Here is a 111668-nt window from a genome sequence, read left to right as displayed (position 1 = left end):
AACTCGGTGAACTGCTCTGCTGCGGCGGCCGCGTCATCGGGGTCGAAGGACTTCGACTCGAGGTAGGCGGCCAGCACTCGCACGATCCGGCTGCGAGGCAGGGCTCTACCGGACTCGGGCGCGGTGAACTGGTACCACGCCAGATGTTGTACGGCTCCGCGCAGCCTGCCCTGGAACTGCACGGGCAGCGCTATGCCACGCATGGAGTCCCAGCGGTCGAATAGCATCACGGCGCAGCGTTCGTAGACTTGGGCGAGGTTGCGCGGCAAGTAGTGCTCACTGGAGTACATGGCGCAGAGAAGGGCCAACAGCAACGGGTTGCGGCGCAGTTCTTCGACGGCGTCGCTCTCCCGCAGGAACGCACCGGCCAACCCGGCGCGTTCGTGCGAAGGAGTGGCGACGTCGAGTGCGAACCAGCGGGTCGCGTAATTCTTCACCTGCGACAGGCCGAAGTCGTCGACGGTGCCCGTGGTGAACAGCGACTCGCTCAGCGGTGCTTCCAGGTAGCCGACCTTGCGCGCGGTCACGACGATCGGCGTGAGCGGGTACTGGTGCGTGAAGCCCTCGATCAGCCTGACGACCCTACGCCGCAGTTCGGGGTCGACCAACTCGTCGAGCCCGTCGAGGACGACCACGGCACGGCCGTTGCGCAGCAGGTACTCGACGGCGTCGCGCGGGGGAGTGAGGTTGTAAGGGTCACCGCAGATGTGCTCCAGGTACTTCAGCAGCTCGCGGCCACCCTCGCGGAACCACGACGTGAAGTCGCGTAGCACCAAGAGGAACGGCACGCGGTCACCGTCCGACAGCGCGACGTCGTGCGCCAGTTTCGCAGCCAGCGTGGACTTCCCGGCGCCGGGACTGCCTAGGAGCACTGTGCGGCGGCCTGGCAGGACCAGATCGCCGACCGCAATCGACGGGCTGAGCGTCGGCCGGACGTACAACTCGCCATAAGGCACTGAGCGGCTGACCCCGATGTGGGGTAATCGCATCTCGCCGTGCATCACGGCGATCCGAACCCGCAGTTGACCGGCGTACGTGTGCAGGTCTTCCAGCGAAGGCGCACGCCGCAACAACAACCGGTTGTTCGTGGCGGCGTGCGCCAGGTGGGTGACGGCCACTGCTGTCGGGGTGTCGAGATCGTTCGCGCACAACTTCTCTGCTCTGGTCAGAGCGGTCAGCACCGCTTTCGGATCGGCTGAAGCGCCGGAGAGTCGCAGACCCTGCACGACCTGCTCGCGCAGGTCGGAAGCCAGGCCGGGATCGAGAGCGCCCCGCATGGCCCGCCACAGCACGACCTGCCGGGCCACCTCGGCGAAGTCCGGGGATTCCAGATAGCCCAGCAGCACTTGGTCGATGTCCGACGGCGGGGGAGGGACGAGCTGGGAGAGCCTGGGGGCGAGCTGGTTGCTGACAGCCACGACGACCCGGATGACCGCCGACTCGATGCTCGCCATCCGGGCCTCCCGTTCGCTACGAAACGTCCTTCAACCGGGATAGCACATCAGGCAGGGTGCCGGTGTGCACGACGCCGAGCCGTTGCGTGGCACGGGTCAGCGCGACGTACAGGTCCGAAGCGCCACGCGGCGACTCCGCGAGGATGCCGTCCGGATCGACCACGACCACCGAGTCGAACTCCAGGCCCTTCGCGTCGGTCACGCCGAGCACGACGACTTGGGCCTCTTCCAGCTCGTTGCCGACGGAGGAACCCGGAACCGACGACGCCACGGCAGCGCCCACCGACGAGAGCAGCGCGGCCGGCACGATGACCGCGATCTTGCCGTCGCCGACGGCGGTGACCTCGCGGGCGATGAGCGCTGGCACCTCGGACGCGTACGACGTGACCGTGGAGACCCAAGGTGCCACGCCGGTTTCCCGCACCGAGGTCGGCGGCACCAGGGAGGCGTCCACCGAGGCGAGCACGTCCGCGGCGACCTCCATGATCTCGGCCGGAGTGCGGTAGTTGACCGTCAGTTCCGTGAGGCGCCAACGGTTCTGGACGTATGGCGAGAGCACGGAACCCCACGAGGTGGCGCCGCCGATGTCGCCGGTCTGCGCGATGTCGCCCACGACCGTCATGGACTTGCTGGGGCAGCGGCGCATCAGCGTGCGCCACGCCATCGCCGACAGCTCCTGGGCCTCGTCCACGATGATGTGGCCGAACGTCCAGGTGCGGTCGGCCGCGGCGCGTTCCGCGGCGGTCTCGTAGCGGTCGACGCCGTGGCGCTCGGCCAGGCGGTACGCGTCCACCAGGTCCGTGGCCGTCAGCATGTCGGGATCCGCGTCGTCGTCCAGGTCGAGGATGTCGAGAACGCCCTGGGCGTACTCGACGGCCTGGCGGCGCTGGCGTTCGGCGCGGGCCTTGGCCTCCGTGTCGTCCTCACCGAGCAGTTCGGCGGCCTCGTCCAGCAACGGCACATCCGCCGGTGTCCAGTCATCGGAGACGCGCTGGAGCAGGTCGCGCTCTTCGCGGGTGAACTTCGACATCGCGCGGTTGCGGCGCTTCGGGTTCGCGTAGAGCTCCGAGAGCAGCGAGAACGGCGTCAGCACCGGCCACAGCGACGCGATCGCGGCCTGGACCTCGGGGGACTCGCGCAGCTCACGGCGGATGTCGTCGATGTCCGCCTTGTCGAGCAGATGGCTGCCCAACCGGTTGACCACCATGCCCGACAGCGTCGAGATGATCTCGCGGGCGAACGTGCGGCGCGCCTCGTTGTGCGCGCGGCGGGTGCGGCGCGCCCTGCCCCGTGCCTCGGAGATCGCCCGGCGGTCCAGGCGCAGCACGTCGTTGTCGAAGCGGATCTCGACGGACGGCGGCGCCTCCTGGCGGTCCCGCACGGCCGCGGCGATCACGTCGGCCATCTCGAGGCGGCCCTTGACCGCGGCCGCCGCTGCCGACTCGCGTCCGGTGGCGGTCAGGTTCGGGTAGAGCTCGCCGACCGTGGACAGCAGGACGCCGGTCTCGCCCAGCGACGGGAGGACCTGACTGATGTACCGCAGGAACGTCGTGTTCGGGCCGACGACCAGAACACCGCGTTTCGCCAGCTGTCGACGGTGTGTATACAGCAGGTATGCGGCTCGGTGCAGGGCCACGGCGGTCTTGCCCGTGCCGGGTCCGCCCTGCACGACGACGACGCCGTTGAGCTCGGACCGGATGATCCTGTCCTGCTCGGCCTGGATGGTCGCGACGATGTCGCTCATCTGGCCGGTGCGCGACTCGTTCAGCGCGGCGAGCAGCGTCGCCTCGCCGGTCAGGCTGTCCTTGGACGAGCGGGTGACCGAGTTGATGTCGAGCACCTCGTCGTCGAGGCCGATCACCTTGCGCGAGCGGGTCCGCAGGTGCCTGCGCCGCCGCACGCCGTCAGGGGAGGCGGCGGTGGCGAGGTAGAACGGCCTGGCGGCGGGCGCCCGCCAGTCCATCAGCAGCGGCTCGTAATCCTTGTCCTCGTCGAAGAGACCGATTCGGCCGATGTAGAAGCGGTCTTCGTTGTGGAAATCGAGCCTGCCGAACGCGAGTCCGTTCTCGACCGCGCTGTACTGGGCCAATTGATCTGTGTACATCGCGACGGACGTGTCGCGCTCGGACCGCATCTGATGCGTGCCGCCGGTTTGTCGCAACGATTGTGCGAGTCGTTTCGACGTCTGTTCGCGGAGGTCGTCGAGCCGGCCGTACAACATGGCCACGTATTCCTGCTCCGGCTCCATTTCGGCGAGCCGGAGGTCATCGGAGGGGCTTGACAACTTGCCTCATTTCTCGATATCATGCGGCGTCGGCTTTTATTCCGATTCGCACTGTCCTGCCCGCGCTGTGGTCGCTGAGCGCAGACTGTCTAATCTACACGCATATCAGCGTGATGCAGGTACGCCTTACGCAGCAGTGTGGCCAACGTATCGCGCTCGTGCGGTGTCAACGGCGCCAGCAGCTCTTCCTCGTGTGCCTGAGCCGCCGCCAGTCTCTCCCGCAGCGCCTCCCTGCCCTCGTCGGTGATCGACACCGTGAACCGCCGCCGGTCCTTCTCGTCGCGTCTGCGCTGGGCGAACCCGAAACCTTCGAGCACGTCGAGCACCGACACGAGGTCGCTCGGGTCCATCCGCACCCGGTCGCTGATCCGCTTCTGCGCCACCGCCTCCTGCTCGGACAGGTACGCGAGCACCGTCAGGTGAGGCCCCCGCAGGTCCGCTCGCCCGATCCGGCGCGCTTCCCGCACCAGCCCGAGCATCAGATAGCTGGGAAGACGCAGAAGCTGATCAATGCTCATGTCCTCAGTCTAGAAAAGATCTGTCCCCCGATCGTGGATAGCGCTCCGTGAGGAACCGCCCCGGACGGGGGCCGACAGGGTGAGCGTTGGGGTGACGTTTCTCCGCAAACCACCAGGAAGCGGCATGGTGGGGGTATGACGCGTGCGGAGATCGTCCGGCTCGCCCGTTGCGTGGTGCGCCGGCCCCGGTGGCAGCTCGTCGTGGCGGTCCTGCTTTCCGCGTGGACGCTCGCCTGGGTGCTCGGCCAGCTCGCCGACGACCCCCTGAGCCCGCTCGGGCTACTCGCCTGGACCGGCATTCCCCTCGATTCGGCATCCCTATGGGCTCAGGAGCGCGCAGAGGTCCTCGTCTGGCTCGCCACGCTCGGCGGTCTGAGCTGGGCGGCCACCACCGAACAGGGTCAGCTGCCCGCTCTCGCCGGGTGGTTCGCGGTGCTCGTCGCGGGAGAAGCAGCCGGGTACGAGCACGCGGTGCAACGGGCGATGCTCAGCATGGTCGTGTTCCTGCTCGTCCTCGCGGCCGTGTCGATCACCGGGCGGCGCGCGTTCGTCGTCGACCGCGTCGCCGTCATGCCCAAGGACGTCGTCCGAGCGGGCATCACCGCCGCCGTGCTGACCGCCGTGGTCCCGCTCATCGCCCCTGGCCTGGCCGTGACGCGTCTCGTCAGGCCCTATGTGACGAAACCCCCGCGCCGGCTGAGGCGGGTTGAGGCGCCGTTGCTGCGGGAAACCGGATGAGGTGAGCGACTACCTGCCCCCTCCCGCACCACCGCGCAGTGCGCTGACCTTGCGGTTGTGGCTGGCCGGTTTCGGTCTGGTCTTCAACTCGGTCGCGGGCTGGCTGGCGTTGCGAGCTGACCTCGTTTGGCTTGGAATCCTGCTTTTACTACTCGCTGTCGTCTGTGTCGTGGACTTCGGCTGGGTGGTTCATCGCAAACATCGCGGAGATCCGGGCTGAACCTGTCAGGAACCTGTGCTGGGCAATGAGCACTCGTATGGATAAAGATGTTCGTGTGCATGAAGATCCGGCAAAAGGCAGGTTAGCCAGGGTGATGCGCCGGCAGCCTGTGCAACAGCGCGGCGCGGCGACTGTCTCCGCGATCCTGGACGCTTGTGCGAGCCTGCTGAACGAATACGACTACGACGACATCACGACGGCTCGCATCGTCGATGTGGCCGGAGTGCCCATTGGTTCCTTCTATCAGTACTTCCCCGACAAAAGATCCGTTGTGCACGCTCTGGCACTTCGCGGTATGGAGACCTATCTCCGCGAAGTCGACGCGCTGTTCGCCGCGGATCTGATCGCGGACACGTGGCGCGGGGCCATGGCGCAGGTCGTCGCGGTGTACATGCGGATGCTGACGGACGTGCCGGGCTTCGGCCGGGTGCGGTTCAGCGACATGCTGGACAGCCACCGGCTCGACTCCAGCGTCGACCAGTACGAGCTGATGGCCGAACGGCTGGCGGAGATGTTCGTCAACCGGTTCGGCGCCCACGGCGACGCCCCGGTGATGCTGACGTTCCGGATCGCCGTGCAGACCGCGGACGCACTGTTCAAGCTCGCCGAACGGGTCGACGAGGACGACCGCGCGTACGTGGTCGGCACGGCGAACGAACTGCTCACCGGCATGCTCGGGTCGGTGCTGGAGAAGCCCCAGGACCCGGTTCAGAGCCCGTAGGACTCCAGCAACCGCAGCCACACCTCGCTGATCGTCGGGTACGAGGGCACCGCGTGCCACAACCGGTCCACGGTGACCTCCCCGACGATCGCGACGGTGGCCGAGTGCAGCAGCTCGGCGACGTCCTGACCGACGAACGTGACACCGACCAGCGTCCGTGTGCGCTCGTCGACGACCATCCGCGTCTTGCCCTTGTACCCGTCGGCGTGCAGTGACGACCCGGCGACCGCGATGTCCAGGTCGACCACCTTGATGTCACGGCCCTGAGCGCGCGCCTCCTCGGCGGTGTGCCCGACGAACGCCACCTCGGGGTCGGTGAACACGACCTGCGGCACGGCCACGTGATCGGCCCACGCCTGGCCCGCAGACCACTGCTTCGGCTCGAACCCGCGGGACCGCTCCAGGATCGCCGTGCCGACCGCGCGGCCCTGGTACTTGCCCTGGTGCGTCAGCAACGCCCGCCCGGTGACGTCACCGGCCGCGTACAGCCAGCGTCCGTCCACACCGGACACCAGGCCGGAGTCGTCGATGGTCAGCGGCTTGCCGTCCTTGGTCGCCGGCACCCGCCCGGTCGCGATGAGGATCTCCGAGCCCTTCACGACCCGGCCGTCCTTCAACGTCAGCTGGCCCGGCTTGATCGACGAGGCACGCGCGTTGAGCAGCACCTCGACGCCGTCTTCTTCCAGGCCCTCGACGACCAGCGGGCCGACGAACTCCTCCATCTTCGGCAGCGGCCGGTCACCCGACACCACCAGTTGCACCTTCGAGCCGAGCCGCGCCCACGCCTGCGCCATCTCGACGCCGACGACCCCGCCGCCGACGACGACCAGCGACTCCGGCACCTCACGCGCCGACGTGGCCTCGCGCGAAGTCCACACAGGAGTGTCCGAAAGTCCTTCCAGCGGCGGCATCTTCGGCACGCTGCCGGTGCACACCACCACGGCCTGCCGAGCCCGGTGGACCTCACCGCCGACCGTGACCTCGCGCTCGCCGGTGACCTCACCGTCGCCGCGGATGACGTGGATGTTCTCCGACTCCGCCCACTTGACCTGGCCGGTGTCGTCCCAGTTGGAGGTGAACCCGGTGCGCCGCTCCAGCACCGCGGCCGGGTCGAGCGACCCGCCGACCACGCCCTTGACCCGCTTGGCCGCGGCGAGCGCGTGCCCGGAGCGCAGCAGCGCCTTCGAAGGCATGCACGCCCAGTACGAGCACTCGCCGCCGACGAGCTCCTTCTCGATCATGGCGGTGGACAGGCCACCCGCGGCCGTCCGCCAAGCCACGTTCTCACCTACGGGGCCACCACCGATGACGATGACGTCGAAGTCCATGGCCGCAACAGTAGGCCTGGATCAGGAAAGCCACAGCAGGCAGAAGGGATGCCCGACCGGATCCGCGTACACCCGGAACCAGCCGTCGGTGTCCTTCTGCAGCAGCCGCGCGCCGAGTGCCAGCACCTTCGGCTCCGCCTCCTCGACGTCGTCGACCAGCACGTCGAGGTGGACCTGTTGAGACGCGTGCGGATCAGGGAACACCGGCGCCACGTAGTCGGTGGCGCGCTGGAAGGCGATCCGCGTGCCGTTCGCGACGATCACCACCCACGTCTCGTCGCCGTCGGGCAGGCGTTGGGCACCGAGCAGTTCCTCGTAGAACGACGCGAGCTCCGACGGATCCGGGCAGTCGAGCACGACAGAACGAAGTTGTCCGACCATGCCCTCCACCCTCTACCGGGTGGCGGGCAGCCGCAACGCCTGCTTGGCGATCGGGTCGAGCGTCGAGTCACCCGCGCCACCCGACCACACCGCGAACGCCAGCGTCACGTGGCTGCCCTTGGTGCCGTTCGCGAAAGCCGCGTTCTCCAGCGGTTTGCCGTCCAGCCCGTGCACGCCACCGGATCCCGGCAGCACGACGACCGCGTGCAACGACTTCGCGCTGGGCGCGTCGTACAGGTCCATGTCCGCCACCAGCACGGTCGCCGGCTTGCCCTGCACCGTCGTCTCGTAGGTGGCGCGCAGCAGCACGCCGCAGTCGTTCGCGTTCAGCCACGCCTTCACGTCGCCGAACGCCTGCGCCTGGCAGTCCTGGTCCTTCTTCATCTCCTTCGGCACGAACGTCGTGCCGTCCACGACCACCGTTGTCGGCTGCGTGGACGTCGGCGCGGGCGTCGCGTCGGCCGGCTTGTCGTCACCGGGCAGCGCCACGATCAGCCACCCGACGAGGATCAGCGCGACCACCGCCGCGACCGCGAGATACGGCCAGGTCAGCTTGCCCGGCAAGCGCTTGCGCGAAATGAGCGGCCTCATCGCGGCCTTGGGGATCAGCATCGTGTTGGCGGACGCGAGATCCGACACCGCGTCGCTGAAACCCTCGGAGAGCAGTGATCGCGCGTCCGGCGGCGTGCCGGTGGTCTGCAGGATCGCGAGGAGCTTCACGGCGTGTTCGGCCGTGCAGGGCACCGTCGACGTCGCGAGTTCGCGGGCCGCACTGAGCAAAGTGGACGGTTTGGGGTGCAGCACCCGCACGCCGCGGTTGAGGTCGACCGTCGGCTGCACGACCTGGTCCACGAACGGGCCGACCGCCACGACGGTGCTCACCGGGAGCGGTTCCGCCCGCATCGCCTGGATCCGCTGCGCCACCGCGGTCGCCGCAGCCACGGCCTCGGTCGCCGGGTTGGGCGCGCCGTCCTGGGCGACCAGCGGCCAGCCGTCGATCGTCCACTGCCCGCCGAGCGGCGCTTCCAGTTTCAGCGCGGGATCGGGCAGGTCGACGCCGACGATCACGAGAACGCCCTTGGGGAGCACGACGATCGCGTCCAGCGGCACCGGACAGTCGGGTGGTTGCACGCCGATGAGCGCAACGCCACCCAGAGCTTGGGTACCCGCGCCGCAGGCCGTGAGGGCGGCACGGACGTCCGCCCCAATGGCCGAAGGTTCAGCGCCCAGACGGATCAGCCGCACGAGTCCCTACCTTTCCGCACGGAGGGACACCGTAGCGGTCCGGGGTCGACCCAACGCAGCCGGTCGAGACATTGCGTGATGGCCGTCACCGTTATGTGGATCACTCGTTAGAAGGATTGCCTGCGAATGTTCACGGAGGGTCCATGTACACACGCGCTGCATTGCTCGCCGTTCTGCTGGTGGCCGCCGCATCCCCTGTCGCGACGGCCGCGCCGACCTCCACGGTCTACGTCCACGGAGCCGACATCACCGCCGCGGAACAGGCGGTCGAGGCGGCCGGTCTGCAGAAGCTCACGAGCTTCCGCAAGATCGGTGTCGTGGCCGCGCGGGGTGACTCCGCGCGGATCTCCTCCGCCAGGGCCAAAGCGGGCGTGACGCGCGTCGAGGTCCAGAAGCCGATCAAGTTCCTCGGGTCGACCTCGCACACCGCCACGCGCGGCCTGGACGCCCGCAACAGCCTCGGGCTGACCGGCGCGGGAGTGTCAGTCGCGGTGATCGACTCGGGCGTCGACCCGAACCACCCGTCGTTCGGCGGCCGGATCGTCCGCAACCTGAAGAGCCTGTGCCTGGACGGCTCGACGCAGACGAACTGCATCGTGCCGGTGCCGAACTTCCTCGACACCGACACCACGTCGTTGGGCGGCCACGGCACCCACGTCACCGGCATCGCGATCGGCGGCGACGTGCAGACCACCGGCGGACCGGTGATCCACGGCGCGGCGCCGGGCGCGAAGGGCGTCGTGATCTCGACCGGCGCGGCGATCCTCATCCTCGGCGCGGACGCCGCGCTGAACTGGGTGCTGGAGAATCACAACGCTCCGTGCGGGGCCGGTGTCCCCGCGTCTGCCTGCCCGCCGATCAAGGTGATCAACAACTCCTATGGGCCATCTGGCGGCGGTGCGTTCGACCCTGAGTCGGTCACTGTCAAACTGCAACGACAGCTCGTGGCCGAAGGCGTCGTCGTGGTGTGGGCGAACGGCAACGACGGCGGCGATGGTTCAGCGAACCTGTCCAACCCGCCGGGCATCGACCCGACGCCCGGCGTGATCTCGGTCGCCTCCTACAACGACCAGGAGACCGGCACCCGCGACGGTGCTGTGTCGGACTTCTCGTCCCGTGGTCTCGCCACCGACTCCGCGACGTGGCCCGACATCTCGGCGCCGGGGGAGAACATCACCTCGTCGTGCCGGCTCTACCTGCCGATCTGCGCGACCGGCCTGAACCCGCAGAACGGGCCGGGACTGCTCGACCTCGGCACGTTCAACACGATCAGCGGCACGTCGATGGCGGCACCGCACATCGCCGGGATCGTCGCACAGCTGTTCCAGGCCAAGCCTTCCGCGACCCCGGCCGACATCGAGCGGGCGCTGAAGTCGACGGCCCACAAGTACGGCACCGGTTACGGGCCCGTCGGGCCCTACACCTCGTCGTTCGACAAGGGCACGGGTCTAGTCGACGTGGTGGCCGCGGTAAACGCTCTGTAGATCACGATCAGGCATCGCTCGGCCGGGAGATCGGGACTTAAGACCTGTATCTGCCCCGGTCGGGTGATGATCGAGCTGGTTCTTATGGCGGACTTGCCTCAAGTCGAGGCAGAATGCAGCGAACGGGTTCCACGATGATCACCTCACTCTCGACAAAGGCGTAGGGGAAGACGTCCCTCGTCGAGTAGCGGAGGTCAGCAGTGAGCACCCGTGGCAGCACCAGTGGCGTGGTTTACGTCCACTCGTCGCCGTCTGCGGTCTGTCCGCACGTCGAGTGGGCGATCTCGGGCACCCTCGGTGTCCGGGTAGACCTCAGGTGGGCAGCGCAACCCGCGGCACCAGGCCAGTTGCGCGCTGAATGCGCATGGACCGGAGACGCCGGCACCGGCGCCAAACTAGTGGCTGCGCTGCGCGCGTGGCCCATGCTCAGGTTCGAGGTGACCGAGGAACCGTCCTCAGGTCAGGACGGCGAGCGCTTCTGCTTCGCGCCCGTTTTGGGGCTGTGGCACGCCCGTACGTCGGCGAACGGTGACATCGTCGTGAACGAGGACCAGCTGCGTTCACTGGCTGTTCGTGCCAGAGGCGGTGAATCCTTCGCACACGGCGTCGACGAGCTGCTCGGTGCCGCGTGGGACGACGCGCTGGAACCGTTCCGTCGCGCGGGCGACGGCGCTCCGGTGACCTGGCTGCACCGTGTCGGCTAACGGAACTGTTTAGTCCTGTGTGGACCCCGCTCACCGTTTGGGCAGCGGGGTTTCCTCGCGGTGCGTGGGATCCCAGGCCAGCATGAGCTGCCCGTAGAGCGCGGACGTCTTGAGCAGGTGCTCGTGGGAGCCGAGCAACGGCTTGCCGCCGTCCATGACCAGCACGCGGTTCGCTCGCAACGCCGAGCTCAGCCGGTGCGCGATCACCACGAGAACTCCCTCCCGTTGCGCGAAAGCCCGTTCGACCCTGGCCTCGGCGGCGGGATCCAGATGTGAGGTCGCCTCGTCGAGGATGACGACGCTCGCGGACGTGACGTAGACCCGCGCGAGTGCCAGCAGCTGCGCCTCACCAGCGGAAAGTCCTTCTCCGCCATGGCCGAGCGCGGCGTCGAGGCCACCGAGTCCGTCCAGAAGTGGTTTGGCGCCGACCTTTTTCACCGCGTCGACGAGATCCTCGTCGGTCGCCCACGGCGCGAGAAGCGTGAGGTTCTCTCGCACAGTGCCCGTGAACAGGTACGTCTCCTGCGGAATCAGGGCGATCGCGTGGTGCCTGATCGCCGGTGTCACCCGGTCGACGGGCGCGCCGCCGAACAGGACGCAGCCGTTGTCCGGTGGCATCAGACCGGTGAGCAGACTGGCCATTGTGGACTTGCCGATGCCGGACGGGCCGACGACCGCCAGGTGGTCGCCGGGACGCAGGTCGAGCGACAGGCCGCGCAGCACCGGTTCCGCGTCGGGGCTCCAGCCGAACGTGACGTCCCGCAGCACGAACTCGCCGTTGGCAGGAATCTCGGCGCCGATCTCCTTGCCCGTCTGCGGCGCCGCTTCCTGAAGTCGTTTGAGCGCGACCATCAACCGCATCACGACGGTGCTGGTGGTGCGGGCGAGGCCGTGCAGCGCGGGGTTCACGCTGTTGGTCAGGTAGACGACGGCCGCCAGGACCGCACCCGTGGTGAGCTGCCCGGAGGCGACCAGCGGGGGAGCGAACGCGACCAGCAGCACGACGGGGGCGAAGCCGCCGATCGCGATCACCGTGGCGCGCAACGAGTTCGCCCACGCGACGGTGACGGTGGCACTGGCCTGCAGGTTGATCTGCTTCGCGACGTCCTGGTAGGCCTCGGCGGACGCGTCGCAGGCGGCGACGTCACGCAGTCCGGTCAGCACCGCGCCGGACGCCTCCGCCGTGCGTTCGTCGGCCATCACGGCGTCGCGTTGTCGTTTGGCCAGCGAGGGAAGCATCAACCCGAAGAGCAGCAACGCCGCCACGATCGGCAGCACGACCAGCCAGATCAACGCGGCGGCCGTGGTCGCGAGACCGACGAGCGCGGCGATCGTCGTGACCAGAAGGGCACGGGCCTGCACCAGCACGCCCGCGGTGGCGTCGCGGACCACCTCGACGTGCCGGGTGATCATGGCGACCGCGCTGGCGTCCGGTGTGCGGCGATGCGACGGGTCGTTCAGCACGCCCTTCACCACGCGGGTGACCAGGGCGTCGCGCATCGGTTCGACGACGGCGCCGAGCCGCGCGAACACCTGCCGCTGGCCCAGCGCGCCCGCCACCGCGAGTGCCGCGAACGCGAGCAGCCACAGCACGCCGGCCAGCGGATCTCCCGCCGCGAAGCCCTGGTCGACGGCCGTGCCGACGAGCCTGCCGCCGAAGAACGCCGGGATGCCTTCGAGCATGGACCAGCCGAGCAGGATCAGGACGCCTCTGCGGTGTCCTGCCAGCGTGGAGAGGTAGAAACGCATCACTCGCCCCCGGTGAACACTGCGCGGTAGTCCTCGTCGTTCCACAGCTCCTGATGGGTGCCGGTACCCCGGACCCGGCCTTCTTCCAGCCACACCACGAGATCTGCTCTCGCGGCCGTGGCGGGGCGGTGCGTCACGACGACGCGGGTCCGGCCGGGCAGTGCCGTGGTGAGCGCCCTGTCCACTTTGGCCTCGGTCACGGTGTCCAGACTCGCGGTGGCGTCGTCGAGCACGAGCACGTCGGGATCCCGGATGATCGCGCGGGCCAGCCCGATCCGTTGCAGCTCACCGCCGGACAGCGGGGCGTCGGCCATCGGTGTCTCGTATCCCTGCGGCAGCCGGATCAGCACGTCGTGCACCTGGGCGGCGACGGCGGCGTCCCTGATCTGGATCTCGTCGGAATCCGTTCCATAGCCGATCGAACGGCCGATCGTCGCGCCGAGCAACGCCGGGCGTTCGAAGGCATACCCGACCGCGTCGTCGCCGACGACCTCGCCCGCGTCCACAGCGGACAGTCCGCCGAGCACCGCGGCCAGCGTCGACTTGCCCGCGCCGGAACTGCCTACGATCGCGGCGAACGTGCCGGCCGGGATCATCAGGTTCACGTCGTGCAGCGCGTCGCCGACGCGGACGTTCCGCAGCTCGATGACTCCGTTGGACGGCTTGGGGGCGGGGCGTTTCGGTGCCGGGGTGTCGAGGACCTCGGCGATCCGGCCGGCGCTCGCGCGGGTCCTTTCCAGCACGGTCAGCTGGGTCATCTGGCCGACGATGCCCATGCCGAGCGCCGCGTAGCCGAGCGCGGCGAGCACGTCACCGGTGCTCAGCCTGCCTTCCATCACTCCGAAACCGGCGGCGGTGAGCACCGCGACCTCGACGACGGGCAGCAGCAACCCGGCCCGCCACATCATCTTCGCCTGGGTGCGCCACATGCCGGCGCCCGCCGCGGCGAGCCGGGGGAGCGGCTCCAGCACGCGGTTCGTCTCGCGGTCGGCGATGCCGGCGGCGGCGATGGTGCGCAGACCGGACACCGAGTCGAGCAGCCGCGCGGACACTTCGCCGGACACTTCCTGGTACGCCAGGACGTCGTCGGCGGTGAGGCGCATGTGCGTGCGGACGAGATAGCCCGCGAGAGGGGCGCTCACCAGGAACACCGCCGCGAGCCGCCAGTCCAGAAGGGCCAGTGCGACCACCGAGCCGACCGACGACACGGCGGTGACGGCGAGGCTGATCACGGTCACCGCGATGCTGCCCGCGTTGCCGCAGTCGCCGGTGACGCGGCTGACGGCGTCTCCCGCGGCGAACGGTGACGGATGACCGAGAGTGAGCAAACGCCGGGTCAGGCGGCGCCGGAGCCAGGCCGTGGCGCGGGCGGTGATGCTCGCGGCGAGGATGATGCCGATCGCGTCGCCGAGGATCTCGACACCGGCCAGCACCAGCAAGAACACGATCGTCGCCAGTACGAACGTGCCGCTCAGGGCCATGTCGACGGCGCCGGCGAGCGCGGCGGGAAGCAGGAGGCCACCGGTCGTGGCGACGGCGGCGTTGAGAAGCAGCAACCACGGGCGGTAGTCGCGTCGGACGGTGGAGAACAACAGCTGGTCACCGGGTTTGGTCATCGGCTGTTCCTCCGAGGCTCATCTGGGCCCATCATGAAGCGAGGGGCCCAGCAGCTGGCCGGCTGCCGAGCCCCTCTTCAGGCGGGTGAGCGGCATACTTCGCCTATGCCGCTCACCGGCCGATCACGTGCTGGTGGAGCTAGATCAGCACAGCAGCAGGGACGCGCTGCTGTGGCTGCACGGGAGCAGCAGCGAGGCGCTCGACGCGGTGGTCGAACCGCCGCCGCCACCACCCGAACCGCCGGCCATCATGTTGGCGGGGGCCTCGGGGGTCTCGAGGTCCTGCATGTCAAGGATGAAGCCCATGACTGTCTCCTGATTTCGAGGGATCGATCTCTTTAGTGCTACCGGTCCGCGAGGACCGGCGTTCGTGAGCCCAGGAAGGGCAGTGGTGCACGGCCGTCCACTGTGGACGCAATGGCGAGCAGGACGCCCGCACCGCCGGTGTTGAGGTCCATGGAGAGCCGGCGCAGTTGCACGCCGGGGAACGCGAGCCCGCCGCCGTAGCGCGTGGCGTGCCAGCCCAGGGCTTTGAGGTGCTGCCCGATGGCGCGTTCGAAGCGTGCGTTCGGCTGGTGGCGCGTGGCGTGGGCCAGCGTGGCGAGCAGTCCGGCCCTGCCCAGCGTGAACGCGGGCTGGATGACGAACTCGCCGGTGCAGCCGGTGAGCAGTTCGGGCAGCTTCTCGACGCACGGCCGTTCTGGCGCCAGCTTGGCGAACTCGGTCAGCACGAGAGCGATGCCGGCGCCGCCGATGCCCACGTACGGAAGGCTGCGCAGCGTGCCGTCGCGCACCTGCAGCGAACCGTCGAGCGCGATCATCGTCTCGGCCAGGTCGCGTTCCAGTGCCTGCTCGGACAGCTTCAGCCAGCGCCGTTCGCCGGTGTGCTCGAACATCCGCAGGAAGAACAGCGCCGGTCCGGACCAGCCGTGCAGCAGTCCCGCCTTCGCCTTGTCCGCCGGGCCTGGGGCGTCCGCGAGCTGCTTCGCGAGCCGTTCCGCGAGGTGCTCGGCCTGGGCCGCGTAGCCGTCGTCCTCGCGGGAGTTCGCGAAGTGCAACAGGTTCAGGCCGATGCCGGACAGGCCCGCGCTCAGCCCGTGGTCCTGAGTGGACGGTACGAGTTCGGCGTAGCTCTCGACGATCTCGGTCGCGGCGTCGTGGTGGCCGAAGTTCTCCAGCACGTGCGCGATGCCGTGCGCGCCGATGTAGAAGCCCGGCTGCTTGGGCGGGTCTTTCCGGAGCGCCTCGAGCAGCCACTGCTCGTGCTCGGGGAAGCGGCCTTCGCCGGACTCCGCGAGCGCGTGCAGCACTCCCGCCGCGCCGTACCCGAAGCCCGTGCCACCGGTCTCGAACTGCTCGATGTCGCCGGGGAACAGCCGGTCCTGGCGGTGCGGCGTGGCGCTGTGCAGGATCGCCGTGGCGATCTCCTTGCGCACCAACGCCCAGTCCGGGGTCTCCTCGTCGAACTCGGTGAACGCCGGGTCCGTCGGAGGGTCGACGCGCGGGGTGAGCACGTCGACGATCGGCGCGCAGTACTCGTCGGTGAGCCCGAAGCGCTGCTGGACGACCCTGACGTGCTGCCTGATCTTGGCCGGCGCCAGTTCCAGCACCGTGTTGAGCGGCAGGAAGATCCAGAGCCGGAGGGCGGCGAGCGGGTGCGCGTCGATGTCGAACCCGTCGCGGTCCCGCGGCGCCTGGAACCCCGGCGCACCGAGCGTGGGCTTGCGGACGGCGTCGATCGTCGAGCTCAGCTCGAAGTCGATGAGCGAGATCTCGTCGTCCTCGGTGACGAGGATGTTGAGCGTGTGCAGGTCACCGAACACGACCCCGCGCTCGTGGACCTCGGCCATCAGGCTCTCGACCCGGTCGACCATGGCGAGCGCGCGGGCCTTGTACTCGACGATCGTCTCGTCGCTGACGTCCTTGTGCGTCAACGGGTAGTGCCTGCCGAGCCACTGCCCGAGCGAACGGCCGGGCATGAACTCCATGGCGACGAAGAGGTGCTCCCACTCGGTGAAGCGGTCGTACACCTCCGGCACACCCTTGATGCCCTGCAGCTTGGTGAGGATCTCGTACTCGCGGTCCAGCCGTGCCACCGCGTCCTCGCCCTCGCGGTCGAGCCCGGCGTGCGGCCGCGCTTCCTTGAGCACGACCTCCTTGCCGTCGGACTTCCGCGTGGCGAGGTAGACGCCGCCGCCGTTGGAGAAGTGCAGCGAGCTCTTGATCTGGTACGGGAACCGCTGCGGGTCGCCCGCGTTGCGCTCGGCGAGGTGCGGCTTGAGGAACGCCGGCAGCTCGATCCACTCGGGCAGGCTGAAGACGGGCTTGCGCCGGTCCGGGATGAGCGTGCCGTCGGCGCCTTCGATCGCGAGCACCTGCTGCCCGTCGACCTCCAGCCACTGCTCGGCGAACCCGCCGTACCGGACGTACAGCGGCCCCTTGCCGAACCGCAGGTCGCTCAGGATGTACGCGCCGTGCTCACCTTCGAGCACGTGGGCGAGCCCGGTGAGGATCTCCTCGAGGTGCGCGGAGTCGAGCGGGTAGATCGTGACCAGCTTGCCGCTGCCCTCACGGGGCGCGTACTTCGAGTTGCGGGCCAGCACGATCGACATCGTCTGCAGGTACTTGAAACTGATGCGACGCTCGACGCAATAGTCGAAAGTGGCCTCCAGTACCCGGCCGGCGTTGTCGAGTCCAGCGGAAACGTGGATTTTCCACCCTTGGTTGGGAAGCTGTACCCCCATCGGGTGGTGGTGTCGCCACACGTTGCGTTCAACCGTCGCCCAGTCGGGTGGGAGCGCGGGGAGTTCGGTGGAAAAGTCGTCCTTGGGGGTGCTTTCGGTGCTGCTCTGCAGATCGTAGAACTGCCGATCGGCGAAGCAGTACGCCTCGTATCTGAGGTCCACCGAATTCCCCTCCCTGACTCGTTTTCGTTTCTTTGATGCCGCATATTTCCGCACAATCACGCGGCTATGGGGAATCCGCCGTTAGGGTCATATGGGTCCCCCGTTCGTGTCCGAAAGAACATCGGTTACCGGTGCGTATGTGACGTCTGGTGATGAAGTTTGGGCCCATCTCACCCGGTTGAGATGTTTGCTGCCGGGGCCTGAGCGGGGGTGTGCTGCGTTTTCGCTAAACGGCACCGGGGCGTTCCTGATCACGGGTGCCTCTGAGCTGCGGTATTCCAGTTCGATCCAGACGTATAGTTGGGTGGGTACAAACGTCGTGCACGCGCTGTGTTGGTTGCTCTTTCCGAGTGAAGCCAAAATTGGCTTCCATTGCGTGTTTGATACGGCCGAATGGCGGTAAGGGATACCCCGTTGGAACCCATTCGTAGGATGAGATTGGCTACCGACTAATTATGTATCAAACATTGTCTTGCTACATGCAACCGGCCAAATCCCTATGTGACGTAATCGTTCGAGTGAAATCCGCGTTCCGTTGTAACGCGACACGTTTTGTGAGCGGCCCTCTGCTGCCCGGCGTGTCGTGCGGCTAGGCTGCGCGTGTGGGGAGCGTGGCGAGCCGCTGGCTGGTGCCGGCCGTGGTGGTGATCACCGGTGCCGCGGTGGCGGCAGGGATGGTGGGCCGGACCGTGTACTCGCGTCCGGCCGAGGCCAAGGGGGCGCCCGTGGTCGCGTCCTCGTCCGTCGCCGGTCCGGTGCCGGGGTCCGCGGAGGTCCGGCTGAGCCCGGACTCGTTCACGCATCCGGACCGGACAGCTGTGCAGCGGGTGCTGCAGGCCTACTTCGACGCGATCAACTCGCGCGACTTCGACGCCTGGCGCGGGGTCGTGTCGGCTCGGCGGGTCTCGTCCACGCCTGAGGCTTCTTGGGTTGCTGCTTATGAGAGCACTCGGGACGGTGGGATGGTGGTGCAGCGGGTCGAGACCGATGTGGTCACTCGGCGGCTGCGGGTGTTGATCTCGTTCGTGTCCACTCAGGATGTCGCCAAGGCTCCGCCCGCGTTGCCCGAGGGGTGTATTCGGTGGCGGGTGGTTTATGTGCTGGTGTGGGAGGGCGGGGTGTTGAAGGTGGATGAGGCGGCGGAGAACCGGAACCCTCAGATGGAGAAGTGCTGAGGCCTCGGCCTTCGGCCCTCGGCCTGGGCGCGTCGGTTGCGTAGGTCGTCCCCCTGTTTCGTTGGCGGGCGCCGGTTTGTTGTTCGTAGGTGGTCGCCTTGCGGGCGTCTGTGGCGGCTGCTTCCTGGGGACTCCGCCCCCAGACCCCCACAATCTGATCAAAGACCGGCCCACGCCACGCGCAGGTAGATGGCACGCCTGTTGCGTTGGGCGGAGGCGCGTTGCTTTGAGGGGTGCGTTGGTGGGGTGGTCCCGTCACGAGCCGCACCCGAGCGGGCCACATGCAGGTAGGGGTGTCAAGCGGGCGAAAAGCGTGCCCGCTTGACACCCCTACCTGCATGCAGCAAGAGCTGAGGTGCGACTCGTGACGGGACCACCCCACCCTGACCGCGCGGTAAGGACGGCTCGCCTTCGGCATCGCGTGCGGGTGGTGGTGTGCCCATGGCCTTGCGCTCGGACGGCTCGCCTTCGGCGTCGCGTGCGGGTGGTGGTGTGCCCATGACCTTGCGCTCGGACAGCTCGCCTTCGGCATCGCGTGGGGGTGGCTTACCGCTGAGCGATTCCCCGCCTGCCTTGCTCCTCTGTCTCGCCCTGTCTCGTTCTCGTGGGACTGTCAGACCCACTCGCTACGGTTGGGTCGCGGGGGATCCTGAAACCGAGGGGACCCCTGCGCAAGCGTGCCCAGGCGCGTGCTCTGCAAAGCGCAACGCCCCGGTCCGCTGGGCGGACCGGGGCGTGCGGTGGAGCGGGTGGTGCTTAGGCCGGGGTGAAGGCCAGGGCCACGTTGTGGCCGCCGAACCCGAACGAGTCGTTCACCGCGGCGTCCAGCTTGATCTTGCGCGGTTCGCCCGCCACCACGTCCAGCGTGACGGCCGGGTCGAGGTTCTCCAGGTTGAGCGTCTGGGGAACGATGCCGTCGCGGATCGAGAGGACCGTGATGATGGCCTCGACCGCGCCTGCTGCTCCCAGCAGGTGGCCCAGTGAGCCCTTCGGGGCGGTCAGGACCGGGTGGTCGCCGATCGCCTTGCGGATGGCCACGGTTTCCGCGACGTCGCCCACCGGGGTGGAGGTGGCGTGGCAGTTCACGTGGCCCACGTCGGACGGGTCGATGCCGCCGGAGCGCAGGGCTGCGGCGATGGCGCGCGACTGGCCGACGCCCTCGGGGTCCGGGGCGGTGATGTGGTAGCCGTCGGCCGAGGTGCCGATGCCGGCGAGACGGCCGTAGATGCGAGCTCCGCGGGCCTCCGCGAACTCGCGGCGTTCCAGGACCATGACGCCCGCGCCCTCGCCGAGGACGAAGCCGTCGCGGGCCGTGTCGAACGGGCGCGAGGCCTTCTCCGGCTCGTCGTTGCGGGTGCTCATGGTGCGGGCCTGCGAGAAGCCCGCGACCGGGATCGCGGTGATGCAAGCTTCCGCGCCGCCTGCCACGACCACGTCGGCTTCGCCGGACATGATCATGCGGTAGGCCCACGCGATGGCTTCCGCGCCGGACGCGCAGGCGGAGACCGGGGCGTGCACGCCCGCCTGTGCCTTCAGTTCCAGGCCCACGTGCGCGGCCGGGCCGTTCGGCATGAGCATCGGGACGGTCAGCGGCGACACCTTGCGCAGGCCGTGCTGCTCCAGGAGGTCGTCCTGGGTCAGCAGGGTGATCGCGCCGCCGATGCCCGTGCCGATGATCACGGCGAGGCGCTGGCGGTCGACGGTGTCGTCGTCGTGTCCCGCGTCGGACCAGGCCTGGCGGGACGCCACGATGGCGACCTGCTCGGAGCGGTCCAGGCGTCGAGCTTCGACTCGGGGGAGCACCTCGGTCGGGTCCACCACGAGCTCGGACGCGATCTTGACAGGCAGGTCGTACTTCGCGACCCACTCGTGGGTCATGGGGCCGACCCCGCTCTTGCCTGCCAGAAGCGCGTCCCAGGTGGACGTGACATCACCACCGAGCGGGGTGGTGGCACCCAGCCCGGTGATGACGACCTCGATGCCCGAACTCACTTGTTGCTGGTGATGTAGTTCACCGCGTCACCAACGGTCTTGAGGTTGGCCAGCTCGTCGTCCGGGATCTTCACGCCGAACTTGTCCTCAGCCTGGACGGCGATCTCGACCATCGACAGCGAGTCGATGTCGAGGTCGTCCACGAAGGACTTCTCAGCGGTGACGTCGTCGGCGGCAACGCCGGCGACCTCTTCGACGATCTCGGCAAGACCGGACAGGACGTTGTCGCTCACTGAAGTTCCCTTTCGATTGAAACGATGGAAAAACTCGGGGTGGTGCTCAGGGGCACCGGATCACCTGGCCCGCGTAGGACAGGCCCGCGCCGAACCCGACCATCAGCACCACGTCTCCTGAGGAGATCTCGCCCGCCGACCGCATGTGGTCGAGAGCCATGGGGATGGAGGCCGAGGAGGTGTTGCCGGATTCGACGATGTCTCGAGCGATCTTCAGGTCCTCGCGCGCACCATTGTTGCGCAGGCGCTTGGCGATGGCCTCGATGATCCTGAGGTTGGCCTGGTGCGGGGCGAACACGTCCACTTCGGACAGTTCGACGCCCGCGAGTTCGGCGGCACGGAGCGCTACCGGTGCGATCTGGGTCGTCGCCCACCGGAAGACCGTCTGGCCTTCCTGGTGGATGAACGAGTCGCGGTCGTCGATCCTGATGACCTCGGACATCGAGCCGTCCGAGCCCCAGGCGACGGGGCCGATGTGGTTCTCGTCGCTGGCACCGACGACGACGGCACCCGCGCCGTCCGCGAAGATGATCGCGGTCGAGCGGTCGTCGGGGTGGGTCCAGTCGGTGAGCTTCTCCGCGCCGATGACGAGGAAGTTCTTCACCGCGCCCCCGCGGACGATGTCCGCCGCGGTCGCGACGGCGTAACAGAAGCCCGCGCACGCGGCGTTCAGGTCGAACGCGGCCGCGGCGGTGATGCCCAGCCGGGTGGCGACCTGTGCGGCGGCGTTCGGGATGGTCGACGGCATCGTGCACGTCGCCACGATCACGCCGCCGATGTCGGCCGCGGTGAGACCGGCGTCGGCGATCGCCTTGGTGGCCGCCGCGACGGACATGTCCACGACGCCCTCGTCCTTGGCCGCCACGTGCCGGTTGACGATGCCGACGCGCTCGCGGATCCACTCGTCCGAGGTGTCCATGCGCTGGGCGAGGTCGTGGTTGCTCACCACGGTCTCCGGCTGGTAGCTGCCGAGACCGATGATGCGGCTACCCGCGGCTGCCTGCGGGGCCCGGAAGACTGTCACTTAGTAGCTCCAACGGTGTCGAAGAGCTCCGCGACCTTGTCGAACTGGTCAGGGGTCTTCAGGGCGAGGGTGGCGGTGCCCTTCATCGCACGCTTGGCGAGACCCGTGAGCGCGCCGGCGGGCGGCAGCTCGATCGAGCCGGCGATGCCCTTCTCGACGAGGGTGGCCTGGCAGACGTCCCAGCGGACCGGGCTCGTGACCTGGGAGACCAGGCGGCGCAGCACCTCGGTGCCTTCGGTGACGACCTGACCGTCCTTGTTGGACAGCAGCGGCAGCAACGGGTCGTGCGTGGTGACTTCGGCGGCACGCGCGCGCACGGCGTCTTCGGCCGGCGCCATGTACTTGGTGTGGAACGCGCCCGCGACGGCCAGCTTGCGGACCTTCGCCGTGCCCGGCGGGGTCTCCGCGAGCTCGTCGAGCGCGGCACGCGGACCGGCGGCGACGATCTGGCCGGCGCCGTTGCGGTTGGCGGGGACGAGGCCGAGCTCCTCGAGGCGCGCGAGCACCTCCTGCTCGTCGCCACCGAGCACCGCGGCCATGCCGGTCGGCTCCAGGGCGCAGGCCTCGGCCATCGCGGCGCCGCGCACGGCGGCCAGTGCGACGGCGTCGTCGGCGCTGATGACGCCCGCGACCGACGCGGCGGCGAGCTCGCCGACCGAGTGGCCGCCGACGATCACGGCGGAGGGCAGTTCGACGCGGCGGCGCAGCTCACCGAACGCGAGCAGCGCGAGAGCCACGACGAGCGGCTGGGTGATCGCGGTGTCGACGATCTCGTCGGCCTCCGCGGTGGTGCCGAGACGCACCAGGTCCAGGCCCGTGATCTCCGACCACGACCGGACCTGCTTCTCCGCCCCCTCCAGTTCGAGCCAGGGGGTGAGCATGCCGGGCGTCTGGGACCCTTGTCCGGGCGCGAGGAGTGCGATCACGTCGATTACTAAAGCTGGTGAACCCACCGGTACCCCATGCTGTAAAGAACGAAGTACTGCGATCGTATTTGTAGAGATCCTACAAAAGTGTCTGCCAGGTGAACGCTCCGCGACGTAAGCCCAGCTCAGCGCGGTGGGGGATCGTTTGGCCCTCACCCCAACGGATGTGTGCGAAGTCCGTCACAGCCCGTTCGGCTACCACAGGCCCCGGGCGCGAGCAAGGCGTCCTACAGACAAAGCGACGCGAAGCACAAGCGCGTCTCGAGCGTCATGTGCATTTCTTCCCGTCATTTCCTGAACGCGCCGAAGGCGATATCTGACCGTGTTCGGGTGCACGAACAGTCTTTTCGCGCACGTCTCCAGCACGCCCCCGACCTCCAGGAAGGCGTCCACGGTCTCCAGCAGCGCGCCGCCGGCGTCCTCCAGCGGCCGCGCGACCCTGTCCACCAGCTGCCACTCGGCCTCCGGATCGCCGGCCAGCGCGCGTTCCGGCAGCAGGTCGAGCGAACGGACGGGCCGGGGCGCCGCGGGCCAGCCGACGACCGCGCGCAGGCCGCTCAGCGCGTCACTGGCGCTGCGATGAGCCTCGGAAAGGCTGGTCACGGTGGGTCCGGCGACCACGGGACCTTCGCCGAAGCCCTCGGAGATGCGGCCCAGCACGTCCTCACCGGTCTCGGTCGGACCGCCGAGCACGACGACGAGCCGGGAGCCCTGCACGGACAGCAGCACCGGCCGGCCCGCGCGGGCCGCCTTGCTGCGCACCGAGTAGATGATCGTCGGAGGGTCCTCGCCGCCGGGGTTGCCGACCAGCACCGTGGCCTCGATCGCCGGGTCCCAGCCGAGCGCGGCGGCGCGGGACAGCAGCGACTCCTCGGGGTCGCCACGCACGATGCCGTCCACGACCAGCGCTTCCAGCCGCGCATCCCACGCACCGCGAGCCTCGGCGGCGGTCGCGTAGGAGGTGGCAGCGGAGAAGGCGATCTCCCGCCCGTACCGCAGCACGCCCTCCATCAGCAGCGCGCGCTCCGCCTCGTCCGCCGCCATCTGCGGCATCTGCTCCTCGAACAGCTCCAGCGCTATCCGGACCAGTTCCACGGTCTGGCGCAGGCTGACCCAGCGGGAGATGTCCTTGGGGGCGCTGCGGAACGCGTCCGCGGTGAGCCGGATCGCCTGCTGCCGGTCGTGCAGCCACTCGACGAACCCGGCCACGCCGTTCTGGATCAGCAGCAGCACGCTCGCGCGCTGGTCCGCGGGCATTCGCGCGAACCACGACAGCCGCCGTTCCATCTCGGCCACGCTGGCGGTGGCGAGCGAACCCGACGCGCGTTCGATCTTGCGCATCGTGCGGGCGGAGAGCGTGGGCGGGTGCTCCTCCTTCGCCTTGCTGCTGGTCATACCCGCAGCTTAGGGCTCAGGAGGGGACATCACCGGGATGGGTGACAGAACCCATGTGGCTGTTTGCGCGGCCATACCGTCGGGCGGGAGAGATCTTTCAGTGCGGCGCGGAGGTTCGTCTTGCGTAGGTTCCCGGCACTTGCCCTGAGCGTGGTGGCGTTGCTGACGACGAGCGTGACCGCCGCGGCCGATCCGCCCGACCCGCTGGCCGAGTTCCACGCCCAACCGGTGAAGTGGGCGCCGTGCAGCGGAAAGCTCGCCGAACTGGAATGCGCCACGCTCGTCGCGCCGCTCGACTACGCCAAACCCGGTGGCGACCGGATCAACCTGACGATCAGCCGGAAGAAGGCGGTGGCGGCCGATCGCAGGCGTGGCGTGCTGTTCACCAATCCGGGTGGACCTGGCGGCTCGGGGCTCGGCCTGCCGCTGTTCCTGGGGAAGTCCGAGCTCTCGCAGGTCTACGACGTGATCGGCATCGACCCGCGCGGCGTCGGCGGGTCGACGGCGCTGAACTGCCGCGCCGCGCCCGCGATCGCCGAGCCGGAGTCGAGGCCCGCCGACGGCGAGTTCGGCAAGTGGGCGGCAGAGGCGCGCGAGGCCGAGGAGGCGTGCCAGAAGTCGGGCGGCGGGATCCGGCAGTTCATCAGCACCGCGAACACCGCGCGGGACATGGACGTCGTGCGTGCCGTGCTCGGTGAGCAGAAGATCAACTACCTGGGTTACTCCTACGGCACGTACCTGGGCGCGGTGTACGGGACGTTGTTCCCGAACCGGCTCGACCGCAGCGTGCTCGACTCGGCCGTGCACCCGGAGTGGGTCTGGCACGAGCAGTTCCGCCAGCAGGCCGTGGCGTACCGGATGGACGTCGAGGCGTGGGCGGCGTGGGCGGGGGAGCGCAACGAGAAGTTCGGGCTGGGCAAGTCGCGCGACGAGGTGCTGGCCGAGGTCGAGAAGGTCGCCGCGAAGCTGCACGCGGCGCCGATCGGTGAGCACAACCGTTCTTCCTTCGACGGCGCAACGGGTGTCGGTGCGCGTTACCGTCCACTGTGGTCTGACCTGGCGTCGATCGTGATCAAGCTGCGGTCGGGGGAGAAGCCGGACAACGCCGAGGGCGCCAAGGCCGGTGAGGTGCTCGCGAAGACCGGGCTGGAGGAGCTGCGGTCGGGCGTGTTCGACACGGTCACCTGCGAGTCGGACTGGCCGACCGACCTGCACGTCTACTACGAGGACATGCGGATGTTCCGCGAGCGCTACCCGTACGGCTTCGGCATCGTCCGCGCCGCGCCGATGACCTGCACGTTCCGCTCGTTCACGCCGCCGGAGGCGCCGGTCAGGCTCGGTCGCAACGGCTACCCGATCGGTATCGTCGTGCAGTCCGAGGGCGACACGCAGACCCAGTACGCGAGCGGCCCGGCGATGGCCCAGCGGCTCGGGCACAACCTCATCACCGTCACCGACGAGGGCAAGCACGGCCTCTACAACGGCGGCAACAAGTGCGTCGACGACAAGGTCAACCGGTACCTGATCGACGGGGCGCTGCCGGGCAGCAGTTCCGAGTGCGCCGGCGACCCGCGGCCCGACGTGCCGAAGGACGGTCAGGCAGGCGCGGCGCCGGCGTTGTCCCCCGAGGGGATCCAGGCCTATCTGGACGGCCGAGGGCTCTCCGCACGACCGTAGAAATGTGGAAGCGCCCGCCACGGAGCGTGGCGGGCGCTTCCCTCTCCCCGGTCCCCACCGGTAGTTCCACTCTGGACTGTATTGCGACAAAAATCCACGTCAGCCACCCTTTCGTGTAGCAGTGTCGAAGTTGTGGAGCGGTGTGATCCACGAAACGATCTCCTCGTCTGATCTTCACTCACCGCAACTTTTGATCTTGGAGGGCCCGTGGGCTCGCAAATCACCGAGGGCCTGGGCCAGGCGTGGGCGATGATCGCCACGTTCGTGCCGAAGCTGCTCGGCTTCCTGCTCGTTCTGGTCATCGGCTGGTTCATCGCCAAGGCGCTCGCGAAGGGCGTCGGCTTCCTGCTCAAGCGCGTCGGCTTCGAGAAGCTCGTCGACAAGTCGGGCCTCAACGGCGCGATGCGGCAGTCGTCGATGGACGCGTCCGGCCTCATCGCCAAGATCGTGTACTACTTCGTGCTGCTCATCGCGCTGCAGCTGGCGTTCGGCGTCTTCGGCGCCTCGAACCCGGTCAGCACGCTGCTCAACGAGGTCATCGCGTACCTGCCGCGCATCGTCGTGGCCCTGGTGCTCGTGATCGTCGCGTCGGCCATCGGCACGGCGCTCAAGGGCCTCGTGACCGGCGCGCTCGGCCAGCGCTCGTACACGAAGATCATGGGCAACATCACCTACGGCTTCGTGATGGCGCTCGGCGTCATCGCGGCGCTCAACCAGCTGGGCATCGCGATCTCGGTGACCATGCCGGTCCTGATCGCCGTGCTCGCCACCGTCGCCGGCGTGATCGTCATCGGTGTGGGTGGCGGCCTGGTCCGCCCGATGCAGCAGCGCTGGGAGGGCTGGCTGACCCGCGTGCAGGACGAGGCGCAGACCCAGTCGCCGATGCCGCGTGCGTCGCAGGAGATGCCGCAGACCGTGGGCGGCCGCATGGGTGACATGCAGACGCCTCCGTCGGGCAGCCCGATGTCCGACAGGTAATTTTTGGGAAGGTTGTCCTACCCCGTGGAAGGGGCCGTGCGCAAACATCTTGCGCACGGCCCCTTTCTGGTGTTCTGACAGTTCTCCAGTTCCGGTCCAGTGCCCGGCCGCAGCCTCGTATCCACCCGAACTGTTCCGTCGCGGTGGAGGACCTATGAAAGCCCTTGTGCTGTCCGCGGGCGTACGCCCGGCCGGATACTCGCTGCCACGGCAGATCGTCCCCATCGCGAACAAGCCGGTGCTCGAGTACGTCGTGGAGAACCTGCGGGACGTCGGCATCACCGACATCGGCATCGTCGTGGGCGACGGCGCGCAGGAGATCTCCGAGCTGTTCGGCGATGGCGCGTACCTGGGTGTCTCGATCACCTACATCCAGCAGGACGTGGCGCTGGGCCTCGCACACTGCGTGCGGATCGCCCGGCCGTTCCTCGGTGACGACGACTTCGTGATGTACGTGGGCGACAACGTTCTCGTCGAGGGCATCGCCCAGATCGCCGACGAGTTCGAGCGGCTGCGGCCGTCCGCGCAGGTGCTCGTGGACAAGGTCGAGGACCCGCGCCTGTACGGCGTCGCGGAGGTGGACGAGAACTCGCGCGTGACGCGGCTGATCGAGCACCCCCAGGAGCCGCGCAGCGACCTCGCGATGATCGGCGTCTACTTCTTCACCCCCGCGATCCACGCCGCGGTCGACGCGATCGAGCCGTCGTGGCGCGGCCAGTTCGAGATCACCGACGCGCTGCAGTGGCTGGTGACGCACGAACGCGATGTGCGGGCGCGGATGTACTCGGGGTTCTGGAAGGACACCGGCAAGGTCGAGGACGTCCTGGAGTGCAACCGCGAGCTGCTCATGGGCCTGCGGACGGACATCCAGGGCATCGTCGACGACGAGTCCCGGCTGATCGGTGACGTCGTGGTCGAGGAGGGTGCGCGCGTGGTGCGGTCGTGCATCGTCGGGCCCGTGATCATCGGCGCCGGGACTCTGGTCGAGGAGTCGATCATCGGGCCGTACACGTCGATCGGCGCGGACTGCCGGATCGTCGAGTCCGGGGTGGCCGACTCGATCGTGCTGAACGAGGCGTCCGTGCACAACGTCTCCGGCATCGAGACGTCGTTGATCGGCCGCCGGGCCCGCGTCGGTTCGGCGCGCCAGCACCGGCTGGTCGTCGGCGACGGCGCGCACGTCGAGGTCGCCGCCTAGTTGATCCAGTCCTGAAGGCGGTCGCACTCCTGGGCGACCGCCTTCTGCCTGCTCCTGTCCAGCTCGTCGATGTAGTCGACGGTGATGCGGCGTTCCTTGGTGATGGCCCAGGTGGCGACGACGTAGCCGTCGACGAGGACCGTGGGCTTCCCGCCGATGACGACGCTGAGCCTGTCGTCGGCGATGACCCTCCTGCGGTCGGCGTGGGCGAGCAGGATGTTGTCGAACTCGGGCAGCAGCCTCACCGGCACCGGGGTGTCCGGGTCGGGGCGCGGGGAGTCGGGGAGGTCGAACAGCTCCTTGCCCGCCTCGTTCCGGAACGTCACGAGCCGTGGGCGCAGCGCCGCGAACGTCTCGGCGAGCCTGGTGAGGCCGGACCACTGCTGGGCGTCCATGACGGAGGCCGGGCCGAACGCCCTGAGGTAGCGCAGGACGAGTTCCTGCTTGTCCATGGCCCGTTGCGGCTGCCCGAGCCAGTTCTCGACGGTCGTGCAGACCACTCGGCCGCTCTTGTGCCAGAAGCCGCGCGGCGGGAGTTGGACCAGGGCGAGCTTGTTGCGCAGGGCGTTGCCGAGGACGGTGTGCTCGCGGTCGGGCCAGCGTTGTTTGAGCTGCTTGCCGGCCTCCGCGGTGCCCTGCGGGGTCTCGTCGAGGATCTTGCGGCCCGCTTCGGCGATCTCGTCGAAGTCGAGGCCCCTAAGACGGGCGGCGAATGGGCCGCTCTGCAGTTCGCGGTCGAGCCTGAGCTGGGTGTGGGGCCGCAGCCCGAGCGCGTCCCGCGCGCTGACCAGGTGGATCGTGCCGCGCATCAGGAGCATGCGGACGGCTTCCCGGTTGGCCAGGAGGTCTTCGAGCTCCTGCGGCTGGAAGTCGTTCAGTCGCGTCCAGAGGCCGACGTAGGGCGACTTCGGTTCCTGCGCCTGGATGCCGAAGAGGTGCTCGATGGTGGCGAGCGCGCTCTGGTTCGCGCGCTCGCGCAGCATCTGGCGTTCGATCAGTGCTCTGTTGAGCTGGTCCAGGCTCAGAGTCCCCATCGGGACAGGTTATGCCGGACGAACGCGAATCCGGTGCCGTTCGGCCGTTCGCCGTCGTGGACGACGAGCAGGTTCAGCTTGCCCAGGACGATGTCGGCGCCGTCGGAGTGTTCGACGTCCTTGATCCGGAAGTCCTTGAGCGGCTTCATGTCGGCCTTGCGGTACGCGACGAACCGCGAGTCGCCCTGGCTGGACGCGAGCAGCACGTCGTCCGCGATCGTGAGGCCCTCGGCGTCGGCCTCGAGCCACTTGCCGCCGAAGCCGGGGTTCGGGCCGTCGGCCTCGCACTCCTCGGTCTCAGGGTTGTACTTCTGCGGCGCGCCCCACGTGCGGACCTTGTCGACGAGCTGCGGCTTGCCGAAGCCGTTGGAACGCAACGGGATCCGCCAGATGCCGACGTCCTCCTGGGCGGCGTACAGGGTGTTCGTGCTCTCGTCGATCACCATGCCCTCGACCTGCGGGCCCTCGCCGGGTTCGCCGCACACGGTCCACTTCTTGCCGTCGGGCAGGGTGAAGGTGTTCGGAAGGTCCAGAGTGGACACCTTCCTGGTGTCGTACTTGGGCCCTTTGACGACCTGCAGGAGCGCGATGCTGGTCTCGCTGCGCCGGCTCGTGACGACGACGTCCTTGCCGTCGACGCGACCTGCGGCCAGGCCGTAGGCGGTGTGCTGCTCGTCGACCTCTGCCTCGGTCCTCGAGAACACCGGCCGGGTCGCGGGGTTCGTGACGTCCTTCACGCCGCGTTCGTCCACTTGGAACACCCGGACGCGGTCACGGCCGCGGTCGCTGACGAACGCCAGGTCGCCGAGGACGTCGACGTTGTTGAAACGGCCGGGCTTCGCGTCGGGCGTGGGTGGCAGCGGCGCTGGATGGACGCCGATCGTGCGGCCGTTCAGGTCGAACGCCGCCAAGCCGCCTTCCTTCAGTGTGCCCAGGACCACACTGCGTTCGGTGTTGCGCGGGTTCACCCAGATGGCGGGATCGTCCGCGTCGGCAGGCTCCTCGAACGTCTGCGTGATGACCGTCGGTGTGATGACGGGCGCTGTCGGTGTGGTGAGGAACAAAGGCACGAGCGCCAGTGCTAAGGAAGATGACATGGTGGGACCGTAGGAAACACCGATGTACTGCGACTGAACCGCGGGGGAACAGACCGTGTGGTACGACGTGGGATTGACGCTCTTCGGCCAGAAGATCGCTTACACGGAGCTGGTCGGGCAGGTGCTCGCGCTCGCGGTGGTGTTCCTCGCGCAGCGCCGTTCACTCTTGACCTGGCCCGTTCAGCTGGTCTCGGTCGCGCTGCTCTTCACCGTCTACATGTCGGCGCACCTGGGTGGCCTGGCGACCAGGCAGGTCGCCGTTGGTGCGATCGCCGTCTACGGCTGGTACGCGTGGGTGCGTCGCCGTGACCCGGTCTTCGGTGTGGTGGTGCGCAAGGGTTCCTGGCGGGAACGTGCCGCCGTGGCCGGTGCCTTCGTCGTCGGCACGATCGCGTTCGCGCTGGTGCTGGACGCCCTGGACGCCTCGTGGGCACCGTGGCCGGACGCCGCGATCTTCATCGGCACGATCCTGGCCTTCGCGTTGCAGGGCCTGGGGTTGGTGGAGTTCTGGCTCGTGTGGCTGGTGGTCGACGCCGTCGGCGTGCCGTTGCAGATCCAGTCGGGCCTGTACTTCAGCGCGTTCGTCTACGTGATCTTCGCGGGCCTGGTGATCCACGGCTTTGTCGACTGGAACCGCACCGCCCGCCGGTTGACACAGGCGGCAAAGTCTCCTCTATGAGGGGACTGTTGATCGCTCTGCTGACCGCTGTCTCGTCGCTGGTAGCCGTTCCGGCCGTCGCCGCTCCCGAGCCGCGCACCGGATTCGAGCTCACCGGCAAGTGGACCACCGAGGCCGAGGAACAGGCCTACCTGCGTGCCACCGGCCTCCCCGTGACGGAGATCGGCGTCACCGCCCAGGGCCGTCCCGTCCAACTCGTGCGCGTCGGCTCCCGCTCCGCGCGCACGGTGGTTCTCTTCATCTGCTCGCAGCACGGCGACGAACCCGCCGGCCGCGAGGCGTGCCTGATCCGCATGCGCTCGCTGCCGCGCTCGTCCGACGTGACCTACCTGTTCGTCCCGAACGCCAACCCGGACGGCCGCGTCGCCGACACCCGCGGCAACTCGTCCGGCATCGACATCAACCGCGACCACCTGCTGCTGCGCTCCGCCGAGGCCCGCACGATGGCCTCGGTGATCCGCGACTGGCAGCCCGACGTCATCCACGACCTGCACGAGTTCGGTCCGTCCGAGCCGTACTACGTGAAGGACGTCCTCTGGCTGTGGCCGCGCAACCTGAACGTCGCTGACGGCGTGCACGACCTGTCCGAGTCGCTGTCCCGCTCGTACGTCCGTCCTTCCGTTGAGGCCGCCGGCCGCACGTCCGGCGTCTACGGCATCCTGATCGACCCGGAGACCGGCGAACCGACCGGCCAGATCGCGGGTGATGGCCAGGAACGCATCCTCCGCAACACGGGCGGGTTGAAGCACGGCATGGGCCTGCTGGTCGAGACCAACGTCGACAACACCCCGGCCTACCGCGTCCAGTCCCACCTGCTCGCGTTGGACGGCACCCAGTCGTTCGTCCGCGAGAACCGGTCCGGCGTCGAGGCGGCCAACGCGGCGTCGCGCGCCGTGCGCACCGGCCCGATCTATTTCGGCGGCGCAGACAACCAGGCCCCAGATCCCTCGGACGTGGTGACCACTCCGCCGTGCGGGTACGTGCTGACCGGCGCGCAGTACCGCGACGTGCAGGACGAACTGGCCCTGCACGGCATCACGTCCCAGTACCTGCGAGGCGGCGACCGGATCGTGCCGCTGAAGCAGGAGGCCCGCGCCCTGGTCCCGCTGCTGCTGGACGCGCGAGCCGACGGCCCGCTCCTGTCTGCCCGGCCCGTCGCCCAGTGCTAACCCCCTGACCTGGCATTTTGCAATGGACGTTTGCGGTCGTCCGCAAACGTCCATTGCACAACCGGTGCGCCGGCGAACTGATATATCGGTCGCGGGTGATCTTGGGACGTGGTCCGATGGGCGGCGTGCGAGTCGAGCAGTACGCCTACTTCGCCCTCAAGAGCGACACCGTGTCCGCCGCCGAGATCGCTCGGCGGCTGGGGCTGGAGCCGGACGAGGTGCTCGTCCGCGGCAGCAAGCGGCCGGAGCACGACATTCCGCGGGCGCACGTGTGGAAGATCGTCGACCGCGGTGCGAAGCGGCTCGACGAGCAGATCGAGCACGTCGTCGACCGGCTGCGTCCCTTCCACGACGAACTCGTCGCACTCACGGCGATATCCGATATATCAGCCAGTCTCGTCGTCGTGCGCTACTGCCGTGATGGCGCCAGGGGCGACGACCGAACCGGCCTCGGCTGGTGGATCTCCGCCGAGTCGCTCGCCTTCCTCACGTCGGTGCGCGCCTCTCTCGACGTCGACGAGTACGACTACGTCGAGCCTGCCGACGAACCGTTGCGTCAGGTCACCACCGGCCTGCTGACGAGCATGGAACAGAACCTCGCCGAGCACGCGTGCCACCTGCACCGGCGTCTCGACGGCGCGACCGTGGCCGAGACGGACGACCTGGTGATCGCGGACAGCGGTTTGGACGACGACACGTTCAACATCGTCGCGGTGGCCCGGTTCACCGCGGACGACGTGACGGCTCGCGTCGCCGAGACGGTCCGTGCGGTGAAGGCGACCGGGCGTCCGCACTCGTGGTGGGCCGGCCCCGCCTCGACCCCGGCCGACCTCGGCGCGGTGCTGGTGCAGGCCGGTGTCGCGCAGGCGGAGACCGAGGCCGCGATGTGGATGGACCTGGCCGACGCCGCGTTGCCCGAGCCGCACGCCGAGGGGCTGGAGATCCGGCGGGTGACCACCGAGGCCGAGCTCGCTGACTACGCCACGATCCTCGCCGCGAACTGGGATCCGCCCGCCGCGACGGTCCGGCGGTTCTACGCCGAGGTCGCCCCGCACGCGTTGGCGAGTCAGGCGCGCTACCTCGTCGGGTACGTGGACGGCAGGGCGGTGTGCACGGCGGAGGTGTTCCTGCACGCCGGAGTCGCCGGGATCTACAACATCGCGACCCTCGCCGGAGAACGCCGGCGCGGCTACGGCGGTGCGATCACGTTGGCCGCGTTGCGCACCGCACGCGCCGAGGGGTACCGCATTGCCGTCCTACAGGCCTCTGAGGACGGTGAGACCGTCTACCGGCGTCTGGGGTTCACCATCGCCGGTCAGTTCACCGAGTACGCCCTCAGGGCGTGAAAAGGGCCGCCCCGCGCGTGCGGAGCGGCCCTTCGGTTCAGCGGGTGACTACGCGAGGCCCGCGTCGCCCGTGGAAGGCCCAGCGGCCTGCACGTCGTTGATGCGGTACTTGCGGGACGCCTCGACGACCTTGTCCTGGCCCACCTCGCCGCGCCTGGCCAGTGCGGCCAGCGTGGCGACGACGACGGACTCCGCGTCCACCAGGAAGTGGCGGCGGGCGGCCGGGCGGGTGTCGGAGAAGCCGAAGCCGTCCGTCCCCAGGGTCGTCATGTCGGTCGGGACGTACGGGCGGATCAGGTCCGGGATCGCCGACGCCCAGTCGGACACGGCGATGACCGGGCCCTGCACGTCCTTGAGCACCTGCGTCACGTACGGCACGCGCGGCTCGGCGTCCACGTGCAGCAGGTTGTGGCGGTCGGTCTCGACGGCGTCGCGGCGCAGCTCCGAGTACGACGTGGCGGACCACACGTCCGCCGACACGCCCCACTCCTCGGCGAGCAGCTTCTGCGCCTTGAGCGCCCACGGGAGGCCCACACCCGACCCGAGGATCTGGGCACGCGGGCCACCGGTCTGCGGGCCGTCCTGGTACTTGTAGAGGCCCCGCAGGAGGCCTTCCACGTCCAGGCCCTCCGGCTCGGCCGGCTGCACGTACGGCTCGTTGTAGACCGTCATGTAGTAGAAGATGTTCTCGGCGTTCTCGCCGTACATCCTGCGCAGACCGTCCTTGACGATGTGCGCCACCTCGAACGACCACGCCGGGTCGTACGAGACCACGGCCGGGTTCGTGTGCGCCAGCAGCAGCGAGTGGCCGTCGGCGTGCTGCAGGCCCTCACCGGTCAGCGTGGTGCGGCCCGCGGTGGCACCCAGCACGAAGCCGCGCGCCATCTGGTCCGCCGCCGCCCACAGGCCGTCGCCCGTGCGCTGGAAACCGAACATCGAGTAGAAGATGTAGATCGGGATCATCGGCTCGCCCTGCGTGGCGTAGGACGTGCCGACCGCCGTGAACGACGCCGTGGAACCCGCCTCGTTGATGCCCTCGTGCAGGATCTGGCCCTGCTCGGACTCCTTGTAGGCGAGCATCAGGTTGGCGTCCACCGAGGTGTACGCCTGGCCGTTCGGGTTGTAGATCTTCTGCGTCGGGAACATGGAGTCCATGCCGAACGTTCGTGCCTCGTCCGGGATGATCGGCACGATGCGCGGGCCGATCTCCGGGTCCTTCGCGAGGTCGCGGACGAGCCGGACGAACGCCATCGTCGTGGCGACCTCCTGCTTGCCGGAGCCGCGCTTGATGCCCTCGTAGACCTTGTCGCCCGGCAGCACCAGCGCCTTGGACTTCGTGCGGCGCTCCGGCAGGAAGCCACCCAGCTGACGGCGGCGCTCCAGCATGTACTGGATCTCCTGGTTGTCCTGCCCGGGGTGGTAGTACGGCGGCAGGTACGGGTCCTTCTCGAGCACCTCGTCGGAGATCGGGATGCGCAGGCTGTCCCGGAAACCCTTGAGGTCGTCCAGGGTCATCTTCTTCATCTGGTGCGTCGCGTTGCGCGCCGCGAAGTGCTTGCCGAGCGAGTAGCCCTTGATCGTCTTCGCGAGGATGACGGTCGGCTGGCCGACGGTCTCGGTCGCCGCCTTGTAGGCCGCGTAGACCTTGCGGTAGTCGTGGCCGCCGCGCTTGAGGTTCCACACCTCGTCGTCGGTCATCGGGTCGACGAGCGCCTTCGTCCGCGGGTCGCGGCCGAAGAAGTGCTCCTTGATGTACGCGCCGTCGTTCGCCTTGTACGTCTGGTAGTCGCCGTCGGGCGTGTTGTTCATCAGGTTGACGAGCGCGCCGTCGCGGTCCGCGTGCAGCAGCGCGTCCCACTCGCGGCCCCAGACGACCTTGATGACGTTCCAGCCGGCGCCGCGGAAGAACGACTCCAGCTCCTGGATGATCTTGCCGTTGCCGCGCACCGGGCCGTCGAGGCGCTGCAGGTTGCAGTTGACCACGAACGTCAGGTTGTCCAGCTGCTCGTTCGCGGCGAGCTGGAGCAGGCCGCGCGACTCGGGCTCGTCCATCTCGCCGTCGCCGAGGAACGCCCACACGTGCTGGTCGGACGTGTCCTTGAAGCCGCGGTCACGCAGGTAGCGGTTGAATCGCGCCTGGTAGATCGCGTTCATCGGGCCGATGCCCATGGAGACCGTGGGGAACTCCCAGAAGTCCGGCATGAGGCGCGGGTGCGGGTACGACGGCAGACCGCCGCCCGGTCCGGCGTGCGAGTACTCCTGGCGGAAGCCGTCGAGCTGGTGCTCGCTCAGCCGGCCCTCGAGGAAGGCGCGAGCGTACACGCCGGGGGAGGCGTGGCCCTGGATGAAGATCTGGTCGCCGCCGCCGGGGTGGTTCTTGCCGCGGAAGAAGTGGTTGAAGCCGACCTCGTAGAGCGACGCGCTGGAGGCGTACGTCGAAATGTGTCCACCGACACCCACACCGGGCCGCTGCGCGCGGTGCACCGTCATCGCGGCGTTCCAGCGGATCCACGCACGGTAACGACGCTCCACCTCCTCGTCACCGGGGAACCACGGCTCCCGCTCGGTGGGGATGGTGTTGACGTAGTCCGTGCTGGTCAGCGAGGGGATGCCGACCTGGTTCTGGCCCGCGCGTTCCAGCAGGCGAAGCATCAGATAGCGAGCCCGCTGTTGCCCGCCGCCCTTGAGCACCTCGTCGAACGACTCCAGCCACTCGGACGTCTCTTCGGGGTCGATGTCCGGCAGGTGGGCTGCGAGACCGTCGCGAATGACACGTACCCGCTCGGGGCCTGTGTTCTGCGGGCTCAAGGTGTCTCCTCGGCTTCGTTGGCGGTACACGCGATGGCCCGGAAACCGTGCCACGCGCTCCTATCGTTGTCCTTGCGTGGCGACTTCGTCATCGCTACCGGTCGGTAGTTCTGGATCGTGTCGCTCACGCGCGCGCGATAAGAGGTATGTAGAGCGTGCCTCATGCCAGTGTAGGGATCTCCACAGGGGTACCTGTTACGGCGTGTCACGTGGTCAACAGTTGCGCCGGAGGTAGCTGACAGTGTTCGCTAGCCCGAGTAACGGACTCTGGCGGCAGTCTTAGGGCTGTCGCTCTTGCGTAGTTGGAGGAGTGAAAACCGTGGTCGCCGCGGAAGACGCCGGCAAGATCGGCGTCGCCGAGAAGCTCGGGATCGAATCGGGCATGGTCGTCCAGGAACTCGGCTGGGACGAGGACGTCGACGACGCCTTGCGTGCCGCAGTCGAGGAGCGGATCGGGGGAGATCTCCTCGACGAGGAGGCCGACGAGACCGTGAGCGTCGTGCTGCTCTGGTGGCGGGAGGACGACGGCGACCTGGTTGACGCCCTTCTCGAGGCCACCGGCGTGCTCGCCGAGGACGGCGTGATCTGGGTTCTCACCCCGAAGACCGGCCGCCCCGGCCACGTGGAGCCGAGCGACGTCGCCGAAGCGGTCCCCACCGCTGGCCTGTCCCAGACCTCCAACATCAGCGTCGCCGACGACTGGGCGGGCATCCGCCTGGTGTGGCCGAAGTCGGCCAAGGCCAAGCGCTGACCCTCATCGGGCTGACATAGGGTTGAACCACGGGCGCCTCGCGCGCTCGTGGTCCTTTGTCGCACCGGAGGGGTTTGGTTCATGGCGGTCGAGGTCGGTTCGGAGGCCCCGGACTTCACGCTCAACGACTACAACAAGCAGCCTGTGACGTTGTCATCGTTCCGCAGCGAGAAGAACGTGCTCCTGGTCTTCTACCCGTTCGCGTTCAGCGGCACCTGCCACGGTGAGCTCTGCCAGCTGCGCGACGAGCTGGCGACCTACGAGGACGAGAACGTCCAGGTGCTGGGCGTGTCCGTGGACTCCCCGTTCGCGCTGAAGGCGTGGGCGAACCAGGAGGGCTACCAGTTCCCGCTGCTGTCGGACTTCTGGCCGCACGGGGCCGTCGCGCAGTCCTACGGCGTCTTCAACGAGACCGCGGGCATGGCGCTGCGGGGCACGTTCCTGATCGACACCGCCGGCGTCGTCCGCTTCGCCGAGGTGAACGCGCCGGGTGAGGCCCGCGATCAGGACGCCTGGAAGAAGGCCGTAGCCTCCCTCAGGGCATGATGTAGCTGTACCCCAGCGCTTCGCGGCGCCGGGCCGGGGCGTGTAGCTCAGCGGAAGAGCACTCGGTTTACACCCGAGCGGTCGCAGGTTCGATCCCTGTCGCGCCCACCGCAGTCACCTCTTTCAGGTGGAATCCCGTAACGCCGGAACGATCTCGGTCGAAGCAGCAAGGGCGTAGATCCCCGCTGCGGCGCAGGAGGTCGCCCGGTGCACGAGAGACCTGAACCACCTTCCAAGACCACCAACACCGTCGAGGGCGACGCGGGGACGGTCTTCCAGCTGGGCAGCAGCCACGGCAACATCGGCGTCTTCCGCGGCAACAACTTCATGTTCAACCTCGGGCCGCGGTGGGCTGTCGTGATCATCGTCTGTCTTCTCGCGGTGGCGGCCGCCGTCGCCGTGGTGCTCGTCCGCAGCTCACCTTCCAAGCCGTCCGAGCCGCTGGCTGTCGCTGTGAAGACCCTCACGGACGGTTGCCGGTTCGCCTGGGTGGCTCCGAAGTCGCCGGCGGAGCTCAAGGCGGTGTCCGATCCGTCGATCCGGGCCGACCAGTGGGCCACGTGGGAGCACAGCAGGGACGGCGCGCAGGCGAGCGAGGCGTCGTTCACCGTCACCGCGCAGGGGCACGAGTCGACCAGCAACGTCGTGATCACCGGTATGCGGGTCAAGGTGCTGGAAAGGAAGCCGCCGCTGAAGGGAACGATTCTCAGCACTCAGTGCGGGGAGCCGGTGAACGCGCACTACATGGACGTGGACCTGGACCGGGAGCAGCCGGTCAGCTTCCCGGACGACCTGGATCCGGAGGCCGCGGCCTCCCTGAAGGCGGAAGGGCTGAGGGTCGATCCGATCCGGTTCCCCTACAGCGTTTCCTCGACCCAGCCGGAGGTCTTCACCGTTTCCGCCCACACGTTGTCGTGCGACTGCACGTGGATGATCGAGCTCGACTGGTCGGCCGACGGGAAGAGTGGCGTGCAGACCGTTGGCGACAACGGAAAGCCGTTCCGCACGACCAGCAGGCAGAGCGGCGTCTACTGCTACATGGACGAGCCCTTCTACTGCACATGATCCCTGGAACGAATTGAGACGGTGCCGTACCTTGTTCGAGGTTCGCCATCTCCGAAGGACGACGACTACCTGTGAAGCGCAAGGGCAAGGCCGTGCAGCCCGTCCCCACCACCGTCACGCAGGAGCAGGTCAAGCTGCTCGCCCTGGTCGAACAAGGAGGCGTGCACCGCGGTGCCACGCGCTGGTACCTGGAGCACCGGCCCGCCAAGCAGTGGGACTCGGACGACCTGGAGGTCCTGCGGTTGCGGGACTGGATCACGTGGGTCAGCCCCGAGCGGGCGATGGACCACGGGATGGCGGCGCCGGTCGACATCACGGCGCAGGGACGGGCCGCGCTTCGGCACCACCTGCCGGAGTGGGTGCTCGGGCGCAAAGCCATCGCCGCCGAGCCGCCGCGGTTGCCCTCGGTCGAGACGATCAGTGCGTTGGACGCGCTCCAATAGCTTTGCCGGCACGGTAGAACGGTCTTAGTCGAATCCAAACGGAGGCGAAGACCGGCCATGTCGAACTTGTTGACCGGCGGCGATTTGCGCGCACGTGACCACCACCGGATCGAGGACGACGCACGGGACGAAGGGCCTCTGCACGCCGTGACGTTGCCCAACGGCGTCGAGATGCAGGTGGTCACGGTCGGGTTGGAGCTCACCCGCCAGCTGCTCGTCGACCAGCGGCTCTCCAAGGACAGCGCGGCTCTGCAGCGCGAGATCAAGCGGCAGCTGACGGAGCTGGGCAGCACGCAGACGGATCTCGCGGGCCTGTTCGGGCCGAGCATGCTCAACAGCGACAACCCGCAGCACGCCCGGCTCAGGGCGCTCGCGGTCAAGGCGTTCAACGGCAAGGCGGTGCAGCAGCTCGCGCCGCGCATCGAGGAGATCACCGCGGAACTCGTCGGGGGACTCGCGGAGAACGAGGAGATCGACCTCGTCGCCGAGCTGGCCGTGCCGATGCCGATGCACGTCATCGGCGAGGTTCTCGGGCTGCCGGCCGAAGATCGCGCGCACGTCCGCACGTTGATCGAGACGATGATGTCGATGGACCCCGAGGTGTCGCAGCCCGCGAGCGACGCGCTGGGCGGCTACTTCCACACGTTGCTCACGAGCAACGCCCTGGATCCCCGGTCGCTGTTCGGAGCGCTGACCACAGCCGCCGGCGATGACGGTGACCACCTGAGCCACGACGAGCTCATGGCGATGGCGTTCCTTCTCGTCGTCGCGGGGCATGAGACGACAGCGAGCCTCATCGCGAACGTCGTGCACGACGCGTTGGACAACGGCCTGTGGGAGAAAGCCGCGGCCGATTCGAACCTGGTGCCACAACTCGTCGAGGAGACGCTGCGGCACAACTCGCCGGTTCGCAGCGCCACGCACCGCATCACCACCGAGCCGGTCGAGATCGACGGCACGACGGTCCCCGAGAACACGCTGTTGCTGATCAACCTCGGCGCCGCCGGACGGTGCCCGCAGGCGCACGAGAAGGCCGACGAGTACCGGCTCGACCGCGAGACGACCGGCCACGTGACGTTCGGCCACGGCCCGCACTTCTGCCTGGGATCGGCGCTCGCCCGGCTGGAGACCGAAACCGTGCTGCGGCACCTCACGAGCCGGTTCCCGCGCACCACCTACTCGGGCGACGAGCAGCCCGCGGTGACGCACAACGACATCATGGCCAGCCTTAAATCGCTTCCGGTCGTGCTCCGGCGCTGACACGCTGGCCTGCGTGGAGATCATCCAAGGGGGACCGGAAGACGTCGACACGGCCGCGTTGATCTGGGCGCACGCGGTCGCGAAGAGGGACGGCTACGACGAGGTCCCGTCGCTCGAAGCGGCGCGCCCAGGCGTGGAGAGCGCTCTCGCGAACGAGTCCTCGTTGCTGCTGCTCGCGCACGAAGACGGTGAGGCCGTGGGTTTCATCGCCGGAGGTCCACAAGAGACGGACACCGCCTACATCAACTACGTGGGCGTGCATCCGGACGCGTGGGGCAAGGGCGTCGGCGAGGCGTTGCTGCGCGCGCTGCCCGATGCGTTGATCAAGAATGGATACGAGAAGGCCGAGCTGCTGGTCTACGTCGACAACATCCGGGGCGTGCGGCTCTATGAACGCCTCGGGTGGATCAAGGTCGGCGCCCCCGCGCCGCATCCGCGCAACGGCCGTGTGGAGCAGCGCTACTCGTTTTCGCCCGCATCGTGGGACATGGGGGCGTGAGAGCGTTCAGCGGGGGATTAGGGGATCAACCCCAATGCGTCTGACCAGGGCTATCCCCAAGTCCATTTGAGACGTAACTTTTGCCTATGTCAGTGCGCACGTTCGCCGTCGTGGTCGGTCTCGCGTTCTTGCTCGGTGGGGGTGCGATCCTGTTCGTGATGCTGGCCGTCGAGGCGCCGAGCGGGTCGCTGATCCCGTGCGGCAACAGCCTGGGTCTCGGCTTCGACGAGCCCGCGGCCTCCGCGGTCAGTCCGGCCTATGTGGACATCTGTGCCGATTTGCGGCATCGCCGGCTGCTCTGGGGGCTGCCGGTCATCGCGGTGGGCGTACTCCTGCTGATCGGCTCTTTGGTCGGTTCCCGACGGCCTACTCGCCGGTAAGGTCGCGGCATGACGTGGATGGTCTACGGCGCCAACGGCTACACCGGACGCCTCATCGCCGAGCTCGCGGTCCAGCGCGGGGAACGGCCGATCCTCGCCGGGCGCTCCCACGAGAAGGTCGAGCCGATCGCCGCCGCCCTCGGGCTCGAGCACCGGGCGTTCGACCTGAGCCAGGCGCGGGCGCATCTCGAGGACGTCGACGCCGTCGTGCACTGCGCGGGACCGTTCGCGCACACGTCCACCGCGATGGTGGACGCCTGCCTGAGGACCCGCACGCACTACCTCGACATCACGGGCGAGATCGACGTCTTCGAGTCCATCGGCGTGAGGGACATCGACGCGCGCAAGGCCGGCATCGTGCTGTTGCCCGGCGCCGGGTTCGACGTCGTTCCCACGGACTGCCTCGCCGCGATCCTGAAGAACGCCCTGCCGTCCGCGACGCACCTCGACCTCGCGTTCGTCGTCGGGGGAGGAGCGAGCGCGGGCACGACCAAGACGTCCGTCGAGGCCGCCGCCGTGGGTGGGCGGATCCGTGTGAACGGCGACCTGAAGAGCGTTCGCATCGGGCACCGGAGGCGCACCGCCTACTTCCGGTCCGGGCCGCGTGAGGTCGGCAGCATCCCGTGGGGCGACGTGAGCACCGCCTACCGCTCGACCGGCATCCCGAACATCACGACGTTCACCACCGTGCCGGGCGTGCTCGGGCAACTGCAGCAGGTGTTCGCGCCCGTGTTGCAGACACCGTTCGTGCAGAGCGTCGCGAAGACCGTCGCCGGCAAGGTGAAGGGCCCCGACGAGCGCAAGCGCGCCAACACCAGGGCCGAGGTGTTCGGCGAGGCGTGGGACGCGCAGACGAAGGTCGAATGCGCGATCACCACCCCGAACGCCTACAGCCTCACCGCGGACTCCGTGCTCCGCGCCATCGGCAAGATCAACGGCGTGGCGCCCGGCTCGCACACTCCGTCCAGCGCGTTCGGCGCCGACTTCGTGCGCGAGCTCGACGGCGTAGTCGCGGGCGAGGTCCGCTTCAGCTGAGTTAGAGCCTCTAACTGCTTCTAGAGGTGCTCGCTACTTCTTGAGGTGCTTGGCGACGCTGTCGACGACCCCGCCGACCGCGTCCTTCACCTTCTCCACGCCGTCCTTCACGGCCGCCTTCGCCTGGTCGGCGCGGCCCTCGTTCGCGAGCTGCTCGTCGCCGGTGACCTCACCCGCGGTCTCCTTGGCCTTGCCGCCGAGCTCTTCCGCCTTGTTGCCGATCTTGTCCGACAGCGACATCGCGTCCTCCTGAGCTGGTTGGTCTGACGCCTGTTCGATGCGCGTCCCCGCAGCTTCGTCACGCCACGGTCGGGTGAAAACCGGGTGAGAGCGATCACGGGTGGGAAATCAGGGAACCGCGTGACGTTCCGCGTTCGAACGTGTCCATCGGGCGACGAAGCAAATTGGGCGGGGGGTGTGCGCATGAGCGTGGCCGAAGCAGCCGCACTCGACGATGCCACGCTGGTGGCAAGGTCCCGTGACGGCGACGTGAGGGCATATGAGCAGCTCGTGCGCCGTTATCAGGGTCCGATGTACCGGCTGGCGTTGCGCATCGTGGGCAGCACCGGTGACGCCGAGGACGCGGTGCAGGACGTGTTCCTGACCGCGTGGAGGCGGCTCGGGCAGCTCAACGACGACGCGGCGTTCATCGGCTGGCTCTACCGCACCACCACCAACCAGTGCCTGAACGTGCTGCGCAAGCGCAAACCGCACGCCGACACCGAGCTCGACGAGCACGAGTCGCCGGCGCCGCGCACCCGGCCCGACCGCGCGGTGGAGGTGAGCGCGCAGCTCGACGCGCTGCAGGCCGCACTGCGCGGCCTCACCCCTGAACAGCGGGCGTGCTGGGTGCTGCGCGAGGTCCACGGCCGGTCCTACGACGAGATCGCCGAGGCGATCGGCACGACCCAGCAGTCGGTGCGCGGCAGGCTCGCGCGGGCACGGGCACAACTCGCGGAGGTGATGGCGCCGTGGCGGTGACGTCCGACTACGTCCTGCCGTGCGGGCGGGACGTAGAAGAGGTCTGGGAGGCGATCGACCTCCCTGACGAACACACGCGCGAACACACGCGCTCGTGTCCGCACTGCGGTGCGGTGCGGGAGAGTCTGCTGGTTCTGCGCGAGGCGACCGCGGAGATGGTCAACGAAGAGGTCGAGCCGCCGTTCGACCTGGTCAGCCGCGTGATGTCCGCGGTGCGCGCCGACGTGCGGCGGTCCGACGTCGTGCCGTTGCCCGGCGACGGACTGGCTCGGATCAGCACACGCGCGGTCGCGGCGGTTCTGCGTTACGCGGCGGACGGCGTGCCCGGCGTGCGGGCACGGGGGTGCCGTGTCGTCGAAGCACCGGAGTCGACCGGCGCGGATCCGGTGATCGAGGTCGAACTGAGCATCGCGATCACCGCCGGCCAGGTCACGCACCAGGCGTACGACGAGGTGCGGCGCAGGGTGCTGGCCGCGGCCTCCGCACGGATCGGTGTGCGGCTCGCCTGCCTGGACCTCGTCGTGTCCGACGTTCTCGAAGGATGAGCGAGTGATCGAAACAGTCGTGTCCGCTCCGGCGGTGGCGGCGGTCGCGGTGCACGCGGCCGAGCGGGTCGCCGGCGTGCGCGTGCAGCCGGGTGTGGCCGGCCTGGTGAGTTCGGTGGTGCGCGCGGCGAGGCAGCAGATCAAGGGACTGCAGCCCGCGCCGGTGGAAGGCGTGCGGGTGCGCTGGTCGGGAACGGCCGCGGTGCTGGAGGTGGACGTGGTGATCTCGGGTCAGGACCAGGCCGCCGCCGTGGCCCGTGCCGTGCAACGGTCGGTGCGCGCGCTCGTGCCGGAACTGACCGGCGTCGAAGTGGAGTCCGTTCTCGTGACGATCGTGGACGTCGCGTGGTGATCGTGACGGAGTTGTTGAAGGCACTGGAGAAAGTCGACGGGCTTCGGCCGTCGGTGCCCGAGCCCGCGCGCTCGTGGATCTCCTGGGACGTCGACGCACTGGCCGTCGACGTCGAGGACGAACTGGTGTGCGTCCGCGTCGTCGCCACCCGGCTGCCGCTGGCGCTCACCGAGGCCGGCATGGCGATGAAGTCCGTTCTCCTTGGCACGCAATGGGAAAAGGCCGTCGTGCGAATCGTGGTGACCGATGTGGACAAACGTGCCCTCGATCACCTGAACGGGTCGTGACGAATCGGTCGCAGGCGGTGTCTCTCTGATGTGAACGCTTCGAAGGAAGGGATTGCGATGAGCACGCAGACTGTGGAGAAGAACGGTGTCGTGGCCGGGAAACTGGTGACCGACAAGGGATCCACCACCATCGCGGACGTCGTCGTGCAGAAGGTCGCCGGCCTCGCGGCGCGGGAGATCCGGGGCGTGCACGCGCTGGGCGGCGGCGCGACGAGGGCGCTCAGCGCGTTGCGCGACCGCATCCCCGGCGCCACCGCGAGCGCGGGCCAGGGCGTGTCGGTCGAGGTCGGCGAGAAGCAGGCCGCGGTCGACCTGGAGCTCGTGGTCGAGTACGGCGTGCCGATCGCGGATCTCGCGAAGTCGGTGCGCACCAACGTGATCACGGCGATCGAGCAGATCACCGGCCTCGAGGTCGTCGAGGTCAACATCAACGTCAACGACGTGCACATCCCGAGCGACACCGAGGGCGAAGAGCCCGAAACCGCTCGCGTGCAGTGAAAGGAACCGCGATGAGCACCACCGCATTGGGCCTGCTGACCGGGCTCGCGCTCGGCCTGGCCGCCGCGTTCGGGGGCTTCAGCGCGTTCCTGCTCGTGCTCGTCTTCGGCGCGCTCGGCCTGGTCGCGGGCCGGGTCGCCGAGGGCAAGCTCGACCTCGCGCAGTTGCTGGGCAGGGATCGGGACTGACGATGACGACACCGCTCGCCGCCGCCCCGCCTGGTGCGGCCCAGCTTGGTAGGGCCCAGCCTGATAGGGCACAGCCGGGGTTGACCACCGTCGCGGACCGCGCGGTGGGCCGCATCGCCGGGCGTGCCGCCATGGAGGTCCCGGACGTGCTCGACTGCGCGGTCACCGCACGGGTGACCGGGGGAGTGGCCACGCTCGACGCGCGCCTCGACCTGCGTTACCCGGCACCGGTCGCGTCGACCGCGGCTCGGGTGCGCGCCCACCTGGTCCACCGGGTGGCAGAGCTCACCGGCCTGCGTGTGTCCGTTGTGGACGTTTCGGTCGGCGTGCTGCGCGCGGACACGGCTCCGGTGAGGAGGGTCCAGTGACCCGCCGTTCCCGCCGGGCCCTGCCCGCCACGCTCACGGCGCTCGTCCTGCTGGCCGCGTCGGTCGTGGTGGCGGTGTGCGCGATCCAACTGGCCGTGGGCGAGACGCCCCTGCTGCCGTACGACTCCCTGGCCGGACTGCTGCACGACACGACGTGGTCGGCTCAGGGGGTGGTCGTGGCGGGCGGGGTCGTCGCGGCCATCGGACTGGTGCTGCTCCTCGTCGCGGTCGTGCCCGGCAGGGCCAGGACGGCGGCCCTGGACCAGCACACCGCGGTGTCGGTGCGCGGTCTGCGCAACGCCCTGCGGTCCGCCGCCGTCGTCGACGGCGTCGAATCCGCCGCCGTGAAGGTGCGCCGCCGCCGGGTTCGCGCGGTCGTGCGCACCCGGCGCGCCGTGGTCGACGGCCTGGATGACGCCGTCCGCGCGGCCGTCGAACACCGCGTCGGCGAGTTCGCCCTCGCCCGGCCGCCGCAGGTCGTGGTGCGGGTCAAGGCACTCAGGAGCACACCGTGAACCGATTCCTCCTCGGCCTGCTGGGCCTGGTGCTGGCACTGGCCGGCGCCTCCGCGCTCGCCGTCCACTACGGCTTCGTGCCGCAGGTGGACCGCTTCGCCGCACTGATACCGGGCACAGCGCTGCCGCCGACGTGGGTGCTGTGGGTGATCGCGGCCGCGGCGGTGGTCGTCGCACTGCTGTGCCTGCGCTGGCTCACCGCCCAGATCCCGCGCCGCAAGGTCGCGTCCTGGCGCTGGGCCGACGAGGCAGGCGCCACCCGCATCACCACGGCCACGGCCACCGCGCCGTTCGCCGAAGAGATCACCGCCTACCCCGGTGTGCGCAAGGTCGAGGCCGCGCTGACCGGTCCGCACACCGCCCCACGCCTGGCCCTCGTCGTCCGCGCCCACGGCGACGCAGATCTGCGGGGGATCCGCCGCCGCATCGACGACGAGGGCCTGCCACGCCTCCGGGAAGCGCTCGCCACACCCGACCTCCACGCCACAGTGGAGTTCCGGATGTCGCCCACGAAGGTCGACGCCCGCGTGCACTGATATATCGGTTATGCAAAAGACGTTTGCGGACGTCCGCAAACGTCTTTTGCATCCGGATGCAAACAGCTGGTCACCCTGGGTGGGTGACCAGCTGGTATATCGGTTGGTTCGCCGTTCACTCCGCTCAGCGCGGGGCGAGCAGGCTCGTGATCTCCTGGGACGCGGACACCGTCAGCAGGTGCTGGAGGTTCTCCGGGAGGTCCTCGCCGCGCTTCTGCTTCGCCTGCGCGTAGAGGCGGCCGGCGCGGTAGGAGGAGCGGACGAGCGGGCCCGCCATCACGCCGAGGAAGCCGATCTCCTCGGCCGTCTCCTTGTGCTGGACGAACTCCTCGGGCTTCACCCAGCGCTCGACCGGGTGGTGCCGCGGCGACGGGCGCAGGTACTGGGTGATGGTGATGATGTCGCAGCCCGCGTCGTAGAGGTCGGAGAGCGCCTCCGTGACCTCTTCGGGGGTCTCGCCCATGCCGAGGATCAGGTTCGACTTGGTGACCAGGCCGAACTCGCGGGCCTTGGTGATCACCTCGAGGGAACGCTCGTAGGTGAACGCCGGGCGGATGCGCTTGAAGATCCGCGGGACGGTCTCCAGGTTGTGCGCGAGCACCTCGGGACGGGACTCGAAGACCTCGGCCAGCTGCTCCGGGACCGCGTTGAAGTCCGGGATCAGCAGCTCGACGCCCGTGCCCGGGTTCATCTCGTGGATCTGGCGGACGGTCTCCGCGTACAGCCACGCACCGCCGTCCTCCAGGTCGTCACGGGCGACGCCGGTGACGGTGGAGTAGCGCAGGCCCATCGCCTGGACGGACTCGGCGACCCGGCGCGGTTCGTCGCGGTCGAGGTCGGCGGGCTTGCCCGTGTCGATCTGGCAGAAGTCGCAGCGCCTGGTGCACTGCTCGCCGCCGATCAGGAACGTTGCCTCGCGGTCTTCCCAGCACTCGTAGATGTTGGGACAGCCGGCCTCTTCGCAGACCGTGTGCAGGCCTTCGCGTTTGACCAGACTCTTGAGCTCCCGGTATTCGGGGCCCATCTTCGCCCTGGTCTTGATCCACGAGGGCTTTTTCTCGATCGGCGTCTGGCTGTTGCGGACCTCGAGCCGCAGCAGCTTCCGACCCTCAGGTACCACAGTCACGTCCTCACCCTACGCTGCGCGCTCAAGTGTCCGGGGTCACGCACTCCCAGGTCAGGCTAAGCGCCAGAACCGGGCTCCCGGTGGAGCGCTCGTTGTTCACGATCTGTTGTTCACGCAGGTCGCGTCGAACATGAACAACACTTCCTGACCGAAGATGTTCCCGGCCCGGAGGTGACGACCGGGCCTCGTCGGCGCCTTCCCCACTCCCCCCAGGCGAGGGCGCCGACACCCCTACGGAAGATCTGGAGCGATTCCGGTCAGCTTGATCGTGAGTTCCCAGAGGCGGTTCGCGGCGAGATCGTCACGGGCGGCGGCGGTCATTCCCGCGACGGACGGGTGGCCGCGCAGGCCGTTGAAGCCGCCGGGGCCGTAGTACGCACCGCCGTGTGCCTCGGGTGAGGTCGCCGCGTAGAGCTGGGGCAACGCGCCCATCTCGACGGACTGCGAGAACAGGCCGAACAGCTTGCCGCCGGCCCGCATGACGACGGACCTGTGCGCGTCGGCCATGTTGTTGGCCAGGTCGGTGGCCGTCATGCCGGGGTGCGCCGCGATGGACGTCACGTCCGGCGAACGGCGTTCCAGCTCGCGTGCGAACAGCAGGTTCGCCAGTTTCGACTGGCAGTAGGCGCTGCGGGCGCTGTACGAGCGGCGTTCCCAGTTCGGGTCGTCGAAGTTCATGCGGCCGTACTGGTGCATCAGCGACGACACGGTGACGACGCGCGCGCCTGGGCTTCGGCGCAGCGTCGGGAGCAGCAGGAACGTCAGTGCGGCGTGGCCCAGGTGGTTGGTGCCGAACTGGCGCTCGAAGCCGTCGGCGGTCCGGCCGTTCGGGACGGCCATGATTCCCGCGTTGTTGATGAGGACGTCGAGCTTCTCGACCTTCTCCGCGGTCGTCTCTGCGGCTGTGCGCACGGAGGCCAGGTCGGCGAGGTCGAGCTCGAGGACCTCGGCAGACCCCTTGACGGTGCGGCGCGCGGTCTCCCCGCGCTGGACCGAGCGACAGCCCATGATCACGTGGGCGCCCCTGGCCGCGAGCACCTGGGCGGTGCGCAGGCCGAGACCGGAGTTCGCGCCGGTCACCAGGACTGTGCGGCCGGTCTGGTCGGGGATGTCGGCTTCGGTCCAACGACTCATGGAGTCATTCCTACCGTCCGGTAGCTGCCGAGCGACAGATGTGTGTCGAGCACCGCGCGCAACACCGGTTCGTCGGCGGCGAGCTCGGCCGTGACACGGCCCTCGTCAACGTGGCCGTTCAATCCGGCGTTCTCCATGCGGGCGGTCAGCTTGTTCTGCCAGCGGTGGTCGAGTGCCAGCAGCAGTTCGTGCAGTGAGCCGAAGACGTCCGGATCCACGATCAGCGGCGCGGACGGGTCGCGGCGGGCGTCGCGCAGGACGGCGTCGAGCGCGTCGCGGCGACGGTAGTGGTCTGCCCAGCCCATGTCTCGTACCCCCGGTCTCTCGCATACCCTCGGTATGACACGAACATACCACCGGTACGTACCGTCGGTATGTGAGATACGTTTCGGTCGTGCGAACTCGACGCTCCGAGTACTCGGAGTCGACCAGGCAGGCGTTGGTGGACAGCGCCGTCGACCTCTTCACCAAACGCGGCTACGCCGGCACCTCGCTCGACGAGGTCGTCAAACGCGCCCGCGTGACGAAAGGTGCGCTCTACCACCACTTCAGCGGCAAGCAGGCGTTGTTCGAGGCGGCCTTCACCCAGGTCGAGACCCGCTCGATCGCCTCGCTGACCGCGGTGATCACGGCGGACGGCGACGCCTGGGAGACCGCGGTCGCCGGTCTGCGCGCGTACGTCCGCAAGTGCCTGGAACCGGAGTACCAGCGGATCATCGTCCACGAGGCGCCAGTGGTGATGGGCTGGGAACGCTGGCGTGAGGCGGAGGAGCAGTTCAGCTTCGGTCTGCTTCGCACGGCCGTGCAGCTGCTCGTGGACGCCGGTGAGATCGAGGAGGCGCCGGTGGAGATCATGGCCCGGCTGCTGTTCGGCGCGCTGTCCGCGTGCGCGAGCACCATCGCGAGCTCGTCCGATCCGAAGCGCACCGGGCGTGAGGTCGAACGCGCGATCCTGCGTGTTTTGGAAGGTCTGCGCAAGAAGTAGTCGAGTTCGGCCCTAGTGGCCGGGCGGAGCGTCGATCACCACGCGGACAACAGAGGTGGTCGGCATCATGATCGAACCTGTCAACACGCGCCTGGGACTCGACGGCAAGATCGCAGTTGTCACGTCGGGAACGCACGGGCTCGGCCTCGCCATCGCGAGCAAGCTCTGCGACAACGGCGCCCATGTCATCCTGACGACATCCGACGAGGACAACGTCGACCTGGAGCGCGCGAAGACCGTGCTCGCGGGCAAGCCCGGCTCGGTGACGGTCACCAAGCTGAACATCCACGACGAGCACTCGGTCCGCTCCCTGCTCGACCAGGTCAAGCAGGACCGCGGACAGCTCGACGTGTTCGTGCACCACGCCGTGTCGCCGGACCTCACGCCGTTGCTGAACATCGTGGAGCCGCTCGCCAAGGCTCTCGTCGACGGCGGCCGCGTGGTGATCGCCGGCTACACGGTGACACCGGTGCACGGTGTGATTCGGACGCTCGCGCTGGAAATGGCTTGGTACAAGGTCGCGGTCAACGCCGTTGTCACCACCGTTGTGGACAACGGCCCCATGAACATCGATCCGGACCTGGTGGACCGGCTCGCGATCAAGAGCCCGTCCGGTCGCGTCACCCTGCCGCAGGACATCGCGAACGCCGTTTCGTTGCTCTGCACCGACGAGGCCGCGTGGATTCAGGGTCAGGTGATCACCGTCGACGGCGGCCTGGAACTGCTGGAGCGATGGGGCGAGACGCGCTGAGTCATCTCCGTGATGATCACTTCAGAGCCTGCTTCAGGGGCCGAATCGCTTGTACCGCTTTGTGCTCGGGCAGTGCTCGAGTCGTCCCGGTACTCGATTCGGTCCCTGAGCTATCTGTGAGCGACTGGTGACCCCTGGTCATCCGCCGATTAACCTCATTAATTGCTCCTAGCGCATTTGGAGTAACGCTCGGCGCACCCGGACTCAATGCTTGTCCTGCATGGTCACCGAGTGTAAGACTCGAAATGGTGACCTGGGGGCAAGCAAGGGGGTCGGATGATCAGAGTGCTACTAGCCGAGGACGTGCAAATGGTCCGCGGTGCTTTGGTCGCCTTGTTGAATCTTGAACCGGATATTGAGGTCGTCGCCTCTGTCGCAACCGGTGACGAAATCATCGCGGCGGTCGAGAAGAACAAACCGGACGTAGCGGTGCTCGACATCGACCTGCCGGGTATGGACGGCCTTTCCGCCGCCACCGTGATCCACGACACCGCACCGGAGACGCGCACACTCATTCTCACCAGCCTGGGCCGGCCGGGCACTCTGCGCCGAGCACTCAACGCACGAGTGAATGGCTTCATCCTCAAGGATGCTCCAGTCGGAGAACTCGCTGACGCCATTCGCGGTGTCTCAATTGGTCGGCGCGTGATCGACTCGCAGCTCGCTCTTTCCGCGTGGGACACCGATGAGTGCCCTCTGACGCCACGCGAACTGGAAGTGCTGCGACTCGCCTCCGACGGCGCGGACGCCATGGAAATCGCCACGACGCTGTTCCTGTCGGTCGGCACGGTCCGCAACTACCTGACGGCGGCGACGGCCAAGCTCGACGCCCGCAACCGGGTCGACGCCGTCCGCATCGCCCGCAAGTCCGGCTGGTTCTGAGCCGGGCCCTGGGTCGGCTCAGGGCGGGCTGCTCCGGATCTTCGCCGAGCCTTCGCCGGGACCATTGCAACGAGTCTTTTGCGGACGAAGTCCAAAGACTCGTTGCTAAGGGCCAGGTCAGGGGTGTGCGGGAAGATCGTCTTTGGGGCGAACGGTGGCCGGGCGCGCCAATATATTGGTTTGCCCGGCGACTGCGGGCCTGAGGGTCAGGGCTCCGGGGTCGCCGGGATGGTGGCGTGGACGTGGAACGAGCCGTCGCCGATGTGGCGGGCGCTGAACGTGCCGCCGACGGCCTTGATGCGTTCGGCCTGGTTGCGGACGCCGTTGCAGTCGGCGGAGACCGGGCGGTCGGCGGCGCCGTTGTTGATGACGTCGAGCAGGATCGTGGTGCCGCGCTGGTGCACGCCGATGGTGCAGGTGCTGGCGTCGCTGTGGCGCAGGACGTTCGTGACGGCCTCGCACAGGACGGCGGCCAGGACGGTCTCCACCGGCTCCGGGAGCGGGTCGTGGGACAGTTCGACGCTCACGTCGATGTTCGACGCCGCCAGCATCGCCTTGGCCGAGTCGGACGTGTCCGCCAGGGACAGCGGGCGGTAGGCGCGGGCCAGTGAGCGCACGTCGGCCAGGGCGTGGTGGGTGATGTCCAATATGTCGGTGATGTGCTCCTGCATGAACTCCCAGCCGTGGTCCGGGCGGTCCGCGACGATCCGGTGGGCCAGTTCGCTCTTCAGCTTGATCGCGCTGAGGCTGTAGCCGAGCAGGTCGTGCAGGTCGCGGGCGACGCGGACGCGCTCGGCGGTGACCGCCGCGGTGGTGGTGACGACGGGGTCTACGACCAGGGCGGGAGTCGGCTCGGGCTCGGGAGGGGCCGGCCAGTCGCGGTGGGTCGCGAAGCCCGTGGCCAGGCCCGCCAGCAGCAGTGCGGTAGCGGTGGTGGCCATCATCGCCTCGCCGTGGGCGGCCTGGGCGAGGCCGGTCGCGACCACTGTCGCCACGAAGATGGACCAGCCCAGCGCGGGGCGCAGGACGAGGAGGGCGTTGCCGGCGACCAGGCCCGCGACGCCAGTCCAGGAATAGCCGAAGAGGACGTACGGCAGGACCAGCAGTACGGCCTGGGCTGTCAGTGCGAGGTGTCGCTGGAGTGCGCTCAGACGCCGGAAATACGACACTTGCAGTAGGACAAGTACCGCTAAATCAATGACCGACACCGCCAATTCGGTGACTTCGCCGGTGAGAAGTAGCGCGCGCGTCAGGTCGGTCAGGCACACCGCGGCGAACACCGCGACGATGATCGCGCGGTATCTCGGTATCGCAGGCGAAGCATTCACGTGCCCCCCAAGAGCAAACCGCTCCAGAGCAAAGTCTGAGTGTCAACGCCGGTCAAACACCTCGCACGGCGCGCGCCCAGGCCGAATACTAGACATGCGAGAGCAGTTCGGGACGGCAACTGAATCGGTTCAGAATGCGAAGTCGCATTGACTCGCGACTCAATGTCACGCCAATGGACGAGTATTTTTCGCAACTGTCACCGCTCGTGGTCGGTCGATTACGAGGCGGGACGGTTTGGGTTCGTTTGAGTATATGAATATCTCACGCCGGGCGCAGTAGTTCGCCATCCGAGAGTCATGGCCGGATACGTGGCGTCCGATAGCCCGCCTCAGGTGAACTTGATGGCACGACCAAGTCGTCCGCCGCTGAGCAGGGGAGGCTCCAATGGAGATCAAGGTTCTTGGACCGCTGGAGGCACGGGAGAACGGCGTCTCGATCGCGCCGAGCGCGGTGAAGCCCAGGCAGGTGCTCTCGCTGCTCGGACTGCAGGCTGGACACGTCGTCACGGTTCCGACGTTGATCGAAGAGCTTTGGGGAATGACACCGCCACGCAGCGCACTCACCACTTTGCAGACCTACGTGCTGCAGGTGCGCCGGCGCATCGAGGCGGCCATGCCGGGGGAGGGTCCCGGTGTCGCGAAGAACGTCCTGGTGACCCGCTACGGCGGCTACATGCTGGACGTTCCGCCGGAGAGCGTCGACGTCCGCAGCTACGAGCGGCTCGCGAGCGCGGGTCAGCGGGCGTTCGAGATCGGCGACCTGGAATCCGCGAGCAGGCTGCTGCGCAGTGCCGCCGAGGTGTGGCGCGGACCGGTGCTCGTGGACGTGCAGATCGGCGTCCGGCTCGGCATGGAGGTCACCCGTTTGCAGGAAAGCCGCCTCGGCGTGCTGGAGACCCGCATCGAGGCCGACCTGCAGCTGGGCAAGCACCAGTCGCTGCTGTCCGAACTGTCGGTGCTCACCGCGCAGCACCCGATGCACGAGAACCTGTGCGCGCAGTACATGCTCGCGCTCTACCGGGCCGGACGGCAGTGGAAGTCGCTGGAGGCCTACCAGTCGCTGCGCGACACGCTGATCGAAGAGCTGGGGCTTGAGCCGTCCGAAAGGCTGCGTCAGTTGCAGCGGGCGATCCTGAGCTCCGAGCCGTCGCTCGACAAGCCGTTGTCGCCGCGCCAGCTGGAGCGCCAGCTCGCGGGCTGAAAGTTCGGGGAGCAACCGTGGATACCACCGGTGCAGGTGCGTTGATCAAGGCGCTCGAGGACGTCGGCTGCGAGGTGATCTTCGGGATGCCCGGCGGGGCGATCCTGCCCGCCTACGACCCGCTGTTCGACTCGAAGATCCGGCACGTGCTGGTGCGCCACGAACAAGGTGCCGGCCACGCCGCCCAGGGGTACGCGCAGTCGACCGGACGAGTGGGCGTCTGCATGGCGACATCAGGGCCGGGAGCGACGAACCTGGTGACGCCTCTCGCGGACGCCTACATGGACTCGGTGCCGATCGTGGCGATCACCGGCCAGGTGGCGAGGTCGGTGATCGGGACGGATGCCTTCCAGGAGGCGGACATCCGCAGCATCACGCTGCCGATCACCAAGCACAGCTTCCAGGTGCACGACCCGGCCGACATTCCGCGGGTGATCGCCGAGGCGTTCAGGCTCGCGTCATCGGGGCGGCCGGGCCCGGTGCTGGTGGACCTGCCCAAGGACGTGCTGGCCACCGCCACGACCTACACACCACCGAAGCTCGTCACGCCGTCGCGCCCGGTGCTCTCGCCGGTGCAGATCCGCAACGCCGCCCAGCTGATCGGTTCGTCGAAGCGGCCGGTGTTCTACATCGGCGGCGGCGTGATCCGCAGCGGCGCGGCGGGAGAGCTCCACAAGCTCGCGGAGAAGACCGGGATCCCGGTCGTCACCACGCTCATGGCCCGCGGCGCGTTCCCCGACTCGCACCCGCTGCACCTGGGGATGCCGGGCATGCACGGCACGGTGCCCGCCGTCGCCGCGCTGCAACGGGCCGACCTGCTGATCGCGCTCGGGACCCGGTTCGACGACAGGGTCACCGGACTGCTGCCGGAGTTCGCCCCGCACGCCGCGGTGATCCACGCCGACATCGACCCCGCCGAGATCTCCAAGAACCGCAAGGCGGACGTCGGCATCGTCGGCGACTGCCGCGACGTCATGGCAGCGCTCTCAGCGGTGATCACCCGCAAGACCGATCTCACGGACTGGTGGAACTACCTCGGCGGACTGCGCACCACCTACCCGCTGGGCTACGACTGGCCCGCCGACGGCATGCTCGCGCCGCAGTACGTGATCGAACGGCTCAGCAAGCTCGCCGGCCCGGAGAGCATCTACGTCTCGGGCGTCGGCCAGCACCAGATGTGGGCGGCGCAGTACGTGAAGTACGAACGTCCCGGCTCGTTCATCAACTCCGGCGGCGCGGGCACGATGGGCTTCGCGGTGCCGGCGGCGATGGGCGCGCAGACCGGCGCACCGGAGCGCACGGTGTGGGCCATCGACGGCGACGGCTGCTTCCAGATGACCAACCAGGAACTCGCGACCTGTGCCGCCGAAGGCATCCCGATCAAGGTCGCGATCATCAACAACGGCAACCTCGGCATGGTCCGCCAGTGGCAGACCCTGTTCTACGAGGGCCGCTACTCCAACACCAGGCTCGGCACGCACCAGCGCCACCCCGACTTCGTGAAGCTGGCCGACGCGCTCGGCTGCGTCGGCCTGCGGTGCGACAGCCAGTCCGAAGTGGACGGAACCATCCTGGAGGCGATGGCGGTCCACGACCGGCCCGTCGTCGTCGACTTCGTGGTGGGACAGGACGCCCAGGTCTGGCCGATGGTCGCCGCGGGCACCGGCAACGACGAGGTCATGGCCGCGCGGGGCATCCGGCCCCTGTTCGACGAGGAAGAGTGATGACCAGACATTCGCTTTCCCTGTTGCTGCGCAACGAGCCCGGCGCGCTGGCTCGGATCGTGGTGCTGTTCTCCAGCCGTGGCGTCGACGTCGAGTCGCTGAGCCTCGCGCCGGCCGAGCGGGGCGATCTGTCCCGCCTCGACGTCGTCGTCGAGCTGCAGCCGGGGCGCACGATCGTCCAGCTGATCAAGCAGCTCGGCCGGGTCGTCGACGTCAAGAGCGTCGTCGACCGCACGCACGACGAAGCGATCGAGCTCGGCGCCTAGACACAGCACGAAGAAACGGCCGCCCCGGAGGCTTGGGGCGGCCGTTTCTTTATTTCACCTGAGGGATTCCGGGCCCTCAGGCAGCCTTCGGGACGTGCTTCTCGATCACGCGGGCGTACGTCTCCAGCGTCTCGCCCGGCGACGGGCCGTCGAGCGCCTTGTGGATGCCCTCGGCGATCTCACCGTGGCGGTGCAGGTCAGCGTGGGTCAGCGTGACCTTCGTCGTCGTCGGGCCGACGACCTCGAAGTCGACCTTGATGAACGAGGCCTTCTCGTCGTCGAAGATCGGCTGCCAGTAGGGGCCGACGCGCCACGTCATCACGAGACGCTTCGGCGGGTCCCACTCGGTGATGGTGCCCCAGGCGATCTCCTCGCCGTCCGCGCCGCGCTCGAAGTAGCGCCCGCCGACGAACGGTTCGATCGTGATGGCCTGCCGGTCCTTGACGAACACGTGCGACTCCGGCCACCACTCGATCGGCTTCGACGCGAAGATCGCGAACGCCTGCTCGATCGTCGCCTCGACCGTCACCGACTTGGCGACATCGGGAGTTGAGGCCATGTGGCCCTCCTCGCGAGTTCTAGTAAGGGAGATGTCGCCTTCGACCCTGCCCGGTTTGTCTCAACCCCACCTGGAACCGGGGTCGAACCAGGACGGCTCGACCGGATGTCCAGCGGCCGCACCCATATTCGCGGTAGCGAAACCGGCAGACCGAGGAGTTGTCGTGTCCCCACTCAATGTTGCGGTCCACATCGAGGTCCAGACGTTCTACGCCCAGCAGATGCGGCTGCTCGACGCGCTGGACGTGGAGGCCTACGCCCAGACGTTCACCGAGGACGGGGTCACCGACCACGCCCACCGGGGCGAGAAGATCGAGGGCCGGGCGGCTCTGATCGCCGGCTCCAGCGCGGCGCTGCCCCGCTACAAGGGCGTCGCCGTGCGGCACTGGAACGACCACTACCTGATCGAAGAGGTCGACGAGAACACGCTGAACGTCAGCTACGCGTCGCTCGTCACCCGCACGACCGCCGAGGGCGTGGTCAGCTTCGAGCCGACCTTCTCCATCGAGGACGTGCTCGTGCGCATCGACGGTCAGCTCTACACCAAGTCCCGCACCATTCACCGCGACCTGCCCGTTCAGGCTGCGTGAAGTTTCCCAGGAGGTGACGAGGTGACTGCTCAGAACACCGGGCTCGTCGCGCTCGCGGAAAAGGCCAAGCTGATCGCCGCGGAGCACGCGGCCGACGCCGACGCCACCCGCAAGCTGGCTCCCGAGGTCGTGGAGGCACTGCGCGAGGCCGGGTTCGCGCGGCACTTCGTCGCAGCCGAACGCGGTGGCTCGCAAGGCACTTTCGCAGAACTGACCCAGGCCGTGCTCACCGTCGGACAGGGCTGCTCGGCCGCGGCGTGGTGCGCGTCGCTGTCCGCGTACTCGTCCCGGTTCGCGGGATTGCTGCCCGAACAGGGTCACGACGAGATCTGGGCGTCCGGTCCGGACACGTTCATCGTGACCGGCCAGCCGCCCATGGGCAAGGGCACCGTCGTCGACGGCGGCCACCGGCTCAGCGGCCGGTGGACCTACGTCAGCGGCGTGGACTTCGCCGACTGGGCGTTGCTGTGCGGCATGGTCGGCGAGGAAGGCCGGTTCTTCGCACTGCCGCGCAAGGACTTCACCATTCTCGAGACGTGGGACAGCGTCGGCATGAAGGCCACCAGCAGCCATTCGGTCGTGGTGGACGACGTGTTCGTGCCCGCCCACCTGTCGCTCAACCGGGCGGATCTCCTCACCGGCACCAGCTGGTCGCCGGTGCCGAGCCACAACGTCCCGTTCCAGGCGGTCGGCGGCCTCACGTTCGCCGCTCCGGCCGTCGGTGCGGCGATGGGAGCGCTCGACGCGTGCGTTTCGGTGCTGTCGGGGAAGAAGCAGGCCGTGACGTCCGCGGTCGACCTGGTCCGCGCGTCGGGTCAGGTCGAGTCGGCGAGGCTGCTCGTGGAGCAGAACGCCAGGGTGCTCGACGACCGCGAGTTCACCCCGGCCGCGATGGCGCGCAACGAGCGCAACGTCGCCTACGCGGCCGAGGTCCTGGTCGACGCGGTCGGTGGCCTGGTGCGGGCCGCCGGCACCAGCGGACTCGCGGAAGGCGGTGCGCTGCAACGGTTCTGGCGTGACGTGGTGAGCAGTTCCAGCCACGTCGCCCTGCGGTACGAGACCGCGTCCGTGCGCACCTATCCGGCGTCGCTTTACGGCTGACCCCGGACTCGACAGGCCCTGGTGCCCACCTCCCCGGCACCAGGGCCTTCGGCGTGCGCGCGAAACGCTCCGCCGCGACCTGACCGGGACTCAAGCGGAGGGGATCACCCTGAAGGTCATCGACCGGCAGTCGTTTTTCAGGCAGGGGGTGGGACCTCGTTCAACTCGACCGGCTTTCACCGACGAGTAGTCCTGACCCATCGCCTGTCGTGCGCAGCGAAAATAAGTCACTTGAGGAGAAATCGTGACCTCCACCAATACCAATCCCGACCTGGAGTCGCCACCGGCGACTGCCGCTGCGCAGGCGGCTGAGGTCGTTGACGCGCCTTCGGCGGCTGACCCGCGCCGCTGGATCGCGTTCATCATCATGACCGTGGCGACGTTCATGGACATGCTGGACGGCAGCATCGTCAACGTCGCGCTTCCCGCGATCCAGCACGGCATGGGCGCGAGCTTCGTGCAGCTGCAGTGGATCACCGCCGGTTACGTGTTCGCGTTCGCGCTCACACTGATCACCGGTGGGCGTCTCGGCGACATCTACGGCCGTCGCCGCATGTTCCAGCTCGGCGTGCTCGGCTTCGTGCTCACGTCGTTCCTGTGCGGCATCGCGGTCAACCCCGAGATGCTCGTGATCTCCCGTCTGGCCCAGGGTCTCGCGGCCGGCCTGATGGTCCCGCAGGTCATGTCGATCATCCACGTCACCTTCCCCGACAAGGAGAAGGGCGCGGTCTTCGCCATCCAGGGCACCATCGGTGGCCTCGCCGCCACGATCGCGCCGCTCGTCGGTGGCGTGCTCGTCGCCGCGAACGTCTTCGACTGGGGATGGCGGACGATCTTCCTGGTCAACGTCCCGATCGGTCTGATCGGCTACGCGCTGGGCTGGAAGTACATCAACGAGTCGAAGGCGCCGAGCCGGATCAGGCTCGACCTGATCGGTGTCGTCATCGCGACCGTCAGCCTCACCGCTCTGCTGTTCCCGCTCACCTTCGGCCGCGAGCTGCACTGGCCGGCGTGGGGCTTCGTGCTGATGGCCGCGTCCGTCGTGGGCTTCATCGGCTTCGTCGCCTACGAGCGTGCCAAGCAGCGCAAGGACGGCATGCCACTGGTCCCGCTGAGCCTGTTCAAGTCCCGCAGCTTCTCCGCGGCCCTCGCGCTGATGCTGGGCATGTTCTCGTTCACCGGCATGTTCATGCTGGCCCTCTACCTGTTCCTGCAGGAGGGTCTGGGCTTCTCGCCGCTGCGGACCGGTGTCACGCTGCTGGCGTTCTGCATCGGTGCCTTCATCACCGCGTCGGCCTCGGTCATCGCGCTGGTGCCGAAGTTCGGCCGCGCCGTCCTGCAGGTCGGTGCCGTCGTGATCGCCGTCGGTGTCGCGGTGCTGCTGTTCTCGGTCAGCCCCGACATCACCAGCTGGGGCCTCGTGCCCGGACTGCTGCTGATCGGTCTCGGCTTCGGCATGACGGCCACCCCGATCGCGCTGTTCGCCCTCCAGGAGGTGCCGCACGAGGACGCGGGTGCGGCATCCGGCCTGATCAACACCAAGCAGCAGCTCGGTTTCGCGGTCGGCATCTCGGTCGTGACGCTGGCGTTCTTCGCGCCGCTGGCCTCCCACGGTGCTGCCAACGCGGAGTCGCTGGCCCCGCAGGTGCGCCAGGAGCTCGTGACCGCCGGTGTCGCCGACGCCAAGGCCACCGAACTCGCGGGTGCCTTCCAGACCTGTGCCGCCACCACGTTCTCCGGTACGCCGGATGCTTCGGCGTGTGCCGCGGTCCAGGCCGACCCGCAGGCCAAGGCGATCGCCGACAAGTACTCGCACCAGGCCGCGGGCCAGTCCTTCACGGACGCGTTCCGCACCACCCTGTACGTGGGCTTCGGCTTCGCCGCACTGGCGCTGCTGCTGGCCTCCTTCCTGCCTCGCTGGCTGAAGCAGGAGGAGTGGGGCGCGCCGGCCGAGGAAGGCGCCGAAGAGGGCTCTGAGGAGACCGCCAAGGCGTAGTTCTCTCCCGCTGGAATCCTGAGGCCCCAGGCGATCCGCCTGGGGCCTCCGGCCGTTTCAGGGCTTGGACACGGCAAAGGCCCCTCGCCGACGGTGAGGGGCCTTTGCCGTGGGAACTTCAGATGCGCTTGGCGTCACCCTCGACGTCGACCGGACCCTGCCACGGGGTGCCGTCGTTGAGGTTGATGTAGGTGTGCGCCTTGGTGGTGAACTTCTTCTTGTTCGCGCTGATCTTGCCCAGGTGGCTCGCGTTGATCGAGCCGACCGGGTTGCCGTTCTCGTCGCGGTGGGCGTGGTGCGTGATCCAGAAGCTGAACTGGCCGTCCTTCTGCGCGGTCCAGACTCCCCGGCCCTCGAGCTGGTCCGGGTAGCCGGGCTTGGTCTCGCAGTGCAGCTGGTAGTCGGCGGTGAAGTCGCAGAACAGCGGCGTGAGCAGCGGCGGTTCCTCGATGTGGATGGTCACGGTGAGGTCCCAGCGGCCGACGAGAGCGTTCTCGTAGCTGGGCTTCGCGTTGGCACCAGCGGCGGCGACGACGGGGACTGCCAGCACACAGGCGGCCACGGCGGCCAGAGCCTTCTTGCGGACGTTCATGGGGGATGCGCCTCCGGTGAGGTGGGGCAGCGGACGCGCTGAGTGTTGTTCGGGCAGCTCAAACACCCCTGTAGCGCCAGTTGTGACCCGAGGGGACTTCGAGCCCGGTTGCGGAGGATGGGCGAAATGAGAGGAGCTGGGGCATGTCCACAACGGTGACCGACGCGTTCCGCTGCCGGGCGGCCAGAACGCCTGACGCGGTGGCGCTGTCGGCGGAACAGGGTTCCCTGAGCTATGCCGAGCTGGACCGGTGGTCGGACGCGCTGGCCGGTGAGCTGGCCGAGGCCGGCGTGCTGCCCGGCGACCGGGTGGCGGTGTGCCTGGAACGGTCGCCGCAGCTCGTCGTGGCGCTGCTGGGCGTGCTCAAGGCCGGCGCGGCGTACGTGCCGATCGATCCGGAGGACCCCGAGTCACGGGTCTCGATGATGCTCGCGGACGCGGACGTGTCCCTGGTCATCGGCCAGTTCTTCGCCGGCTTCACCACGCTGAAGGTGTCGCCGCCCACCGGAAGGTCCACAGTGGAGCTTCCTGTCGTCGCTCCCCGGGACCTCGCCTACCTCATGTACACCTCGGGGTCCACGGGCAAGCCGAAGTCGGTGATGATCGAGCACCGGAACATCACGAACCTCGTCACCGGCGCGAACTACGTCGACGTCACGCCCGCGGACCGGATCCTGCAGCTCGCGCCGGTCGCGTTCGACGCCGCCACGTTCGAGATCTGGGGCGCGCTGCTCAACGGCGCCCGCGTGGTGCTCGCCCCGCCCGGTGTCGTGCAGGCCGAGGAGCTCGGCGACCTGTTGCGGTCCAACGAGATCAGCGTCCTGTGGCTGACCGCGGCGTTGTTCCACCGGCAGATCGACGTCGACGTGGCCGCGTTCAAGGGCGTGCACACCGTGCTGTCCGGAGGAGACGTGCTGTCCGTGCCGCACGTGCGGCAGCTGCGCGAAGCCGTGCCGGAGGTGCAGATCGTCAACGGTTACGGGCCGACGGAGACGACGACGTTCGCGACCTGCCACCGCATCGGCGCGGACGAGGACCTGGGCGGCGCGGTGCCGATCGGCTCGCAGCTGCAGAACGTCGAGGTCGTCGTCGTGGACGCGGAGGGGAAGCCCGTCGAGCCGGGCACGCCCGGTGAGCTGTGGATCGGCGGCGCGCAGGTGGCGCGCGGCTACTGGAAGCGGCCGGACCTCACGGACGAGAAGTTCGTGCGTGGCAGCTGGAACGGCGAGCGCTACTACCGGACCGGCGACCAGGGCCGCAAGCGCGCGGACGGCGTGGTCGAGTTCCTCGGCCGCATCGACGACCAGTTCAAGCTGCGCGGGTTCCGGATCGAACCGGGCGAGGTCGAGAACGCGCTGACCGAGCACCCGCAGGTCCGCACCGCCGCCGTCAGCCTCCGCACGCACCCCAGCGGTGACCGCAGGCTCGTCGCGTGGGTCGTGAAGTCCGGTGAGGAGCTGGACAAGCGGGCGCTGAAGACGCACATGCGCGCGAACATGCCCGAGCACATGGTGCCGGCCGGGTTCGTCGTGGTGGACGAACTGCCGATCACGAGCAACGGCAAGACCGACCGCAAGGCTCTGCCGGAACCCGACTGGAACTCCAAGTCGCTTTACATCTGAGGACACGCGAAAGGGCGGGCTCGCAAGGAGAGCCCGCCCTTTTCTTTACGTTCTCTAGACCCAGGAAGGAACTTCGAGGATCTCCAGGACGGCCGCGGTCCAGACGTAGCCCGCGCCGGAGGACTGCAGGACGATCAGGTCGCCCGGCTGCGGGTCGCGCTCGGCCAGCACGTGGTCGAGTCCCAGAGCGATGTCCGCGGTGCCGACCATGCTGTACTGCTTGGCCCAGTCGTACGTCGTGGTGGCCCGGTCGACGCCCAGCAAACCGCAGATGCCGTGCGTGACGATGGTTTCCGCGAGCTGCTGGTGCAGGAAGAACCGAGCGTCGGCGAGCTCGATCTCCGCTTCGTACAACGCCATCTTGAGGGAGTGCCGCACTCCGCCGCCGATGCGCGCGATCATGTCGTCGAGGTCGACGTCGGCGTTCTGGAGGAAGTCCTCCACGCCGCTGTTGAGCTGCAGGGTCTGGCCGTCCGCGAACGGCCCCGTCGTCCATTCCGCGTAGCCGCGCGACATCTGCTCGAGCGTCGAGTCGGCGTGCGAGTGGATGGAGCGGATTCGGGCGAAGCCGGAACGGTTCGACAGGACGAGCGCCCCCGCGCCGTCTCCGTTGACGTTCTGCTCCTCCGAGGCCCACCGGTCGAAGTAGGGCAGGTGAAAGGCGTCGCCCGCGGTCACGAGCGCGGCCGGCAGGTCCTGGTGCGAGGAGAGGTACGAGGCTGCCAGGTCCACTGCGGCCATGAAGCCGTTGCAGCCCTGCTTGACCTCGAACGCCGGTCCGGTGCCGCCTACCGTGTTGGCCTGCACGTAGCTCGCGGGCGTCCACAGGTCGAGTCCCTGGTGGGACAGGGAGGCGTGCACGGTCAGGCCGAAGTCCAGCGGACTGAGCCCCGAGCGTTCCACCGCCTCGACACCGGCTCTGGCGGCCATCACCGGACCGGTCTCACCAGGGGCCGCGACGCGCAGCTCCCGGTAGCCGTTCATGGCCTTCTTCTCTTCTGTGTACCGGCCGGCCGCGATGGCGTCGTCCACCGTCTCGACCTGCTCGGGCAGATATGTGCCCACACCGGCGATGTACAGGTCATTCCATCGCATCTCGAACTCCTAGGCTGCCTGGTCCAGCTGCTTGGCGACGGCGCGCGCCGTCGGGTCCTCGTAGAAGCTGCGCAACGGGACGCGGACGCCGTACCGCTCGTGGACCTGCTTGACCAGCTTCGACGCCAGCAGCGAATGTCCTCCCAGGTCGAAGAAGTGGTCCTCCGGTTCGATCCCCGGTACCCCGAGCACCTCCCCGAACAGCTCGCAGAGCTCTGTCTCCCGTTCGGCCACGGCGTCCTCCCTGTCAGCTCATGAGTAACGAAAACTTTGCGATACTCGGGTCGAGATGAGCTTGGGCCGCAGCGGAAAACCGCATGCTCGAGCCGTTCTGAAGTTTGCGTCGAGGGGTTTCACCGACGGTTGCGCGCGTCCGTCGCACGCAACCGGGATTGGGAGCCACACAGATGCAGACGTTCACTCCGAAACGTTCGACCGCCTTCGTGCGCACAGGAGCGGTCATGGCCGTGGTCCTGCTTGCTTTAACAGGCATGGCGACCGCGGCGAACGCGACCTGCACACCGGTGGGCACCTGGACCGGGTACGTGACCAGGACGGACGGCGACCACCCGACCAAGCTGCAGTTCAAGGCCAACGGCAAGGTGTTCGTCACCAACGAGCAGAACACGACCACCCAGGGCACGTGGTGGTCGACCGGCGTCAACAAGTTCCACTACAAGTTCCGCGGCGAGAAGGTCTACGACGAGAACGGCGCCTACTTCGCCTACGTCGACTTCGACCAGGACGCCGTCCAAAGTGGACCGGACAACTTCACCAGCTCCGGCCCGTCCACGTTCTTCCTCGCGGACGGCACGAACCTGGGCACCTCGAACATCACGTTCACGATGGCTCGCGTGTAGTACCCGCGCACGGACGGAGCCGGGACGGGTCCGCCGCCCTCATCCCGACTCCGGCCCGTGGGCAGTCACACCAGGAACGAGGCGTGCTCCTCGACCCACTGGCGGAACGTGCGGGCCGGCTTGCCGGTGATCCGTTCGGCCGTGGCACTGGTGTCCGCGACGACGCCGACAGCGGCCTCCCACTGGTTGAGCAGTGAGGTCAGGACGGGCGGCGGCACGAAGTTGCTCATCTGCGCCTCACCCTCCTCACGGGTCAGGCCGTTGATCACGAGCTTGCGGCCGAGCACGTCACCGACGATCTCCAGTTCCTGGCGGAACGTCAGCGACTCCGGGCCGGTGAGGTCGACGATCTCGTCCTGGAGCTTCTTCTCGGTGAGCGCGACGACCGCTACGTCAGCGATGTCATCCTCGTGCACCGGGGCCACCTGGGCCTCGGGGAAGACCTGGTCGATCGTGTCGCCGGCCTGCAGCGAGTAGCTCCAGCCGAACGCGTTGCTCATGAAAGCACCGGGCCGCAGGATGGTGTAGCTCAGGCCGGAGGTGACCACGGCCTCTTCGACGAGCAAGTGGTGGTGCGCCAACGGGTCCTGGTCGGCGCCCGGCAGCCCCACGGTGTTCGACGACAGCAGCACGATCTGCTCGACGCCGGCCTTCTCGGCCTCGTCGAGGAACTTCACGATGCCGTCCGGCTCCGCGTAGAGCAGCACCTTGGAGACACCGGCGAGGGCCGCGACGAACGTCTCCGGGTCGTTGAGGTCGAGCGCGACTGTCTCTACGCCCTCGGGCACGTCGAGTTCCGCGGGATTTCGGCCGGACGCGCGCAGGCTGTGACCCGCCGCGTAAAGCCGCTGGAGCACGCGACGGCCGACGTTGCCGCGCGCCCCGGTGACGAGGATGGTCATGTGGATCTCCCGAATTGGGTGGTTCGCCTGGATGGCTGATCACGCACAGCGTTCACCCGGTCACTCGAACGGCACTAGACCGTGCTTCAGGTCAGGGCTCCTAACCTGCGAAAACACTGTCCAGAGCTGCGAGGAGCGCACGGTGGTTTCCTTTCCCGTTCCCGGATCCAGTTACCGCGGTCCGGCGCCGGAGTTCGCCGGGTTCCGCGCGTCGAGTCCTGTCGTGCGCCTGCCCGCGAACGGCGGCGGCCACTGCTGGGTGGCGACCACGCAGGACTCGGTCCGCGTGGTGCTCGACGACGTGCGGTTTTCCCGTGCGGCGTCCTATGAACCGTCCGCGCCGACCTTTCCCGGGTTGTTCCAGGCGCCGCCCGGAATGATCATCTCGCTCGACCCGCCCGCGCACACGAGACTGCGCGACCTGGTGTCGCAGGCGTTCTCGGTCGACCGGATCGAGTCCATGCGACCGAGAATCCAGCGGCTGGTGACAGAGTTGCTGGACCAGGCGGATTCCGAGGCTCTCGAGGGACCGGTCGATCTGCTCGGCAAGTTCACGTTCCCCCTGGCCATCATCGCGATCAGCGACCTGTTGGGTGTGCCCGCCGGCGACCGCGACACGTTCGCACGACTGATCCGGGAGTTCGCCGCCGTCGACGCGCCGGAGCTGGCGGCCGCGGCGGGTGAGCAGCTCGGCGAGTTCATGGCCGGGCTGGTGTTCGGGAAGATGGCCGCGTCCGGCGACGACGTGCTGTCGGCGCTGACCGAGGCGCGGATCGGTGACGACAAGCTGGAGGTCGGCGAACTCATCGGCCTCGGCTACACGTTGCTCGGCGCCGGTGGTGACTCCACGGCCTGTCACCTGGCCAGTTCGGTCCTGACGTTGCTCGGGCACCACCGCGACGTGTGGGTGCGGCTGGGGGAGCGGCCGGAGGAGGTGCCGGCGGCGGTCGAGGAACTGCTGCGCTGGATCACGTTGTCCACCAACGACACGACCGGTCTGCCGCGGATCGCGACCGAGGACGTGAAGTTGTTCGGCGTCACGATCCCCAAGGGCGACGCGGTGTTCGTGTCGACCAACTCGGCCAACCGCGACGAGACGCTGTTCACCGACCCCGACACGCTCGACTTCACGCGGACCGACAACGCGCACCTCGCGTTCGGGTACGGGATCCACCGCTGCCTCGGCGCCCCGCTCGCGCGCATCGAGCTGACCACCGCGTTCGAGGAACTGACCCGGCGCTTCCCGGCCGCCCGCCTCGCCGTCGCGGAGGAGGACCTGGAGTGGCAGAAGGCCGACATGAACCACCGGCTCGTCGCGCTGCCGGTCGACCTGCACGGCAAGGGTTTCTGACACAGCGAAAGGCCCGCCCGGAGTTCCGGGCGGGCCTTTCCGCTGTGCGGGCTACTTCTTGCGGGGCACGGCGATCGCGGCCAGCGCACCGCAGAAGGTGAAGACGCCGGCACCGAACAACGCCAGCCCGAAACCGGAACCGAGCGAGTGCTGCAACGGTTCTCCTTGGGCCAGCAGGGAGTCCGCGCGGGCCGACGACATCGTCGCGAGGACGACCAGGCCGATCGCGCTGCCCATCTGGCGGATCGTGTTGAGCAGACCGGACGCGAGGCCCGCCTGCTCGCGCGGCACACCGGACGTCGCCGCGTTGGTGGTGGCGTTGAGAACCGCGCCCATTCCCAGGCCCAGCAACGTGGTCGGGATGAGGATCGAGCCCAGGAACGTCGACGACTCGTCCGCTGTGGACACCCAGAGCAGGCCGACGGTCGCCGTGAGCAGCCCGGCGATCAGCACCGGCCGCGGACCGATCTTCGGCACGATCCGCGCCACACCGAAGCCGCCCAGCGCGATGCCGATCGACAACGGCAGGTAGCCGAGGCCGGTCTGCAACGGGCTGAAGCCCATCACCTGTTGCAGCACCAGCGTCAGGAAGTAGAAGGTGCTGAACAGGGCCGCGATCGCGAAGAACGCCACGATGTTCGCCGCGGTCACCGCGCGGTTGCGGAAGATGCCCAGCGGCATCAGCGGGTGGCTCGACACCGTCTGCTGGCGCAGGAAGAACGCGAACAGGACGACCGCCAGCGAGAGCGAACCGGCGACCTGCCAGGAACCCCAGCCGAGCTCGTGCGACTGCGCGATGCCGTAGACCAGCGCCATCAGACCGAGTGTCACGGTGAACGCGCCGGGGACGTCGAGTGCCTTGCGGCCGCCGTTGCTCGGCGTCTCCGGCACGGCACCGCGGATCATGGAGACCAGCGCGATGCCGAGCGGCACGTTGATCAGCAGCACCCAGCGCCAGCCGAGCGACTCGGTGACGATGCCGCCGAGCAGCACGCCGACCGCCCCGCCCGTGCCGGACACCGCGCTCCACCAGCCGAAAGCCTTCGCGCGGGCGGTCGGGTCGCGGAACGTGGTGCCGAGGACCGTGAGCGACGCCGGTGCCATCACGGCCGCGCCCAGGCCCTGGAACCCGCGGGCCGCGATCAGGGTGCCGGGCGAGGTCGCCATGCCACCGACCGCGCTCGCGACCGTGAACAGGGCCGCGCCGAAGAGGAACACCCGGCGCTGCCCGAACAGGTCGGCGAGCCGGCCGCCCAGCAGCAGGAAGCCGCACACCGCGATCGTGTACGCGCTGTTGACCCACTGCAGGTCGTGCCGTTCGAACCGGAGGTCCTCGAAGATCGATGGCAGAGCGACGTTCATGACCGACGCGTCCAGCACGTTCATGAACTGCGCCAGGCAGCAGACGGCCAGCACCAGGCCGAGCTTCGTCCCCGGCTTGTTGAGAGTGGCCGTCATGAGCGCACCAGCCGGAAGAACGTCCGCAGCTCCTCGACGAGCACGACCGGGTTCTCCAGCGCGGGGAAGTGGCCGCCGGACGGCATCTCCCGCCAGTAGCGCAGATCGGTGAACCGGTGCTCCGCCCACGCCTTGGGCATCCGCGCGTCGGCCGGGAACACCGAGAACCCGGTCGGCACACCGACTTGAGTGAGCGGCGACTTGTTGTAGCTCTCCCAGTACAACCGGCCCGACGACGCGGCCGTGGCGGTGAACCAGCACACCGAGACCATGTCGAGGATCCGGTCGCGCGAGATGATCTTCTCCGCGTCGCCGTCGTGGTCGCTCCACGACCAGTACTTCTCACCGGCCCAGCCGAGCTGGCCGATGGGCGAGTCGGTCAACCCGTACGCCAGCGACTGCGGCTTGGTGTTCATCACCGCCGCGTACGCGGACTCCTTGGCGGCGAACTCCTTGAGTGCACCGAGACCCTTGTAGTCCTCTTGTGTCAGCTGGACTTCCGCCTCGGGTGCCGGGGCGAACGGCATCACGAGGTGGATCGCCTCGACGTGGTCCGGCGCGATGTGACCGAGGATGCCCGTGATGAACGAGCCCCAGTCGTTGCCGTGCGCGTAGAACTTGTCGTAGCCGACGCGGCCCATCAGCGTGACGAACGACGCGGCGATGCGTTCCAGCGTCCAGCCGGTTCCGGTCGGCTTGTCGCTGAAACCGTAGCCGGGCAACGAGGGCGCGACGACGTGGAAGGCGTCGGCCGGGTCCGGCGGGTTGGTCAGCGGCTCGATGACGTCGAGGAACTCCGCGACCGAACCCGGCCAGCCGTGCGTGAGCAGCAACGGCTTCGCCTGCGGGTGCGGGGAACGCGCGTGCAGGAAGTGGATCCCGACGCCGTCGATCTCCGTCTTGAACTGGGGGACGGCGTTGAGCTTCGCCTCGGTGGCGCGCCAGTCGTAGACGTTCGCCCAGTACTCGGCCAGGTCCTTGGCATAGGCCAGGGGCATGCCCTGCGACCAGTCGTCCACGGTCTCCGCGTCCGGCCACCTGGTCGCTGCCAGCCGCCGTGTGAGGTCCGCCAGTTCGGAGTCGGGAACCTCGACCCGGAACGGCACGAGTGCAGTGTCCATGGCGCGAAGGTAGGTACGGGGGCTCAAATCCCGGTCGACATTCAGGTTTCGAGCCGCCTTCGAGGTGCGCGTAGCAAGGTTCGGCGCGAGGCCAGGCCGATGTGATCCCCCGGAGGTGTTCCCGTGCTGCCCCTTGAACTGGACGAGGAGTTCCCGTTCAGCGGTTCCTCCTACCGCGGCCCGGACCCCAAGTACGACAAGCTGCGCGCCGAGTGCCCGGTGGCCAAGGTGCCGACCAACTCCGGCACGCCGACCTGGGTGATCACCAAGTACGAGGACGTCCGCGCCGGGCTCGCCGACTCCAGGCTGAGCCGCGCGTTGACGTGCGTCGAAGGTGCTCCCCAGGTCGGCGGCGCCATGACCACCACGCCCGAGATGATCATCTCGCTGGACGGGTCCGAGCACTCCCGGCTGCGCAAGCTGGTGATGGGCGCGTTCACCGTCCGCAAGGTCGAGGCGATGCGCGCGGGCGTGCAGAAGGTGGCCGACGAGCTGCTCGACGCCGTCGAGCTCAAGGGCGCGCCGGTCAACCTCGTCGAGGCGCTGTGCGTTCCGCTGCCGCTCACGATCATCGGTGACCTGCTCGGCGTGCCGACCGAGGACCTGAAGATCTTCGAGACGGACGCGCGGGCGTTCGCGACGTTCGACGAGAACGACCCCGAGGCGCCGATGCGGGCGTTCGGCAGACTCGCCGGCTACGTCATGGGCCTGATCGCGCAGAAGCGCGAGAAGCCCGGCCAGGACATGCTGTCGGACCTGATCTCCGCGCGGGACAACGACGACAAGCTGAGCGAGCAGGAGCTGGTGACGTTCGCGTTCACCCTCATCGGCGCCGGCTTCGACACCGCCGCGAACCAGATCTCCAACTCCGTGCTGGCGTTGCTGCACGACCACCCGGACACGTGGCGGCGGCTCGTCGCCGACCCGTCGCTGATCCCCGCGGCCGTCGAGGAACTGCTGCGGCACGTCAACCTCTTCGCCACCGACACCACGGGTTTCCACCGCATCGCGGCGGAGGACCTGGAGCTCGGCGGGCAGAAGATCGCGAAGGGCGACGCGGTGTTCTTCGTGCTGTCGTCGGCGAACCGCGACGAGGACGTCTTCGAGAACCCGCAGCAGCTCGACATCGACCGCGCCTCGAACCCGCACATCGCGTTCGGGCACGGCGTGCACTACTGCCTCGGCAAGCAGCTGGGGCGCATGGAGATGGCGATCGCCATCGAAGGTCTGACCCGCCGTTTCCCCGACCTCAGGCTCGCGGTGCCGTACGCGGACCTGAAGTGGCACCAGGGCGAAATCAACCACTCACTCGTCAGCCTCCCCGTCACCTGGGGATAGATAGAAGGAGAGCCATGAGCATCCCCGAGAAGCAGTGGGAGGTCAGGCTCGCCAAGCACGTCGAGGACGACCTGACCCTCGAGCACTTCGACGTCGTCGAGGTGGCCGTCCCCGAGCCCGGTGACGGTGAGGTGTTGGTGCGCGTCGACTACGTGTCGGTGGCCGCCGCCTTCAAGGAGTTCATGAGGTCCGACTGCCAGATCCCCGGCGTGCCGCCGTGGAAGGTCGGCGACCCCGCGGGTGGCGGCGGTGTCGGCACCGTCGTGAAGTCGAACAGCCCCGACCTGGAGGTCGGCGACCTGGTGCAGTCGTTCGGCCCGTGGCAGGAGTACTGGGTCGGCCCGGCGCAGCAGTTCATCAAGCAGAACCCGCACTACGTGCCGTCGCCGGTCTACTTCCTGTCGCAGGGGCCGACGGCCTACTACGGCATGGCGACCATCGCGCAGGCCGGCGAGGGCGACGTCGTGTTCGTCACCGGTGCCGCCGGTGGCGTCGGGTCGCTGGCCGGGCAGATCGCGAAGGCCCGCGGTGCCAAGGTGATCGGCTCGGCCGGCAGCCAGGAGAAGGTCGACTGGCTGGTGAACGAGCTCGGCTTCGACGCCGCGTTCAACTACAAGGACGGCCCGGTGTCCGACCGGCTGCGCGAGCTGGCGCCGGACGGCATCAGCGTGTTCTTCGACAACGTCGGTGGCGAGCAGTTCGAGGCCGCGATCCAGGCGGCACGTCCGCACGCCCGGTTCGCGTTGTGCGGCGAGTTGTCCAACCAGAACGACGGCGCTGAGCACCCGCGGATCGACCTGATGACGGCGATCACCAAGCACCTGGAGATCCGCCCGTTCGCCTGCTACCACCTGCCGGAGCAGATCCAGGACTGGGTCGTCCACTTCGGACAGTGGTTGCAGGAGGGGAAGTTCGTCTTCCCGCACACCATCGTGGAGGGTGGGGTCAAGACCGCGCCGCAGGCGTTGCTGTCGCTGTTGGCGGGCAAGTACACCGGCAACGTGACGGTCAAGATCTCCTGACGCGCGTTTGGAGAAGGGGGCGCCTTGACTGGCGCCCCCTTCGAGGTGCTAGCCCAGCCTTTGCGCCGTGATCTGGATCGCGGCTTCTCTTGCTGTGGTGCCGTTCGCGAGGCGCACCACCGCGTTGCCGTTGCTGACGAACTCGTCGCCGCGCAGCACGGCGTCCTGGGCGATCTCGATCGTCCCCGGAGCCTCGGTCAGTTCCTCGTTGATCCGGTAGCTGAACGTGTCGGGACCCGTCTGGGTCCACGTGCCGGCTCCCTTTCCGCCCACGACCAGCATCGCTGTGCCGTCGCGCGCGAACTCGAACTCGCTCTCCGTGTGGCCACCGGGTCTGCCGACTCGGGCGCGCCACCTGCCCACCGCAAGAGTTCCCATGCTCCCCAGGGTTTCCGTCCCAGCTAGACCTGGACTCAAGGTTCACCGAGCAGGGTTGGTGCTGACTGCCCTACCGAGTGGAAAGAAGCTGGAGGCGTCATGTCGGACGCACCATTTGCCGGACAGCAGGTCGTCGTGACGGGTGGGGGAACCGGCATCGGCCGCGCGGCGGCGCTGGCGTTCGCCGACCTCGGCGCCGCGAACGTGATCATCACCGGCCGCCGGGAGAACCGGCTCACCGAGGTCGTCGCCCTGCACCCCGCGATCACCGCGGTCGTCGCGGACGTGACGACCGACGAAGGCGCGCAGAAGGTCGCCGACGCCGTGAAACTGGGCGGCGGCAGGGTGGACGTGCTCGTGCACAACGCCGGCATCTTCCGCTTCACGCCGGTCGCGGGGTTCGACCTCGCCACCGCGCGGGACGTGCTGGACACCAACCTGGTCGGCCCGCTGGTGCTGACCGCCAAGCTGTTGCCGCAGCTGACTTCGCCCGGCGGCAGCATCGTGTTCGTCTCCAGCAACGCCGGGCACATCGCGGTGCCGGGTGGTGGCGTGTACGGCGCCAGCAAGGCCGCCGTGGACAGCCTGGTGCGCAGCTGGGCCCTCGAACTGGCCCCGCAGGGCATCCGCGTCAACGCGGTCGCGCCCGCAGCGGTGCGTACGGAGGTTTACTCCGCCAACGGTTTGAGCCCCGAGGAGGTCGAGGGCTACTTCGGCTTCCAGGCCTCGCAGACGCCTCTGGGGCGCACCGGCGAGGTCGACGACGTCGTTCCGTGGATCACCCGGTTCGCCGAGCCTGCGAGCTCGTGGGTCACCGGTCAAGTCATCACGCTCGATGGCGGCGCTGATCTGGCGTGAGCCAACTTTTCGACTAGGAGGAAGACGCAGATGACCAGCAGCGCCACCGAGCCAGGTGTGGACACGTTCCCGTACAAGCGCACATGCCCGTTCACCCCGCCCGCGCAGTACACCGAGATGGCCGAGGAGGACGTCGTCGAGGTGACGCTGACCGGTTCCGGTCTGCGGATCTGGACGATCAGCGGCTACCACACCATCAAGCAGCTCCTGACGGACCCGCGGATCAGCGCGTCGCGCAAGCACGACAACTTCCCGTTCTACTTCATCGCGCCGCCGGAGTTCCGCACCGAGACGTCGTTCATCGGCTACGACAACCCGGAGCACACCAAGACCCGGCGCAAGGCGGCCGTGACGTTCACCAACCGCCAGGTGAAGCGCCTCCGCCCGCGCATCCAGGAGATCGTCGACGAGTACATCGACAAGATCCTGAACATGACGCCGCCGATCGACTTCCACCGCGAGTTCTCGCTCGCCGTGCCGATGACGGTCATCTGCGAGCTGCTCGGCATCCCGCAGGACGAGCACGACTTCTTCATCGAGCACGGCACCTGTCTGCTCGGCGGTCACTCGACGCCCGAACAGCGTCAGGCCGCGATCGTCGAGGTGAACGCCTACGTCGACAAGCTGATCACGTTGAAGGAGAAGGAGCCCGGCGAGGACCTGCTCAGCCGTGCGATGGCGGAGTACGCCGCGTCCGGCGAGGAGTACACGCGCCGCGACCTGTTCAACATGATCCGCCTGCTGATGAACGGCGGCCACGAGACCACGGCCTCGATGCTGTCGCTGGGCACCGCCGCGCTGCTGGAGAACCCGGATCAGCTCAAGCTGCTGCTGGACGACCCGGAGGGCATGATCGAGCCGGCCGTCGAGGAGCTCGTGCGTCTCGCGACCATCGGTGACACCGCCATCCCGCGCGTCGCGCTGGAGGACATCGAGATCGGCGGCAAGACCATCAAGGCCGGCGACGGCATCCTGTGCCTGGGCCTCAACGGCAACCGCGACCCGGAGATCTTCCCGGAGCCGGAGAAGCTGATCCTGGAGCGCGGTACCCGCAAGCACCTCGGGTTCGGCCACGGCCTGCACCACTGCATCGGTGCCGACCTGGCGCGCCTGGAGATGCAGCTGGTCTGGTCGACGCTGTTCCAGCGCATCCCGTCGCTGCGGCTCGCCAAGCCGTTCCTGGAGATCCCGCGCAAGGAAGGCGCCGTGATCTACGGCCTGTGGGAGCTGCCGGTCACCTGGGACCTGCCCGCTGAGGACTGAGCTTCACGAGAAAGGGCCCCGCACCTCGGTGCGGGGCCCTTTTCGTTGGTGTCGTCAGTCTTTCGGGATGTTCGGGCGCTGCACGTGCCCGGGAATCCTGGTGTGCTTGCTCGCCGGCAGCACACCGTCGACGAGGTAGTCGTCGACCAGCGAGTCGAGAACCTCGTTGCCCGCCAGCCCGTACACCTCGTGGTCGCCGGAGTCCTCGATGAGGACGAGCGGGTGGTCCAGCAGCGCGGCCAGCTCGATGCCGCCCTCGACGCGGTCCATCGGGTCGCCGTCGGCCTGCACCACGAGACCCTTGGGGTAGCCCGGCTGCGCCAGCTTCGTCGGCGGCTCCAGGCTTTCGAACGTCCGGAACGCGCCGACCCACGGCTGGGCGCGCAGCACGCCGTAGCCGTACGGGTGCTCGGCGCGGTGCTTGCGGACGTCGGCGTAGTAGACCTCCAGGTCCTGCGGCCAGTAGGTCTCCAGCGTGATGGCCTCCAGCACGCCGACCCGCAGGTCGCCCTCGGAGTCCTGCGGCCGCCAGGTGGCCTGCCCGACGATCAACGCCCGCGCCTTCTCGAAGTTGGCGTCCTGCAACGTGGTGCGCAGGTCGCCGACGAGGTAGCCCAGCGAGTCCCACTGCCCGCGGTCGGTGGCCCGCGTGCCCACCGCGCCGTCGAACAGCGTGCGGAGCTGGATCTGGTCGCCTTCTTCGAGCTTCGCGACGACGGCCTCGATCTCGGCGATGACGGCTGCCGGGGTGTTGCCGAGGTGGAAGTGCCCGTCGCGCTCGGCGGTCCAGTCCGCCCACAGCGCGACGTTGCGGTAGACCGCCTCAGCCTGGGTGACGAACTGCTCGCGCCAGGTCCACTGTGGATTGATGCACGAGTCGAAGACCGTGCGGTCGAGGTTCTCCGCGAACATGGTGCCGTAGACGGCGCCGACGTACACGCCGTACGCGTACCCGACGAACGAGATCTTCTCCTCGCCCAGCACGACGCGGATCAGGTCCATGTCACGGGCGGTGTTGCGGGTCGTGATGTGCGGGCGCAGGTCGCCGCCGCCCTTCTCGCAACCGAGCTCGCGCAACCGCATGTCCTCGGCCAGCTGCTCGAAGAGCGAGTCCGGCGGCCGGGAGTCGAAGGGCGCCTTGGGAATCGTCACCTCGGCGTAGAGCTTGGTGGACTCGCCGTACCCGCGCGGGTCGAACCCGATGAGGTCGTAGGCGGTCCGAACCCGGCTGCCGAGGCGTTTGATCAGCCCGAGGCCGTCGCCGCCGTCGCCACCGGGTCCGCCGTTGACGGCCAGCAGCACACCGCGGCGCTGGGCCTTGTCCGTGGCCTTGAGACGGGCGATCGCGATGGTGATCTTGGGACCGTCCGGGTCGGAATAGTCGCGTGGCACGACGACCGTCGCGCGTTCAAGGCCGTCCTCGAACGGCGGTGACCAGTTCACCTGCTGGTCGTAGAACTCCTTGAGGGGCACGGTGGAACCTCCGCGTGTGGGTGTACGCCGACACCGCAGCGTCGCAAGACCTGCTCGAATGCCAGCGGAACCGCGAGCCACCCGCCCGGTTTGTGGCGGGACGGGGTGTTCGAGGTCAGCGCCCGGTCCTCCCGTCGATCAGCTCCCGGATGACGTCGGCGTGCCCGGCGTGCCGGCCGGTCTCCTCGATCATGTGCGCGAGCCGCCACCGGATGTCATCGGCGGCACTGCCGTCGATCACCTCGTCGGCCCGCTCCACCGCCTCCCGGTACCCGGCCACGACGTCTGCGACGCTGTCGCCCTCGGGCACGTGGAAGGTCGCCTTCCAGCTGCGCGGCTTCACGCCCAGGAACGTCGCTCGCTCCACGAACGTGAGGTGGCGCAACAACCCCAGCAGGTTCGTTCCCGACGGGACCATCGCGGTCCGGACCTGAGGTTCGGGCGCGTCCTCCACCTTGGCGACCACCGCCGCGCGCAGGTAGTCGAGGAATCCGCGCAGGACCTCGGTCTCACTCCCGCCGGTCCTGGGCGGCGGTTGGTCGCGTTTCCTGGGCATGGCTCGATTTTCGGTCGCTCCGGAGAGGAACGCACGCGAACTTGCCGTTCCAGCAAGCTCCTGAACGCTCAAGGTGGTCTCCACCACGTGCAAAGCGATGACGTTCAAGGTGAACCACGTCCGGCGAGCCGCAGATCCGTGGGAGAACTGCCATGCCAAAGATCACTTACGTTTCGCACGACGGCATCGAGACCGTTGTCGACGTGGCCCAGAACGACTCCGTGATGCGCGGCGCGGTTCTCAACGGCATCAAGGGAATCGTCGCCCAGTGCGGTGGTGGGGCCTCGTGCGGTACGTGCCACGTGTACGTCGACCCGGAGAACACCAAGCCGCTGTCGCAGATGCACCAGGTGGAGGACGAGCTTCTCTACTTCACCGCCTGCGAGCGCAAGGAGAACAGCCGGCTGAGCTGCCAGATCCCCGTGACCGAGGAGCAGGACGGGCTCGTCGTGCACATGCCTGAGAAGCAACTCTGAGGGAGAGAAGCATGAGCAAGCGACGGGTCGCCCTGGTCACGGGCGCCACCAGCGGAATCGGTCTCGAGGTCGCCCGCAGTCTCGGCAAGGAGGGACACGCGGTCTTCGTCGTGGCCCGCAACGCCGAGAACGTCCAGACCACGGTGAAGCAGCTGCGTGAAGAAGGCATCGAGGCCGACGGCGCCGCCTCCGACGTGACGTCCACAGAGGACATCCGCACCGCGGTGCAGAAGGCCGTCGAGGTCTTCGGTCCCATCGAGATCCTCGTGAACAACGCGGGTCGCGGTGGCGGCGGCATCACCGCCGAGTTGGACGAGGACCTCTGGCTGGACGTCATCGACACCAACCTCAACGGTGTCTTCCGGTTCACCAAGGAGGTGCTGTCGACCGGCAAGATGGTCGAGCAGTCCTGGGGCCGGATCATCAACATCGCCTCCACCGGCGGCAAGCAGGGCGTCGTGTTCGCCGCGCCCTACTCGGCGTCCAAGCACGGCGTCGTCGGGTTCAGCAAGGCCGTCGGCATCGAGCTCGCGAAGTCCGGCATCACCGTCAACGCGGTGTGCCCCGGCTACGTCGAGACGCCCATGGCCGGCCGCGTCCGCCAGGGCTACGCGAACCACTGGGGTGTCTCCGAGGAAGAGGTCCTCGAGAAGTTCAACGCCAAGATCCCGCTGGGTCGGTACAGCACGCCGGAAGAGGTCGCCGGTCTCGTGACGTACCTGACCACGGACACCGCGTCCTCGATCACCGCACAGGCGCTCAACGTCTGCGGCGGGCTGGGCAACTACTGACATGCGCGGCGAGTCGGTAGTCGTCGTCGGGGCCGGGCAGGCGGGCTGCCAGGTCGCGGTGTCCCTGCGCGAGCAGGGACACCGCGGCCCCATCACGCTCATCGGTGACGAGCAGGCCGCGCCGTACCAGCGGCCCCCGCTCACGAAGGCCTACCTGGCGGGGGAGACCGACCTCGCCGGGCTGGTCCTGAGGCAGGACTCGTACTACGACGACCACGGCATCAAGCTCGTGCGCAACGAGCGGGTGATCGGGGTCGACCGCCAGGCACGGGTCGCGGTGCTGGGATGTGCCCGCACGATCAGCTACGACCACCTGGTGTTCGCGACGGGCGCGCGGCCGCGGCCGTTGCCCATCCCCGGCGCCGAGCACGTGCTGAACCTGCGCACGGTCGCCGACGCGGACGCGATCAGGGAACGGCTCGACGGCCAGATCGGGCTCGACGTCGTCGTCATCGGCGGAGGGTTCATCGGCCTCGAGTTCGCCGCCGTGGTCAGGAAACTGCGCCACGAGGTGACCGTCGTCGAGGCGCAGGGCCAGGTGATGCAACGGGCGGTGTCCGCGGAGACGGCCCAGCACCTCGTCAACCGCCACCGCAGTGAAGGCGTCCAGATCCTCACCGGAACGGGCGTCGCCGCGGTCAGGGAAGGCCTGGTCGAGCTCACGGACGGCACGGTGCTCGTCGCGGACCTCGTGGTCGCGGGCATCGGCGTCATCCCGAACACCGAGATCGCCCAGCGCGCGGGGCTCGCGGTCGACAACGGCATCCTCGTCGACTCCCACCTGCGCACCGTCGACCCGCGCGTCCACGCGCTCGGCGACTGCGCGCGGTTCGCCAGCACGCACGCCGGCGGCCTGATCCGCCTGGAGTCGGTGCAGAACGCCACCGACCAGGGCACCACGGTCGCGGCGGCCATCATGGGCAGCGCGGAGCCCTACACCGCCCTGCCGTGGTTCTGGAGCGACCAGTACGACGTGAAGCTGCAGACCGCGGGCCTCACCAACGGCCACGACCGCACGGTCACCGTCGGCGACCCGGCCGAGGGCAGGTTCTCCGTGTTCTGCTTCAAAAATGACAGGTTGATTGGAATCGAGGCCTACAACCGGCCGATCGACTTCCTGATGGGGCGCCGGATCCTGGAGGGCGGCAACTCGCTCACCCCGGAGATCGTCGCCCAGCCGGGCTTCGACCTGCGCGCCAGCCAGCAGCGGGCAGCCTGAGCGATGCCATCCGCACAGCTACAGCCAGCCGGCTTCCTCGGCGATGCGGATGGCGTCCACCCGGTTGCGGCCGTTGAGCTTGGTCATGATCGTCGTCATGTAGTTGCGGACCGTGCCGACCGAAAGGGACAACGCGACAGCGATGTCAGGCGCGTCGGAGCCGTTCGCCGCCAGCCGGAGGACCTCCAGCTCGCGGTCGGTCAGCGGGCACTCGCCGCGATCCCACGCGGCCAGGGCCAGCTGGCTGTCCACGACGCGTTCCCCGGCGGCGACGCGGCGGATCGCGTCGGCGAGCTCAGTCGGCGGCGCGTCCTTGAGCAGAAAACCGTCCACGCGGGCCGCCAGCGCCCTGCGCAACGTCCCCGGACGGCCCAGCGACGTCAGCATCAACGTCCTGACCTGCGGCATCGTCTCGCGGATCGTCGTCGCGGCGCTCAGCCCGTCGAGGATCGGCAGGTCGATGTCGATCACACAGACGTCGGGACCGTGCTGGCGCGCGGCCGGCACGATCTTGTCGCCGGAGCTCACCTCGGCCACGACCTCGATGTCCGGTTCGAGGTTGAGCAGCGCGATGAGAGCACCGCGCACCATGTGCATGTCCTCCGCGAGCAGAACCCTGATCATCGCGCCCCTCCGCGCGACACCATATCTCCCAACGTTCATGTCGCGCTCCACGCCACATCAAGGCGGCCCGGCAAGGGTGAACCGAGCTGCCTCGCGAAGGGATGCGTCATGGAACGCAGCGTCAACGTGACAGTCGTGTACTACTCCTCGACGGGAACGATTCACCGGATCGCCTCGGAGATCTCCGAGACGGCCGAGAAGCACGGCGCCGAGGTGCGGCTGGTACGGGCTGCGGAGCTGGCGCCCGAGGCGGCGTGGCGGTCCAGGCCGGCCTGGGCGGCGCACCTGGAGGAGACCGCGGACGTCCCCGTCGCGTCGGTCGACGACGTGCTGTGGGCCGACGCCGTCGTCTTCGGCACGCCGACCCGCTTCGGCAACGTGTCCGCGCAGCTCAAGCAGTTCATCGACACGCTGGGGCCCGCCTGGTTCAGCGGTCTGCTGGCCGACAAGGTGTACAGCGCGTTCACCTCCGGCGGCAGCCTGCACGGAGGCATGGAGACCACGCTCGTGTCGATCTACAACATGGTCTGCCACTTCGGCGGGATCATCGTGCCGCCGGGAGGAAACCTGAATCCCTACGGCACCTCTCACGTCCTGGGCGCGGACAACCTGCCGGTCGACGAGATCGCGTTGCAGGCGGCCCAGATTCAGGCGGAACGCGTCGTGCGCGTCGCACGTGCGCTGAAGGAGGTCTGACCGCGGTGCGAGTGAAGGATGTTTTCGTCAACGGCAGCGGCGTGCGCCTGCCCTCGACGCTGAACGTCGCGGACGCGATCGCGTCGGGGGAGTGCGAGCCGAAGCTCGTCTCGCGGACGGACGTCGAGTCCGTGTCCGTGTCCCCGCACGAGTCGGCGGCCGAGATGGCGGTCGAGGCGGCACGGGTCGCGTTGGCACGGGCGGGATCGCAGCCCGACGACGTCGACCTGATCCTGCACGCCACCACCTACCACCAGGGCCAGGACCTGTGGCCGGTCGGTTCCTACATCCAGCGCGAGACGGTCAGGAACTCCTGCCTGGCGCTGGAGATCCGGCAGATGTCCAACGGCGGTCTGGCCGCCATGGACCTCGCGGTGTCCTACCTGATCGCCCGTCCCGGCAGGGATGCCCTCCTGACGTCCTCAGATCGCTTCTGCCTGCCCGGAATCGACCGCTGGAAGACCGACCCCGGAACGCCCTACGGCGACGGTGCGTCGGCTCTCGTGCTGTCCACCCGCGGCGGTTACGCGAAGCTGCTTTCGTTGGCCATCAACGCGGATTCCGACCTCGAACCGCTGCACCGCGGCGACGTGCCGTTCGGCCTCGCGCCGTTCTCGCACCGCATCCCGGTGGACTTCGAGGAGGCCAAGCACACGTTCAGCCGCGAGTTCGGGCTGTCCTACGGCATCAACAAGGCCAACGCTGGCCAGGCGCTCGCCGTGGAGCAGGCCCTGTCCGACGCCGACATGAAGATCGGTGACGCGGACTGGATCATCCTGCCGCACTTCGGCCGCCGCCGGCTGGACGTGAACTACCTGCGCCCGTACGACATCGAGCCGGAGCGCACCACGTGGGAGTGGAGCCGCACGGTCGGGCACCTCGGCGCCGGCGACCAGTTCGCGAGCTTCGACCACCTGGTGCAGACCGGCAAGGCGACGTCGGGCCAGCGGATCGTGATGTTCGGCGTGGGCGCCGGCTACAGCTGGGGTTGCGCGGTCATCGAGATGCTGTGAGCACACCGAAAGGGCCGCGTGAGGGGGAATCCCTCACGCGGCCCTTTTCGCTGCTTTCAGTTCAACGGCAACGGGATCTCGGCGCGCAGCCGGTAGGTGTGCTCGGGCGTGAGACCGGCCTGCAGGTCACCGCCGAGCGCGCGGACGCGGGTGGTCAGGTTGCCGATCCCGCTGCCGTCACGCGACTTCCGCTCGATGGTGGGGATCCCGTCGTTGATGATGTCCATCGTGACCAGGTGCCGCGAGCTGGCGAGCACGATCTCGCAGTGCTCGGCCTTGCTGTGCCGCAGGAGGTTCGTGACGCCCTCGCGCAACACCGTCGCCAGCGTCACCGTCACCTCCTTGGGCAGCTGGTCGCACGCGTCGATCCGCACGGTGACCTCGATGTCGGCCGCGGACAGCAACGCCTGCGCAGACTGGGTCTCCTCGTCGAACGACAGCTCGCGATAGCTCAGGGCCACCGACCGCACGTCCGCCAAAGCCTGCCGGGAGATCTCCAGCACCTCGGTGAGCTCCTGGCGCGCCCGGCCGGGGTCGATCACCGCCAGCCGGTGCGTGAGCTCGCTCTTCAGCGTGATCGCGGAGAGGCTGTAGCCGAGCAGGTCGTGCAGGTCGCGGGCGAACCGCAACCGTTCCTGCGTGACCGCCGCCGTCGCCAGTTCCTCCCGCGCCTCGTGCAGCTCGTTCACCGTGGAACGCAGCCTGGTCAACGCGTAGAGCACCAGGCCGTGGTTCGTCGCGGCGATGACGCCGTACACGGTGTCCACGACGCCCTCACCGATCGAGGGGCCCATCACGTGGTAGATCGCGCCCTGCGCCGCGACGACCGCGACGAACGCGAGCCAGCCGGTCCGGCGGGGCAGGAGCAGCGCCGCCGATCCGGCGAGGAAGCCGGGCACGGCGCCGAGGTAGGGGTTGGTGAACACGAACGGAGCCGTGTACACGCAGACGGCCAGCGCGGCCAGCACCGCGCCGACGCGGACCGGGGTCAACCGGACGTGGGGACGGCTCACCAGGCCCAGCACGAGCCCGACGGCCACCGCGTTGCTCACCGCGGCGGCCGCGATCCCGGCCGCCCCGACCGACGAGTAGAAGTGCGTGGACAGCGTCGTCGCCATCGCTCCGTACCCGACCACGACCGCCGTGAGCAGCACCTGGGCGAACCGCGTCGCCATCATGGGGCCGGCGGGGCGCGGGTCGCTGGCCCGTTCCTCCGACGCCGGATCGGTCGGCACCTCGGCGTGCAGCCGGTAGACGCCGTCCGGTGAGGCCTGGGCGAGGATCGACCCACCGAGGGCGGTGGTGCGGGTGGCGAGGTTGGTGAGACCGCTGCCCCGATCGGTGCCGGCCTCGGCGGGCGCGCCGTCGTTGACGACGTCGATCGACACGAACCCGTCCGTGCCGGAGATCGTGATCGTGCAGCGGGTGGCCTCGCTGTGCCGGAGCAGGTTCGTCACGCCTTCGCGCAGCACCGTCGCGAGGACGGTCCTGGACCGGGGGGCGAGCTCGGTCTCGTCCGCCTCGATCGTCGCCGCGACCCCCGCGGCGGTCAGCACGGACCGCGCCGACTCGATCTCGTCGGCCAGCGACAGTTCGCGGTAGCTCGACGCCACCGCACGAACGTCCGTCAGGGCCTCACGGGCGATGCCGAGGATCTCCGCCAGCTCACGCAGCGCGCGGTCGGTGTGTTCACCGATCAGCTTGCGGGTCAGCTCCACCTTCAGCGTGATCGCCGAGAGGCTGAACCCGAGCAGGTCGTGCAGGTCGCGGGCGAACCGCAGCCGTTCCTGTGACACCGCCAGGTCGGCGAGCTCGGACCGGACCGTCTCCAGCTGCTTCACCAGCGACGGCAGCCGCGACAGGCCGTAGACGACCAGGCCGGCGACCATCGACGACACCAGGTAGTAGATCAGCACGCCGGTTTCCCACTGGCCGATCTTGGCCGCGGCGTTGACCAGCGCCACCGCGCCGAACACCAGCCACCGCACCCGGCCCGGCAGCACCAGCAGGGCACTGCCCGCGAAGAAACCGGGCATGCCGGCCCACGCGTTGGGGAAGAACAGGATCGGCACGAACACCAGCAGCGCGAGCGCGCCGAGCGCCAGGTAGGCCTTGGCCGACCTCAGGTCCGTGCCCGGCCGGGAGAACACCCGCAGCTGCAGGTACCCGATCGAGAGCAGACAGGCCAGTGAACCCGCGATCCGCACGGGGGTGGCGCCGGCCTGCAGGACGTAGAGGAACGCGTTGCTGAAGTAGCCGACGAACACCACGCTGATCACGACGTACGCCAAACGACGGGACACCGATGAGCGTTCCTGTCGCAGCGTCACAGCAGCAGCTCCCACGCGAGGGTCCGGACGCGGCCATGATACGGGCGCTTCCTGGGAAATCTCGCGTTTTGCGATCCGCGATCGGAGCAACATGGCGATGGCTCAACACCTCTGGACGACGACGAGTCCGGCCCCCGCCAGATAAGCGACAACATCTCCGACCAGCGTCTTCTCCACCTGCAACGCCTCGGCCACCTCGGCGATCGTGCTCTCCGTGTGCAGCAACGACTTCGCGATCTCGGTGGCGGGCGCGCTGTGCAGAATCACCTGATAGGCGAGTCCTGGACACGCCAGGGCCTGGTCCCCGTTCAGCCGTTCGATCTCGGTGCGCGGCCGCATGGTGACGATCTCGTGCTCTTCGATGTGCGGCAACGCGAACACCGCGTCCCGCGTGACCGCGACGACCGACAGGATCGGCCCGGCGCCGTCGTTCAGCCCGAGCGACGGCACGAGGCAGCCGCCCAGCTGGTCGAGCGTGTTCTTGAGCTTGCGCCAGATGAGGCACGGACCGGAGCCGGTCTTCCACCGCACGAAGTTCTCGTGCAGCGCCGAGATGTTCTCCAGCGCCACCGGACCGAGGCTCATCCGGTGCAACGCCTCGCGCACCAGCGGGCTGGTGTCGGCGATCTGGATCGCACCCCATCTGCCGTGCACGGTCAGGTGCTCGGCGCCCTCGTCCACGAAGGCGTCCTCCAGCAACGACCACAGCGGCCTGCCTGCCGGGACGTGCGACTGCGTGGGCACCACAGCGCCTCCGCTCTGGGCGATGGTCATCCCGTTCATCACATGAACAACGGGATCGGGTTGAGCTCTTCGTACCGGCGTGGTCGTGCCAGCCGACCCAGTTGTACAGGGACGTCGTAGAGGCGGCCTTGAGCGAACCTCGACCAGAAGTGCCGCAGGCCCGGCACGACGACCCGCACGACCGGAAGTCCGATGTCGGGCCTGGTCTGGTCGAGCACGAGCAGCTCCATTCCCTTGGCCTCCAGGGTGTCCTGGATGGCGCGGATGTCCTCGGTGAGGTCGGCGCGGTGGACGTAGCCGTGGTGGAACACGTCGCGCGCCGGTTCGCCGGGATCGGGTGCGAGCCAGGGGTGGTCGGCGAGCCGGGCCGTCTCGAGCCAGTGCCGCAGGTCGACGTCGAACCGGGCCAGGTCGACCTGGCCGCACAGCGAGGGCATGCACTGGTTCAGCTCGGTGAGGGCGCGGCGTGCCGCGGTCCGCGGGTCGAGGTGCGCGCCGCAGCCGAACATGATGTCCTCGCGCGGCCCGCCGTCCGTGCGGCGCGACACGGCGACCATCGTCGGCACGCCCAGGTCGGCGGTGACGTCGAGCAGCCACACCTCACGCCCGAGGTTCGCGTGCACGTCGCGGAGTTCGTCGATCCACCGGTCGTGGAACGAGTCCAGGTCCACGCCCGGCACCGGCGTCCGGTTGTACCACCAGATGCCGACCGCGTCCCGTTCGACGAGTTCGAGAAGCCCTTGCAGCACCGCGTCCTCCAGGCTGCTGCCCGCGGCGCAGCCGTTGGAGTCCGACGTGACACTCGGCGGACAGGGGGCGCCGAAGTAGAGCATGCCGGTGGGCAGGAACTTGTGCCGCTGGTCGGTGAGCGACCAGAGCGGGGTCCAGTCCATCACCTCGTTCTCGTCGAACGGCGTGGTGACGTGCTGGAACATCGAGTGGCTCGCGTTCCACTCCTCGCGGCCCTCGAACTGGCGCTGGTCGTACTGCTGGACGGTGAGGGGGTGGATCGCGAGGTCGCCGAGCGAGGCGTAGCTGCCGCTCACCCGTGCCTCCTCGCCGAAGAACGCGCCGCTGCGTCGTTCCACGGCCTCGCACAGGGCGCCGACCTCGGCGTCGAGCGGCGTCATGCCCTTGCCGCCGGTGTCGGCCCGCAGCGCCGAGCGCAGCCCCTCGATGCCCTCGCCGGCGGCCGCGATGTTCGAGCCGGACACGAAGGAGTTGAAGAAGGCCGGGCCCTGGTCGTTGCGGCGGATGTCCTTGACGATCCCGGTGAGGGGACCGATGAGGTGCCGGTAGGTGTCGAGCACCTCCTGCGGGGACGACGACCGGTGGCCGCCGCCCTCGCAGGAGCGCTTCACGCGACTCGTGAGTTCGACCGGCTCGAACGCCCTGCGCGCGACAACTTCGGGGTCACCGCAGTCCGAGCACTGCGGGCGGTGCCGCACCTCGTGCTGGGTGACCTTCATCGTGAGGCTGTCGTAGTTCCAGATGGATCGCTGTGTCTCGTGGCGGATGCCGGCGAGCCACTTGGTCGCCTCGACCGACGCGATCTCCAGTGCCGTCGCCCGCAGCGACGGCAGGCCGATGGCAGGGCGTGGTGCCGGACCACTCTGTCCGCACCGCGCCCGCACGTGCGCCTCCGCCTTCCGGTTCACGGACAGGCACGAGGCGAGGCAACGCCAGCAGGGGCCGTCGCCGGGGGTGAAGAAGGGACCGACGCACACCTGCGCGCCCACGGGCTTGACCAGCAGCCAAGGCGTGCCTGTCGCGCGATGTGCCTCGTCGATGGCGCGGAGCTCGGGGGCCAGGTAGTCCGCACACGCCACGACCGTGAGGTCACCACTCCCCGAGGTGACCGTGAGTCCGTTGCGGTGCAAGGCTTCCACGAGCGCGTCGCGATCGATGTCGCCGATCGCGACCACGGAGACGAGCGACGTCGATGTCGCCGCCACCGCGTCCGCGGGGTCGAGACCCACCGCGTCCCAGTACGCGAGTGAGGCCTCGGCCGTGGCCGAACCGTCCTCCGTGCCCCTGCTGCCGATGAGCCCCGCCGCGGCGAGCCGCGTGAGCATGCGTCCCACCTTGTCGGCGCTCAGACCAGCGGGGACGTCGCGCAGCAGTGCGGCGAGATCGCGGGTGCCGTCGAGCAACGGCGCCAGCGTTTCGACGTGGGTGCCTGCAATGGCCGTGACCCCTGATTCTCCGAACAGGTAAACGGCTTCACCCTGCACTATCTGCGGCCGGAGGTGTCGTTTGAACCCGATGCGTTGCTCGCCCGGTTCGGCCAGTTCGTGTCTCATGCCGCGAGGACCGCCTCTTCGGCTTTGTAGCAGCTGCCCGGGGAGCACGTCCCGGAGGCGTAGATGATCCACCAGTCCATCGAGGCCTCACGGTCGAACTGGTAGATCTTCATGTCGTCGGAGTCGTCTGTGGCGGTGGGGACGGAAGACAAGTGCTCCACGGTGACGGTGGGGTACATGTTCATCTCCGATGTTTGCGTGTGATTTGTTGTGGGTAATGATGCGGACCAGCGCTAATGGATCGGTAGTTACCGGCTAATGCGCCTCCGTATGAAGTTTTCATACCCGGCACGGGCAGAACTCACCTGACATCGATGGCCTGTGCACTAACGCCCCGTCGTTAGACCGAGCAGACTAATGCCGTGCTCGGAACCGAAGGAGGGGTCGCGATGCAGATCAAGGTCCTGGGGCCCGTTGAGGCCAAGGTGAACGGTCGCTCGGTGACGCCCACCGCGGCCAAGCCACGGCAGATCCTGGCGCTGCTCGCGTTGCACTCCGGGCAGGTCGTGTCCGTTCCCACGCTGATCGAGGAACTGTGGGGCGACCGTCCGCCGCGCAGCGCCCGCACCACCCTGCAGACCTACATCCTGCAGCTGCGCAAGCTCATCGGCGACGCGCTGTCGGCGTCCGACGAGGGTGCGGCGAAGGAAGTGCTGGTCACCCGGTACGGCGGCTACCTGCTCGACGTGCCGCCGGAGGCCGTCGACGTGCACGAGTTCGAACGTCTCTCCCGCGCGGGCCAGCAGGCCTACGACGTCGAGGACTACGTCTCGGCCTCCCGGCTGCTGCGGCAGGCGCTCGAGATGTGGCGCGGCGCCGCCGTCGTGGACGTGCGACCGGGCATGCCGCTCGGCATCGAGATCGTGCGCCTGGAAGAGGCCCGGCTGGGCGTGCTCGAAGCGCGCATCGACGCCGAGCTGCGGATGGGCAAGCACAAGGCGCTGCTGTCCGAGCTCTCGGTGCTGACCGTGCAGAACCCGATGAACGAGAACCTGTGCGCGCAGTACATGATCTCGCTGTTCCGCGCCGGCCGGCAGTGGCAGGCGCTCGACGCGTTCAAGGGCCTGCGCAACACCCTGATCGAGGAGCTCGGCGTCGAACCGTCGTCGCGCCTGCAGACCTTGCAGCACGCGATCCTGACGTCCGACCCGCGCCTCGACAGCGCCGAAACCCGTCAGCTGCAACGCCTTCTGGCCTAGATCAAAGCTCCAGCGGCCCGCGCCACACTGTGGCGCGGGCCGTTTTTGCTTGTCGTGCAACGGTTTCTTCGAGAATCTCTCCACTGGCTTACAGGCGTGCGGTGACAACCTCAGTCGTGGGCGCGCGGAAACCGCCCGCTGGAGGAAAGGAAGCTAGCCGTGAGCGCACTGACCATCGAGGGACTCAAAGAGATCCTCAACGAGGCCGCGGGCGACGACGACTCGTTCAAGCCGGGCCAGGACATTCTCGACATCCCGTTCCTCGAGCTGGGCTTCGACTCCCTCGCCCTGCTGGAGACGGTCGCGCTGATCAAGCGCAAGCACGGTGCCGCCATCGCCGACGACGAGCTGGCGTACATCGAGACGCCGCGTCAGTTGCTGGACAAGGTCAACGGACAGATCGCGGCCTGACGCCGGCGACTCGGGATACGGAGACGGACATGACGCACACCACCACGCACACGGTCATGATCGGGGCTCCCGCCAAGGTGGTGTACGACCTGGTCGCGGACGTGACGACCTGGCCGTACATCTTCGGACCCACGGTCCAGGCCGAGGTGTTCGAACGGGATGGCTCGACGGAGCGGTTGCGGTTGCACGCGTTCGCCAACGGTGACGTGCGCACGTGGACGTCCCGGCGCGAGCTCGACCCGGCGAACCTGCACATCAAGTTCGAGCAGGAGCGTTCGGCGGCACCGGTGAAGACGATGGGTGGGGAGTGGCGGATCGTCCCGATCGCCGATTCGGCGACCAGGGTCGATCTGCTCCACCACTTCACCGCGGCGCAGCCCGAGGCGGTCGACCTCATCCTGAACGCCGTCAACAACAACAGCGACGCCGAGCTCGCCGCCCTCAAGCGGGCGGCCGAGTACGGCGACGACTACGACAAGCTGGTGCTGTCGTTCTCGGACAGCATCACGATCCACGCGAGCCGCAAGGACGTCTACGAGTTCCTGTACCGCTCGGACCTGTGGCCGGAGCGTCTGCCGCACGTGGCGAAGCTGGACCTCAAGGAAGCCGTCACCGGCGTGCAGTCCATGGAGATGGACACGCGCAGCCCGGACGGGTCGATCCACACCACGCACTCGGTGCGGGTCTGCACCCCGTACGACGGCATCGTCTACAAGCAGACGCACACACCGCCGATCATGGCGGCGCACGTCGGCCGGTGGACGTTCAGGGACATCGGCGACGGCATCGAGGCCGGCATCGAGGCGACGTCGCACCACACCGTCGTCATCCGGCCCGAGGTCATCCCCGAGATCCTGGGAGCCGACGGGACGATCGAGCGCGCTCGCGAGCTCATCCGTCACGCACTGGGCACCAACAGCCTCACGACGCTCCGGCACGCCAAGGAATTCGCCGAGAACGGGTGAGGTGACGCGATGGGGTTGGGTGGCGCGGAACTACTGACCGCCGCAGCACGCGCTGCAAGCCGCAACGGACTTTACGTGGTCTCCATGTACCTGGAGAAAGCCGCGGTCGAGCACGAGCGCAAGGGTTGTCCCTCTTCGGACGTGGCGCCCTGTGCCTACGAGATCGAGGCCTCCCGAGTACTGCTGTCGGGGTTCTGATGAAGCTCTACGACATCTCGCTGCGCCGCACCAGCCTGTCCATTTCGGACAGACTGGTCGCGGCGCGGCGCCTCGACGCGCTCGGAGTCACGTTCGTCGACGGAGGCAGACCCGCCCGGTCGTTCTACCACCGGGCGGCGATCGAACTCCGGTTGCGGGCCGCCACCCTCATCGCCTCCGGCGGTGCGGAGGATCTGGCCGCACTCATCGCCGCGGAAACCCCCGCGGTGGCGATAGTTGTCCAAGGGCACGGCTTTTCGGTGGTTCGAGAGGCCGTGCGTCAACTCGTGCGCGCCGAACGACGAGTGATCGTCGAGGCGCGGGACTTCTTCGACGGCTGGCTGATCGACCCCGAGAACGCTTTGGAGGTCGTGCTGACCGCCGCGGAGGCTGGGGCGGAAACCGTGTTGCTGCACGACACAGCGGGCAAGCTGTGGCCGGACCAGATCGGCGAGATCGTCGCGGCGGTCGCGGAAACCGGTGTGCCCCTTGGTTTCGGATGTGACGACGACGGCGGCTCGGCAGCGAAACAGCTGTTCGCGACCGACGCGGGGGCCGGACTCGTACAGGGGTCCTACGCCGTCGTTCGAGGTGGCCTCGATCGGGGCGTTTCATCATCGGTTCATTCGGCAGAAACAGGTATCGCTCCCGTGCCCTGTCCGAGATTGGAGCAGACCGTGTCCGCACAGAAGGCGATTGGAGGTGTCCGATGAGTCGTCGCGCCGTCATCACCGGGGTGGGCGTGGTCGCACCTGGTGGCATCGGAACGAAGGCGTATTGGCAACTGCTGTCCGAAGGGCGTACGGCGACTCGCAACATCACGCACTTCGACGCGTCTCCGTACCGCTCCCGCATGGCGGGGGAAGCAGATTTCGATCCAGTGCGCGAAGGCTTGACGCCGCAGGAGATCCGCCGTCTCGACCGGGCCGCGCAGTTCGCGGTCGTCGCGGGTCGTGAGGCGATGTCCGACTCCGGCATCGAGTTCGACCAGCTCGACCCCGGCCGCATCGGTGTCTCGCTCGGCACCGCGGTCGGCTGCACGACCTCGCTGGAGCGCGAGTTCATCGTCGGCTCCGACCGGGGCAAGTACTGGGAGGTCGACCAGTCCTACGCCGTCCCGCACCTCTACGACTACTTCACGCCGTCCTCGATGGCGACGGAGCTGGCGTGGACAGTGGGCGCCGAGGGTCCGGTCTCCGTGGTCTCCACGGGCTGCACCTCGGGTCTCGACTCGGTCGGTTACGCGGCCGACCTGATCCTGGAGGGCTCCGCGGACGTCGTCGTCACCGGCGGCACCGAGGCTCCGCTCTCCCCGATCACCGTGGTCTGCTTCGACGTGATCCGTGCGTCCAGCACCCGCAACGACGACCCCACAACGGCGTGCCGGCCGTTCGACAAGACCCGCGACGGCCTGGTGCTGGGCGAGGGTTGCGCGATCATCGTGCTCGAGGAACTGGAGCACGCCCGCGCTCGCGGTGCCCACATCTACGGTGAGGTCGCCGGCTTCGCCTCGCGGTGCAACGCCTACCACATGACGGGCCTGCACCCCGAGGGCATCGAGATGTCCGACGCCATCAACATCGCGCTGAAGCAGGCGCGTGCGGATGCCACGGACGTCGGTTACATCAACGCGCACGGGTCGGGCACCAAGCAGAACGACCTGCACGAGACGGCCGCTTTCAAGCGTTCGTTGGGTGCGCACGCGTACAAGACCCCGGTCTCCGGCTTCAAGTCGATGATCGGGCACTCGCTGGGCGCGATCGGTTCGCTCGAGATCGTCGGCTCGCTGCTGGCGTTCGAGCAGGACCTCATCCCGCCGACGGCGAACCTCCACGAGCAGGACCCCGAGTGCGACCTCGACTACACGCCACTGGTGGCGCGCGAGAAGAAGGTCGACACCCTCCTGACCGTGGGCAGTGGTTTCGGTGGATTCCAGAGCGCCATGGTGCTCAAAAAGGTGGAAGGGGCAGGCCGGTGACTCGGGCAGTGGTGACGGGAATCGGCATCGCGTCTCCGAACGGTTTGGGGCCGACCGCGTACTGGCGGGCGACCCTGCACGGGGAGGCGGCGATCAGGCCGATCACCCGGTTCGACAGCGCGAACTACTGGGCGAAGATCGCCGGTGAGGTGCCTGGCTTCGAGGCAGGGCGGCACCTGCAGGGTCGCCTGCTGCCGCAGACGGACCACATGACGCGGCTGACACTGGTCGGCACGGACTGGGCGTTGCGTGGTGCGGGTGTGCAGCCGAACGACATCCCCGACACCGACATCGCGGTCATCACCGCGGCGACGGCCGGCGGGTACGAGTTCGGTCAGCGCGAACTGCAGAAGCTGTGGCACCAGGGTCCGGAGTACGTCTCGGCGTACCAGTCGTTCGCGTGGTTCTACGCGGTCAACACGGGCCAGATCTCCATCCGGCACGGCACGCGCGGTCCCGGCGCGGTGGTGGTGTCCGAGCAGGCCGGTGGCATCGACTCCATCGGTCACGCCCGGCGCCAGCTGCGCAAGGGTGTCCAGCTCGCCCTGACAGGCGGCATGGACTCCTCGCTGTGCCCGTGGGCGTGGGTGGCCCACCAGGCCTCGGGTTGCCTGTCGCGCAACAACAACCCGAAGCGCGCCTACCTGCCGTTCGACCGCGACGCCTCCGGGTACGTCGCGGGCGAGGGTGGCGCGATCATGGTGGTCGAGACGCCGGAGTCGGCGGCCGGCCGGCCGGGGACGCGCATCTACGGTGAGATCGTCGGGTACGCCTCGACGTTCGACTCGAAGATGCCGTCGCGGGAGCCGGGTCTGAAGCGGGCGGCCGAGCTGGCGCTGCGCGACGCCGGCATGGACGCCTCGGAGATCGACGTGGTGTTCGCCGACGCGGCGGGCATTCCCGAGCTCGACAAGGCCGAGGCCGAGGCGATCAAGGGCATCTTCGGGCCGTACGGCGTGCCGGTGACGGCGCCGAAGACCATGACCGGGCGTCTGTTCGCCGGTGGTGGCTCGCTCGACGTGGCGTCGGCGATCCTCTCCATCTACTGGAGCGCGATCCCGCCGACCATCAACGTCGAGAACCTGGTGCCCGAGTACGAGATCGACCTCGTCATGAACGAGGCGCGGCACGGCAAGATCAAGGCCGCGCTGGTGCTCGGTCGCGGCAAGGGCGGCTTCAACTCCGCCATGGTGGTTCGCGAGTACAGGTAGATGTCATGTGCCTCAAGGCCGTGAAGGTGTCCCCTTCACGGCCTTGAGCCGTTTCTGGAGGCGTGTTGTGGACGTAGCACTGATGTTTCCGGGCCAGGGATCGCAGTACCCGCGGATGGCGGCGTCCCTGTACGGCACGGATGCCGTGTTCACCTCGGTGATCGACGAGGTGTTCGAGCTGTTCGGCGAGGTCGGCTCTCTTGCTTGCGAGGACTGGCTTTCCGGGGCGGACGTCGATCACGTGTCGCGGGCGCAGCCGTTGCTGTTCGCCGTCGACTACGCGCTGGGGCGCACCGTTCTGTCGTGGGGCGTCAAGCCCGTCGCGTTGATCGGGCACTCCGCGGGCGAGGTCGTCGCGGCGACGCTGGCCGGGGTGTTCACCTTGGAAGAGGCCGTGTCCCTGGTGCGGGACCGGGTGTTGTCCGCCGTGCCGATTCCCTCCGGCGGCATGCTGGCCGTCGCCGCCTCGGAAGCGGACCTGTTGCCGTACCTGGAAGGCGACGTGGCGATCGCGGCCGTGAACTCGGCCCGGCAGACGATGCTGGCCGGGTCCGACGAGCCGCTGGCCCGTGTGCGGGCGCGGCTGGAGGCGGACGAGTACATCGTCGTGACCGTGCCGGCGTCGACGCCGTTCCACAGCCCGGCGATGCAGCCCGCCGTGGACGAGGCCCTGGCTTCGTGGAGCGCTTCGCCCCGTGCGCCGCAGATGCCGTTGTACTCCGGGTACACGGGCAAGCTGATGACTCCTGAGGACGCGTTGTCCGCGCGGTTCTGGACCCGCCAGCTGACCGACGCCGTCTACTTCGGACCGGCGTTGAACGAACTCGTGGCGATGTACGACGTTCTGCTGGTGGAAGCCGGTCCCGGCCAGACCTTGACGTCGTTCGCGCGGCGGACGAAGGCCGTGCGGTCCGGTGCCTCTCAGGTGTTGCCGTTGCTCGACGCCGCGGACACCGTGGACACGGCTCGCGCTCGTCTGGTGTGACCGAAATATAAAAGGGCCACCCTCTCCAGAATCAGATCCTGGGTGAGGGCGGCCCTTTGGCGGTGGCTAGTCGATTCCGCGGACGATGTGGTCTTCGTTCTCTGGTGGCCATTCACTGTTATCCATACCCACCAAGGTAGGTACGGTGATTCAGCTCTCACTTGAGAGCTAGTGGCGCGTCTCGGAACGTTGGCGAGGTGATCCACGCTCAGCAGGGCACCTCGCGGCGCCGCCCCCACGCCCCCGTACAACCAGTACGAGGACGTGGGGGCGACACCACGATGCACCCGTCTGACCGCGAATTCCCCCGGCAACGTTCCGAGCCACACCACTAGTTGTCCGGTTTCAGTCGTCGAGCAGCGCGACGGCCCTCGTCCAGCCCGCGCCGGCGCCCTTGATCTTGACGGGGAACGCGACGACGGTGAACCCGAAGTCCGGCAACGCCTCCAGGTTCGCGAGACGCTCGATCTGGCAGTACTCGCGGTCGCGGCCGGCGAAGTGCGCGGGCCACAGCACGCTCTCGTCCTTGGTCTGCAGGTAGCGCTTGACGATGTCCGGGAACGGCGCGTCGAGGCTGAACGCGTCGGTGGCGATCACCTTGACTCCCAGGTCCAGCAGGAAGTTCGTGGCGGGGCCGTCGAGCCCGGTGTAGTCGGTGAAGTAGGTCTGGGTGCCCGCGTGCTCGGCGGCGCCGGTGTCGAGGATGACGATGTCCATCGGCTTCGGCGTGTAGCCGATGCGGGCGAACTCCTTCTCCAGCACGTCGACGCCGATGACGCCGGTGCCGTGGCCGCGGACGTCGAGCTTCACGCCGGGGTTGTGGAACCACTCCAGCGGCATCTCGTCGATGTGGCGCGGGATTCCGTTGCCGTACGTGGTCTTCGAGCCGTAGTGGCTCGGCGCGTCCACGTGCGTGCCGGTGTGGGAGGTCAGGCTGATCCGGTCCAGCGTGAGGAACTCGGAGTCCCGCAGCACGGAGACGTCGAACTCGATGCCGAGCCGCGCCTTGAGCTGCTCGGCCATGTGTTCGGCACCCTGGGCGGCCGTGAGCACCTCGTGCGTCACCGGGTCCGCTTCGTACGCGGATGCGTCAATGTGGGAAGACAGATCGATGATGCGCATGCGGTCGAGCTTGGCGGGCGTTCCTTGAGCACGTCTCAAGACGCGGTGGGCATGGTTCTGCCTAGCCTGACACCGTTTCTGGAGGAGCCACCTCATGATCACCTTCCTCAACCGCTTCACGCTCACCGGTGACCCGGAGGAGTTCGAGAAGGCCTTCGACGAGACGGCCGCCTTCCTGCGCGAGCAGCCGGGCCTGATCCAGTACACGCTGTCGCGCCAGCTGGACGACCCGGCGTCGTACATCAACATCGCGTTGTGGGAGAGCGCCGACGCCCTGCGCGCGGCACTGGCCCACCCGGACTTCGGCAACCACGCCAAGGCGATGCGCGGCCTGGCCGAGTCCACGGGCGCGATCTTCAACCCGCGCCTGTCGTTCGTGGCCTCTGAGTCCTGATGGGACCGCTCGACGGGCTGAAGGTCGTCGAGTTCGGCGGCATCGGTCCCGGCCCGCACGGCGCGATGCTGCTGGCGGACCTCGGCGCGGACGTCGTGCGCGTCGAGCGTCCGTCCGGCGGCCTGTCCGTCGTGCCGGACGCCTCCCGCGACTTCCTGTTGCGCGGCAGGCGTTCGGTGTCGGCGGACCTGAAGTCCGCGGACGGCCGCGCCTCCGTGCTGTCGCTGATCTCGGCGGCCGACGTGGTGATCGAGGGGTTCCGCCCCGGTGTGCTGGAACGGCTCGGACTCGGGCCCTCCGACTGCCTGGCGGTCAACCCCGGCCTGATCTACGCGCGGATGACCGGGTGGGGTCAGGACGGTCCGCTGGCCCAGCGCGCCGGCCACGACATCAACTACCTGTCGGTCACCGGAGTGCTGCACGCCATCGGCAAGCCACCTCTGAACCTGGTCGGTGACTTCGGTGGCGGCTCGCTGTACCTGGTGCTGGGCGTGCTGGCGGCGTTGTGGGAACGGCAGCGCACCGGCCTCGGTCAGGTCGTCGACGCGGCGATCGTCGACGGGGTGGCGTCGCTGGCGCAGATGATCTGGTCGATGAAGGCGCAGTCGGTGTGGGAGGACTCGCCGGACTCGAACCTGCTCGACGGCGGATGCCCGTTCTACTCGATCTACGAGTGCGCGGACGGCCGTTCCGTCGCGGTGGGGTCGCTGGAGCCGCAGTTCTACGCGCTGCTGCTGGCCGGTCTGGGACTGCACGCCGCCGACCTGCCCGAACAGCTGGACCGCGACTCCTGGCCGTTGCTGCGCAAGACGTTCGCCGAGGCGTTCCTGACCAGGACCCGTGATGAGTGGTCGGAGGTGTTCGCTTCTTCTGATGCCTGCGTGACGCCGGTGCTGACCCTGGAGGAGGCGGCCGCGCATCCGCACCTGGTGGCACGCGGAGTGTTCACCGCGGACGGGGCGGCTGTGCCTGCACCGCGCTTTTCCGCAGACTAGATTCGCGTTCGTGGAACTCCGAATCTTCACCGAACCCCAGCAGGGCGCGAGCTACGACGACCTGCTCCGGGTGGCCAGGACGGCCGAGGACGCAGGCTACGGCGCCTTCTTCCGCTCCGACCACTACCTCAGGATGGGCTCGGCCGACGGCCTTCCCGGCCCGACCGACCCGTGGATCACCTTCGCCGGTCTGGCCCGCGACACGTCGACGATCCGCCTGGGCACGCTGATGACCGCCGCGACGTTCCGCCACCCGGGACCGCTCGCCATCAGCGTCGCCCAGGTCGACCAGATGTCCGGTGGCCGCGTGGAGTTCGGCATCGGCGCGGGCTGGTACGAGGCCGAGCACACCGCGTACGGGCTTCCGTTCCCGTCGCTGGGGGAGCGCTTCGAGCGCTACGAGGAGCAGGTCGCGATCATCACCGGCCTGTGGGAGACCCCGCTCGGCGGCACCTTCTCGTTCGAGGGCAAGCACTACACGCTGACCGACTCGCCGGCGCTGCCGAAGCCCGCGCAAGAGCGCGTCCCGTTGCTGATCGGCGGCATGGGTGCCAAGCGCACGCCCGCCCTGGCCGCGTCCTACGCCACCGAGTTCAACCTGCCGTTCGTCGGCATCGACGCCGCGGTCGAGCAGTTCGCCCGCGTCGACACCGCCTGTGAGGAGACCGGCCGCGACCCGAAGGAGATCATCCGCTCGGTCGCCCTCGTCGCGTGCGTCGGCCGGACCGACGCCGACGTCGCCCGCCGTGCCGCCGCGATCGGCCGCGAGGTCGACGAGCTCAAGGCGAACGGCCTGGCCGGCACCCCGGCCGAGGTGGTCGACCGCATCGGCGCGTGGCGGGACGCGACCGGTGTGCAGCGCGTGTACCTGCAGACGCTGGACCTCGCCGACCTCGACCACATCACCGACATCGCGTCGGACGTGGCGCCCCAACTCTGATATATCGCAGCCCTGATATATCGGGGCCGCTGATATACCGGATTCTGGATATCGGCTGGTGGATATCGGATATCGGATATCAGGCGAGCGCTTTGCGCACCGCTGGTGGCATCGGCATCACGTAGTTCGCGAACCGCCGCCGATATCCGATATATCGCAGCTGCAACGCGGGTTCGTCGAGGTAGCGCTTCTCCAGCCCGTCCTGCCCGAGCACGAGCTTGAGCCCGCGTCCGAGCATCGACGGTGAGTCGAGGCCGAAGCGGTCACGCAACACATCGGCGGCCGCGTGGTCACCGAACTCCAGCGCGGCTCGTCGTACGGACTCGACCGGCACCATCAGGTACTGCTCGTCAGCGCGGAAACCGTCGCGATGTGCGATGTCCAATGCGCTGAGCGCCTTCTGGTGGGCCCCGTCGTCAAGCCCGAGGTAGTACTGCTCCCAGTCGCCGACCTGGATCTCGCCACTCCACGTTCGTACGGGCGCGGCCGCCGCCACCGATCCGTTCGACGTGATTCCGCCTGCCAGCGCCGTTAATCCGGCAGCCTTGAACACCTGGCGTCGGGACAACCTCACGACGCACCCTCCTCCGCGATCCCGCGACTCCCCGCCGCAGGGCTACGGAATGCTAGCGAAGGTGATACCCGGAGCGACGGGGCCAGTGCGGGTCAAAGTGCGGTCCGTCAGGGGGAGCGTGCCGTCGAGCGCCGCGAGCACAGCGTCACGGGCGAGCGGCAGCACCTCGGCGACGGTGACGTCGCGGCCCAGTTCGTGCGAGAGAGAAGCGACGCCCGCGTCCTTGATGCCGCACGGGATGATGTCGCCGAACGCGTCGAGGCTCGCGTTGCAGTTGATCTCGAAGCCGTGCATGGTCACGCCGCGCTGCACGCGGATGCCGATGGCGGCGACCTTGCGCTCCGGACCCCGGTCGTCGGCCGGCAGCCAGACACCGCTGCGGCCCTCGATCCGGCCGGTGTGCACACCGAGCTGATCGCACACGTCGATCAGGCCCTGCTCGACGCGCCGCACGTAGTCCACGACGTCCATCGGCTCGGACAGCCTGATGATCGGGTAACCGACCAGCTGGCCCGGGCCGTGCCAGGTGATCTTGCCGCCGCGGTCGACGTCGATGACCGGGGTGCTGCCCCCGAGCGGGCGCTCCTCGTCGAGGGTCCGCCTGCCGCAGGTGTAGACGGGCGGGTGTTCGAGCAGCAGAAGGGTGTCCGGGCCCGTGCCGCCCGCGCGTGCCTCCGCGATCTCCTTCTGGAGGTCCCACGCCGTCATGTAGTCGATGAGCCCCAGCTCACGGATGACGACGGGGTCTGACGAGGTGCGGCACGAGTTCACGACCCGACGTTACCAACCCCAGAGCGAGTGCTGCCACGAGTCCAACGCCCGTCACACCCAGCACGGCGCCGATGACGTCGGTGACCCAGTGCATCTCCAGCACGATCCTGGCGAACCCGCCCACCAGCACCGCGAGCACCGCCCACAGCGCCACGTTCCAGGTGGTCCTGCGCAGCAGCACGACCAGCGTGAACGCCGTGGACGCGATCGCCACCGTGTGTCCGCTGGGATAGCTGGGCAGGTGGTACTCGATGGGACGGACGCGGTCGAACAGGAACCTCGTCAGCAGCGTCGCGCAGCACAGCGCGTGCAACGCCAACGCCTTCCACAACCGCGGATCGCGCCGCTTCCAGGCGAGCACGAACAACACCGCCGCGAACGCCCACCCGATCGTCGGCCCGAGCACCAGGCCCACCACGAACGCCGTCGTCTGCAACCACTCCGGTCGCGGCAGCCCGTTGTGCACCCACACGTCGAGCCCGGTCATCTCGGGGAGTCCCAGGAGGATCCACGAGATCAGCAGGAGGGCCGCGACGACTCGAGTCACGCGACCGCCGCGTTCAGCGCCGCCGGCAGTGCCGGGTGCAGGAAGTGGAAGCCGCGGCTCTCCAGCACCTTCGGCGTCAGGCCAGGACCGCTGAGCAGCAGTTCCTCGGCCATCTCACCGCCGAGCAGCGTCTTGAGCGCGAACGCCGGCACGGTCCACGGCGTCGGCCGGTGCAGCGCGGTGCCGACCGCCTTGGTGAACTCGGCGTTCGTGACCGGCGTCGGACCCGCGACGTTGACCGGCCCGCGGACGTCGTCGTGCTCGACGACGAACCGGTAGGCCGACACGACGTCGTCCAGCGACACCCACGGGAAGTACTGCTCCCCGGACCCGAGCTTGCCGCCCAGGAAGAACTGGAAGACCGGCCTCAACCGGCCGAACACGCCACCGGACGGGGAGATGACGACAGCGGTGCGCATTAGTACGACACGCACGCCGCCTTCCTGCGCCACGGACGTCGCCGCTTCCCAGTCCTGGGTCAGCCGCGACATGTAGCTGTGGCCGCCCGGCGCGTCCTCGTCCGCGAGGCGCGATCCGGTGTCGCCGTAGAAGTGGGCACCCGACGAGCTCACCAGCGTCGGCACGCCGTGCTCGACGACCGCCGCCGACAGCACCTCGGCCGGAACGACCCGGCTGTCGTGCAGGACCTGCTTGCGCGCGTCGTCCCACCGCTTGTCGCCGATGCCCGCACCGCACAGGTTGACGACGGCGTCAACGCCGTCGAACGTTCCGTCGTCGATGCGCCCGGCGTACGGGTCCCACCCGCGTTCGTCGGGCGCGGCGGCTTTGCGGCGCACCAGCCGCAGCACCTCGTGCCCGGCGGCGCGCATGGACGCCACCAGGCTCGTGCCGATCAATCCCGACGATCCCGCGATGACAACGCGCATACCTAGATCGTTCCCCACTGACGCGTCACGTGCACAGCCGTACTTCGCATACCGGACCCAGGATGTGCCGAAGGCCACCCCGGCAAACCGGAGTGGCCTTCAGGTCACACTATTCAGTCGATATCCAATATATCGGATATCAGTGCTGGTAACGCGGGTCAGAGACCGAGGTCGGCCTCGAACGCGCCTTCCTCGAGACGGTTCTTGACCGTCGTGAGGAAGCGGCCCGCGTCGGCACCGTCGACCAGGCGGTGGTCGTAGGTGAGCGCGAGGTACATCATCGAGCGGATCGCGATGGTGTCGCCGCCGTCCTCGTCGGTGATGACGACCGCGCGCTTCTTGACGACGCCGACGCCCAGGATGCCGACCTGCGGCTGCTGGATGATCGGGGTGTCGAAGAGCGCGCCGTTGCTGCCGAGGTTGGTCAGCGAGAACGTGCCGCCGGCGAGCTCGTCGGGCGTGAGCTTGTTCGAGCGGGCGCGCGCCGCCAGGTCACCGATCTTGTGGGCGATGCCCGACAGGTTCAGGTCACCGGCGTTGTGGATCACGGCGTTGAGCAGGCCGCGCTCCGTGTCGATCGCCAGACCGAGGTGCTCGGCACCGTGGTAGGTGACCTCCTTGCGCTCCTCGTCGATCGACGCGTTGAGCACCGGGTGGGCCTTGAGGGCCTCGATGGCGGCCTTGGCGAAGAACGGCAGGAACGTGAGCTTGGCGCCCTCACGAGCCTCGAACGCCTTCTTGGCCTGGTTGCGCAGCCGGGCGATCTTGGTCACGTCGACCTCGAACACCTGGGTGAGCTGGGCCGACATCTGCAGCGACTCACGCGTGCGCTGCGCGACGATCTGACGCAGGCGCGGGAGCTTCTGCACGGTGCCGCGCTTGCCCGAGTTGTCGACCGACGCCGGGGCGGCGGTGCGAGCGGCGGGGGCGGACGCGGCGGGAGCAGCGGCGGCCGGTGCCGGAGCCGGGGCCTTCTTGGCCTCGACGGCGGCGAGCACGTCCTGCTTGCGGATGCGGCCACCGACGCCGGTGCCCTTGAGCGAGCCCAGGTCGATGCCGTTCTCCGACGCGAGCTTGCGCACGAGCGGAGTGACGTACGGCGAGCCGTTCGCGTCGTCGGAAGAAGACGCGGCGGGCGCGGCGGCCGGAGCGGCCTGCGGAGCCGGGGCGGCCGGAGCCGGAGCGGGTGCCGGGGCAGCCTGCTGCGGGGCCGGAGCCGGAGCGGCCTGCTGGGGCGCTTCCTGCTTCGGTTCGGGCTTGGTCTCCGGGGCGGGAGCGGACTGCGCGGGGCTGCCCGAACCGATGACGGCGAGCTTGCCGCCGACCTCGACGGTCTCGTCCTCACCGGCGCTGATCTCGAGCAACGTGCCCGCGACCGGCGACGGGATCTCGGTGTCGACCTTGTCGGTCGAGACCTCGAGCAGCGGCTCGTCGACCTCGACGCTGTCGCCGACCTGCTTGAGCCAGCGGGTGACGGTGCCCTCGGTGACGGACTCGCCGAGCGCGGGCATCGTGACGTCGGTGCCCTCGGCCGAACCACCGGACGGCGCGGCCGGGGCCGGAGCCTCTTCCTGTGCCGGGGCGGGAGCGGCAGGAGCCTCTTCCTTCGCGGGGGCCGGAGCCTCCTGCGCGGGAGCGGGCTCGGCAGCCGGTGCGGCGTCGCCGTCACCGATGACCGCGAGCTCGCCACCGACCTCGACGGTGTCGTCCTCCTGCGCGACGATCTTCTGCAGGACGCCGGCCGCCGGGGACGGGATCTCGGTGTCGACCTTGTCGGTGGAGACCTCGAGCAACGGCTCGTCCACCTCCACCCGGTCGCCTTCCTGCTTCAACCACCGGGTGACCGTGCCCTCGGTGACGCTCTCACCGAGTGCGGGCATCTGGACGGAGAAGGCCATTGTTCGCTGACTCCTCGTGCTCTCGTGTGGCTGACTTTGTGTGGGGAACGGTCAGCCGTGCACGTGCAGCGGCTTGCCGGCCAGGGCGAGGAACGCCTCGCCGAGGGCTTCAGTCTGGGTCGGGTGGGCGTGGATCAACGGAGCCACGTCCTCCGGGTAAGCCTCCCAGCTGTAGATCAGCTGTGCTTCACCGATGAGCTCGCCGACGCGTTCGCCGACCATGGTGACGCCGACGACCGGGCCGTCGGGGGCCTTGACGAGCTTCACGCCACCAGCGGTCTTGAGGATCTGGCTCTTGCCGTTGCCCGCGAGGTCGTAGATGAAGACCTCGGCCGAGCCGTACTTCTCCTTGGCCGCGGCCTCGGAGAGACCGACGGAGGCGACCTCGGGCTTGCAGTAGGTGACGCGCGGGATGCCCGCCTCGTCGATCACCTTCGGGTTCTGGCCGGCGATCTCCTCGGCCACGAAGATGCCCTGCTGGAAACCGCGGTGCGCGAGCTGCAGGCCGGGGACGATGTCACCGACGGCGTAGACGTTCGGCAGGTTCGTGCGCAGGTGCTCGTCGGTGATGACGAAGCCGCGGTCGATCGTGATCCCGGCCTCCTCGTAACCGTGACCCGCGCTGTTCGGGCCGCGGCCGACCGCGACGAGCAGCAGGTCGGCGTCGAGGACGTCGCCGTTCTCCAGCGTGATCGACACACCCGAGTCGGACTGGGTGGCGCCGGTGAACTTCACACCGGTCTTGAACTTGATGCCGCGCTTGCGGAACGCGCGCTCCAGCTGCTTGGACGCGTACTCGTCCTCGGCCGGGACCAGGCGGGGCAGGGCCTCGACGATGGTCACGTCGGCGCCGAACGAACGCCACACGCTCGCGAACTCCACGCCGATGACGCCGCCGCCCAGGACGACGACCTTCTCCGGGATGAAGTCCAGGTTGAGCGCCTGGTCGCTGGTGATGACCCGGCCGCCGATCTCCAGACCGGGCAGGCTGCGGGCGTACGAACCGGTGGCGAGAACGACGTTCTTGCCGACGTAGCGCTGGCCGTTCACCTCGACGGTGTTCGGGCCGACGAACGTGCCCGCGCCCTCGACGAGGGTGACCTTGTTGGCCTTCGCGAGTCCCTGCAGGCCCTTGTAGAGCCGCGAGATCACGCCGTCCTTGTACGAGTTGACGCCGGCGATGTCGATGCCCTCGAGCGAGCTCTTCACACCGAACTGGTCGCCTTCGCGGGCGTTGTCCGCCACCTCGGCCGCGTGCAGCAGCGCCTTGGTCGGGATGCAACCGCGATGCAGGCAGGTGCCACCCAGCTTGTCCTTCTCGACCAGGACGACGGACAGGCCGAGCTCGGCCGCGCGGAACGCGCAGGCGTAGCCACCTGAACCACCGCCGAGGATGACGAGATCGGCGTTGGTGGCCGACTCCAGTTCCGGCGAAGTCACTTCGGATCTCCTCGGGATTACTTACTACGCGCGGGTGCGCGCGAGGTACGCGGCCATCTTGTCACTAGTTGCCGGAGCGCGGTGATCCGGCATAGGACACCACGCCCGGCTCTGATCATTCACCTACTCATAACACCCTTACCTGGCACCATGGTGGAGGGAAGCGCAGGAGGTGCCCGATGGGGCTGTTCGATCGTTTTCGCAGGAAGCCGCGCGCAGGTGTGCTGCGGACCGCTTCCAACCAGGACACGAGCCACCTCGAACAGTGGACGAAGAGCCGCCACGGCGTCGAGGCCTATGTGGAGCCGAAGACCACGGTGACCGAGACCACTGTGGTCCTGGTCGCTCACGACGGCGAGTGGACCCGGCGCCGGGTGCCGTCGCCGGACGCCGCGCGGTCGTTCGCACGCAAACTCGGCATGCCGATCTACGACGCGGGCATCGTGGGTTACCCGAAGCGCATGCGCGACTACACCGCGCGAAAAAAGGCTTCCGGCGAACTCTAAATCCTCACGACCGGCTCGTGCCGAACGGGGAAATTGACGCTCGCCGCGATGAAGCACATCGAATGCGCTTTCTCGTGCAACGCCTGCGCCGTCTCCTTGGTCGCGGGATCGGCGACCGTCACGACGGGGTTGAGCACCACCTCGGTGAACCGCCCGGACCCGTCCGAGTGCTCGGCCATGACACCGGTGGCGTGGTCGCGGTAGCCGGTCACGACGACGCCGTTGACCGACGCGAGGTGCAGGTACCAGAGCATGTGGCACTGCGAGAGCGACGCGACGAGCAGTTCCTCGGGGTTGTACCGGCCGCGATCACCCCGGAACGACGGATCGGACGACCCGAGGATCGTCTCCTTGCCCTCGACCCGGACCTCGTGCGCGCGTTCGTAGGACTTGTACCCGGAAGTGCCGCTCCCGGTGTTCCCGGTCCAGACGACGTCGGCCTCGTACTGATGCGTCCCCATGTGGAAATACTCCTCCCGCCGGGCCCCACGGCACAGCCCTACGCGTCGTCACCGCCGTCGCGCAGGGAATGGATCATCCCCCGCAGGATCCGGAAAGCGTTCGCCTGCTCGGCCTCCGTCAGCCCGCCCAGCATCCTGACCTCGACGGACCGGACCGCCGCGGACGCGGCCTCGAGACTCCGCCGCCCGCGAGGCGTGAGCCGCGTGGGAAGAACCTTCCCGACGGGTGCCGCCGCGGGCCTGGTCACGTAGCCGTCCCGTTCCAGGGTCTGGAGCAGCACGCTCATCGACTGCCGAGTGACGAACGCGCCCCGCGCGAGCTCGGAGTTCGACAGACCCGGCCGCTGCGCCAGCAGTTCGAGGCAGGAGTAGTGCGTCACGCTCATCCCGAGCGGCCGCAGCACCTCCTCCATGGCGGCGCGGAGCACGCTCGACGCCTCTTTCAGCAGGTAGCCCAGTGACGTCTCCAGGTCGACGCCGGCACCGTCTTGACTCATGTCAGTATTCTGACATAGCGTGGTGCGTGTCAGGATACTGACACGACAGAAGGAGCGTCATCATGGCCGCCACGGGCCCCGACTTCATCTCGCTGCAAGCGCGCGACCTCGACGCCTCGCGGGCGTTCTACGAGCAGTACCTCGGCCTCGTCCGCTCGCCGACCGGACCTCCGCACGCCGTCGTCTTCGAGACGAAGCCGATCGCGTTCGCACTCCGCGACGTCGTTCCCGGCACCGATCTCGCCTCCGTCGCCCAGCCCGGCATCGGCGCCGCGATCTGGTTCCACGCCACCGACGTCCAGGCCGTCCACGACGCCCTCGCCGCCGACGGCCACCCCATCGTCTCCGCGCCGATCGACGGCCCCTTCGGCCGCACGTTCACCTTCGCCGACCCCGACGGCTACCACGTCACGCTCCACGACCGCGCCTGACGAGCAAATGCCCGCAAGCCCTTCTTCGCGCTTCTCGCCGAAATAGCAAGCCGCCATCGCGATAGCCGCGCGGTGCCATTTCGCCCGCCCGCCGACGCCCCTGCTCGAGTGCCCTTGCAACGACACGTTTGCGGACGAAGTCAAAAGACTTGTTGCAAAGGTGCTGGTCAGTGGCGCCGAAGCAACTGATATATCGGCTGCAACGCAACGGGCGGAGCCCCCGAAGGAGCTCCGCCCGTTGCGTGGAAAGAATTGCTCAGCCGTTGGCGGCGATGTCCGCCAGAACAGCCGCGATGGTCCGCACCGGAACGCCGGTGCCGCCCTTCGAGGTGTATCCGTACGGGCCGCCGGTGTGGAATGCCGGGCCCGCGATGTCGATGTGCGCCCACTGCACGCCCTCGGCCACGAACTCGCGCAGGAACAGCCCGGCGGCGAGCATGCCGCCCCAGCGGTGCCCGGTCACGTTCGCGAGGTCCGCGAGACGCGAGTCGAGGTCCGCGCGCAGCTCCTCGGGCAGTGGCATCGCCCACGCCGACTCGCCGACGGCGGTGCCGATGGCGGCCACGCGGTCGCGGAACTCGTCGGAGCCCATGACGCCCGAGGTGCGCTTGCCGAGGGCGACGACCTGCGCCCCGGTCAGCGTCGCGGTCTCGATCAGGTAGTCGGGGTTGTCCTCGCACGCGCGCACGATGGCGTCGGACAGGATCAGGCGGCCCTCGGCGTCGGTGTTGAGCACCTCGACGGTCTTGCCGCCGTACATGGTCAGCACGTCGCCGGGGCGGTACGCGTCACCGGACGGCATGTTCTCCGCCATCGGGATCGACGCGATGATCTCCAGCGGGTACTTGAGCTTCGCGGCGAGCACCATCGTGGCGACGATCGCGGCGGCACCCGACATGTCCGAGGTCATCTCGTCCATGCCCGCGGCCGGCTTGATCGAGATGCCGCCGGTGTCGAACGTGATGCCCTTGCCGACGAGCGCGACCTTCTTGACGGCCTTCGCGCCCTTGTACGAGATGCGCACGAGGCGCGGCTGGCGCGTCGAACCGACGCCGACACCCAGGATGCCGCCGAAGCCCTGCTTCTTCAGCGCCTTCTCGTCGAGGATCTCGACGTCGAGACCGGCCGCGGTGGCGAGCTTCTCCGCGCGGGCGGCGAACGAGGCGGGGTAGAGGTCGTTCGGCGGCGTGTTGATGAAGTCACGCGCGATGGCGACGGACTCGGCGATCGCGACGGCGGCCTTCAGCGCGGCCTTGTTCTCCTTGGAACCGGCGGCGTGCAGGTCGACCTTCACGACCGGGCCCTCGCCCTTGTCGGACTTGTACTCGGTGAACGAGTAGGCGCCGAGCAGCGTGCCCTCGGCCGCCGCGCCGACGTGCAGGGCTGCGAGCGTGTTGATCGCGCGCTTCTTGCCACCCAGTGCGCGGGCGGCGACACCGGACGCGCGGCGCACCTGCTCTTCACCGGCGGTCTTGCCGAGGCCGACGGCCAGCACGAGCGGGGCGGCGATCTTGCCGAACGTCGGCACCTTCACCAGCTCGTCGGCCTTGCCGGACGCGCGCAGGGTGCCGAGCACGTCGAGCAGCGCGCCGTCGAACGCGGCGGCGACAGCTTCGGCACCGGGGGCGAGCTCCAGACCGTCCGCACCCTGCAGGGTGCCCACGACGACTGCGTCCGCGGCGGTGGTGCTCAGGTCACCCTCGGTGAGGGCCAGCTTCGGGGCTGTCACGTGCTGCTCCAGGGTTGTTGCGGGCGGGGCTCGGAATCGTGACTCATGCTAAAGGTCGGACTGTCCCACTAATGCCCAGCCCCGCCACGATCGCCGCAATCCGTGACGTTGACAGTTGCGCACAGTGGCGATTCGCCCGTTTCACGCATCAGTCGACCGGGTGGTTACGGCCGGATGCCGCATCTGAGAACGTGTACCCCGTGACCCACACGCCTCGCGAGATCGTCACGACGGTCGCGCTCGGTCTTCCCGCGGTGCTCGGAGCGGGGGTCTTCGCCGGATTCGCCCCAGCCGCAGGACTTGCGGGCTGGTGGGTGCTCCCGGCGCTGGCCGTCTCCGCGCTCGCCGCCCTCTGCTCGGCCTTCTCGACCGCCGACCAGTCCCGTGCCTACCCGGACGTCGGCGGCGGTTACGGATACGTGCGCGCGCAGCTCGGCGTGTGGCCCGCACGGATGACAGCGAGTGCACACCTTCTGGGCCGGTGCGCCATGGCGGCCGCGGTGGCGTCGATGTTCGGCGCGTACGTGGTGCCGGACCAGCCGATGATCGGCGCGCTCGCCCTGGTCGTCGCGACGGCGTTGCTCGGCGCGGTCGGCTTCCGCTTCACCGCGGGCGTCAGCGTGCTGGTGTCCGTGGTCGTCCTCGGCGTGCTGGCGCTGGTCGTCGCGGCGAGCTTCTCGATCGCGCCCGTGCCGTCGGTGGGGGAGACCGGCACCCCCAACGAACTCGTCGGCGTCGCCGGCCTGATGTTCATGGCCTTCGCCGGCTTCGAGCGCATCACCGCGCCGCACCGCGGTGAGCGACCGCACCCGGTGTCCGTGCTGAAGATCGCGATTCCGGTCCTGATCGGACTGTCGTTCGTGGTCTATCTGGCCGTGGGCGCCGGTGTGCTCCGTCAGCTCGGCAGCGCGCGCCTCGCGTTGTCACCGGCTCCGTTGCGCGACGCGCTCGTCGCCGCAGACTCGGCCGCGCTGGTGCCGCTCGTGCAGATCGCCGCGGCGGTGGCAGGTGTGGCCGCGCTGCACTTCGTCCTCACGTCCGCGCACCGCACGCTGACCGGTCTGGCCGAGGACGGCGACCTGCCGACCCGCCTCAAGCCCGGCGCGCTGACGCTCGTCGTGGTCGTCGCTTCCGCACTCGCCGTGGTGCTCATGCCGTTGGGGACGGCGCTGGGCGTGGCGGCGTGCGGGACGTTGTTCTACTACGCCTTCACGAACGCGTCGGCTCGAGTCCTGCTGCAGAACGACCGCACGTGGCCCATGCGCACGGCTTGTCTCGGACTTGGGCTCTCGGTGCTGCTCGCGATGAGCATGCCGGTGCCCGCGATGCTGATCTCCATCGCGGGACTGGGCATCGGCACCGGGCTCATTGGCCTGACAGCGTCACTGAGAGGAAAACGAGCAGCGTCACGCCAACACACACCGCAAGCCCGATGACGCGGCCGTTGTTGAGAGGGCCGTTCTTGGTGATGCTGCGGTAGACGGTCAGGAAGACGATGACGAGGAACACCGCGACGACGACGCCCCCGGAGCCCTCGATCACCCACCCGTCGAGCAACGTCATGCCGGTGCCCAGAACGAGCAGCGCGGCCTGCAACACCGTGCGGACGTCCGCACCCTTCGAAGATCTTTCCGGCTCGGTCATGGCCGGGGACTCTATCGAGCTTCACTTAGTAGGACGTCCGAGTTTTGGGAAGACGATTTTCCGTATCCCCACCTGCGGGTTACCGTGCTCACATGACGAGCGAGTTGCCTTTCACCCGGACTCCCCACCCGCACCCGGCGACCCCGGAGCGCGTAGCGGAGGTACTTGCCAAGCCGGGCTTCGGGCAGCACTTCACCGACCACATGGTGACGATCCGCTGGAACCGCGAGCAGGGCTGGCACGACGCTGAGGTCGGCCCGTACTCCACCCTCGCACTGGACCCCGCGGCAATGGTGCTGCACTACGGCCAGGCGATCTTCGAAGGGCTCAAGGCCTACCGGCAGCCCGACGGTTCGATCGCGTCCTTCCGCCCCGCGGCCAACGCCGAGCGCTTCCGCGCCTCGGCCCGCCGCATGGCGATGCCCGAACTTCCCGACGAGCTCTTCCTGGAGTCCGTGCGGCAGATCCTCGCGGTCGACGACCGCTGGGTGCCCTCGGCCGAGGAGGAGTCCCTCTACCTGCGGCCGTTCATGATCTCCACGGAGAAGGGCCTCGGCGTGCGACCCGCGACCGAGTACCTCTACGTGCTGATCGCCTCCCCGGCCGGCTCCTACTTCGCGAGCGGCGTCCGGCCGGTGAGCGTGTGGCTCTCGACCGAGTACGTCCGCGCGGCTCCCGGTGGCACCGGCGCGGCCAAGTTCGCCGGCAACTACGCCGCGTCCCTCGTGGCGCAGGCTCAGGCCGCCGAGAAGGGCTGCGACCAGGTCGTCTGGCTCGACGCGGTGGAACGCCGCTGGGTCGAGGAGATGGGCGGCATGAACCTGTTCTTCGTCTTCGGGGACAAGGTGATCACGCCGGAGCTGACCGGCACGCTGCTGCCCGGCATCACCCGGAGCTCGCTGCTGGAACTGGCCTCCGAACTCGGCCTGACCGTCGAGGAGCGCCGCATCTCGACCGACGAGTGGGAGAAGGCCAACGCCTCCGGTGAGCTCACCGAGGTCTTCGCCTGTGGCACGGCCGCGGTCATCACGCCGGTCGGCCACGTCAAGCACGCCGGTGGCGAGTTCGACATCGCCGACGGCGGCACCGGCTCGGTGACGAAGCAGCTGCGCGAGCGCCTGACCGGCCTCCAGCACGGCCACGTCGCCGACACCCACGGCTGGATGACGGTGCTGCACTCGTAGGGCTCTGGGTTAGGCGATCACCAGCACGGCCAGGAGCGCGATTTCGGCGGCAGCACCGAGCACATCACCGGTGATGCCGCCGAAACGCTTTCCGGTGTGCTTCACCAGCAGCCACACGAGCGCGAACGCGACGACGACGGCCACGACCGCGCGCCACCCGAGCGGAATCGCCGCAGCGGCGAGCACCACCCACGTGCCGATGACCATCAACGGATGCTGCGTGCCCGCAACGAGCGCACCGAGCCCCTCAGGCCGTGCCGCAGGTACGCCACGCATGCAACAGATGCCGAACGCCGCCCGGCTCGTCGCGAACGCGAGCAGGACGACACCCCAGTGGGCGTGGGGGAGTGCGGCGGCCTGGGCGCCCAGCACCACGATCAGCGAGACGACACCGAACGGTCCCGCGCCGCCGTCCTTCATGACCTTGAGCGCACGCTCCGGCGGCCCGTAGCAACCGAGTCCGTCGGCCACGTCGGCAAGCCCGTCGAGGTGCATACCGCGTGTCGACAGCGCGACGACGCCGACGGCCAAGAACCCGGCCACGAGCGCCGATATATCGGATATCGCCAGCAGCTTGAGCACGCCGACGACGAACGCGCCGATGACGACGCCGACGACGGGCGTCCAGGCAATGGCCCGTCCTGCCGCTCGCTCGTCGACGTCGTCGACGCGCAACGGCAGGACTGTCAGCCAGGAGAACGCCAGTTTCAAGGGCGGAGCTTCATTCCTTGTTCGTGATGCCGGCGCTCTCGAACGTCGCCATCTCCGCGAGCACCTTCACCGCCGAGATCAGCAACGGCAGCGCCGCCACGGCACCGGACCCCTCGCCGAGCCGCATCTCGAACTGCAGCAGCGGCTTGAGGTTGAGGTGCCCGAGCGCGATCGCGTGCGCGGGCTCAGCCGACTCGTGCCCGGCCACCCACCACTCGCGGGCACCCGGCGCCAACTCCTCGGCCACGACCGCCGCCGCGCCGACGACGACGCCGTCGAGCACGACCGGCGTCTTGCGCACGGAGGCCTGAGCCAGGAACCCGGCCATCGCGGCGATGTCGGCGCCACCGGCCGTGGCGAGCAACGCGGTCGGGTCGCTGATCACCAGGCGGGCCCGGCGCAGCGCGTCCCGGATCGCCGCCGTCTTGCGCATCCAGGCCTGGTCGTCGATGCCGGTGCCGCGTCCGACGACCGCGACGGGCTCCGACCCGGTCAGCGACGCGATCAGCACCGCGGCGGGCGTCGTGTTGCCGATGCCCATGTCACCAGCGACGAGCACGTCGGCGCCCGCGTCGATCTCCTCGTCTGCCACCGCACGGCCGGCCGCGATCGCGAGCTCGCACTGCTCACGGGTGAGCGCGTCCTCGCGGTCGATCGACCCGGACGAGCGCCGCACCTTGTGCTGGCTGACCGCGGCCGGGGTGTCCGCGTCGACGGCCATGTCGACCACGCGCACCGTGGCACCCGCGACCTGCGCGAGGACGTTCACGGCGGCGCCGCCGGTCAGGAAGTTCGCGACCATCTGGCCGGTCACCTCGCTCGGGAACGCCGACACGCCCTGAGCGGTGATGCCGTGGTCGCCCGCGAACACGACGACCCGCGGCCGCACGAACGGCTTGGGCGGCACGACGCCCTGGCAGGCCGCGATCCAGTTGCCCAGCTCCTCGAGCCGTCCGAGCGAGCCGACCGGCTTGGTCAGCACCGCGTGCCGGGCCTCGGCCTCGCGCAGAACGGTCTCGTCCGGCGGTTCGACCGGCGGGAACTCGGTGCTCACCTGGTCACTCCTCATCGCAGTTTCAACGGGATGCCGGCGACGAGCAGGGTGACCTCGTCGCACACCTCGGCGACGCGCGCGTTGAGCGCACCGAGGTGATCTCGGAAGAGCCTGCCAGAACGCGTCGACGGAATGACGCCGAGGCCGACCTCCGCCGTCACCAGCACCAGTCGTGCCCGGCACGTCGCGACCGAACGCACGATCGCGTCGATGTGGTGCGCGACCACGTCACCGCTGGTTTCCTCCTTGGCGCCTTCCCACGCGTTGGCGTCGTCGAGCACGCCGACCAGCCACGTCGACAGGTCGTCCACCAGGATCGGCGGGTCCTCGTACTGGGTGGCGGTGAGCAGGGCCGGCAGGTCGGCCGGAGCCGACGCCTCGACCGTGTGCCAAGTGGACGGACGCCGCGCGACGTGCAGCGCGATGCGTGCGTCCCAGTCCGGGTCGTCGGAATATCTGCGCGCGGTTGCGACGTAGGTCACGGTCGCCTCGGTGAGCAGACCTTCCGCGTGCGCTGACTTGCCTGACCGCGCTCCGCCGAGCACGAGCGTCCGAGATGACAAGAGTTAGCCTTCGTCCGTGGAATACCGCTGGCGCTACCAGGATGCACACGGACGCGACGTCGCGGGCCCGGATGTGACGTTCGCCGAGCAGACCGAGGCCGAGGACTGGTTCAACGCCGAGTGGCGTGACCTGCTCGACGCCGGGGTCGACCAGGTCACGCTGCTGCGCTCGGAATCCGAGGTGTACGGCCCGATGAGCCTCCACCCAGCCGGTTAGCCCTGGGCGGTGAGCCGCGGGTCGTCGGTGATGACGCCCTCGAGGACCTTGTCGATCTGCGTGAGCACGTCGTCGTCGAGCTCGATGTCGATGGCCTTGAC

116 protein-coding genes, 1 tRNA gene and 4 pseudogenes (2 of these 121 cut by a window edge) are annotated in these 111668 nt (G+C 68.5%); 68 read left to right on the top strand and 53 right to left on the bottom strand.

All coding sequences use genetic code 11. The features are described from left to right. The 3 genes from ACH413_RS29880 to ACH413_RS29870 form a co-directional block, all read right to left on the bottom strand. Positions 1-1454 carry the 5' portion of an NACHT domain-containing protein gene (locus tag ACH413_RS29880; RefSeq protein WP_360042144.1) on the bottom strand. Its footprint begins 1141 nt before the window's first position, so 1454 of the gene's 2595 nt are visible here — the first part of the coding sequence; its start codon is at positions 1452-1454; its stop codon lies beyond the left edge, outside the window. 16 nt (positions 1455-1470) lie between these two features. Beyond that, on the bottom strand, positions 1471-3702 hold the full coding sequence (locus tag ACH413_RS29875; RefSeq protein WP_360042475.1) for an AAA family ATPase: 2232 nt from the start codon (positions 3700-3702) through the stop codon (positions 1471-1473). A gap of 125 nt (positions 3703-3827) precedes the next feature. Beyond that, complete coding sequence (locus tag ACH413_RS29870; protein WP_360042147.1) at positions 3828-4256, bottom strand: MarR family winged helix-turn-helix transcriptional regulator; 429 nt, start codon at positions 4254-4256, stop codon at positions 3828-3830. A gap of 135 nt (positions 4257-4391) precedes the next feature. Between ACH413_RS29870 and ACH413_RS29865 the strand changes: the two genes are divergently transcribed. From ACH413_RS29865 to ACH413_RS29855, 3 genes are all read left to right on the top strand, one after another. Beyond that, positions 4392-4994 carry a hypothetical protein gene (locus tag ACH413_RS29865; RefSeq protein ID WP_360042149.1) on the top strand — a complete coding sequence of 201 codons (603 nt, stop codon included), beginning with the start codon at positions 4392-4394 and terminating at the stop codon, positions 4992-4994. Position 4995: 1 nt separating this feature from the next. Beyond that, positions 4996-5214, top strand: coding sequence for a DUF6343 family protein (locus ACH413_RS29860; protein WP_360042152.1), 219 nt, complete (start codon positions 4996-4998; stop codon positions 5212-5214). A 94-nt stretch (positions 5215-5308) separates the two neighbouring features. Beyond that, positions 5309-5935: a TetR/AcrR family transcriptional regulator gene (locus ACH413_RS29855; protein WP_360042155.1), complete on the top strand. Its 627-nt coding sequence runs from the start codon at positions 5309-5311 to the stop codon at positions 5933-5935. Here ACH413_RS29855 and ACH413_RS29850 read toward each other — a convergent pair. The 3 genes from ACH413_RS29850 to ACH413_RS29840 are packed head-to-tail and all read right to left on the bottom strand — an operon-like array spanning position 5923 to position 8889. Continuing rightward, the gene (locus ACH413_RS29850) at positions 5923-7263 is read right to left on the bottom strand and encodes an NAD(P)/FAD-dependent oxidoreductase (RefSeq protein WP_360042158.1); all 1341 of its coding nucleotides are present in this window, start codon (positions 7261-7263) and stop codon (positions 5923-5925) included. The genes ACH413_RS29855 and ACH413_RS29850 overlap by 13 nt on opposite strands. Before the next feature lie 21 nt (positions 7264-7284). Continuing rightward, positions 7285-7644 (bottom strand): VOC family protein, encoded by a 360-nt coding sequence (locus ACH413_RS29845; RefSeq protein ID WP_360042161.1) that lies wholly within the window; start codon positions 7642-7644, stop codon positions 7285-7287. Between the two features lie 12 nt (positions 7645-7656). Continuing rightward, positions 7657-8889 carry a hypothetical protein gene (locus ACH413_RS29840; RefSeq protein ID WP_360042164.1) on the bottom strand — a complete coding sequence of 411 codons (1233 nt, stop codon included), beginning with the start codon at positions 8887-8889 and terminating at the stop codon, positions 7657-7659. Positions 8890-9032: 143 nt separating this feature from the next. Here ACH413_RS29840 and ACH413_RS29835 point away from each other — a divergent pair, with 143 nt between their 5' ends. Continuing rightward, entirely contained in the window at positions 9033-10373 is a 1341-nt protein-coding gene (locus tag ACH413_RS29835) for a S8 family serine peptidase (RefSeq protein WP_360042166.1), read from the top strand. Positions 10374-10573: 200 nt separating this feature from the next. Then, the gene (locus tag ACH413_RS29830; RefSeq protein WP_030474501.1) at positions 10574-11077 is read left to right on the top strand and encodes a DUF3145 domain-containing protein; all 504 of its coding nucleotides are present in this window, start codon (positions 10574-10576) and stop codon (positions 11075-11077) included. A 30-nt stretch (positions 11078-11107) separates the two neighbouring features. On the opposite strand, the gene ACH413_RS29825 is transcribed toward ACH413_RS29830, so the two are convergent. From ACH413_RS29825 to lanKC, 4 genes are all read right to left on the bottom strand, one after another. After that, positions 11108-12826, bottom strand: coding sequence for an ABC transporter ATP-binding protein (locus ACH413_RS29825; RefSeq protein ID WP_360042170.1), 1719 nt, complete (start codon positions 12824-12826; stop codon positions 11108-11110). Further along, positions 12826-14442: an ABC transporter ATP-binding protein gene (locus ACH413_RS29820; protein ID WP_360042173.1), complete on the bottom strand. Its 1617-nt coding sequence runs from the start codon at positions 14440-14442 to the stop codon at positions 12826-12828. Before ACH413_RS29820 ends, ACH413_RS29825 begins: the two co-directional genes overlap by 1 nt. 144 nt (positions 14443-14586) lie before the next feature. After that, entirely contained in the window at positions 14587-14748 is a 162-nt protein-coding gene (locus tag ACH413_RS29815; RefSeq protein WP_093600243.1) for a SapB/AmfS family lanthipeptide, read from the bottom strand. A 38-nt stretch (positions 14749-14786) separates the two neighbouring features. After that, the gene (gene lanKC / locus ACH413_RS29810; RefSeq protein WP_360042177.1) at positions 14787-17348 is read right to left on the bottom strand and encodes a class III lanthionine synthetase LanKC; all 2562 of its coding nucleotides are present in this window, start codon (positions 17346-17348) and stop codon (positions 14787-14789) included. A gap of 602 nt (positions 17349-17950) precedes the next feature. Between lanKC and ACH413_RS29805 the strand changes: the two genes are divergently transcribed. Then, positions 17951-18523: a hypothetical protein gene (locus tag ACH413_RS29805; RefSeq protein WP_360042180.1), complete on the top strand. Its 573-nt coding sequence runs from the start codon at positions 17951-17953 to the stop codon at positions 18521-18523. A 756-nt stretch (positions 18524-19279) separates the two neighbouring features. Here ACH413_RS29805 and fabF read toward each other — a convergent pair. Genes fabF through ACH413_RS29785 form a run of 4 tightly spaced genes read right to left on the bottom strand, consistent with a single transcriptional unit; the run spans position 19280 to position 22698 of the window. Next, positions 19280-20515, bottom strand: a complete 1236-nt coding sequence (gene fabF / locus ACH413_RS29800; RefSeq protein ID WP_360042185.1) for a beta-ketoacyl-ACP synthase II — start codon at positions 20513-20515, stop codon at positions 19280-19282. After that, positions 20512-20748 carry an acyl carrier protein gene (locus ACH413_RS29795; RefSeq protein ID WP_030465146.1) on the bottom strand — a complete coding sequence of 79 codons (237 nt, stop codon included), beginning with the start codon at positions 20746-20748 and terminating at the stop codon, positions 20512-20514. Before ACH413_RS29795 ends, fabF begins: the two co-directional genes overlap by 4 nt. A 46-nt stretch (positions 20749-20794) precedes the next feature. After that, entirely contained in the window at positions 20795-21772 is a 978-nt protein-coding gene (locus ACH413_RS29790; protein ID WP_360042188.1) for a beta-ketoacyl-ACP synthase III, read from the bottom strand. Further along, positions 21769-22698, bottom strand: coding sequence for an ACP S-malonyltransferase (locus ACH413_RS29785; protein WP_360042191.1), 930 nt, complete (start codon positions 22696-22698; stop codon positions 21769-21771). Before ACH413_RS29785 ends, ACH413_RS29790 begins: the two co-directional genes overlap by 4 nt. A gap of 164 nt (positions 22699-22862) precedes the next feature. Here ACH413_RS29785 and ACH413_RS29780 point away from each other — a divergent pair. Continuing rightward, positions 22863-22967 (top strand): annotated as a pseudogene (locus ACH413_RS29780) (hypothetical protein); the annotation flags it as partial. Here ACH413_RS29780 and ACH413_RS29775 read toward each other — a convergent pair. After that, positions 22942-23709: pseudogene (locus tag ACH413_RS29775) on the bottom strand (PucR family transcriptional regulator); the annotation flags it as partial. The pseudogenes ACH413_RS29780 and ACH413_RS29775 sit on opposite strands and share 26 nt — an antisense overlap. A gap of 504 nt (positions 23710-24213) precedes the next feature. On the opposite strand from ACH413_RS29775, the gene ACH413_RS29770 reads away from it, so the two are divergent. The 3 genes from ACH413_RS29770 (at position 24214) to ACH413_RS29760 (ending at position 27946) form a co-directional block, all read left to right on the top strand. Continuing rightward, on the top strand, positions 24214-25770 hold the full coding sequence (locus ACH413_RS29770) for an alpha/beta hydrolase (RefSeq protein WP_360042194.1): 1557 nt from the start codon (positions 24214-24216) through the stop codon (positions 25768-25770). Between the two features lie 207 nt (positions 25771-25977). Continuing rightward, a complete protein-coding gene (locus tag ACH413_RS29765; RefSeq protein ID WP_360042197.1) occupies positions 25978-26748 on the top strand; it encodes a hypothetical protein in 771 nt (256 codons plus the stop codon). A gap of 154 nt (positions 26749-26902) precedes the next feature. Beyond that, the gene (locus tag ACH413_RS29760) at positions 26903-27946 is read left to right on the top strand and encodes a glucose-1-phosphate thymidylyltransferase (RefSeq protein WP_360042200.1); all 1044 of its coding nucleotides are present in this window, start codon (positions 26903-26905) and stop codon (positions 27944-27946) included. Here ACH413_RS29760 and ACH413_RS29755 read toward each other — a convergent pair. Continuing rightward, a complete protein-coding gene (locus tag ACH413_RS29755; protein ID WP_360042203.1) occupies positions 27943-28980 on the bottom strand; it encodes a winged helix DNA-binding domain-containing protein in 1038 nt (345 codons plus the stop codon). The genes ACH413_RS29760 and ACH413_RS29755 overlap by 4 nt on opposite strands. Continuing rightward, on the bottom strand, positions 28968-30077 hold the full coding sequence (locus ACH413_RS29750) for a phytase (RefSeq protein ID WP_360042205.1): 1110 nt from the start codon (positions 30075-30077) through the stop codon (positions 28968-28970). Before ACH413_RS29750 ends, ACH413_RS29755 begins: the two co-directional genes overlap by 13 nt. 55 nt (positions 30078-30132) lie before the next feature. On the opposite strand from ACH413_RS29750, the gene pnuC reads away from it, so the two are divergent. The 3 genes from pnuC (at position 30133) to ACH413_RS29735 (ending at position 33271) form a co-directional block, all read left to right on the top strand. Beyond that, positions 30133-30756 carry a nicotinamide riboside transporter PnuC gene (pnuC, locus tag ACH413_RS29745; RefSeq protein ID WP_360042208.1) on the top strand — a complete coding sequence of 208 codons (624 nt, stop codon included), beginning with the start codon at positions 30133-30135 and terminating at the stop codon, positions 30754-30756. Continuing rightward, positions 30753-31925: a M14 family zinc carboxypeptidase gene (locus ACH413_RS29740; RefSeq protein WP_360042211.1), complete on the top strand. Its 1173-nt coding sequence runs from the start codon at positions 30753-30755 to the stop codon at positions 31923-31925. The genes pnuC and ACH413_RS29740 overlap by 4 nt, the downstream gene beginning before the upstream one ends. A 116-nt stretch (positions 31926-32041) precedes the next feature. After that, positions 32042-33271 carry a GNAT family N-acetyltransferase gene (locus tag ACH413_RS29735; RefSeq protein WP_360042214.1) on the top strand — a complete coding sequence of 410 codons (1230 nt, stop codon included), beginning with the start codon at positions 32042-32044 and terminating at the stop codon, positions 33269-33271. A 48-nt stretch (positions 33272-33319) separates the two neighbouring features. Here the strand turns inward: ACH413_RS29735 and aceE are convergent, their stop codons facing one another. Continuing rightward, positions 33320-36079, bottom strand: coding sequence for a pyruvate dehydrogenase (acetyl-transferring), homodimeric type (gene aceE, locus ACH413_RS29730; RefSeq protein ID WP_360042217.1), 2760 nt, complete (start codon positions 36077-36079; stop codon positions 33320-33322). Between the two features lie 319 nt (positions 36080-36398). Between aceE and ACH413_RS29725 the strand changes: the two genes are divergently transcribed. The 9 genes from ACH413_RS29725 (at position 36399) to ACH413_RS29685 (ending at position 42058) form a co-directional block, all read left to right on the top strand. Further along, positions 36399-36830 (top strand): DUF3052 domain-containing protein, encoded by a 432-nt coding sequence (locus ACH413_RS29725; RefSeq protein ID WP_191305365.1) that lies wholly within the window; start codon positions 36399-36401, stop codon positions 36828-36830. Between the two features lie 81 nt (positions 36831-36911). After that, entirely contained in the window at positions 36912-37376 is a 465-nt protein-coding gene (locus ACH413_RS29720) for a peroxiredoxin (protein WP_360042220.1), read from the top strand. Positions 37377-37412: 36 nt separating this feature from the next. Next, a tRNA-Val gene (locus ACH413_RS29715) sits at positions 37413-37484 on the top strand. 99 nt (positions 37485-37583) lie between these two features. After that, complete coding sequence (locus ACH413_RS29710; protein ID WP_360042223.1) at positions 37584-38441, top strand: hypothetical protein; 858 nt, start codon at positions 37584-37586, stop codon at positions 38439-38441. Positions 38442-38512: 71 nt separating this feature from the next. Then, positions 38513-38884: a hypothetical protein gene (locus tag ACH413_RS29705; protein WP_360042226.1), complete on the top strand. Its 372-nt coding sequence runs from the start codon at positions 38513-38515 to the stop codon at positions 38882-38884. A gap of 57 nt (positions 38885-38941) precedes the next feature. Further along, a complete protein-coding gene (locus tag ACH413_RS29700; protein WP_360042229.1) occupies positions 38942-40144 on the top strand; it encodes a cytochrome P450 in 1203 nt (400 codons plus the stop codon). Positions 40145-40157: 13 nt separating this feature from the next. Continuing rightward, positions 40158-40643 carry a GNAT family N-acetyltransferase gene (locus ACH413_RS29695; RefSeq protein ID WP_360042232.1) on the top strand — a complete coding sequence of 162 codons (486 nt, stop codon included), beginning with the start codon at positions 40158-40160 and terminating at the stop codon, positions 40641-40643. Between the two features lie 86 nt (positions 40644-40729). Beyond that, a complete protein-coding gene (locus ACH413_RS29690) occupies positions 40730-41023 on the top strand; it encodes a hypothetical protein (protein ID WP_093600715.1) in 294 nt (97 codons plus the stop codon). Positions 41024-41032: 9 nt separating this feature from the next. Further along, positions 41033-42058 carry a saccharopine dehydrogenase NADP-binding domain-containing protein gene (locus ACH413_RS29685; RefSeq protein ID WP_360042236.1) on the top strand — a complete coding sequence of 342 codons (1026 nt, stop codon included), beginning with the start codon at positions 41033-41035 and terminating at the stop codon, positions 42056-42058. A gap of 33 nt (positions 42059-42091) precedes the next feature. Here ACH413_RS29685 and ACH413_RS29680 read toward each other — a convergent pair whose 3' ends face one another. Then, positions 42092-42298: a CsbD family protein gene (locus tag ACH413_RS29680; protein ID WP_266043508.1), complete on the bottom strand. Its 207-nt coding sequence runs from the start codon at positions 42296-42298 to the stop codon at positions 42092-42094. Between the two features lie 183 nt (positions 42299-42481). Here ACH413_RS29680 and ACH413_RS29675 point away from each other — a divergent pair, with 183 nt between their 5' ends. From ACH413_RS29675 to ACH413_RS29635, 9 genes are read left to right on the top strand one after another with little or no spacing between them, the layout of a single operon-like run. Further along, positions 42482-43039 (top strand): sigma-70 family RNA polymerase sigma factor, encoded by a 558-nt coding sequence (locus ACH413_RS29675; RefSeq protein WP_319978477.1) that lies wholly within the window; start codon positions 42482-42484, stop codon positions 43037-43039. Next, a complete protein-coding gene (locus ACH413_RS29670) occupies positions 43030-43584 on the top strand; it encodes an Asp23/Gls24 family envelope stress response protein (RefSeq protein WP_360042240.1) in 555 nt (184 codons plus the stop codon). The genes ACH413_RS29675 and ACH413_RS29670 overlap by 10 nt, the downstream gene beginning before the upstream one ends. Positions 43585-43588: 4 nt before the next feature. Then, positions 43589-43936, top strand: a complete 348-nt coding sequence (locus tag ACH413_RS29665) for an Asp23/Gls24 family envelope stress response protein (protein WP_360042242.1) — start codon at positions 43589-43591, stop codon at positions 43934-43936. 2 nt (positions 43937-43938) lie between these two features. Further along, complete coding sequence (locus ACH413_RS29660; RefSeq protein ID WP_360042245.1) at positions 43939-44223, top strand: hypothetical protein; 285 nt, start codon at positions 43939-43941, stop codon at positions 44221-44223. Positions 44224-44280: 57 nt separating this feature from the next. Beyond that, positions 44281-44721, top strand: coding sequence for an Asp23/Gls24 family envelope stress response protein (locus ACH413_RS29655; RefSeq protein ID WP_360042248.1), 441 nt, complete (start codon positions 44281-44283; stop codon positions 44719-44721). A gap of 11 nt (positions 44722-44732) precedes the next feature. After that, on the top strand, positions 44733-44909 hold the full coding sequence (locus tag ACH413_RS29650) for a hypothetical protein (protein ID WP_093600157.1): 177 nt from the start codon (positions 44733-44735) through the stop codon (positions 44907-44909). Between the two features lie 2 nt (positions 44910-44911). Next, a complete protein-coding gene (locus ACH413_RS29645) occupies positions 44912-45277 on the top strand; it encodes an Asp23/Gls24 family envelope stress response protein (RefSeq protein WP_360042251.1) in 366 nt (121 codons plus the stop codon). Continuing rightward, positions 45274-45792, top strand: coding sequence for a DUF6286 domain-containing protein (locus ACH413_RS29640; RefSeq protein ID WP_360042253.1), 519 nt, complete (start codon positions 45274-45276; stop codon positions 45790-45792). The genes ACH413_RS29645 and ACH413_RS29640 overlap by 4 nt, the downstream gene beginning before the upstream one ends. Continuing rightward, the gene (locus ACH413_RS29635) at positions 45789-46328 is read left to right on the top strand and encodes an alkaline shock response membrane anchor protein AmaP (protein WP_360042256.1); all 540 of its coding nucleotides are present in this window, start codon (positions 45789-45791) and stop codon (positions 46326-46328) included. Before ACH413_RS29640 ends, ACH413_RS29635 begins: the two co-directional genes overlap by 4 nt. A 124-nt stretch (positions 46329-46452) precedes the next feature. Here the strand turns inward: ACH413_RS29635 and lipA are convergent, their stop codons facing one another. From lipA to ACH413_RS29620, 3 genes are all read right to left on the bottom strand, one after another. Next, positions 46453-47454 carry a lipoyl synthase gene (gene lipA / locus ACH413_RS29630; RefSeq protein WP_319978467.1) on the bottom strand — a complete coding sequence of 334 codons (1002 nt, stop codon included), beginning with the start codon at positions 47452-47454 and terminating at the stop codon, positions 46453-46455. Positions 47455-47685: 231 nt separating this feature from the next. Continuing rightward, positions 47686-48588: an oxidoreductase gene (locus tag ACH413_RS29625; protein ID WP_360042259.1), complete on the bottom strand. Its 903-nt coding sequence runs from the start codon at positions 48586-48588 to the stop codon at positions 47686-47688. After that, complete coding sequence (locus ACH413_RS29620) at positions 48585-48893, bottom strand: hypothetical protein (RefSeq protein WP_360042262.1); 309 nt, start codon at positions 48891-48893, stop codon at positions 48585-48587. The genes ACH413_RS29625 and ACH413_RS29620 overlap by 4 nt, the downstream gene beginning before the upstream one ends. 89 nt (positions 48894-48982) lie before the next feature. Between ACH413_RS29620 and ACH413_RS29615 the strand changes: the two genes are divergently transcribed. The 3 genes from ACH413_RS29615 to ACH413_RS29605 all read left to right on the top strand — a co-directional run bounded on the left by ACH413_RS29615 (position 48983) and on the right by ACH413_RS29605 (position 51206). After that, the gene (locus ACH413_RS29615; RefSeq protein ID WP_360042265.1) at positions 48983-49573 is read left to right on the top strand and encodes a TetR/AcrR family transcriptional regulator; all 591 of its coding nucleotides are present in this window, start codon (positions 48983-48985) and stop codon (positions 49571-49573) included. 67 nt (positions 49574-49640) lie between these two features. Beyond that, positions 49641-50324 carry an SDR family oxidoreductase gene (locus tag ACH413_RS29610; protein WP_360042268.1) on the top strand — a complete coding sequence of 228 codons (684 nt, stop codon included), beginning with the start codon at positions 49641-49643 and terminating at the stop codon, positions 50322-50324. A gap of 276 nt (positions 50325-50600) precedes the next feature. Beyond that, positions 50601-51206, top strand: coding sequence for a DNA-binding response regulator (locus ACH413_RS29605; protein WP_093600134.1), 606 nt, complete (start codon positions 50601-50603; stop codon positions 51204-51206). A gap of 206 nt (positions 51207-51412) precedes the next feature. On the opposite strand, the gene ACH413_RS29600 is transcribed toward ACH413_RS29605, so the two are convergent. Then, on the bottom strand, positions 51413-52375 hold the full coding sequence (locus tag ACH413_RS29600; RefSeq protein WP_360042272.1) for a histidine kinase: 963 nt from the start codon (positions 52373-52375) through the stop codon (positions 51413-51415). 544 nt (positions 52376-52919) lie between these two features. On the opposite strand from ACH413_RS29600, the gene ACH413_RS29595 reads away from it, so the two are divergent. The 3 genes and pseudogenes from ACH413_RS29595 (at position 52920) to ilvN (ending at position 55725) form a co-directional block, all read left to right on the top strand. Next, a complete protein-coding gene (locus ACH413_RS29595; protein WP_030474542.1) occupies positions 52920-53735 on the top strand; it encodes an AfsR/SARP family transcriptional regulator in 816 nt (271 codons plus the stop codon). A gap of 5 nt (positions 53736-53740) precedes the next feature. Next, positions 53741-55459 (top strand): annotated as a pseudogene (locus ACH413_RS29590) (acetolactate synthase large subunit); the annotation flags it as partial. After that, positions 55459-55725 carry an acetolactate synthase small subunit gene (gene ilvN, locus ACH413_RS29585; protein WP_093600125.1) on the top strand — a complete coding sequence of 89 codons (267 nt, stop codon included), beginning with the start codon at positions 55459-55461 and terminating at the stop codon, positions 55723-55725. The pseudogene ACH413_RS29590 and the gene ilvN, both read left to right, overlap by 1 nt. A 76-nt stretch (positions 55726-55801) precedes the next feature. Here ilvN and ACH413_RS29580 read toward each other — a convergent pair whose 3' ends face one another. Further along, positions 55802-56284 (bottom strand): SRPBCC domain-containing protein, encoded by a 483-nt coding sequence (locus ACH413_RS29580; protein ID WP_093600122.1) that lies wholly within the window; start codon positions 56282-56284, stop codon positions 55802-55804. Positions 56285-56447: 163 nt separating this feature from the next. Here ACH413_RS29580 and ACH413_RS29575 point away from each other — a divergent pair, with 163 nt between their 5' ends. From ACH413_RS29575 to ACH413_RS29565, 3 genes are all read left to right on the top strand, one after another. Continuing rightward, entirely contained in the window at positions 56448-56873 is a 426-nt protein-coding gene (locus tag ACH413_RS29575) for a nuclear transport factor 2 family protein (RefSeq protein WP_360042277.1), read from the top strand. A gap of 21 nt (positions 56874-56894) precedes the next feature. Next, positions 56895-57974 carry an acyl-CoA dehydrogenase family protein gene (locus ACH413_RS29570; protein WP_360042280.1) on the top strand — a complete coding sequence of 360 codons (1080 nt, stop codon included), beginning with the start codon at positions 56895-56897 and terminating at the stop codon, positions 57972-57974. A gap of 244 nt (positions 57975-58218) precedes the next feature. Beyond that, positions 58219-59970, top strand: coding sequence for a DHA2 family efflux MFS transporter permease subunit (locus tag ACH413_RS29565; RefSeq protein ID WP_360042282.1), 1752 nt, complete (start codon positions 58219-58221; stop codon positions 59968-59970). 118 nt (positions 59971-60088) lie between these two features. Here the strand turns inward: ACH413_RS29565 and ACH413_RS29560 are convergent, their stop codons facing one another. Next, a complete protein-coding gene (locus tag ACH413_RS29560) occupies positions 60089-60562 on the bottom strand; it encodes a hypothetical protein (protein ID WP_319978457.1) in 474 nt (157 codons plus the stop codon). Between the two features lie 143 nt (positions 60563-60705). Here ACH413_RS29560 and ACH413_RS29555 point away from each other — a divergent pair, with 143 nt between their 5' ends. Next, the gene (locus ACH413_RS29555; RefSeq protein ID WP_360042285.1) at positions 60706-62184 is read left to right on the top strand and encodes an amino acid adenylation domain-containing protein; all 1479 of its coding nucleotides are present in this window, start codon (positions 60706-60708) and stop codon (positions 62182-62184) included. 54 nt (positions 62185-62238) lie between these two features. Here the strand turns inward: ACH413_RS29555 and ACH413_RS29550 are convergent, their stop codons facing one another. Then, on the bottom strand, positions 62239-63279 hold the full coding sequence (locus ACH413_RS29550; protein WP_360042288.1) for a ketoacyl-ACP synthase III family protein: 1041 nt from the start codon (positions 63277-63279) through the stop codon (positions 62239-62241). Between the two features lie 9 nt (positions 63280-63288). Beyond that, complete coding sequence (locus tag ACH413_RS29545) at positions 63289-63513, bottom strand: acyl carrier protein (protein ID WP_093600101.1); 225 nt, start codon at positions 63511-63513, stop codon at positions 63289-63291. A gap of 227 nt (positions 63514-63740) precedes the next feature. Here ACH413_RS29545 and ACH413_RS29540 point away from each other — a divergent pair, with 227 nt between their 5' ends. Then, positions 63741-64139 carry a hypothetical protein gene (locus ACH413_RS29540; RefSeq protein ID WP_360042291.1) on the top strand — a complete coding sequence of 133 codons (399 nt, stop codon included), beginning with the start codon at positions 63741-63743 and terminating at the stop codon, positions 64137-64139. Positions 64140-64204: 65 nt separating this feature from the next. Here ACH413_RS29540 and ACH413_RS29535 read toward each other — a convergent pair whose 3' ends face one another. Then, entirely contained in the window at positions 64205-65041 is an 837-nt protein-coding gene (locus ACH413_RS29535) for an NAD(P)H-binding protein (RefSeq protein ID WP_360042294.1), read from the bottom strand. 142 nt (positions 65042-65183) lie between these two features. On the opposite strand from ACH413_RS29535, the gene ACH413_RS29530 reads away from it, so the two are divergent. Then, positions 65184-66392 (top strand): cytochrome P450, encoded by a 1209-nt coding sequence (locus ACH413_RS29530; RefSeq protein WP_360042296.1) that lies wholly within the window; start codon positions 65184-65186, stop codon positions 66390-66392. 51 nt (positions 66393-66443) lie between these two features. On the opposite strand, the gene ACH413_RS29525 is transcribed toward ACH413_RS29530, so the two are convergent. Both ACH413_RS29525 and ACH413_RS29520 read right to left on the bottom strand, forming a co-directional pair. Beyond that, complete coding sequence (locus ACH413_RS29525) at positions 66444-67850, bottom strand: MFS transporter (RefSeq protein ID WP_360042299.1); 1407 nt, start codon at positions 67848-67850, stop codon at positions 66444-66446. Then, entirely contained in the window at positions 67847-68971 is a 1125-nt protein-coding gene (locus ACH413_RS29520; protein ID WP_360042302.1) for an epoxide hydrolase family protein, read from the bottom strand. The genes ACH413_RS29525 and ACH413_RS29520 overlap by 4 nt, the downstream gene beginning before the upstream one ends. Positions 68972-69094: 123 nt before the next feature. Between ACH413_RS29520 and ACH413_RS29515 the strand changes: the two genes are divergently transcribed. Together ACH413_RS29515 and ACH413_RS29510 are read left to right on the top strand one after the other, a co-directional pair. Then, positions 69095-70309, top strand: a complete 1215-nt coding sequence (locus ACH413_RS29515) for a cytochrome P450 (protein ID WP_360042305.1) — start codon at positions 69095-69097, stop codon at positions 70307-70309. A 14-nt stretch (positions 70310-70323) separates the two neighbouring features. Continuing rightward, on the top strand, positions 70324-71331 hold the full coding sequence (locus ACH413_RS29510; protein ID WP_360042308.1) for an NADP-dependent oxidoreductase: 1008 nt from the start codon (positions 70324-70326) through the stop codon (positions 71329-71331). Between the two features lie 48 nt (positions 71332-71379). Here ACH413_RS29510 and ACH413_RS29505 read toward each other — a convergent pair whose 3' ends face one another. Further along, positions 71380-71709, bottom strand: coding sequence for a hypothetical protein (locus ACH413_RS29505; RefSeq protein WP_319978447.1), 330 nt, complete (start codon positions 71707-71709; stop codon positions 71380-71382). A gap of 99 nt (positions 71710-71808) precedes the next feature. Here ACH413_RS29505 and ACH413_RS29500 point away from each other — a divergent pair, with 99 nt between their 5' ends. Next, positions 71809-72567 carry an SDR family oxidoreductase gene (locus ACH413_RS29500; protein WP_360042313.1) on the top strand — a complete coding sequence of 253 codons (759 nt, stop codon included), beginning with the start codon at positions 71809-71811 and terminating at the stop codon, positions 72565-72567. Positions 72568-72597: 30 nt separating this feature from the next. Next, on the top strand, positions 72598-73830 hold the full coding sequence (locus ACH413_RS29495) for a cytochrome P450 (RefSeq protein ID WP_360042316.1): 1233 nt from the start codon (positions 72598-72600) through the stop codon (positions 73828-73830). Positions 73831-73884: 54 nt separating this feature from the next. Here ACH413_RS29495 and ACH413_RS29490 read toward each other — a convergent pair whose 3' ends face one another. Together ACH413_RS29490 and ACH413_RS29485 are read right to left on the bottom strand one after the other, a co-directional pair. Then, the gene (locus ACH413_RS29490) at positions 73885-75303 is read right to left on the bottom strand and encodes an alpha/beta fold hydrolase (RefSeq protein WP_360042319.1); all 1419 of its coding nucleotides are present in this window, start codon (positions 75301-75303) and stop codon (positions 73885-73887) included. Between the two features lie 115 nt (positions 75304-75418). Beyond that, positions 75419-75859, bottom strand: a complete 441-nt coding sequence (locus ACH413_RS29485; protein WP_360042322.1) for a DinB family protein — start codon at positions 75857-75859, stop codon at positions 75419-75421. Positions 75860-76011: 152 nt separating this feature from the next. Between ACH413_RS29485 and ACH413_RS29480 the strand changes: the two genes are divergently transcribed. The 3 genes from ACH413_RS29480 to ACH413_RS29470 are packed head-to-tail and all read left to right on the top strand — an operon-like array spanning position 76012 to position 78345. After that, positions 76012-76335: a 2Fe-2S iron-sulfur cluster-binding protein gene (locus tag ACH413_RS29480; protein WP_093600065.1), complete on the top strand. Its 324-nt coding sequence runs from the start codon at positions 76012-76014 to the stop codon at positions 76333-76335. A gap of 11 nt (positions 76336-76346) precedes the next feature. Then, positions 76347-77126, top strand: a complete 780-nt coding sequence (locus tag ACH413_RS29475; protein WP_360042326.1) for an SDR family NAD(P)-dependent oxidoreductase — start codon at positions 76347-76349, stop codon at positions 77124-77126. Between the two features lies 1 nt (position 77127). Continuing rightward, positions 77128-78345, top strand: a complete 1218-nt coding sequence (locus ACH413_RS29470; protein WP_360042329.1) for an FAD-dependent oxidoreductase — start codon at positions 77128-77130, stop codon at positions 78343-78345. Between the two features lie 18 nt (positions 78346-78363). On the opposite strand, the gene ACH413_RS29465 is transcribed toward ACH413_RS29470, so the two are convergent. Then, positions 78364-78969 carry a response regulator transcription factor gene (locus tag ACH413_RS29465; RefSeq protein ID WP_360042332.1) on the bottom strand — a complete coding sequence of 202 codons (606 nt, stop codon included), beginning with the start codon at positions 78967-78969 and terminating at the stop codon, positions 78364-78366. 108 nt (positions 78970-79077) lie between these two features. Here ACH413_RS29465 and ACH413_RS29460 point away from each other — a divergent pair, with 108 nt between their 5' ends. Both ACH413_RS29460 and ACH413_RS29455 read left to right on the top strand, forming a co-directional pair. After that, positions 79078-79665, top strand: a complete 588-nt coding sequence (locus tag ACH413_RS29460) for an NAD(P)H-dependent oxidoreductase (RefSeq protein ID WP_319978439.1) — start codon at positions 79078-79080, stop codon at positions 79663-79665. Between the two features lie 5 nt (positions 79666-79670). After that, positions 79671-80678: a ketoacyl-ACP synthase III family protein gene (locus ACH413_RS29455; protein WP_360042335.1), complete on the top strand. Its 1008-nt coding sequence runs from the start codon at positions 79671-79673 to the stop codon at positions 80676-80678. A gap of 56 nt (positions 80679-80734) precedes the next feature. Here ACH413_RS29455 and ACH413_RS29450 read toward each other — a convergent pair whose 3' ends face one another. The 4 genes from ACH413_RS29450 to ACH413_RS29435 form a co-directional block, all read right to left on the bottom strand. Further along, complete coding sequence (locus ACH413_RS29450) at positions 80735-83008, bottom strand: histidine kinase (protein ID WP_360042338.1); 2274 nt, start codon at positions 83006-83008, stop codon at positions 80735-80737. A gap of 102 nt (positions 83009-83110) precedes the next feature. Then, positions 83111-83782: a hypothetical protein gene (locus ACH413_RS29445; protein ID WP_360042340.1), complete on the bottom strand. Its 672-nt coding sequence runs from the start codon at positions 83780-83782 to the stop codon at positions 83111-83113. Between the two features lie 8 nt (positions 83783-83790). Next, positions 83791-86055, bottom strand: coding sequence for a TOMM precursor leader peptide-binding protein (locus ACH413_RS29440; RefSeq protein ID WP_360042342.1), 2265 nt, complete (start codon positions 86053-86055; stop codon positions 83791-83793). Further along, entirely contained in the window at positions 86052-86234 is a 183-nt protein-coding gene (locus tag ACH413_RS29435; protein ID WP_360042345.1) for a hypothetical protein, read from the bottom strand. The genes ACH413_RS29440 and ACH413_RS29435 overlap by 4 nt, the downstream gene beginning before the upstream one ends. 210 nt (positions 86235-86444) lie before the next feature. Here ACH413_RS29435 and ACH413_RS29430 point away from each other — a divergent pair, with 210 nt between their 5' ends. The 8 genes and pseudogenes from ACH413_RS29430 (at position 86445) to ACH413_RS29395 (ending at position 93002) form a co-directional block, all read left to right on the top strand. Continuing rightward, positions 86445-87254, top strand: coding sequence for an AfsR/SARP family transcriptional regulator (locus ACH413_RS29430; RefSeq protein ID WP_360042348.1), 810 nt, complete (start codon positions 86445-86447; stop codon positions 87252-87254). A gap of 159 nt (positions 87255-87413) precedes the next feature. Beyond that, the gene (locus ACH413_RS29425) at positions 87414-87665 is read left to right on the top strand and encodes an acyl carrier protein (protein ID WP_093600032.1); all 252 of its coding nucleotides are present in this window, start codon (positions 87414-87416) and stop codon (positions 87663-87665) included. A gap of 29 nt (positions 87666-87694) precedes the next feature. Next, a complete protein-coding gene (locus ACH413_RS29420) occupies positions 87695-88630 on the top strand; it encodes an aromatase/cyclase (protein ID WP_330270084.1) in 936 nt (311 codons plus the stop codon). Between the two features lie 9 nt (positions 88631-88639). After that, entirely contained in the window at positions 88640-88828 is a 189-nt protein-coding gene (locus ACH413_RS29415) for a hypothetical protein (protein WP_360042352.1), read from the top strand. Next, positions 88828-89442: pseudogene (locus tag ACH413_RS29410) on the top strand (citramalate synthase); the annotation flags it as partial. The gene ACH413_RS29415 and the pseudogene ACH413_RS29410, both read left to right, overlap by 1 nt. Positions 89443-89537: 95 nt before the next feature. Beyond that, positions 89538-90806 carry a beta-ketoacyl-[acyl-carrier-protein] synthase family protein gene (locus ACH413_RS29405; protein WP_319978430.1) on the top strand — a complete coding sequence of 423 codons (1269 nt, stop codon included), beginning with the start codon at positions 89538-89540 and terminating at the stop codon, positions 90804-90806. Beyond that, on the top strand, positions 90803-92017 hold the full coding sequence (locus ACH413_RS29400) for a ketosynthase chain-length factor (RefSeq protein ID WP_360042359.1): 1215 nt from the start codon (positions 90803-90805) through the stop codon (positions 92015-92017). Before ACH413_RS29405 ends, ACH413_RS29400 begins: the two co-directional genes overlap by 4 nt. A 67-nt stretch (positions 92018-92084) precedes the next feature. Further along, a complete protein-coding gene (locus ACH413_RS29395; RefSeq protein ID WP_360042362.1) occupies positions 92085-93002 on the top strand; it encodes an acyltransferase domain-containing protein in 918 nt (305 codons plus the stop codon). Between the two features lie 345 nt (positions 93003-93347). Here ACH413_RS29395 and ACH413_RS29390 read toward each other — a convergent pair whose 3' ends face one another. Beyond that, positions 93348-94124, bottom strand: a complete 777-nt coding sequence (locus ACH413_RS29390) for a cyclase family protein (RefSeq protein ID WP_360042365.1) — start codon at positions 94122-94124, stop codon at positions 93348-93350. A 94-nt stretch (positions 94125-94218) separates the two neighbouring features. Here ACH413_RS29390 and ACH413_RS29385 point away from each other — a divergent pair, with 94 nt between their 5' ends. Genes ACH413_RS29385 through ACH413_RS29375 form a run of 3 tightly spaced genes read left to right on the top strand, consistent with a single transcriptional unit; the run spans position 94219 to position 96453 of the window. After that, positions 94219-94518, top strand: coding sequence for an antibiotic biosynthesis monooxygenase (locus ACH413_RS29385; RefSeq protein WP_189159205.1), 300 nt, complete (start codon positions 94219-94221; stop codon positions 94516-94518). After that, positions 94515-95513 (top strand): CaiB/BaiF CoA-transferase family protein, encoded by a 999-nt coding sequence (locus ACH413_RS29380; protein ID WP_360042480.1) that lies wholly within the window; start codon positions 94515-94517, stop codon positions 95511-95513. Before ACH413_RS29385 ends, ACH413_RS29380 begins: the two co-directional genes overlap by 4 nt. A gap of 10 nt (positions 95514-95523) precedes the next feature. Continuing rightward, positions 95524-96453: an LLM class F420-dependent oxidoreductase gene (locus ACH413_RS29375; protein ID WP_360042368.1), complete on the top strand. Its 930-nt coding sequence runs from the start codon at positions 95524-95526 to the stop codon at positions 96451-96453. A 79-nt stretch (positions 96454-96532) separates the two neighbouring features. On the opposite strand, the gene ACH413_RS29370 is transcribed toward ACH413_RS29375, so the two are convergent. From ACH413_RS29370 to lpdA, 6 genes are all read right to left on the bottom strand, one after another. Beyond that, on the bottom strand, positions 96533-97027 hold the full coding sequence (locus tag ACH413_RS29370) for a hypothetical protein (RefSeq protein ID WP_360042371.1): 495 nt from the start codon (positions 97025-97027) through the stop codon (positions 96533-96535). A gap of 42 nt (positions 97028-97069) precedes the next feature. Next, positions 97070-97798 (bottom strand): lipoyl(octanoyl) transferase LipB, encoded by a 729-nt coding sequence (gene lipB, locus ACH413_RS29365; RefSeq protein ID WP_360042373.1) that lies wholly within the window; start codon positions 97796-97798, stop codon positions 97070-97072. Beyond that, positions 97755-98345 carry a phosphatase PAP2 family protein gene (locus ACH413_RS29360; RefSeq protein ID WP_360042376.1) on the bottom strand — a complete coding sequence of 197 codons (591 nt, stop codon included), beginning with the start codon at positions 98343-98345 and terminating at the stop codon, positions 97755-97757. The genes lipB and ACH413_RS29360 overlap by 44 nt, the downstream gene beginning before the upstream one ends. Beyond that, positions 98342-99232: a TIGR01777 family oxidoreductase gene (locus ACH413_RS29355; protein WP_360042378.1), complete on the bottom strand. Its 891-nt coding sequence runs from the start codon at positions 99230-99232 to the stop codon at positions 98342-98344. Before ACH413_RS29355 ends, ACH413_RS29360 begins: the two co-directional genes overlap by 4 nt. Positions 99233-99390: 158 nt before the next feature. Beyond that, positions 99391-101130, bottom strand: a complete 1740-nt coding sequence (gene sucB, locus ACH413_RS29350; RefSeq protein WP_360042381.1) for a 2-oxoglutarate dehydrogenase, E2 component, dihydrolipoamide succinyltransferase — start codon at positions 101128-101130, stop codon at positions 99391-99393. Positions 101131-101181: 51 nt separating this feature from the next. Further along, on the bottom strand, positions 101182-102570 hold the full coding sequence (lpdA, locus tag ACH413_RS29345) for a dihydrolipoyl dehydrogenase (RefSeq protein WP_360042384.1): 1389 nt from the start codon (positions 102568-102570) through the stop codon (positions 101182-101184). Between the two features lie 179 nt (positions 102571-102749). On the opposite strand from lpdA, the gene ACH413_RS29340 reads away from it, so the two are divergent. Continuing rightward, a complete protein-coding gene (locus ACH413_RS29340) occupies positions 102750-103076 on the top strand; it encodes an oxidoreductase (RefSeq protein WP_360042387.1) in 327 nt (108 codons plus the stop codon). On the opposite strand, the gene ACH413_RS29335 is transcribed toward ACH413_RS29340, so the two are convergent. Together ACH413_RS29335 and ACH413_RS29330 are read right to left on the bottom strand one after the other, a co-directional pair. Continuing rightward, entirely contained in the window at positions 103073-103537 is a 465-nt protein-coding gene (locus ACH413_RS29335; RefSeq protein ID WP_360042390.1) for an OsmC family protein, read from the bottom strand. The two genes, ACH413_RS29340 and ACH413_RS29335, sit on opposite strands and share 4 nt — an antisense overlap. Positions 103538-103575: 38 nt before the next feature. Further along, positions 103576-104034: a MarR family transcriptional regulator gene (locus ACH413_RS29330; RefSeq protein WP_360042393.1), complete on the bottom strand. Its 459-nt coding sequence runs from the start codon at positions 104032-104034 to the stop codon at positions 103576-103578. A gap of 62 nt (positions 104035-104096) precedes the next feature. On the opposite strand from ACH413_RS29330, the gene ACH413_RS29325 reads away from it, so the two are divergent. Next, a complete protein-coding gene (locus tag ACH413_RS29325; protein ID WP_360042396.1) occupies positions 104097-104465 on the top strand; it encodes a VOC family protein in 369 nt (122 codons plus the stop codon). 256 nt (positions 104466-104721) lie between these two features. Here the strand turns inward: ACH413_RS29325 and ACH413_RS29320 are convergent, their stop codons facing one another. Then, the gene (locus ACH413_RS29320; protein WP_360042399.1) at positions 104722-106194 is read right to left on the bottom strand and encodes a leucyl aminopeptidase; all 1473 of its coding nucleotides are present in this window, start codon (positions 106192-106194) and stop codon (positions 104722-104724) included. 200 nt (positions 106195-106394) lie between these two features. Here ACH413_RS29320 and ACH413_RS29315 point away from each other — a divergent pair, with 200 nt between their 5' ends. Continuing rightward, a complete protein-coding gene (locus ACH413_RS29315) occupies positions 106395-107630 on the top strand; it encodes an amino acid permease (RefSeq protein ID WP_360042402.1) in 1236 nt (411 codons plus the stop codon). On the opposite strand, the gene ACH413_RS29310 is transcribed toward ACH413_RS29315, so the two are convergent. Further along, complete coding sequence (locus ACH413_RS29310; RefSeq protein WP_360042405.1) at positions 107560-107838, bottom strand: hypothetical protein; 279 nt, start codon at positions 107836-107838, stop codon at positions 107560-107562. The two genes, ACH413_RS29315 and ACH413_RS29310, sit on opposite strands and share 71 nt — an antisense overlap. 92 nt (positions 107839-107930) lie before the next feature. Here ACH413_RS29310 and ACH413_RS29305 point away from each other — a divergent pair, with 92 nt between their 5' ends. Next, the gene (locus ACH413_RS29305) at positions 107931-109022 is read left to right on the top strand and encodes a branched-chain amino acid aminotransferase (protein WP_360042408.1); all 1092 of its coding nucleotides are present in this window, start codon (positions 107931-107933) and stop codon (positions 109020-109022) included. Positions 109023-109031: 9 nt separating this feature from the next. Here the strand turns inward: ACH413_RS29305 and cobS are convergent, their stop codons facing one another. The 3 genes from cobS to cobU are packed head-to-tail and all read right to left on the bottom strand — an operon-like array spanning position 109032 to position 111350. Beyond that, complete coding sequence (gene cobS / locus ACH413_RS29300; RefSeq protein WP_360042411.1) at positions 109032-109733, bottom strand: adenosylcobinamide-GDP ribazoletransferase; 702 nt, start codon at positions 109731-109733, stop codon at positions 109032-109034. Between the two features lie 10 nt (positions 109734-109743). Further along, the gene (gene cobT, locus ACH413_RS29295; protein WP_360042414.1) at positions 109744-110802 is read right to left on the bottom strand and encodes a nicotinate-nucleotide--dimethylbenzimidazole phosphoribosyltransferase; all 1059 of its coding nucleotides are present in this window, start codon (positions 110800-110802) and stop codon (positions 109744-109746) included. Further along, on the bottom strand, positions 110799-111350 hold the full coding sequence (cobU, locus tag ACH413_RS29290; RefSeq protein ID WP_360042417.1) for a bifunctional adenosylcobinamide kinase/adenosylcobinamide-phosphate guanylyltransferase: 552 nt from the start codon (positions 111348-111350) through the stop codon (positions 110799-110801). The genes cobT and cobU overlap by 4 nt, the downstream gene beginning before the upstream one ends. A gap of 16 nt (positions 111351-111366) precedes the next feature. Here cobU and ACH413_RS29285 point away from each other — a divergent pair, with 16 nt between their 5' ends. Then, on the top strand, positions 111367-111567 hold the full coding sequence (locus ACH413_RS29285; protein ID WP_360042420.1) for a hypothetical protein: 201 nt from the start codon (positions 111367-111369) through the stop codon (positions 111565-111567). On the opposite strand, the gene ACH413_RS29280 is transcribed toward ACH413_RS29285, so the two are convergent. Beyond that, positions 111564-111668: the final stretch of an aldo/keto reductase family protein gene (locus ACH413_RS29280; RefSeq protein WP_360042423.1), read on the bottom strand. 882 nt of this gene lie beyond the right edge of the window; only the last 105 of its 987 coding nucleotides appear in the window; the start codon falls outside the window, past its right edge; its stop codon occupies positions 111564-111566. The two genes, ACH413_RS29285 and ACH413_RS29280, sit on opposite strands and share 4 nt — an antisense overlap.

This window comes from Lentzea sp. NPDC020367 (assembly GCF_044387305.1).
Classification (GTDB): Bacteria; Actinomycetota; Actinomycetes; order Mycobacteriales; family Pseudonocardiaceae; genus Lentzea.
The sequence above is the reverse complement of the archived record's forward strand: the minus strand, read 5'-3'. Positions and strand labels throughout refer to the sequence as shown.

What these genes read in the sequence shown, in the direction of transcription:
- ACH413_RS29335 (WP_360042390.1), bottom strand. Translation starts at nt 103,537, where the DNA reads ATGGGGACGCATCAGTACGAGGCCGACGTCGTCTGGACCGGGAACACC.
- ACH413_RS29870 (WP_360042147.1), bottom strand. Translation starts at nt 4,256, where the DNA reads ATGAGCATTGATCAGCTTCTGCGTCTTCCCAGCTATCTGATGCTCGGG.
- ACH413_RS29485 (WP_360042322.1), bottom strand. Translation starts at nt 75,859, where the DNA reads ATGCCCAGGAAACGCGACCAACCGCCGCCCAGGACCGGCGGGAGTGAG.
- ACH413_RS29480 (WP_093600065.1), top strand. Translation starts at nt 76,012, where the DNA reads ATGCCAAAGATCACTTACGTTTCGCACGACGGCATCGAGACCGTTGTC.
- ACH413_RS29735 (WP_360042214.1), top strand. Translation starts at nt 32,042, where the DNA reads ATGGGCGGCGTGCGAGTCGAGCAGTACGCCTACTTCGCCCTCAAGAGC.
- ACH413_RS29650 (WP_093600157.1), top strand. Translation starts at nt 44,733, where the DNA reads ATGAGCACCACCGCATTGGGCCTGCTGACCGGGCTCGCGCTCGGCCTG.
- ACH413_RS29510 (WP_360042308.1), top strand. Translation starts at nt 70,324, where the DNA reads ATGAGCATCCCCGAGAAGCAGTGGGAGGTCAGGCTCGCCAAGCACGTC.
- ACH413_RS29355 (WP_360042378.1), bottom strand. Translation starts at nt 99,232, where the DNA reads ATGCGCGTTGTCATCGCGGGATCGTCGGGATTGATCGGCACGAGCCTG.
- ACH413_RS29850 (WP_360042158.1), bottom strand. Translation starts at nt 7,263, where the DNA reads ATGGACTTCGACGTCATCGTCATCGGTGGTGGCCCCGTAGGTGAGAAC.
- ACH413_RS29505 (WP_319978447.1), bottom strand. Translation starts at nt 71,709, where the DNA reads ATGGGAACTCTTGCGGTGGGCAGGTGGCGCGCCCGAGTCGGCAGACCC.
- ACH413_RS29755 (WP_360042203.1), bottom strand. Translation starts at nt 28,980, where the DNA reads ATGGGGACTCTGAGCCTGGACCAGCTCAACAGAGCACTGATCGAACGC.
- ACH413_RS29475 (WP_360042326.1), top strand. Translation starts at nt 76,347, where the DNA reads ATGAGCAAGCGACGGGTCGCCCTGGTCACGGGCGCCACCAGCGGAATC.
- ACH413_RS29390 (WP_360042365.1), bottom strand. Translation starts at nt 94,124, where the DNA reads ATGCGCATCATCGATCTGTCTTCCCACATTGACGCATCCGCGTACGAA.
- ACH413_RS29435 (WP_360042345.1), bottom strand. Translation starts at nt 86,234, where the DNA reads ATGTACCCCACCGTCACCGTGGAGCACTTGTCTTCCGTCCCCACCGCC.
- ACH413_RS29550 (WP_360042288.1), bottom strand. Translation starts at nt 63,279, where the DNA reads ATGCGATGGAATGACCTGTACATCGCCGGTGTGGGCACATATCTGCCC.
- ACH413_RS29690 (WP_093600715.1), top strand. Translation starts at nt 40,730, where the DNA reads ATGTCAGTGCGCACGTTCGCCGTCGTGGTCGGTCTCGCGTTCTTGCTC.
- ACH413_RS29385 (WP_189159205.1), top strand. Translation starts at nt 94,219, where the DNA reads ATGATCACCTTCCTCAACCGCTTCACGCTCACCGGTGACCCGGAGGAG.
- ACH413_RS29445 (WP_360042340.1), bottom strand. Translation starts at nt 83,782, where the DNA reads ATGACCATCGCCCAGAGCGGAGGCGCTGTGGTGCCCACGCAGTCGCAC.
- ACH413_RS29560 (WP_319978457.1), bottom strand. Translation starts at nt 60,562, where the DNA reads ATGAACGTCCGCAAGAAGGCTCTGGCCGCCGTGGCCGCCTGTGTGCTG.
- ACH413_RS29405 (WP_319978430.1), top strand. Translation starts at nt 89,538, where the DNA reads ATGAGTCGTCGCGCCGTCATCACCGGGGTGGGCGTGGTCGCACCTGGT.
- ACH413_RS29420 (WP_330270084.1), top strand. Translation starts at nt 87,695, where the DNA reads ATGACGCACACCACCACGCACACGGTCATGATCGGGGCTCCCGCCAAG.
- ACH413_RS29625 (WP_360042259.1), bottom strand. Translation starts at nt 48,588, where the DNA reads ATGAGTCGTTGGACCGAAGCCGACATCCCCGACCAGACCGGCCGCACA.
- ACH413_RS29675 (WP_319978477.1), top strand. Translation starts at nt 42,482, where the DNA reads ATGAGCGTGGCCGAAGCAGCCGCACTCGACGATGCCACGCTGGTGGCA.
- ACH413_RS29865 (WP_360042149.1), top strand. Translation starts at nt 4,392, where the DNA reads ATGACGCGTGCGGAGATCGTCCGGCTCGCCCGTTGCGTGGTGCGCCGG.
- ACH413_RS29760 (WP_360042200.1), top strand. Translation starts at nt 26,903, where the DNA reads ATGAAAGCCCTTGTGCTGTCCGCGGGCGTACGCCCGGCCGGATACTCG.
- ACH413_RS29655 (WP_360042248.1), top strand. Translation starts at nt 44,281, where the DNA reads ATGAGCACGCAGACTGTGGAGAAGAACGGTGTCGTGGCCGGGAAACTG.
- ACH413_RS29540 (WP_360042291.1), top strand. Translation starts at nt 63,741, where the DNA reads ATGGCCGTGGTCCTGCTTGCTTTAACAGGCATGGCGACCGCGGCGAAC.
- ACH413_RS29750 (WP_360042205.1), bottom strand. Translation starts at nt 30,077, where the DNA reads ATGTCATCTTCCTTAGCACTGGCGCTCGTGCCTTTGTTCCTCACCACA.
- ACH413_RS29340 (WP_360042387.1), top strand. Translation starts at nt 102,750, where the DNA reads ATGGGGCTGTTCGATCGTTTTCGCAGGAAGCCGCGCGCAGGTGTGCTG.
- ACH413_RS29430 (WP_360042348.1), top strand. Translation starts at nt 86,445, where the DNA reads ATGCAGATCAAGGTCCTGGGGCCCGTTGAGGCCAAGGTGAACGGTCGC.
- ACH413_RS29825 (WP_360042170.1), bottom strand. Translation starts at nt 12,826, where the DNA reads ATGCGTTTCTACCTCTCCACGCTGGCAGGACACCGCAGAGGCGTCCTG.
- ilvN (WP_093600125.1), top strand. Translation starts at nt 55,459, where the DNA reads ATGACCAGACATTCGCTTTCCCTGTTGCTGCGCAACGAGCCCGGCGCG.
- ACH413_RS29305 (WP_360042408.1), top strand. Translation starts at nt 107,931, where the DNA reads ATGACGAGCGAGTTGCCTTTCACCCGGACTCCCCACCCGCACCCGGCG.
- ACH413_RS29495 (WP_360042316.1), top strand. Translation starts at nt 72,598, where the DNA reads ATGACCAGCAGCGCCACCGAGCCAGGTGTGGACACGTTCCCGTACAAG.
- ACH413_RS29325 (WP_360042396.1), top strand. Translation starts at nt 104,097, where the DNA reads ATGGCCGCCACGGGCCCCGACTTCATCTCGCTGCAAGCGCGCGACCTC.
- ACH413_RS29470 (WP_360042329.1), top strand. Translation starts at nt 77,128, where the DNA reads ATGCGCGGCGAGTCGGTAGTCGTCGTCGGGGCCGGGCAGGCGGGCTGC.
- sucB (WP_360042381.1), bottom strand. Translation starts at nt 101,130, where the DNA reads ATGGCCTTCTCCGTCCAGATGCCCGCACTCGGTGAGAGCGTCACCGAG.
- ACH413_RS29330 (WP_360042393.1), bottom strand. Translation starts at nt 104,034, where the DNA reads ATGAGTCAAGACGGTGCCGGCGTCGACCTGGAGACGTCACTGGGCTAC.
- ACH413_RS29310 (WP_360042405.1), bottom strand. Translation starts at nt 107,838, where the DNA reads ATGACCGAGCCGGAAAGATCTTCGAAGGGTGCGGACGTCCGCACGGTG.
- ACH413_RS29440 (WP_360042342.1), bottom strand. Translation starts at nt 86,055, where the DNA reads ATGAGACACGAACTGGCCGAACCGGGCGAGCAACGCATCGGGTTCAAA.
- ACH413_RS29610 (WP_360042268.1), top strand. Translation starts at nt 49,641, where the DNA reads ATGATCGAACCTGTCAACACGCGCCTGGGACTCGACGGCAAGATCGCA.
- ACH413_RS29520 (WP_360042302.1), bottom strand. Translation starts at nt 68,971, where the DNA reads ATGGACACTGCACTCGTGCCGTTCCGGGTCGAGGTTCCCGACTCCGAA.
- cobT (WP_360042414.1), bottom strand. Translation starts at nt 110,802, where the DNA reads ATGAGGAGTGACCAGGTGAGCACCGAGTTCCCGCCGGTCGAACCGCCG.
- ACH413_RS29855 (WP_360042155.1), top strand. Translation starts at nt 5,309, where the DNA reads ATGCGCCGGCAGCCTGTGCAACAGCGCGGCGCGGCGACTGTCTCCGCG.
- ACH413_RS29740 (WP_360042211.1), top strand. Translation starts at nt 30,753, where the DNA reads ATGAGGGGACTGTTGATCGCTCTGCTGACCGCTGTCTCGTCGCTGGTA.
- ACH413_RS29720 (WP_360042220.1), top strand. Translation starts at nt 36,912, where the DNA reads ATGGCGGTCGAGGTCGGTTCGGAGGCCCCGGACTTCACGCTCAACGAC.
- ACH413_RS29580 (WP_093600122.1), bottom strand. Translation starts at nt 56,284, where the DNA reads ATGGCCTCAACTCCCGATGTCGCCAAGTCGGTGACGGTCGAGGCGACG.
- ACH413_RS29845 (WP_360042161.1), bottom strand. Translation starts at nt 7,644, where the DNA reads ATGGTCGGACAACTTCGTTCTGTCGTGCTCGACTGCCCGGATCCGTCG.
- ACH413_RS29645 (WP_360042251.1), top strand. Translation starts at nt 44,912, where the DNA reads ATGACGACACCGCTCGCCGCCGCCCCGCCTGGTGCGGCCCAGCTTGGT.
- ACH413_RS29685 (WP_360042236.1), top strand. Translation starts at nt 41,033, where the DNA reads ATGACGTGGATGGTCTACGGCGCCAACGGCTACACCGGACGCCTCATC.
- ACH413_RS29820 (WP_360042173.1), bottom strand. Translation starts at nt 14,442, where the DNA reads ATGACCAAACCCGGTGACCAGCTGTTGTTCTCCACCGTCCGACGCGAC.
- ACH413_RS29680 (WP_266043508.1), bottom strand. Translation starts at nt 42,298, where the DNA reads ATGTCGCTGTCGGACAAGATCGGCAACAAGGCGGAAGAGCTCGGCGGC.
- ACH413_RS29605 (WP_093600134.1), top strand. Translation starts at nt 50,601, where the DNA reads ATGATCAGAGTGCTACTAGCCGAGGACGTGCAAATGGTCCGCGGTGCT.
- ACH413_RS29875 (WP_360042475.1), bottom strand. Translation starts at nt 3,702, where the DNA reads ATGGAGCCGGAGCAGGAATACGTGGCCATGTTGTACGGCCGGCTCGAC.
- ACH413_RS29555 (WP_360042285.1), top strand. Translation starts at nt 60,706, where the DNA reads ATGTCCACAACGGTGACCGACGCGTTCCGCTGCCGGGCGGCCAGAACG.
- ACH413_RS29700 (WP_360042229.1), top strand. Translation starts at nt 38,942, where the DNA reads ATGTCGAACTTGTTGACCGGCGGCGATTTGCGCGCACGTGACCACCAC.
- ACH413_RS29460 (WP_319978439.1), top strand. Translation starts at nt 79,078, where the DNA reads ATGGAACGCAGCGTCAACGTGACAGTCGTGTACTACTCCTCGACGGGA.
- ACH413_RS29500 (WP_360042313.1), top strand. Translation starts at nt 71,809, where the DNA reads ATGTCGGACGCACCATTTGCCGGACAGCAGGTCGTCGTGACGGGTGGG.
- ACH413_RS29525 (WP_360042299.1), bottom strand. Translation starts at nt 67,850, where the DNA reads ATGACGGCCACTCTCAACAAGCCGGGGACGAAGCTCGGCCTGGTGCTG.
- ACH413_RS29535 (WP_360042294.1), bottom strand. Translation starts at nt 65,041, where the DNA reads ATGACCATCCTCGTCACCGGGGCGCGCGGCAACGTCGGCCGTCGCGTG.
- ACH413_RS29835 (WP_360042166.1), top strand. Translation starts at nt 9,033, where the DNA reads ATGTACACACGCGCTGCATTGCTCGCCGTTCTGCTGGTGGCCGCCGCA.
- ACH413_RS29815 (WP_093600243.1), bottom strand. Translation starts at nt 14,748, where the DNA reads ATGGGCTTCATCCTTGACATGCAGGACCTCGAGACCCCCGAGGCCCCC.
- ACH413_RS29595 (WP_030474542.1), top strand. Translation starts at nt 52,920, where the DNA reads ATGGAGATCAAGGTTCTTGGACCGCTGGAGGCACGGGAGAACGGCGTC.
- ACH413_RS29415 (WP_360042352.1), top strand. Translation starts at nt 88,640, where the DNA reads ATGGGGTTGGGTGGCGCGGAACTACTGACCGCCGCAGCACGCGCTGCA.
- ACH413_RS29620 (WP_360042262.1), bottom strand. Translation starts at nt 48,893, where the DNA reads ATGGGCTGGGCAGACCACTACCGTCGCCGCGACGCGCTCGACGCCGTC.
- ACH413_RS29465 (WP_360042332.1), bottom strand. Translation starts at nt 78,969, where the DNA reads ATGATCAGGGTTCTGCTCGCGGAGGACATGCACATGGTGCGCGGTGCT.